The organism is Bradyrhizobium sp. B039 (genome assembly GCF_038965675.1).
Lineage (GTDB): Bacteria > Pseudomonadota > Alphaproteobacteria > Rhizobiales > Xanthobacteraceae > Bradyrhizobium > Bradyrhizobium diazoefficiens.
The window spans coordinates 1,253,734-1,366,076 of sequence record NZ_CP152416.1 but is presented as its reverse complement, the minus strand read 5'-3'; the positions used below and the strand labels follow the sequence as shown (position 1 = coordinate 1,366,076).

The 112,343-nt window shown below is 64.7% G+C and carries 109 protein-coding genes and 1 pseudogene (2 of these 110 only partly in view); 54 read left to right on the top strand and 56 right to left on the bottom strand.

Going from position 1 to position 112,343, the window contains the following annotated elements; all coding sequences use genetic code 11:
* Nucleotides 1–24: the 5' end (the start) of a hypothetical protein gene (locus AAFG50_RS06340; RefSeq protein WP_028174628.1), read on the bottom strand. The gene continues 282 nt to the left of window position 1, outside the view; 24 of the gene's 306 nt are visible here — the first part of the coding sequence; the start codon lies at nt 22–24; its stop codon lies off the left edge, out of view.
* A 333-nt stretch (nt 25–357) separates the two neighbouring features.
* Between AAFG50_RS06340 and AAFG50_RS06335 the strand changes: the two genes are divergently transcribed.
* Both AAFG50_RS06335 and AAFG50_RS06330 read left to right on the top strand, forming a co-directional pair.
* Nucleotides 358–489: a hypothetical protein gene (locus AAFG50_RS06335; RefSeq protein WP_257787566.1), complete on the top strand. Its 132-nt coding sequence runs from the start codon at nt 358–360 to the stop codon at nt 487–489.
* 405 nt (nt 490–894) lie between these two features.
* On the top strand, nt 895–1,080 hold the full coding sequence (locus tag AAFG50_RS06330; RefSeq protein WP_028174626.1) for a hypothetical protein: 186 nt from the start codon (nt 895–897) through the stop codon (nt 1,078–1,080).
* 386 nt (nt 1,081–1,466) lie between these two features.
* On the opposite strand, the gene AAFG50_RS06325 is transcribed toward AAFG50_RS06330, so the two are convergent.
* The 7 genes from AAFG50_RS06325 to AAFG50_RS06295 all read right to left on the bottom strand — a co-directional run bounded on the left by AAFG50_RS06325 (nt 1,467) and on the right by AAFG50_RS06295 (nt 7,569).
* On the bottom strand, nt 1,467–1,802 hold the full coding sequence (locus AAFG50_RS06325) for a GYD domain-containing protein (protein WP_011090245.1): 336 nt from the start codon (nt 1,800–1,802) through the stop codon (nt 1,467–1,469).
* A gap of 236 nt (nt 1,803–2,038) precedes the next feature.
* On the bottom strand, nt 2,039–3,055 hold the full coding sequence (lpxK, locus tag AAFG50_RS06320) for a tetraacyldisaccharide 4'-kinase (protein WP_028174625.1): 1,017 nt from the start codon (nt 3,053–3,055) through the stop codon (nt 2,039–2,041).
* Complete coding sequence (locus AAFG50_RS06315; RefSeq protein ID WP_074077523.1) at nt 3,048–4,394, bottom strand: 3-deoxy-D-manno-octulosonic acid transferase; 1,347 nt, start codon at nt 4,392–4,394, stop codon at nt 3,048–3,050. Before AAFG50_RS06315 ends, lpxK begins: the two co-directional genes overlap by 8 nt.
* The gene (locus tag AAFG50_RS06310) at nt 4,357–5,070 is read right to left on the bottom strand and encodes a lysophospholipid acyltransferase family protein (protein ID WP_028174623.1); all 714 of its coding nucleotides are present in this window, start codon (nt 5,068–5,070) and stop codon (nt 4,357–4,359) included. The genes AAFG50_RS06315 and AAFG50_RS06310 overlap by 38 nt, the downstream gene beginning before the upstream one ends.
* A complete protein-coding gene (locus tag AAFG50_RS06305; protein ID WP_011090249.1) occupies nt 5,067–5,312 on the bottom strand; it encodes a DUF4170 domain-containing protein in 246 nt (81 codons plus the stop codon). Before AAFG50_RS06305 ends, AAFG50_RS06310 begins: the two co-directional genes overlap by 4 nt.
* Nucleotides 5,313–5,372: 60 nt before the next feature.
* Nucleotides 5,373–6,191 carry a 3'(2'),5'-bisphosphate nucleotidase CysQ gene (locus AAFG50_RS06300; protein ID WP_028174622.1) on the bottom strand — a complete coding sequence of 273 codons (819 nt, stop codon included), beginning with the start codon at nt 6,189–6,191 and terminating at the stop codon, nt 5,373–5,375.
* Nucleotides 6,178–7,569: a TldD/PmbA family protein gene (locus tag AAFG50_RS06295; protein WP_028174621.1), complete on the bottom strand. Its 1,392-nt coding sequence runs from the start codon at nt 7,567–7,569 to the stop codon at nt 6,178–6,180. Before AAFG50_RS06295 ends, AAFG50_RS06300 begins: the two co-directional genes overlap by 14 nt.
* Before the next feature lie 264 nt (nt 7,570–7,833).
* On the opposite strand from AAFG50_RS06295, the gene AAFG50_RS06290 reads away from it, so the two are divergent.
* Nucleotides 7,834–8,352: a DUF6101 family protein gene (locus AAFG50_RS06290; RefSeq protein WP_011090252.1), complete on the top strand. Its 519-nt coding sequence runs from the start codon at nt 7,834–7,836 to the stop codon at nt 8,350–8,352.
* 110 nt (nt 8,353–8,462) lie between these two features.
* Here the strand turns inward: AAFG50_RS06290 and ubiA are convergent, their stop codons facing one another.
* Entirely contained in the window at nt 8,463–9,395 is a 933-nt protein-coding gene (gene ubiA, locus AAFG50_RS06285) for a 4-hydroxybenzoate octaprenyltransferase (protein ID WP_028174620.1), read from the bottom strand.
* Nucleotides 9,392–10,051 carry a hypothetical protein gene (locus AAFG50_RS06280; RefSeq protein ID WP_028174619.1) on the bottom strand — a complete coding sequence of 220 codons (660 nt, stop codon included), beginning with the start codon at nt 10,049–10,051 and terminating at the stop codon, nt 9,392–9,394. The genes ubiA and AAFG50_RS06280 overlap by 4 nt, the downstream gene beginning before the upstream one ends.
* A gap of 209 nt (nt 10,052–10,260) precedes the next feature.
* Here AAFG50_RS06280 and AAFG50_RS06275 point away from each other — a divergent pair, with 209 nt between their 5' ends.
* The 6 genes from AAFG50_RS06275 (at nt 10,261) to AAFG50_RS06250 (ending at nt 16,232) form a co-directional block, all read left to right on the top strand.
* A complete protein-coding gene (locus AAFG50_RS06275) occupies nt 10,261–11,016 on the top strand; it encodes a 16S rRNA (uracil(1498)-N(3))-methyltransferase (RefSeq protein ID WP_028174618.1) in 756 nt (251 codons plus the stop codon).
* Between the two features lie 145 nt (nt 11,017–11,161).
* A complete protein-coding gene (locus AAFG50_RS06270) occupies nt 11,162–12,313 on the top strand; it encodes an ATP phosphoribosyltransferase regulatory subunit (RefSeq protein ID WP_028174617.1) in 1,152 nt (383 codons plus the stop codon).
* 3 nt (nt 12,314–12,316) lie between these two features.
* The gene (hisG, locus tag AAFG50_RS06265; RefSeq protein WP_011090257.1) at nt 12,317–13,294 is read left to right on the top strand and encodes an ATP phosphoribosyltransferase; all 978 of its coding nucleotides are present in this window, start codon (nt 12,317–12,319) and stop codon (nt 13,292–13,294) included.
* 87 nt (nt 13,295–13,381) lie between these two features.
* On the top strand, nt 13,382–14,428 hold the full coding sequence (locus AAFG50_RS06260) for a glycosyltransferase family 2 protein (protein WP_011090258.1): 1,047 nt from the start codon (nt 13,382–13,384) through the stop codon (nt 14,426–14,428).
* Nucleotides 14,425–15,270: a ChbG/HpnK family deacetylase gene (locus AAFG50_RS06255; protein WP_028174616.1), complete on the top strand. Its 846-nt coding sequence runs from the start codon at nt 14,425–14,427 to the stop codon at nt 15,268–15,270. The genes AAFG50_RS06260 and AAFG50_RS06255 overlap by 4 nt, the downstream gene beginning before the upstream one ends.
* Before the next feature lie 125 nt (nt 15,271–15,395).
* Nucleotides 15,396–16,232 carry a DUF2076 domain-containing protein gene (locus AAFG50_RS06250; RefSeq protein WP_028174615.1) on the top strand — a complete coding sequence of 279 codons (837 nt, stop codon included), beginning with the start codon at nt 15,396–15,398 and terminating at the stop codon, nt 16,230–16,232.
* 70 nt (nt 16,233–16,302) lie between these two features.
* Here AAFG50_RS06250 and AAFG50_RS06245 read toward each other — a convergent pair whose 3' ends face one another.
* On the bottom strand, nt 16,303–17,112 hold the full coding sequence (locus tag AAFG50_RS06245) for a L,D-transpeptidase (RefSeq protein WP_028174614.1): 810 nt from the start codon (nt 17,110–17,112) through the stop codon (nt 16,303–16,305).
* Between the two features lie 314 nt (nt 17,113–17,426).
* Between AAFG50_RS06245 and AAFG50_RS06240 the strand changes: the two genes are divergently transcribed.
* On the top strand, nt 17,427–18,209 hold the full coding sequence (locus AAFG50_RS06240; RefSeq protein WP_028174613.1) for a protein phosphatase CheZ: 783 nt from the start codon (nt 17,427–17,429) through the stop codon (nt 18,207–18,209).
* A gap of 189 nt (nt 18,210–18,398) precedes the next feature.
* Here AAFG50_RS06240 and AAFG50_RS06235 read toward each other — a convergent pair whose 3' ends face one another.
* Nucleotides 18,399–18,920 carry a hypothetical protein gene (locus tag AAFG50_RS06235; RefSeq protein ID WP_028174612.1) on the bottom strand — a complete coding sequence of 174 codons (522 nt, stop codon included), beginning with the start codon at nt 18,918–18,920 and terminating at the stop codon, nt 18,399–18,401.
* A gap of 312 nt (nt 18,921–19,232) precedes the next feature.
* On the opposite strand from AAFG50_RS06235, the gene AAFG50_RS06230 reads away from it, so the two are divergent.
* The 3 genes from AAFG50_RS06230 (at nt 19,233) to AAFG50_RS06220 (ending at nt 22,771) form a co-directional block, all read left to right on the top strand.
* Nucleotides 19,233–19,529 (top strand): co-chaperone GroES, encoded by a 297-nt coding sequence (locus AAFG50_RS06230; protein WP_011090264.1) that lies wholly within the window; start codon nt 19,233–19,235, stop codon nt 19,527–19,529.
* A gap of 165 nt (nt 19,530–19,694) precedes the next feature.
* Nucleotides 19,695–21,326, top strand: coding sequence for a chaperonin GroEL (groL, locus tag AAFG50_RS06225; RefSeq protein ID WP_011090265.1), 1,632 nt, complete (start codon nt 19,695–19,697; stop codon nt 21,324–21,326).
* Between the two features lie 233 nt (nt 21,327–21,559).
* Nucleotides 21,560–22,771 (top strand): hypothetical protein, encoded by a 1,212-nt coding sequence (locus AAFG50_RS06220; protein WP_028174611.1) that lies wholly within the window; start codon nt 21,560–21,562, stop codon nt 22,769–22,771.
* A gap of 67 nt (nt 22,772–22,838) precedes the next feature.
* On the opposite strand, the gene AAFG50_RS06215 is transcribed toward AAFG50_RS06220, so the two are convergent.
* Together AAFG50_RS06215 and AAFG50_RS06210 are read right to left on the bottom strand one after the other, a co-directional pair.
* Nucleotides 22,839–23,237 carry an META domain-containing protein gene (locus AAFG50_RS06215; protein WP_028174610.1) on the bottom strand — a complete coding sequence of 133 codons (399 nt, stop codon included), beginning with the start codon at nt 23,235–23,237 and terminating at the stop codon, nt 22,839–22,841.
* 132 nt (nt 23,238–23,369) lie between these two features.
* Nucleotides 23,370–25,034, bottom strand: coding sequence for an L-lactate permease (locus tag AAFG50_RS06210; RefSeq protein WP_011090268.1), 1,665 nt, complete (start codon nt 25,032–25,034; stop codon nt 23,370–23,372).
* A 314-nt stretch (nt 25,035–25,348) separates the two neighbouring features.
* On the opposite strand from AAFG50_RS06210, the gene AAFG50_RS06205 reads away from it, so the two are divergent.
* Nucleotides 25,349–27,112, top strand: a complete 1,764-nt coding sequence (locus AAFG50_RS06205) for an ABC transporter ATP-binding protein/permease (protein ID WP_028174609.1) — start codon at nt 25,349–25,351, stop codon at nt 27,110–27,112.
* Nucleotides 27,113–27,404: 292 nt separating this feature from the next.
* Here the strand turns inward: AAFG50_RS06205 and AAFG50_RS06200 are convergent, their stop codons facing one another.
* From AAFG50_RS06200 to AAFG50_RS06185, 4 genes are all read right to left on the bottom strand, one after another.
* The gene (locus tag AAFG50_RS06200) at nt 27,405–28,412 is read right to left on the bottom strand and encodes a TorF family putative porin (protein ID WP_342714153.1); all 1,008 of its coding nucleotides are present in this window, start codon (nt 28,410–28,412) and stop codon (nt 27,405–27,407) included.
* A gap of 438 nt (nt 28,413–28,850) precedes the next feature.
* Nucleotides 28,851–29,213 (bottom strand): hypothetical protein, encoded by a 363-nt coding sequence (locus AAFG50_RS06195; RefSeq protein WP_049832533.1) that lies wholly within the window; start codon nt 29,211–29,213, stop codon nt 28,851–28,853.
* Nucleotides 29,214–29,283: 70 nt separating this feature from the next.
* Nucleotides 29,284–30,606 carry a glycolate oxidase subunit GlcF gene (glcF, locus tag AAFG50_RS06190; RefSeq protein ID WP_028174607.1) on the bottom strand — a complete coding sequence of 441 codons (1,323 nt, stop codon included), beginning with the start codon at nt 30,604–30,606 and terminating at the stop codon, nt 29,284–29,286.
* On the bottom strand, nt 30,603–31,841 hold the full coding sequence (locus AAFG50_RS06185; protein ID WP_028174606.1) for an FAD-binding protein: 1,239 nt from the start codon (nt 31,839–31,841) through the stop codon (nt 30,603–30,605). Before AAFG50_RS06185 ends, glcF begins: the two co-directional genes overlap by 4 nt.
* A gap of 252 nt (nt 31,842–32,093) precedes the next feature.
* Here AAFG50_RS06185 and AAFG50_RS06180 point away from each other — a divergent pair, with 252 nt between their 5' ends.
* Complete coding sequence (locus AAFG50_RS06180) at nt 32,094–32,579, top strand: antibiotic biosynthesis monooxygenase family protein (RefSeq protein ID WP_074077533.1); 486 nt, start codon at nt 32,094–32,096, stop codon at nt 32,577–32,579.
* 54 nt (nt 32,580–32,633) lie between these two features.
* Here AAFG50_RS06180 and AAFG50_RS06175 read toward each other — a convergent pair whose 3' ends face one another.
* Entirely contained in the window at nt 32,634–34,127 is a 1,494-nt protein-coding gene (locus AAFG50_RS06175) for an FAD-linked oxidase C-terminal domain-containing protein (protein WP_028174604.1), read from the bottom strand.
* Between the two features lie 229 nt (nt 34,128–34,356).
* On the opposite strand from AAFG50_RS06175, the gene cycA reads away from it, so the two are divergent.
* Nucleotides 34,357–34,767 carry a cytochrome c-550 CycA gene (gene cycA / locus AAFG50_RS06170; RefSeq protein ID WP_011090276.1) on the top strand — a complete coding sequence of 137 codons (411 nt, stop codon included), beginning with the start codon at nt 34,357–34,359 and terminating at the stop codon, nt 34,765–34,767.
* A 118-nt stretch (nt 34,768–34,885) separates the two neighbouring features.
* Here the strand turns inward: cycA and AAFG50_RS06165 are convergent, their stop codons facing one another.
* Nucleotides 34,886–35,842, bottom strand: a complete 957-nt coding sequence (locus AAFG50_RS06165; protein ID WP_028174603.1) for an alpha/beta hydrolase — start codon at nt 35,840–35,842, stop codon at nt 34,886–34,888.
* Between the two features lie 327 nt (nt 35,843–36,169).
* On the opposite strand from AAFG50_RS06165, the gene AAFG50_RS06160 reads away from it, so the two are divergent.
* A complete protein-coding gene (locus AAFG50_RS06160; RefSeq protein WP_028174602.1) occupies nt 36,170–36,352 on the top strand; it encodes a hypothetical protein in 183 nt (60 codons plus the stop codon).
* 14 nt (nt 36,353–36,366) lie between these two features.
* Here AAFG50_RS06160 and AAFG50_RS06155 read toward each other — a convergent pair whose 3' ends face one another.
* From AAFG50_RS06155 to ykgO, 3 genes are all read right to left on the bottom strand, one after another.
* Nucleotides 36,367–36,627 carry a hypothetical protein gene (locus AAFG50_RS06155; RefSeq protein ID WP_028174601.1) on the bottom strand — a complete coding sequence of 87 codons (261 nt, stop codon included), beginning with the start codon at nt 36,625–36,627 and terminating at the stop codon, nt 36,367–36,369.
* Nucleotides 36,628–36,788: 161 nt separating this feature from the next.
* Entirely contained in the window at nt 36,789–37,430 is a 642-nt protein-coding gene (locus tag AAFG50_RS06150) for a tetratricopeptide repeat protein (protein WP_028174600.1), read from the bottom strand.
* 120 nt (nt 37,431–37,550) lie between these two features.
* Complete coding sequence (ykgO, locus tag AAFG50_RS06145) at nt 37,551–37,676, bottom strand: type B 50S ribosomal protein L36 (protein ID WP_006611362.1); 126 nt, start codon at nt 37,674–37,676, stop codon at nt 37,551–37,553.
* A 339-nt stretch (nt 37,677–38,015) separates the two neighbouring features.
* On the opposite strand from ykgO, the gene AAFG50_RS06140 reads away from it, so the two are divergent.
* On the top strand, nt 38,016–38,900 hold the full coding sequence (locus tag AAFG50_RS06140; protein ID WP_011090280.1) for a 4-hydroxyphenyl-beta-ketoacyl-CoA hydrolase: 885 nt from the start codon (nt 38,016–38,018) through the stop codon (nt 38,898–38,900).
* A gap of 101 nt (nt 38,901–39,001) precedes the next feature.
* Here AAFG50_RS06140 and AAFG50_RS06135 read toward each other — a convergent pair whose 3' ends face one another.
* Entirely contained in the window at nt 39,002–39,748 is a 747-nt protein-coding gene (locus tag AAFG50_RS06135; protein ID WP_311996655.1) for a hypothetical protein, read from the bottom strand.
* A gap of 453 nt (nt 39,749–40,201) precedes the next feature.
* Between AAFG50_RS06135 and AAFG50_RS06130 the strand changes: the two genes are divergently transcribed.
* Entirely contained in the window at nt 40,202–40,795 is a 594-nt protein-coding gene (locus AAFG50_RS06130; protein ID WP_028174598.1) for a hypothetical protein, read from the top strand.
* 354 nt (nt 40,796–41,149) lie between these two features.
* Here AAFG50_RS06130 and AAFG50_RS06125 read toward each other — a convergent pair whose 3' ends face one another.
* Nucleotides 41,150–41,593 carry a cytochrome c gene (locus tag AAFG50_RS06125; protein WP_011090283.1) on the bottom strand — a complete coding sequence of 148 codons (444 nt, stop codon included), beginning with the start codon at nt 41,591–41,593 and terminating at the stop codon, nt 41,150–41,152.
* 480 nt (nt 41,594–42,073) lie between these two features.
* Here AAFG50_RS06125 and AAFG50_RS06120 point away from each other — a divergent pair, with 480 nt between their 5' ends.
* Entirely contained in the window at nt 42,074–42,547 is a 474-nt protein-coding gene (locus AAFG50_RS06120; protein ID WP_131727850.1) for a hypothetical protein, read from the top strand.
* 265 nt (nt 42,548–42,812) lie between these two features.
* Nucleotides 42,813–43,232, top strand: coding sequence for an NUDIX domain-containing protein (locus AAFG50_RS06115; protein WP_198046589.1), 420 nt, complete (start codon nt 42,813–42,815; stop codon nt 43,230–43,232).
* A 136-nt stretch (nt 43,233–43,368) separates the two neighbouring features.
* Here AAFG50_RS06115 and AAFG50_RS06110 read toward each other — a convergent pair whose 3' ends face one another.
* Together AAFG50_RS06110 and AAFG50_RS06105 are read right to left on the bottom strand one after the other, a co-directional pair.
* A complete protein-coding gene (locus AAFG50_RS06110) occupies nt 43,369–43,962 on the bottom strand; it encodes a hypothetical protein (RefSeq protein WP_231166625.1) in 594 nt (197 codons plus the stop codon).
* Between the two features lie 71 nt (nt 43,963–44,033).
* Nucleotides 44,034–44,630, bottom strand: a complete 597-nt coding sequence (locus AAFG50_RS06105; RefSeq protein WP_028173935.1) for a Fe-Mn family superoxide dismutase — start codon at nt 44,628–44,630, stop codon at nt 44,034–44,036.
* 535 nt (nt 44,631–45,165) lie between these two features.
* On the opposite strand from AAFG50_RS06105, the gene AAFG50_RS06100 reads away from it, so the two are divergent.
* Together AAFG50_RS06100 and AAFG50_RS06095 are read left to right on the top strand one after the other, a co-directional pair.
* Complete coding sequence (locus AAFG50_RS06100) at nt 45,166–45,897, top strand: haloacid dehalogenase type II (protein ID WP_028173934.1); 732 nt, start codon at nt 45,166–45,168, stop codon at nt 45,895–45,897.
* Between the two features lie 35 nt (nt 45,898–45,932).
* Nucleotides 45,933–46,400 carry a YbaK/EbsC family protein gene (locus AAFG50_RS06095; protein ID WP_011090290.1) on the top strand — a complete coding sequence of 156 codons (468 nt, stop codon included), beginning with the start codon at nt 45,933–45,935 and terminating at the stop codon, nt 46,398–46,400.
* 6 nt (nt 46,401–46,406) lie between these two features.
* Here AAFG50_RS06095 and AAFG50_RS06090 read toward each other — a convergent pair whose 3' ends face one another.
* The gene (locus AAFG50_RS06090) at nt 46,407–46,751 is read right to left on the bottom strand and encodes a hypothetical protein (RefSeq protein ID WP_011090291.1); all 345 of its coding nucleotides are present in this window, start codon (nt 46,749–46,751) and stop codon (nt 46,407–46,409) included.
* Between the two features lie 96 nt (nt 46,752–46,847).
* A complete protein-coding gene (locus tag AAFG50_RS06085) occupies nt 46,848–47,834 on the bottom strand; it encodes a tripartite tricarboxylate transporter substrate binding protein (RefSeq protein WP_028173933.1) in 987 nt (328 codons plus the stop codon).
* Between the two features lie 147 nt (nt 47,835–47,981).
* Here AAFG50_RS06085 and AAFG50_RS06080 point away from each other — a divergent pair, with 147 nt between their 5' ends.
* Nucleotides 47,982–48,239, top strand: a complete 258-nt coding sequence (locus tag AAFG50_RS06080) for a hypothetical protein (protein ID WP_028173932.1) — start codon at nt 47,982–47,984, stop codon at nt 48,237–48,239.
* Here AAFG50_RS06080 and AAFG50_RS06075 read toward each other — a convergent pair whose 3' ends face one another.
* Nucleotides 48,240–49,175 (bottom strand): LysR family transcriptional regulator, encoded by a 936-nt coding sequence (locus tag AAFG50_RS06075; RefSeq protein WP_028173931.1) that lies wholly within the window; start codon nt 49,173–49,175, stop codon nt 48,240–48,242.
* Nucleotides 49,176–49,291: 116 nt separating this feature from the next.
* Here AAFG50_RS06075 and AAFG50_RS06070 point away from each other — a divergent pair, with 116 nt between their 5' ends.
* From AAFG50_RS06070 to AAFG50_RS06055, 4 genes are all read left to right on the top strand, one after another.
* Nucleotides 49,292–50,044: an SDR family oxidoreductase gene (locus tag AAFG50_RS06070; RefSeq protein ID WP_011090295.1), complete on the top strand. Its 753-nt coding sequence runs from the start codon at nt 49,292–49,294 to the stop codon at nt 50,042–50,044.
* A gap of 37 nt (nt 50,045–50,081) precedes the next feature.
* Nucleotides 50,082–50,780: a pirin family protein gene (locus tag AAFG50_RS06065; protein ID WP_028173930.1), complete on the top strand. Its 699-nt coding sequence runs from the start codon at nt 50,082–50,084 to the stop codon at nt 50,778–50,780.
* 147 nt (nt 50,781–50,927) lie between these two features.
* A complete protein-coding gene (gene wrbA / locus AAFG50_RS06060; RefSeq protein WP_028173929.1) occupies nt 50,928–51,527 on the top strand; it encodes an NAD(P)H:quinone oxidoreductase in 600 nt (199 codons plus the stop codon).
* Nucleotides 51,528–51,669: 142 nt separating this feature from the next.
* Nucleotides 51,670–51,804: a hypothetical protein gene (locus tag AAFG50_RS06055; RefSeq protein ID WP_257784484.1), complete on the top strand. Its 135-nt coding sequence runs from the start codon at nt 51,670–51,672 to the stop codon at nt 51,802–51,804.
* Nucleotides 51,805–51,817: 13 nt separating this feature from the next.
* Here the strand turns inward: AAFG50_RS06055 and AAFG50_RS06050 are convergent, their stop codons facing one another.
* The 4 genes from AAFG50_RS06050 to AAFG50_RS06035 form a co-directional block, all read right to left on the bottom strand.
* A complete protein-coding gene (locus AAFG50_RS06050) occupies nt 51,818–52,702 on the bottom strand; it encodes a methyltransferase (protein WP_028173928.1) in 885 nt (294 codons plus the stop codon).
* Between the two features lie 80 nt (nt 52,703–52,782).
* The gene (locus AAFG50_RS06045) at nt 52,783–53,928 is read right to left on the bottom strand and encodes a GNAT family N-acetyltransferase (protein WP_028173927.1); all 1,146 of its coding nucleotides are present in this window, start codon (nt 53,926–53,928) and stop codon (nt 52,783–52,785) included.
* Between the two features lie 93 nt (nt 53,929–54,021).
* Entirely contained in the window at nt 54,022–55,401 is a 1,380-nt protein-coding gene (locus AAFG50_RS06040; RefSeq protein WP_039187127.1) for an O-antigen ligase, read from the bottom strand.
* A gap of 45 nt (nt 55,402–55,446) precedes the next feature.
* Nucleotides 55,447–56,514, bottom strand: a complete 1,068-nt coding sequence (locus AAFG50_RS06035) for a glycosyltransferase (RefSeq protein ID WP_039187130.1) — start codon at nt 56,512–56,514, stop codon at nt 55,447–55,449.
* A 239-nt stretch (nt 56,515–56,753) separates the two neighbouring features.
* Here AAFG50_RS06035 and AAFG50_RS06030 point away from each other — a divergent pair, with 239 nt between their 5' ends.
* On the top strand, nt 56,754–57,740 hold the full coding sequence (locus AAFG50_RS06030; protein ID WP_028173925.1) for a glycosyltransferase: 987 nt from the start codon (nt 56,754–56,756) through the stop codon (nt 57,738–57,740).
* A gap of 15 nt (nt 57,741–57,755) precedes the next feature.
* Here the strand turns inward: AAFG50_RS06030 and AAFG50_RS06025 are convergent, their stop codons facing one another.
* On the bottom strand, nt 57,756–58,784 hold the full coding sequence (locus AAFG50_RS06025) for a glycosyltransferase (RefSeq protein ID WP_028173924.1): 1,029 nt from the start codon (nt 58,782–58,784) through the stop codon (nt 57,756–57,758).
* 406 nt (nt 58,785–59,190) lie between these two features.
* Here AAFG50_RS06025 and AAFG50_RS06020 point away from each other — a divergent pair, with 406 nt between their 5' ends.
* The 5 genes from AAFG50_RS06020 (at nt 59,191) to AAFG50_RS06000 (ending at nt 65,026) form a co-directional block, all read left to right on the top strand.
* On the top strand, nt 59,191–59,991 hold the full coding sequence (locus tag AAFG50_RS06020) for a methyltransferase (protein ID WP_028173923.1): 801 nt from the start codon (nt 59,191–59,193) through the stop codon (nt 59,989–59,991).
* Nucleotides 59,992–60,282: 291 nt separating this feature from the next.
* On the top strand, nt 60,283–62,643 hold the full coding sequence (locus AAFG50_RS06015; RefSeq protein WP_028173922.1) for an exopolysaccharide transport family protein: 2,361 nt from the start codon (nt 60,283–60,285) through the stop codon (nt 62,641–62,643).
* Complete coding sequence (locus tag AAFG50_RS06010) at nt 62,636–63,442, top strand: WecB/TagA/CpsF family glycosyltransferase (RefSeq protein WP_028173921.1); 807 nt, start codon at nt 62,636–62,638, stop codon at nt 63,440–63,442. The genes AAFG50_RS06015 and AAFG50_RS06010 overlap by 8 nt, the downstream gene beginning before the upstream one ends.
* 19 nt (nt 63,443–63,461) lie before the next feature.
* Nucleotides 63,462–64,454: a UDP-glucose 4-epimerase GalE gene (gene galE / locus AAFG50_RS06005; RefSeq protein WP_028173920.1), complete on the top strand. Its 993-nt coding sequence runs from the start codon at nt 63,462–63,464 to the stop codon at nt 64,452–64,454.
* Nucleotides 64,455–64,684: 230 nt separating this feature from the next.
* On the top strand, nt 64,685–65,026 hold the full coding sequence (locus tag AAFG50_RS06000) for a hypothetical protein (protein WP_011090308.1): 342 nt from the start codon (nt 64,685–64,687) through the stop codon (nt 65,024–65,026).
* Here the strand turns inward: AAFG50_RS06000 and AAFG50_RS05995 are convergent.
* Complete coding sequence (locus AAFG50_RS05995; RefSeq protein ID WP_028173919.1) at nt 65,000–69,115, bottom strand: GAF domain-containing protein; 4,116 nt, start codon at nt 69,113–69,115, stop codon at nt 65,000–65,002. The genes AAFG50_RS06000 and AAFG50_RS05995 overlap by 27 nt on opposite strands.
* 305 nt (nt 69,116–69,420) lie before the next feature.
* On the opposite strand from AAFG50_RS05995, the gene AAFG50_RS05990 reads away from it, so the two are divergent.
* The 3 genes from AAFG50_RS05990 to AAFG50_RS05980 are packed head-to-tail and all read left to right on the top strand — an operon-like array spanning nt 69,421 to nt 72,662.
* Complete coding sequence (locus AAFG50_RS05990; protein ID WP_028173918.1) at nt 69,421–70,473, top strand: Ldh family oxidoreductase; 1,053 nt, start codon at nt 69,421–69,423, stop codon at nt 70,471–70,473.
* A 21-nt stretch (nt 70,474–70,494) separates the two neighbouring features.
* On the top strand, nt 70,495–71,862 hold the full coding sequence (locus AAFG50_RS05985; RefSeq protein ID WP_028173917.1) for an LLM class flavin-dependent oxidoreductase: 1,368 nt from the start codon (nt 70,495–70,497) through the stop codon (nt 71,860–71,862).
* 14 nt (nt 71,863–71,876) lie between these two features.
* Complete coding sequence (locus AAFG50_RS05980) at nt 71,877–72,662, top strand: fumarylacetoacetate hydrolase family protein (protein WP_028173916.1); 786 nt, start codon at nt 71,877–71,879, stop codon at nt 72,660–72,662.
* 1 nt (nt 72,663) lies between these two features.
* On the opposite strand, the gene AAFG50_RS05975 is transcribed toward AAFG50_RS05980, so the two are convergent.
* Nucleotides 72,664–73,584 carry a LysR family transcriptional regulator gene (locus tag AAFG50_RS05975; protein WP_028173915.1) on the bottom strand — a complete coding sequence of 307 codons (921 nt, stop codon included), beginning with the start codon at nt 73,582–73,584 and terminating at the stop codon, nt 72,664–72,666.
* A 61-nt stretch (nt 73,585–73,645) separates the two neighbouring features.
* Between AAFG50_RS05975 and AAFG50_RS05970 the strand changes: the two genes are divergently transcribed.
* From AAFG50_RS05970 to AAFG50_RS05960, 3 genes are all read left to right on the top strand, one after another.
* Entirely contained in the window at nt 73,646–74,104 is a 459-nt protein-coding gene (locus AAFG50_RS05970; protein WP_074077547.1) for a hypothetical protein, read from the top strand.
* Nucleotides 74,105–74,175: 71 nt separating this feature from the next.
* Nucleotides 74,176–74,679, top strand: coding sequence for a hypothetical protein (locus AAFG50_RS05965; protein ID WP_028173912.1), 504 nt, complete (start codon nt 74,176–74,178; stop codon nt 74,677–74,679).
* 61 nt (nt 74,680–74,740) lie between these two features.
* Nucleotides 74,741–75,580, top strand: a complete 840-nt coding sequence (locus AAFG50_RS05960) for a hypothetical protein (protein WP_028173911.1) — start codon at nt 74,741–74,743, stop codon at nt 75,578–75,580.
* Between the two features lie 14 nt (nt 75,581–75,594).
* On the opposite strand, the gene AAFG50_RS05955 is transcribed toward AAFG50_RS05960, so the two are convergent.
* Nucleotides 75,595–76,050 carry an Lrp/AsnC family transcriptional regulator gene (locus AAFG50_RS05955; protein WP_028173910.1) on the bottom strand — a complete coding sequence of 152 codons (456 nt, stop codon included), beginning with the start codon at nt 76,048–76,050 and terminating at the stop codon, nt 75,595–75,597.
* Between the two features lie 154 nt (nt 76,051–76,204).
* Here AAFG50_RS05955 and AAFG50_RS05950 point away from each other — a divergent pair, with 154 nt between their 5' ends.
* Entirely contained in the window at nt 76,205–79,654 is a 3,450-nt protein-coding gene (locus AAFG50_RS05950; protein WP_028173909.1) for an indolepyruvate ferredoxin oxidoreductase family protein, read from the top strand.
* Between the two features lie 5 nt (nt 79,655–79,659).
* Nucleotides 79,660–79,845, top strand: a pseudogene (locus AAFG50_RS05945) (amidase); the annotation flags it as partial.
* Here AAFG50_RS05945 and AAFG50_RS05940 read toward each other — a convergent pair.
* Nucleotides 79,840–80,751 carry a LysR family transcriptional regulator gene (locus AAFG50_RS05940; RefSeq protein ID WP_028173908.1) on the bottom strand — a complete coding sequence of 304 codons (912 nt, stop codon included), beginning with the start codon at nt 80,749–80,751 and terminating at the stop codon, nt 79,840–79,842. The pseudogene AAFG50_RS05945 and the gene AAFG50_RS05940 overlap by 6 nt on opposite strands.
* Before the next feature lie 275 nt (nt 80,752–81,026).
* On the opposite strand from AAFG50_RS05940, the gene AAFG50_RS05935 reads away from it, so the two are divergent.
* The 3 genes from AAFG50_RS05935 (at nt 81,027) to AAFG50_RS05925 (ending at nt 84,432) form a co-directional block, all read left to right on the top strand.
* Nucleotides 81,027–82,208 carry an HlyD family secretion protein gene (locus AAFG50_RS05935; protein ID WP_028173907.1) on the top strand — a complete coding sequence of 394 codons (1,182 nt, stop codon included), beginning with the start codon at nt 81,027–81,029 and terminating at the stop codon, nt 82,206–82,208.
* A gap of 115 nt (nt 82,209–82,323) precedes the next feature.
* A complete protein-coding gene (locus tag AAFG50_RS05930) occupies nt 82,324–83,943 on the top strand; it encodes an MDR family MFS transporter (RefSeq protein ID WP_028173906.1) in 1,620 nt (539 codons plus the stop codon).
* A gap of 27 nt (nt 83,944–83,970) precedes the next feature.
* On the top strand, nt 83,971–84,432 hold the full coding sequence (locus AAFG50_RS05925) for a carboxymuconolactone decarboxylase family protein (protein WP_028173905.1): 462 nt from the start codon (nt 83,971–83,973) through the stop codon (nt 84,430–84,432).
* Nucleotides 84,433–84,601: 169 nt separating this feature from the next.
* Here AAFG50_RS05925 and AAFG50_RS05920 read toward each other — a convergent pair whose 3' ends face one another.
* The 6 genes from AAFG50_RS05920 to AAFG50_RS05895 form a co-directional block, all read right to left on the bottom strand.
* A complete protein-coding gene (locus tag AAFG50_RS05920) occupies nt 84,602–85,462 on the bottom strand; it encodes a D-amino-acid transaminase (protein ID WP_028173904.1) in 861 nt (286 codons plus the stop codon).
* A 166-nt stretch (nt 85,463–85,628) separates the two neighbouring features.
* Nucleotides 85,629–86,360, bottom strand: a complete 732-nt coding sequence (locus AAFG50_RS05915; RefSeq protein ID WP_011090324.1) for an amino acid ABC transporter ATP-binding protein — start codon at nt 86,358–86,360, stop codon at nt 85,629–85,631.
* A gap of 12 nt (nt 86,361–86,372) precedes the next feature.
* Nucleotides 86,373–87,065, bottom strand: coding sequence for an ABC transporter permease subunit (locus AAFG50_RS05910; protein WP_011090325.1), 693 nt, complete (start codon nt 87,063–87,065; stop codon nt 86,373–86,375).
* Nucleotides 87,066–87,069: 4 nt separating this feature from the next.
* On the bottom strand, nt 87,070–87,801 hold the full coding sequence (locus AAFG50_RS05905; protein WP_011090326.1) for an amino acid ABC transporter permease: 732 nt from the start codon (nt 87,799–87,801) through the stop codon (nt 87,070–87,072).
* Nucleotides 87,802–87,928: 127 nt separating this feature from the next.
* Complete coding sequence (locus AAFG50_RS05900) at nt 87,929–88,840, bottom strand: transporter substrate-binding domain-containing protein (protein WP_011090327.1); 912 nt, start codon at nt 88,838–88,840, stop codon at nt 87,929–87,931.
* 99 nt (nt 88,841–88,939) lie between these two features.
* Nucleotides 88,940–90,325, bottom strand: a complete 1,386-nt coding sequence (locus AAFG50_RS05895) for a M20 family metallopeptidase (RefSeq protein WP_028173903.1) — start codon at nt 90,323–90,325, stop codon at nt 88,940–88,942.
* A gap of 269 nt (nt 90,326–90,594) precedes the next feature.
* Here AAFG50_RS05895 and AAFG50_RS05890 point away from each other — a divergent pair, with 269 nt between their 5' ends.
* On the top strand, nt 90,595–91,974 hold the full coding sequence (locus tag AAFG50_RS05890) for an LLM class flavin-dependent oxidoreductase (RefSeq protein WP_028173902.1): 1,380 nt from the start codon (nt 90,595–90,597) through the stop codon (nt 91,972–91,974).
* Between the two features lie 163 nt (nt 91,975–92,137).
* Here the strand turns inward: AAFG50_RS05890 and AAFG50_RS05885 are convergent, their stop codons facing one another.
* Nucleotides 92,138–93,799 carry a thiamine pyrophosphate-binding protein gene (locus AAFG50_RS05885; RefSeq protein ID WP_028173901.1) on the bottom strand — a complete coding sequence of 554 codons (1,662 nt, stop codon included), beginning with the start codon at nt 93,797–93,799 and terminating at the stop codon, nt 92,138–92,140.
* 150 nt (nt 93,800–93,949) lie between these two features.
* Here AAFG50_RS05885 and AAFG50_RS05880 point away from each other — a divergent pair, with 150 nt between their 5' ends.
* Complete coding sequence (locus tag AAFG50_RS05880; protein ID WP_039187137.1) at nt 93,950–94,381, top strand: TfoX/Sxy family protein; 432 nt, start codon at nt 93,950–93,952, stop codon at nt 94,379–94,381.
* Here AAFG50_RS05880 and AAFG50_RS05875 read toward each other — a convergent pair.
* From AAFG50_RS05875 to AAFG50_RS05865, 3 genes are all read right to left on the bottom strand, one after another.
* Nucleotides 94,335–94,841, bottom strand: coding sequence for a GFA family protein (locus tag AAFG50_RS05875; protein WP_028173900.1), 507 nt, complete (start codon nt 94,839–94,841; stop codon nt 94,335–94,337). The two genes, AAFG50_RS05880 and AAFG50_RS05875, sit on opposite strands and share 47 nt — an antisense overlap.
* Before the next feature lie 181 nt (nt 94,842–95,022).
* Nucleotides 95,023–96,150 (bottom strand): alkene reductase, encoded by a 1,128-nt coding sequence (locus tag AAFG50_RS05870; protein ID WP_028173899.1) that lies wholly within the window; start codon nt 96,148–96,150, stop codon nt 95,023–95,025.
* Nucleotides 96,151–96,401: 251 nt separating this feature from the next.
* Nucleotides 96,402–97,898, bottom strand: a complete 1,497-nt coding sequence (locus AAFG50_RS05865; RefSeq protein WP_028173898.1) for an aldehyde dehydrogenase family protein — start codon at nt 97,896–97,898, stop codon at nt 96,402–96,404.
* Between the two features lie 192 nt (nt 97,899–98,090).
* Here AAFG50_RS05865 and AAFG50_RS05860 point away from each other — a divergent pair, with 192 nt between their 5' ends.
* Nucleotides 98,091–98,936 (top strand): SDR family NAD(P)-dependent oxidoreductase, encoded by an 846-nt coding sequence (locus AAFG50_RS05860; protein ID WP_028173897.1) that lies wholly within the window; start codon nt 98,091–98,093, stop codon nt 98,934–98,936.
* Nucleotides 98,937–99,177: 241 nt separating this feature from the next.
* Here AAFG50_RS05860 and AAFG50_RS05855 read toward each other — a convergent pair whose 3' ends face one another.
* The 6 genes from AAFG50_RS05855 to AAFG50_RS05830 all read right to left on the bottom strand — a co-directional run bounded on the left by AAFG50_RS05855 (nt 99,178) and on the right by AAFG50_RS05830 (nt 103,430).
* On the bottom strand, nt 99,178–99,384 hold the full coding sequence (locus AAFG50_RS05855) for a hypothetical protein (protein WP_027547442.1): 207 nt from the start codon (nt 99,382–99,384) through the stop codon (nt 99,178–99,180).
* A gap of 203 nt (nt 99,385–99,587) precedes the next feature.
* A complete protein-coding gene (locus tag AAFG50_RS05850) occupies nt 99,588–100,001 on the bottom strand; it encodes a Rieske (2Fe-2S) protein (RefSeq protein WP_028173896.1) in 414 nt (137 codons plus the stop codon).
* A gap of 7 nt (nt 100,002–100,008) precedes the next feature.
* A complete protein-coding gene (locus AAFG50_RS05845; protein ID WP_028173895.1) occupies nt 100,009–101,121 on the bottom strand; it encodes an amidohydrolase family protein in 1,113 nt (370 codons plus the stop codon).
* A gap of 14 nt (nt 101,122–101,135) precedes the next feature.
* Nucleotides 101,136–102,200 carry an amidohydrolase family protein gene (locus AAFG50_RS05840; RefSeq protein ID WP_028173894.1) on the bottom strand — a complete coding sequence of 355 codons (1,065 nt, stop codon included), beginning with the start codon at nt 102,198–102,200 and terminating at the stop codon, nt 101,136–101,138.
* Between the two features lie 218 nt (nt 102,201–102,418).
* Nucleotides 102,419–102,694, bottom strand: coding sequence for a YiaA/YiaB family inner membrane protein (locus tag AAFG50_RS05835; RefSeq protein WP_011090339.1), 276 nt, complete (start codon nt 102,692–102,694; stop codon nt 102,419–102,421).
* A gap of 40 nt (nt 102,695–102,734) precedes the next feature.
* A complete protein-coding gene (locus AAFG50_RS05830; RefSeq protein ID WP_028173893.1) occupies nt 102,735–103,430 on the bottom strand; it encodes a PspA/IM30 family protein in 696 nt (231 codons plus the stop codon).
* 103 nt (nt 103,431–103,533) lie between these two features.
* Between AAFG50_RS05830 and AAFG50_RS05825 the strand changes: the two genes are divergently transcribed.
* The 3 genes from AAFG50_RS05825 (at nt 103,534) to AAFG50_RS05815 (ending at nt 107,410) form a co-directional block, all read left to right on the top strand.
* The gene (locus AAFG50_RS05825; RefSeq protein ID WP_028173892.1) at nt 103,534–104,142 is read left to right on the top strand and encodes a TetR/AcrR family transcriptional regulator; all 609 of its coding nucleotides are present in this window, start codon (nt 103,534–103,536) and stop codon (nt 104,140–104,142) included.
* A 96-nt stretch (nt 104,143–104,238) separates the two neighbouring features.
* On the top strand, nt 104,239–105,693 hold the full coding sequence (hydA, locus tag AAFG50_RS05820) for a dihydropyrimidinase (protein ID WP_028173891.1): 1,455 nt from the start codon (nt 104,239–104,241) through the stop codon (nt 105,691–105,693).
* Nucleotides 105,694–105,787: 94 nt separating this feature from the next.
* Nucleotides 105,788–107,410: an ABC transporter substrate-binding protein gene (locus tag AAFG50_RS05815; protein WP_028173890.1), complete on the top strand. Its 1,623-nt coding sequence runs from the start codon at nt 105,788–105,790 to the stop codon at nt 107,408–107,410.
* On the opposite strand, the gene AAFG50_RS05810 is transcribed toward AAFG50_RS05815, so the two are convergent.
* Entirely contained in the window at nt 107,407–108,750 is a 1,344-nt protein-coding gene (locus AAFG50_RS05810) for a glycoside hydrolase family 3 N-terminal domain-containing protein (protein WP_028173889.1), read from the bottom strand. The genes AAFG50_RS05815 and AAFG50_RS05810 overlap by 4 nt on opposite strands.
* Before the next feature lie 189 nt (nt 108,751–108,939).
* On the opposite strand from AAFG50_RS05810, the gene AAFG50_RS05805 reads away from it, so the two are divergent.
* The 3 genes in view from AAFG50_RS05805 to AAFG50_RS05795 are tightly spaced (at most 13 nt apart) and all read left to right on the top strand, a layout consistent with a single transcriptional unit that may run on beyond the window.
* Entirely contained in the window at nt 108,940–110,430 is a 1,491-nt protein-coding gene (locus AAFG50_RS05805; RefSeq protein WP_028173888.1) for a DUF4173 domain-containing protein, read from the top strand.
* Between the two features lie 13 nt (nt 110,431–110,443).
* Complete coding sequence (locus AAFG50_RS05800) at nt 110,444–111,148, top strand: response regulator transcription factor (protein WP_028173887.1); 705 nt, start codon at nt 110,444–110,446, stop codon at nt 111,146–111,148.
* Nucleotides 111,145–112,343 carry the 5' portion of an ATP-binding protein gene (locus AAFG50_RS05795; RefSeq protein ID WP_028173886.1) on the top strand. The gene runs 388 nt beyond the window's last position, so the window shows 1,199 of its 1,587 coding nt (coding positions 1–1,199); its start codon is at nt 111,145–111,147; the stop codon falls past the right edge of the window. Before AAFG50_RS05800 ends, AAFG50_RS05795 begins: the two co-directional genes overlap by 4 nt.

Here is a 112,343-nt window from a genome sequence, read left to right as displayed (position 1 = left end):
GACAGTCGCGGACGGCAATTTCATCGAATTCTCCCGATCGGTCCCGGACCGATAGGCGTTTTGCGATGAATGTCGCGTGAATGGCGAACTGCCGCAGGGTGCGGCAGAGCACAAGCGCGCCCACCATCACTTCGTCGCGGGCGTGTGCTCAGGCTTGGTGAGATTGTGTTACGTTGGAGGCAGGACAGTTTGGGAGCTCGAATGGGACGCCCGAATGCATTCGACGGGATGATGCACGAATTCTGTGCGAACCTAGGTTGATGTGGCGGCGTCGAGGATCGCGCGCCGCTGCACGTTTCCGACTTTATTCCAGACACAGGGCCGGTTTCTGCGGATCAATTTGCAGGCTGGCTCATCATGGCCGAAGGTCTCGATCCCGACCGGTTCAGTGCTTCCGAGCGCAGCCAACTGAAGACTGTCTTCGTAAAACACATGGGAACGGACGTCGTCGATGCGAGCAAGCTTCGCTCCGGACATCACGGCGTGTAAATTGCGCCGCGCTATTCCAGCCACCGCGGCAGGGGCAGTGCACCTGAACTGCGGGTCTCACAGCCAAAATGATCTCCGTCGTGCCGATCTGCGTTGCATCGAACAGCGCTTGCACTCCTTGGTGAGTCATTTCGCGCTGTGGTTGGATTCTTTGGTGCGACTTGGCGCCCTTAAGTTGTTTGACGAAGTTTTTGTGAAACAGAGGGCTGCTATAGTGCGTGTTAGGTAACTGACCCTGCTCTTTTTATCGCGCAGACAATCAAGTCAACCAAACGGCCATCGAGCTTTGGAATTGGCGCAGTCTGTGAACGGGCTCATATCGAAGAGCCATCTGGCGGGTTACGATCACCTCGAAAATTTGCGGTGAAATATTTGTAAATCGAAAGTCAAACGATGGGGGGGATCATGCCCACCATACTGGACCTGCTCTATCGTGAATATTGCCGCGCCCGCCTCGCTGAAATGCGGAAACAGCTGCTGATCGCAGCTGAACGCTCTGAAGCTCTCGAAGCGCATTATCATCCTGCGGACCAGGGTGACGATGAGAGGACGGACGTACAACGCAAGACCGGTCGCGGCGTGCCGACTTGAAGCGGCACCAAGACCGGCGATCTCTCCCGCGTAGCAGTGACCAAGCAATTGGCAGCAGTTTGGGAGCAAGCAATGAATACACCCGAATGCTATACTGTCATGGTGGCCTGCGCCTCGTGCCTGACCATCATCGGAATGATTGCCGTTGGAGCCTGGTGAGGGGGCCTGACCGCTGAGCCGGGATTGCACGCCGTTAGCGGGCCCGCTGGCAAGCACATTCAGTCGGACCTAGGGCGCCGGACGCAGCACCCGCCGTCCCGCATCGTCCGTCAATGAGACGCCGCAAGGCCTTCGCCGCGCCTCAGCGTGCAGACCTGCTTCTTGCTGTGAGGAAAGCGTTGCCGCCGCTTGATGCGATTGCGGCGGCATCGCTCGAGATCCGGATATCAGCCTCCGGGCGGAGTATACGAAGAACGCAGCTTCGCCGCGTTCTGGCGGACCTGCTTGATCTCGTCCTGCGTGAACAGCCGGGTCAGTTTCACGTTCTGCAGGGTGCCCGCCGTGACGGTCAGGCCGGAAATCGCCGGAGCCGCACTCGGATCAGGCACATCGAAAATCACCAGAACGCCTGGACCGTCGGCCGCAACGCTGTACATCGAAATCAGCTTGCCGCCGGCCGCTTCGATAAGTTTCCTCGCCGCCTCCTGGCGATTGGTCGTGGGGTTTTCCAAAATGGCGTTGAGAGCGCGTGGTGTGTATTGTCCAGTGAGGCAAAAATGCATGGCATGTTCTCCTCTGAGCTTTTGGCAATGACTCTCCCAGCCGTTCCGAACTTATCGGTACGGTCTCGCATCTGAAATGATGAAGGTACGTTGCCCGCCGTGGGCATAAACGCCGCCGATAATTGCCGGGAGTTCGGCACGTCCCGGTGACGGCTCTCATCGAAGGCTACATCAACTCCCGAACCTGCGGAAGAGAATTCATCCGCCGCGACATGTCGCCCCGGTGTCGCACGCGATCAACGCCTGCCGAACCGCCGCTCGCGCGCCTTGTAGAGATGATCGCTGATCAATTGCCGCAACTTTGCCGGGTCATCGAATTCGAGCTGCACCGCGAACGGCACGATGCCGTTGGGCACGCCCTCGCTGCCGCGCAGGCGCGCGAGATCCTTTTCCGTAGTCACAAGCGTCAGCTGCTCGCGCTGTGCTTCCGCCGCGAGCGCGGCGATCTCCTCGGGCGAGAACATGTGGTGATCGTCGAAGCGACGCGTGCGCGCGACATCGATGCCGCTGGCGCGCAGGGTGCGGAAGAAGCGTTCGGGATCGCCAATGCCGGCGAACGCGAAAACCCGTTTGCCGAACAGCTGCGCGACCGAGGCTGCATCCGGCTTCAGGCGCGCGCGCAGCTCCGGCTTGTTGCGCTTGGCAAGCTCGGCGGCGACGTCGTTGGCGGCGCGGCCGTCGCCGATCAGCACCAGCGCGTCGGTACGCGCGAGCTGGGCCTTCAGCGGCGCGCGCAGGGGACCGGCCGGAAACACCTTGCCGTTGCCGATGCCGCGCTCGCTGTCGATCACGATCAGCGAGGCATCCTTGAGCAGACGCGGGTTCTGGAAGCCGTCGTCCATCAGGATCACGGTCGCGCCTTGTGATTTGGCGAGCGCGACGCCGTCGAGGCGGTCACGCGCGACGACGACAGGGACGTCGCGCGCCATCATCAGCGGCTCGTCGCCGACATCGGCTGCGATGTGACGCGCGCCGTCGACCATCACCGGGCCCTGCAGGCGCCCGCCATAGCCGCGGCTGAGCACGACAGGCGTCTCGCCGAGCTCGCGCAGGAGCTTCGTCAGCGCCAGCACGGTCGGCGTCTTGCCGGCGCCGCCGACATGGTAGTTGCCGACGCAGATCACGGGGATGCCGGCGTCGAATCCCTGGAGCGCCATGCGACGCGCCGTGATCGCGCCGTAGAGCGCGCCCAGGGGACGGAGGATTTGGGACACTGGGGAACGCGGCCGGTACCAGAAGGCCGGCTCACGCATTGGCGGCTCCCATCTCGATCCGCAATTGCAGCAGATACGGCTCGAGCGCGGTCATGGTGCGCTCCAGCGCGCCGCCGAGCTGCTCGACCACGCTGCTGCCTGCGTGCTGTATCTTGTCGCGCACGGCGGGATCGGCCAGGAGCTGGCCGAGCTGCTTGACCAGGATCTCCTGCGTGTCGGCCTGGCGCGCGCCGCCGCTCGCATCGAGCGCTTCGTAGACGTCGGCGAAATTGAAGACGTGCGGACCATGGACGATCGCCGCACCGAGCTTGATCGCTTCGATCGGATTCTGGCCGCCATGGCGGATCAGCGACCCGCCCATGAACACGATCGGCGAGAGCCGGTAGAACAGGCCGAGCTCGCCCATGGTGTCGGCGACATAGACATCGGTCGCGGCCGTCGGCAGCTCCTCGCGCGAGCGCAGCGCCGGCTTCAGGCCCGACGCGGTGATCAGGCCCGAAATCGAGGAGCCGCGATCCGGATGGCGCGGCACGATCACGGTCAGAAGCTGCGGGAAGAAACCGACGAGGCTGCGATGCGCCGCCACCAGCATCTCGTCCTCGCCCGGATGGGTCGAGGCCGCGACGATGATCGGACGCCCGCGCGTCATCGCCATCAGCCGTTCGAGCTTGGCGGGATCGGCCGGCGGCGCCGGCACGTCGAGCTTGAGATTGCCGGTGGTGAGGACGTCGCGGCCGCCGAGCGCGGAGAAGCGTTCGGCATCCGTCTTCGACTGCGCCAGGCAGATGTCGAACCGCGACAGCAGCGCCGAGATGGTGCCGTACATGCGCTGCCAGCGCGGAAAGGAGCGCGGCGACATCCGACCGTTGATCAGCACCATCGGCACCCGCCGCGTTGCGCCCGCCAGGATCAGGTTCGGCCACAGATCGGATTCGATGAACAGCGCCAGCGACGGCTTCCAGTGGTCGAGGAAGCGCGCGACATAGCGCGGGGAATCATACGGCACGTATTGATGGATGACGTCGGGTGGAAAGCGTTTTGCGACGACGGCGGCCGAGGTGACGGTGCCTGATGTAAGCAGGATGCGCAAATTGAGATCGCGTAGCCGCCCGATCAGCGCCGCCGCGGCCAGAACCTCGCCGACGCTGGCGCCGTGGATCCAGACCAGCGGACCATGCGGCCGCACGTCCCGGGACAGGCCGCGCCGCTCGCCGACACGCGCGGGGTCTTCCTTGCCCTGCTTCAGCCGCCGCTTGATCAGCGCAGGCGCGAGCGGCACCAGGCCGGAAGCCAGGCGCTGGTACATCCGCAGCGTCATCGGCAGCGCTCTGGGCAGCGAATTAGGCATCTTGCGGCCCCGGGCGGCCGAGCTGCGCATAGGCGCGCCGGGTCGCTTCGTTCAACGTCTCCTCCAGCTCCAGCCGCAACGCTTCCATCATGGCGGCGTCGGCGTCCGGCGGAACGTGGATTTCCTTGATGCCGACCAATGCGCCCCGCCCGAACGGCAGGTTGATGGTGGTGCGGTCCCAGTTCTTGAGCCGGATGAAACGGCTGGTCGCCATCGCGAAAGGCATGATCGGCCGCCCCGATTCCCGTGCCAGCATGATGATGCCGAGCCCGGCCACGCGCGCGCGCTTGGGGACATCGGCGGTCAGCGCGACATTACAACCGTCCTGCAGCGTCCGCACCATCTCCTTGAAGGCGCCGACGCCACCTTTACGGTGGAAGGCACTGCCATGATCCCCGGAACCGCGGATGAGGCCGATGCCGAGCCGCTCCACCGCGATGGCGTTGAACTCGCCGTCGCGGTGCCGGGAGATCAGGACCTTGGCCCGGTAGGAGTCCTTGTTCTTGATGAACGGGGTGAGGAAATGCTGGCCGTGCCAGAAGGCGAAGATCGCCGGGATCTGCGGCTCGACGATGTCATAGACGTCGGGCGGATCGAACGTGAATTTGTTGGTCCGCCAGACCAGACGCAGATATTCGGCCGCCAGGACCCCGACGGCACGCTGAAACCAGCTGCTTCGCAGCGTATTGCGAAGCAGCTTTTTCAACGCGCCTTCGTTTCTTGATTCGGGTCGAGCAGCCGGTGGAGATGGACGATGAAGTAGCGCATCTGCGCATTGTCGACCGTGCTCTGCGCCTTGGCGCGCCAGGCGACGTGGGCGGACGCATAGTTCGGGTAGAGGCCGACGATCTCGACGTCGTCGAGGTTCTTGAAGGTGTTGTGCTCGAGATCGAGCAGTTCGCCTCCGATGACGAGATGAAGCAGTTGTTGCGGGGCACTATCTGGCATGGGTTCTCTTCCTAACGGGCTGCCCGGCAAAGCAGTGTTCGACAAGCACAGCGAAAGCGCTCAGGGCAAGGGACGATTTCGAAAATGCGCGACAATGCTCGCATGACGATCGCGACCCGCTGCCACCAGCACCCCGTGCGCCACTTCCCGGCGGTTATAGAGGATGGGATCTCCGGAGAGGTCGCTCATCCTACCATCCGCTTCCTGCACGATCAAATCGGCCGCCGCAAGATCCCAATCATGGCTGTTGCCGCCCGCAAAAGCCGCATCCAGCGCGCCATGGGCGACCCGGCAGAGCCGGAGCGCGAGCGAGCCGATTCGCGGGTGCAGCTTGATGTCGCCGCCGGCGGTATTGAGACGCTCGACCATCGGCTTGGGGCCGGCCATGCGGGAGAAATCGAGCGTGGACCCGGGCGTCGCCCGCACCGGCTTGTCGTTGAGCAGCGTACCCTGGCCGCGGGCCGCGAAGAAGAACTCGCCGCTGGCCGGCGCGAACACCGCGGCCAGCAGCGGCGCGGCGTCCTCGACCAGCGCCACGCTGACGCACCATTCGTCGTGGCCGCCCAGATAATTGCGCGTGCCGTCGATCGGATCGACCACCCAGACCAGCCGCCGCGACAGCCGCGTGGAATCGTCGGCGCTCTCCTCCGACAGCCAGCCATAGTCGGGCGTGGCACTGCGCAGGCGCGCTTCGAGCAGGTCGTTGACGGCGATGTCGGCTTCCGACACCGGCGAGGACGCGCCCTTGGTCCATGTCTTCAGCTCGGTGCGGAACATCGACTGCGCGAGCGCGCCCGCTTCCCGTACCGTGTCTTTCAGCAGCGCCGCGTCGCGCGTCAGGATCGTCGCGTCGAGCGAGTTCGCGTCAGCGTCCGCCAAGCGTCAAACCCTCGATACGCACCGTCGGCGCATTGATGCCGTAGCGGAATTCGAGATTGTTGGCGGGCTGCATCGACTTGAAGATCTCGAACAGGTGGCCTGCGATCGTCACCTCGCTGACGGGATAGGTGATCTCGCCGTTCTCGATCCAGAAGCCGGAGGCGCCGCGGCTGTAATCGCCGGTGACGCCGTTGACGCCGGAGCCGATTAGGTCGGTGACGTAGAAGCCCTGCTTGATGTCGGCGATCAGCTCGGCCGGCGTCGGTGTGCCGGCTTCGAGATGCAGATTGTACGGCCCGGGCGAGGGCGAGGACGAGACGCCGCGATGGGCGTGGCCGGTGGTGGCAAGGCCGAGCTCCCGCGCGGTGGCGCAGTCGAGCAGCCAGGTCGTCAACACGCCCTCGTCGATCAGCGCGATCTTCTTCACCGCGACGCCCTCGGCATCGAAGGTCTGCGAGCGCAGGCCGCGCTTGCGCAGGGGATCGTCGATGATGCGGATGTTCTTGGCGAACAGCTGCTGGCCGAGCTTGTCCTTCAGGAAGCTGGTCTTGCGCGCGATCGAGGCGCCGTTGATGGCGCCGACGACATGGCCGACCAGCGAGCCCGCAACGCGCGGATCGAACACGACCGGCACCTTGCAGGTCTCGACCTTGCGCGGATTGTAGCGCGCCACGGTGCGCTCGCCGGCGGAGCGGCCGACGATCTCCGGCGACAGCAGGTCGGCGCCATGCGGCGCCGAGGTGAAGTCGTAGTCGCGCTCCATGCCGGTGCCTTCGCCGGCGATTGCGGTGGCCGAGATGCCCTGGCTCGAGCGCAGGTAAGAACCGTGGAAGCCGGTCGAGGTGACGAGCACCATGCCGCCCATGCCGGCGGAGGCCGAGGCGCCGCCGGACTTGGTCACGCCCTTCACCGCGAGCGCAGCAGCCTCGGCTTCGAGCGCGCGGCGCTCGAGCTCCGAGGTCGCCGGAATATTCGGATCGAGCAGATCGAGATCGGGGAAATCGCGCGCGAGCAGCGCGGGATCGGCGAGGCCGACATATTTGTCGTCGGGTGCGACCTTCGCCATTGCGACAGCGCGTTCGGCGAGCTTGGTCACGGCATCGCCGCTGACGTCGTTGGTCGAGACCACCGCCTGGCGCTGGCCGACCAGCACGCGCAGGCCGACATCGTCGCCCTCGGACCGCTCGGATTCCTCGACACGGCCGTCGCGCACCTCGACGCCTTGCGAGACGCCGCGCACTGCGACCGCATCGGCCGCATCCGCGCCGGCGCGCCTGGCCGCCTCGACCAGCCGCTGTGCGAGATCGGACAGCGCGGACTGATCGAACAGGTCGCGATTGGCTTTGGGCGAAAGCGTCGAGCTTGGTGAAGGGTTCACAAACGAAATCCTGTTGGGGCGGGGTTCGGGACCGGAACCCACAGATGTGCCCTGATAGCGCGGACTTCAAGCATTTTCAGCCCGCTAAAAGCTCAGATTCGCGACTTCGGCGCAACGTCTCGTCAATCATGCGCGCCAAGGTCTTGTCAATCATGAGCCGCGGTGACGCTGGGTTAACCAGCCTTTTTAAGCGGTTTCGGAAGCCGCCGCGCTAAGGTCCTCGCATCGACCGGGAACATAATCCTGGCGGGGAGAACTAAAGCCGTGAGGCGTCAAACAGCAACAAGCGGGATCGCTCCCGCCGGGTCGAGCCGCTCTCTGCGGCTCGACCCTCTTTCCCTTCCGGTCCGCTTCGATGCGCATGATCCGCGCGCCGACGGATACACAAGGCAGATCGAGCTTCATCGCGAACGTGTCGTGCTGCGCCGTGCCGTCCGCGGCATGCGGATGGCGATCAACGTGCGCGTCAGCGACTTCTCCGGCGTCGCGCTGCGCGGCAACGACGCGGCGCAGGCCCTCGTCCTCGTCCATCGCGATCCCTCGCTCTCCGTTCCGCTGCTGGTCGGCGCCGACGGCGACGAGCTCACCGAGGCCTGGGCGGTCTGGAGCGAGATCTTCGCGCTTCCGCAGCTCGACGAAGGCGCGCGCAAGCCCGCACCGCGCCGCCGCCGCGCCAACGCGATCCGCGCCCGCCGTCCGAAATTCTTGATGCGCCGGCGCACCGCCATGGCGCGCGAGCTGTCGGTTCATCACGGCGAGCGCGAGATCATCGCGAGGAACTAAAGGTGCCGTAGGGTGGGCAAAGCGAAAGCGTGCCCACCTATTTCCATCTCAATCTCGGCAAGATGGCGGGCACGGCGCAACAGCGCCTTTGCCCACCCTACGCATTTGCGTCACGCCGCGCGCATCACCGCGTCCGCGAGCAATCCCGCAAACAACAGCAGGCCCGCATCCCGGTTCGACTTGAACAGGCGCAGGCAAAGCGCGGGATCGTCGATCCTCAAGCGCACGATCTGCGAGGCCAGATGCGCGGCGAAAGCGGCAAGCCCGAGCCAGGCGGGCCAGCGCACATCGCCTGACGCCAGCGCGACGCCGATCAGCACCACCGCGAGCCCATAGAACAGGATCAGCGCCTGGTGCGTGTGCGCGCCGAACAGGCGCGCGGTGGACTTGATGCCGATCAGCGCGTCGTCCTCGGCATCCTGATGCGCATAGATCGTGTCATAGCCGATCACCCAGGCGATCGATCCGCCATACAGCACGAGCGCGGTGACGTCGATGCGGCCGAAGGTGACGGCAAAGCCCATCAAGGCGCCCCAGGAGAAGGCGAGGCCGAGCACGATCTGCGGCCACCAGGTGATGCGCTTCATGAAGGGGTAGATCGCGACGATCAGAAGCGAGGCGATGCCGGTCAGGACCGCGAAGCGATTGAATTGCAGGAGCACCACGAGACCGATCAGGGCCTGCGCGACCATGAAGGCCAGCGCCTGCTTCGTGGTCACCTGCCCCGACGGCAGCGGCCGCGAGCGGGTGCGCTCGACCTTGTCGTCGAGATCGCGGTCGGTGATGTCGTTCCAGGTGCAGCCTGCCCCGCGCATGACGAAGGCGCCGATGAAGAACAGGACGATGGTGAGCGGCAGGCGGCCGGAATCGTGCGCGATGCCGGCGGCGAGCGCCGCCGACCACCAGCATGGCATCAGGAGAAGCCAGGAGCCGATCGGACGATCGAAGCGGGACAATCGCAAATAGGGCCGCGCCCATGGCGGCGCGAGCGTATCGACCCAGTTGCCGGTGGAGTCGGCAACGCGGGCGGATGTGTCGCTCATCGCGTGAGGACGTTGCCGTTGAGCGTGTCGAAGGTGCTGCCGCCCTTCTTGCCGGCATTGGCTTCAGGTGCCGAGCCCGAACCCAGCACCTCGCTCAGCGACGGGCCGGCCGGACCGCGCGGCTGGTTCTGCATCTGCTGCGCGACGTTGCAGACCTTCGTGGTCATGGCCTCGGTGTTCTTGTGGCCGTCCTTCATCTGCGCGCCGACCTGCGGCGGGATTCCGCATTTTGCAGCGTTGGTCTCGACGTACTTGATCATCTTCATTTCAGCCTGGCCGAAATTGCGGATCAGCTTGCAGGCCTCGTCCGGCGGCGCGTGGCGGTCGCTCGCGGCCTTAATCGCCTTGCCGCGCTTCTCGGCCTCCTCGCGCAGGGGAATGAAGGCCTTCATGCAGTCCTCACCCGGGGCTTGCGTCGGCGGGGCCGCGCTGAAAGCGCCGGCGCCGCCGACCGGCGCGGCGCCGTTCACCGGAAACGAGGATTGCGGCGCCGTGCCGACGGAGGCTGTCGGCGCCGAGCCGTTCACGGGCGGAAACGCCGAGCTGCTCGCGGCCTGGTTTGGCAGCGGCGCGGGGAAGGCGCTTTGCGCATAGGCGCCCACGGCCCCCATGCTGATCATGGCGGCGGTGATCGGAACCATCAAATGACGGATCATCAAGGCAGTCTCTCCGGCAGGAGCTTACGGGGTTCGGCGTCTTCCCAATTGAAGCGCAACCAGCGTGTTCGCGTTTTTACGATTCCCGCCGGCCCTTAACAACCCGTCGAATAGGGCAAGAGCGCGGCGCGCCGACGCACCGGTTCGGCAATATTTACCCCCGAAATGGCGGCTTTCGGTTAATAACGGCGGCAAATCGGACCTGAATGATGCCTTCCCATGATTTCCGCGCCCCCCGCCTGTTCGTCGATGCCCCCCTGGCCCAGGATGCCAGGGTCCCGCTCGACCGCGACCAGAGCAATTATCTCGGCAATGTGCTGCGGCTTGCCGCGGGGGCCGAGGTTCTGGCCTTCAACGGCCGCGACGGCGAATGGCAGGCCGCCATCGAAGGCCGCAAACGGCCCGATGGCCTCGTCATCCTCCAGCAGACCCGGCCGCAGGACCGGCTGGCCGACCTCACTTACGTCTTCGCCCCGCTCAAGCACGCCCGGCTCGATTACATGGTCCAGAAGGCCATCGAGATGGGCGCCGCCGGCCTGCAACCGGTCCTGACCCGGTTCACCCAGGCCTCCCGGGTCAACACCGAGCGGATGCGTGCCAACGTGGTCGAGGCCGCCGAGCAATGCGGCATCCTGAGCATCGCGACCGTGGCCGAGCCGGTGCCGCTGGAGCGCTTCCTCAGCCAGCGCGCCACCGGTCGCCTGCTCATCTTCTGCGACGAGGCCGCGGAGGTCGAAAACCCCGTTCAGAGCCTGCAAGCCGCGCGCGAGGCGGGACAAGGTATCGACGTGCTGATCGGCCCCGAAGGCGGCTTTGCCGAGGAAGAGCGGGCGCTGCTGCTGCGACAGCCGAAGATCCTGCGGCTCGCCCTGGGTCCCCGGATCATGCGGGCCGACACCGCCGCGGTGGCTGCGCTGGCGCTGGTGCAGACGGTGCTGGGCGATTGGGGCGGCAAGACTCCCTGATGCTGCGCATTGGCCGGCCGTTAAGCGATTGATCCTTTGGAGGTCGAAACCGCTTTCCGGCCATGCTAAGGGCTGCGCCAACTGGTTTGCCTCCACTTGCCTCCCCTTGCCCTGCCCGGTTCCACCGGGACGATGGACCCCTGAGATGACCGCGACTGCCACCTCAAATGCTGCCGGCTCCGCCGCCTGGGCGGATACGCTGCTCTTGTCGTTCGCGCAGGCCGGCTATGCCAGGGCCGAGCCGGCGATCCTGCAACCGGCCGAGCCGTTCCTGGACCTTTCCGGCGAGGACATCCGCAAAAGTCTGTATCTGACCACGGACCTCACCGGCGAGGAGCTCTGCCTGCGCCCGGACCTGACCATACCGGTGGCGCGCGATTACCTCGCCTCCAGCCGCGCCGGCCAGCCGGCCGGGTTCAGCTATCTCGGTCCGGTGTTCCGCTACCGCAGCGGCCAGGCCAGCGAGTTTCTTCAGGCCGGCATCGAATCGTTCGGCCGCCAGGACCGCGCCGCGGCCGATGCCGAGATGCTGGCGCTGGCGCTGGAGGCGACGGGCGCCTTCGGCGTCCGCGACGTCGAGATCCGCACCGGCGACGTGGCGCTGTTCAACGCGCTGCTCGACGCGCTCAACCTCTATCCGGTCTGGCGGCGCCGCCTGGTCAAGGACTTCAACCGCAAGATCAGCCTGGAGCAGGATCTGGAACGGCTGGCGGCCGCGACGACCGCCACCCGCAGCGAATATGAGGGCGTGCTGGCGGCGCTGGCCGGCTCCGACCGCAAGGCGGCGCTCGCCTTCGTCACCGATTTGATGTCGATCGCCGGGACCACCAATGTCGGCGGCCGCACCACCGCCGAGATCGCCGACCGCTTCCTCGAGCAATCGACGCTGAAGGGCGGCGCGCTGCCCCGCGAGGCGATCACCGTGCTCAAGCGCTTCCTGTCGATCGCAGGCAATCCCGACGACGCCGTCGCCGAGCTGCGCGCGCTCACCACCGACGCCAGGCTCGACCTCACGGCTGCGATCGATCAGTTCGAGAGCCGGGTCGGCTTCATGGCTGCGCGCGGCATCGACGTGAAGCAGACGCGCTTCTCGACCGCGTTCGGACGCGGGCTCGACTATTACACCGGCTTCGAATTCGAGCTGCATCACAGGGGCAATGGCGCCGAACCGCTGGTCGCCGGCGGACGCTATGACGGGCTGATGACCCAGCTCGGTTCAGCCGAGCCGATCGCCGCTGTCGGTTTCTCGGTCTGGGTGGACGCGCTGACCCGGATCGGCCGCAAGGTGGGAGCCTAAGTCATGAGCGCGCCATTCGTTCTGGCCGTTCCCTCCAAGGGCCGCCTCCAGGAAAACACCGAAGCCTTTTTCGCCCGCGCGGGCCTCAAGCTGTCGAAGGCCGGCGGCGCACGCGACTATCGCGGCACCATCGCGGGCCTCGACAATGTCGAGGTCGCCTATCTGTCGGCGAGCGAGATCGCCGCGCAGCTGTCGCGCGGCCTCGCCCATCTCGGCGTCACCGGCGAGGACCTGGTGCGCGAGAACATCGCGGACGCCGACAAGCGCGTGTCCCTGATCGAAGGCCTCGGCTTCGGCTATGCCGACGTCGTCGTCGCGGTGCCGCAGGCCTGGATCGACGTCCGCACCATGGCCGACCTCGACGACGTCACCACCGGCTTCCGCGAGCAGCATCACATGCGGATGCGGGTCGCGACCAAGTTCGTCAATCTCACCCGCGCGTTCTTCCAGAACCACGGCATCACCGATTACCGCATCGTCGAAAGCGCAGGCGCGACCGAAGGCGCGCCGGCAGCCGGCAGCGCCGAGCTGATCGTCGACATCACGACGACCGGCGCGACCCTCGCCGCCAACGGCTTGCGGGTGCTCGACGACGGCATGATCCTGCGCAGCCAGGCCAATCTGGTCGCCTCCAGGGATGCCGACTGGTCGCCGCAGGCGCGGGAGACCGCGCGCGTCATCCTCGACCACATCGCGGCGCGGGCGCGGGCCAACAAATACCGCGAGGTCCGGACCCGATTCCGGCAGTGCGACGCCGCCCTGCTCGGCGAGGCCCACAGCCGTTTCGGCGTCGAGGCCCCGTTCGGCGGGCCGACCTCGTCGGGCATGCTGACGCTGCACTGCCCGCCGGGGCAGCTCTATGCGCTCGCGAGCTTCCTGCGCGAGCATGGCGCCGAGACCGTCTCGGTGGTTTCGCTCGACTACGTGTTCGACCGGGAGAACCCGCTGTTCGCCAAGCTCGAGGCGTTCCTGCGGCGGTGAGCCTCAGGTCCGTTCAGCGTAGCGACAGCAAACGGCAGCTACCATATGCTGTTGAGATGACCTTGAACGCCTCTGGAACCTTGATCGATGACGCTGGGCTCTGATGTTTCCGGCCTGACGACCACCGCGGCCAACGCCGCCGCGAAGGGACTGTCGATTGTCGTCCCCGTCTACAACGAGGCGGCGGGGCTTGCCGCCCTGCACCAGCGCATCTGCGATCTCGCAAAGACCCTGCGGCAGCGCCATCGCCTCGCTTGCGAGGTGGTCTATGTCGACGACGGCAGCGCGGACGCGACGCTGTCGATCGCGCGCAGCCTGCCGGCCGACGCGATCGACGTCCAGGTGGTCTCCCTGTCGCGCAATTTCGGCAAGGAGGCGGCGCTGATGGCCGGCCTCGACCATGCCCGCCTCGGCGCCGTGATGTTCATGGACGGCGACGGCCAGCATCCGCCGGCTCTCGTCGAGCAGCTTGTGGGACACTGGATCGATGACGGCTACGACGTCGTCTATACCGCCAAGGCGCATCGCGACAACGAAACCTTCCTGCGGCGGCTCGCCGTGCATGGCTTCTACGCCCTGATCAACTGGGGCGCCCGCCAGAAGATTCCGGAAGACGCCGGCGATTTCCGCCTGCTTTCGCCGCGCGCGGTCACGGCGCTTCGGCAACTGCCGGAGCGCAACCGCTTCTTCAAGGGCCTGGCAAGCTGGATCGGCTTCCGCCAGATCCGCGTCGACTACGAGCCGTCGCCGCGCGCCCATGGCGTTACCACCTTCAACGCCGCGCGCCTGCTCGGCCTGTCGATCGAAGGCCTGACCTCGTTCTCGGTGGCACCACTGCGTTTCGCCAGCCTGCTCGGCGTCGTGCTCGCCGGCATCGCCTTCCTGTTCGGCCTCTCCATTCTCTGGGAGGTCTTCACCACCGGCAAGCAGGTCCCCGGCTATCCCTCGCTCGTGGTCGGCCTGATGACCATCGGCGGCGTGCAGCTCATCATGATCGGCATCGTCGGCGAATATATCGGCAAGATCCTCTCCGAGCTGAAGGCGCGCCCGATCTACTTCGTCGCCGAGCACAGCGAGAAGCATTTCGAGGCCGACAAGGCCGACGACGCCGCGAAGAGGACGGCGGCCGAATGAGCGCGGCGGCGGCGCCGCGGCGGATCTGGCTCTGCGCCGACGATTACGGCATCAGCCCTGGCGTCAATCGCGCCATCCGAGACCTGATCGAGCGCGGCCGCCTCAACGCCACCTCGGTGATGATGGTCGGCCCCGCGATCGCTCGCGGCGAGATCGAGGCGCTTGAGGCCGCGGCGAAGACGAGCCCGCGCTGCGCGATCGGATTGCACGTGACGCTGTCCGCGCCGTTCCGGCCGCTCACCATGCATTTCCGCCCGCTCGACGGCGACATGTTCATGCCGTTTCCGAAGCTCTTGCGCGCGGGTGTCTTGCGGCGGCTCGACCGCGAATTCTTTCGCAATGAGGTGAAGGCGCAGCTCGTGGCCTTCGCAGAGGCTTTCGGCCGCGCACCAGACTTCGTCGACGGCCATCAGCATGTGCAGCTCTATCCGCAGGTGCGCGACGGCTTTATCGACGCGGTCAGCGAAACCGCGCCAAACGCCTGGGTGCGCCAGGGCGGGCGCGACCAGCCGCTGAAGCAGCGGCTGGCGTCGCCAAAAGCCATGGTGCTCGACATCCTCAGCGCGCAATTCCGCCGCCGCGCCGGCCGCGCCGGCCTCGGTTTCAATCCCGGCTTTGCCGGCGCCTATGATTTCACGCGCGCGGCCGATTTCGGCGCGCTGATGCGGCAATTCCTGGAAGGCCTCCCCGATGGCGGCCTCGTGATGTGCCATCCCGGCTTCGTCGACGACGTCCTTGCCGCGCTTGATCCGATGACCGACGTGCGCGAACGCGAGCATGCCTATCTTGGGGGCGATGAATTCGTGCGGTTGCTGGCGCAGACCAACGCGACACTGGGGTGAATGGCGGCTAAAGCCGGCCGCGAGGCAGCTTGTCGCATACCGAAATTTAATCCAGCCGGCACTGTTGGGGCCACAATGGAACCCTACATCTCTTGCGCGCTTGGTTTGCGCGAGGGAGATTGATCATGACGCCGCAGGAACGCGAGCTCGTCGACGAGCTTTTTGACCGGCTTTCGAAACTGGAAAATGCACCGCGCGATCCCGACGCGATCGCCGCGATCTCCGACGGCCTGCGCAAGGCGCCCGGCGCCGTCTACGCGCTGGTGCAGACTACCCTGTTGCAGGACGAAGCGCTGAAGCGCGCCCATAACCGCATCCAGGAACTGGAAGCGGCGCAGGCGCCCGAGCCGGCCCAGTCCGGCGGCTTCCTGGATACCATGCGCGACACGCTGTTCGGTGGCGGCCCCTCGCGCGGCTCGGTTCCGAACGTGCCGCCGCGTGACGCACGGCCGGTGTGGAACAGCGGCCAGGCGATGCAACAGGCGCAACCGGGTTACGGCCAGCCGCCTTACGGGCAGGCTTACGGCCAAGGCCCAGGTCAAGGCCCCGGTCAGGGCTATGGCGCCCCGCCGGTCGGCGGTGGCGGCGGCTCGTTCCTCGGTACGGCCGCGGCGGCCGCGGCCGGCGTCGTCGGCGGCTCACTGCTGCTCTCCAGCATCCGCGGCATGATGGGCGGATCGCACCAGCAGGCCTTCGGCGACACCAACGCCCTGGGCGACCGCAGCGCTGGCGGAAGTCCCTGGGGCGGCAGCGACCAGTCCGGCGGCTCGCTCGCGCGCGATGCCGGCCTCGACGACATCGGATCGAACCGCGACCGTGGCGGCGATTCCCGCCAAGGCTTTGTCGACCAGGCTTCGAACGACGACCAGAATCACAACGATCAGAACGACAATGACGACAACGTAGACCTGGCCGACGACAGCGATTTCGGCGGCGACGATGGCGGCAGCGATTATGCGTAAGGCCGCTCGATAGCGCGCAAACAAAAACGGCCGCCGATGGGGCGGCCGTTTTCATTTCGGGGCTCGGACCTCACATCACCACGACCCTGGTGCCGACATTGACGCGGCCGTAGAGGTCGATGACGTCCTCGTTGCGCATGCGGATGCAGCCGGAGGAGACGTTGGTGCCGATGGTCCAGGGCTCGTTGGAGCCGTGGATGCGGTAGAGCGTGGAGCCGAGATACATCGCGCGCGCGCCGAGCGGGTTTTCCGGACCGCCTTCCATGTGCCTGGGCAGGTCGGGGCGGCGCGCGATCATTTCCGCCGGCGGGGTCCAGTCCGGCCATTCGCGCTTGGCCGTGATCGACTTGACGCCGGACCAGGTGAAGCCGGGACGGCCGACACCGATGCCGTAGCGCATCGCCCGGCCGTTGCCCTCGACGAGATAGAGGAACTTGTTCGGCGTATCGACCACGATCGTGCCGGCACTTTCCTTGCCGCTATAGTCAACGAGTTGTTTCTCGAACTTCGGATCGAATTGACGCTGGCGCGGATCGACAGCCTCCTGCTGGAGACCTGCGCCTTGCTGATATCCGCCCTGCATCTGCGGCTCGCCTATCGGCGGCAGGCGGCGCGGATCGTTGTAGCCCGGCTGCTGCTGATACACCGGCGGCGCGTAGGCCGGACCGCGGCCGGGCCCATCGCCGAACAGGAACTCGATGAAGCCGCCGCCCATGTTCGCGTTGGAGGCGACGCGCACCGGCGCCGGCGGCACTTGCGGCTGATAAAGCACCGCGGGCGGATCGTTCGGAACGGTATTGTCGAAGGCGCTGGCGCTGGTTGCGCCGGCAACGAGGGTGCAAGCGCTGCCGAGCAGCGCGACAGACATTTTCTTGAACATCGACGTACTCTGTACTGTTTCGTCTAGATCACATGCGTCGTGCAGAGCTGATGGCTGATCGGCGTCCGCGACGTGGTCAATAAAGAGCAAAAGGCGTTTCGTTTGGTAAACGGAAACGCCGTTTTGATTCACCACGTCGCGAGCGAGAGCCCAATTTGGCGATCAGCGTTTATTTTCGATGAAAGCCTCATGCTCATGGTTAATCGCTTCTTCTCGCGTCGTCGCGCGCGGCCGCGCAACAGTTCCGGTCGTGAACCTCGTGTTAAATTGCTTCTGCCTACAAAGACGCGTGAGTGAGGTGGGGGGAGTTTCTGATGGCTATTCACCGCAAACGTTTTCGTGTCGAAGAGGCTATTGTCGGCGAGATGCCCAGCCCCGAAATGATTGAGGAGGCTGCGCCGATGCATAGCGAGATCATGGCGGAGCTGCGCGCGATCCGCGCACAGATGGCGAAGGGCACCGCTGCCCCGCTGTCCGCCAGCGCGGCGATGGCGGCGATCGACGCTTCCACGGCCCATGAGCTTGCCGAGACGCGCACCATGCTCGACACCTACCGGGCGCAGATCGAGCAGTGCGAGAAGCTGAAGGTCGAGCTCGACCTCATCCACGACGCCATCGACCGCACCAAGCGCGAAATTGCGACGCTGCACGGCAAGAGCTTCGACGGCGGCGAGATGGCCAAGGTCAATGGCGAACTCGGCGCGGTCGTCGGCGGCACCGAGCAGGCGACCCAGCAGATCCTGGAAGCCGCCGAGTCGATCGACCAGGCGGCCAGCGCGATGTCCAAGGTGCAATCGGCCGACCAGCAGAAGCGGCTCGCCGACGACATCCAGGAACGCGTCATCTCGATCTTCGAGGCCTGCAACTTCCAGGACCTGACCGGCCAGCGCATCAGCAAGGTCATGACCACGATGAAGTTCATCGAGCAGCACATCAACGCGATGATGGAGATCTGGGGCGGCGTCGACGCGATCAAGGCCCATGTGCCGGCGCCGGCCGACACCCGCAGCGAGGACGAAAAACTCCTCAACGGTCCGAAGCTCGCCGGCGACGTCGGCCATGCCTCGCAGGACGACATCGACGCGCTGTTCGACTGAACGGACGCGAGATTACGGAAAAGCAAAACGCCGGCGCGAGCCGGCGTTTTTTGTTTTTTGGGGATTTATCTCACGCTGTCATTCCGGGGCGGTCCGCAGGACCGAACCCGGAATCTCGAGATTCTCAGGTGCGCAATTGCGCACCATAGTTCGATGCTTTCGCATCGCCCCGGAATGACGGGAAGAACATCACGCCCTCGGGGCGCAGCGGACGTAGACCATGTTGCCGTAGCGGGTGGCGGCGTCCTTGTCGATGAAGCGGGTAATCAGGACGCGGCCGTCGAAGGACACGATCTCGCGGTCCTGCTCGCCGGGGGTCGGACCGGCCGGCCCGATATAGTTCTTGCCGCTGGGCGAGCCCTTCAGCCGCAATTCCTGCGGTGTCGCCTGGTCGGCCAGATGCATGACCACGCCGCCGGAGGTGCCGGCGCCGATCACGTAAGGATTCTTGCACTGGGACCGCGCGGCGGCCTCGGTGCGGGCGCGGTCGGCCGGGTTCTGGAACGAGGCGAGACCCCAGCGGCCGACGATCTCGTCGGCGCGGATGCTCGCCGGCATTTCCGGGCCGGTACCGGGCTCTGCCTCGGGCGGCGGCGAAGACGACGAGAAGGACGGCAGGCTCATGCCGCCGCCGCAGGCGCCAAGCAGCAACGCCAGGCCAGATGCGGCCGCCAGATTGGCAACCCTGCGCGCGTGAGCTGAAGTGATCATGGCATTCCCCCGAACAAGACCATGGCCGCACCCCTCCTGCAGCCAAGCGCAAAACCGCCACCGGAGCAATGACGTTTGATACGCCGGCGCCCCGAACACGTTTCCAATGCCACCATCCTATATCCGCCTCACCAATCGCTTAACCACCTTTGCTTGACAGGATCGCGGCCAAGCCATATTTCCGGGCGCACTATTAGCACTCGGAAAGCCCGATTGCTAAGCGCGCCGTTCGATCCTCGGGACGAGGGTGGACGGAAGCGCCGCCCCACCCACTTCCACTACTTCCGAAGCGAGCCTCCAAAGGGAAACGTCATGGCTAAATCCAAATTTCGTCCGCTGCATGACCGTGTCGTGGTCAAACGTATCGACGCCGAGGAAAAGACCAAGGGCGGCATCATCATTCCGGACACCGCCAAGGAAAAGCCCTCCCAGGGCGAGGTCGTCGCCGTCGGCCCCGGCGGCCGTGACGAGACCGGCAAGCTGATCCCGATCGACCTCAAGGTCGGCGACCGCGTGCTGTTCGGCAAGTGGTCGGGCACCGAGGTCAAGATCGACAACGAAGAGCTCCTGATCATGAAGGAGTCGGACATCATGGGCGTGATGGCCTAAGGCCGTCAGCCTGAACGGCCGCTGAATGTCATGCCCGGATCGCGTGATCCGGGCATCCATACTTCCGCCGGGTTCGACCTGCGGATCCCGGAATCGATGCGGCCGGCAAAGCGGCAAGACGCAGCACGAAACAAGACACAGCACGAAACACGAGGGATTGCAGAAATGGCTGCCAAAGACGTCAAGTTTTCCGGAGACGCGCGCGAACGCATGCTGCGCGGCGTCGACATTCTCGCCAACGCCGTCAAGGTGACGCTCGGCCCGAAGGGCCGCAACGTCGTCATCGAGAAGAGCTTCGGCGCGCCTCGCATCACCAAGGACGGCGTCACCGTCGCCAAGGAGATCGAGCTCGAGGACAAGTTCGAGAACATGGGCGCCCAGATGGTGCGTGAGGTCGCTTCCAAGACCAACGACCTCGCCGGCGACGGCACCACCACCGCGACCGTGCTGGCCCAGGCCATCGTGCGCGAAGGCGCCAAGGCGGTTGCCGCCGGCATGAACCCGATGGACCTCAAGCGCGGCATCGACATCGCAGTTGCGGCCGTCATCAAGGACATCGAGAAGCGCGCCAAGCCGGTCGCTTCCTCCTCCGAGGTCGCCCAGGTCGGCACCATCTCGGCCAACGGCGATGCCGCCATCGGCAAGATGATCGCGCAGGCGATGCAGAAGGTCGGTAACGAGGGCGTCATTACCGTCGAGGAGAACAAGTCGCTCGACACCGAGGTCGACATCGTCGAGGGCATGAAGTTCGACCGCGGCTATCTCAGCCCCTACTTCGTCACCAACGCCGAGAAGATGACCGCCGAGCTCGAGGACGCCTACATCCTCCTGCACGAGAAGAAGCTCTCGGGCCTCCAGGCCATGCTGCCGGTGCTCGAAGCCGTGGTGCAGTCGGGCAAGCCGCTCGTGATCATCGCCGAGGACGTCGAGGGCGAGGCGCTGGCCACCCTGGTCGTCAACCGCCTGCGCGGCGGCCTCAAGGTCGCCGCCGTCAAGGCGCCGGGCTTCGGTGACCGCCGCAAGGCCATGCTCGAGGATCTCGCGATCCTCACCGGCGGCCAGCTCATCTCCGAAGAGCTCGGCATCAAGCTCGAGAACGTCACGGTGAAGATGCTCGGCCGCGCCAAGAAGGTGGTGATCGACAAGGAGAACACCACGATCGTCAACGGTGCCGGCAAGAAGCCCGACATCGAGGCCCGCGTCGGCCAGATCAAGGCGCAGATCGAGGAGACCACCTCGGACTACGACCGCGAGAAGCTCCAGGAGCGCCTCGCCAAGCTCGCCGGCGGCGTCGCGGTGATCCGCGTCGGCGGCGCGACCGAGATCGAGGTCAAGGAGAAGAAGGACCGCGTCGAGGACGCCCTCAACGCCACCCGTGCCGCGGTGCAGGAAGGCATCGTCCCCGGCGGCGGCGTCGCGCTGCTCCGCGCCAAGAAGGCGGTGGGCCGTCTCACCAACGCCAATGACGACGTCCAGGCCGGCATCAACATCGTGCTGAAGGCGCTGGAAGCCCCGATCCGCCAGATCTCCGAGAACGCGGGCGTGGAAGGCTCGATCGTCGTCGGCAAGATCCTGGAGAACAAGTCCGAGACCTTCGGCTTCGACGCCCAGAACGAGGACTATGTCGACATGGTCGAGAAGGGCATCATCGACCCCGCCAAGGTGGTGCGCACCGCGCTCCAGGACGCCTCCTCCGTGGCCGGCCTGCTGGTGACCACCGAAGCCATGGTCGCCGAGGCGCCGAAGAAGGACGCTCCGCCCGCGATGCCAGCCGGCGGCGGCATGGGCGGCTTCTGAGCCCACCGTTCCCTGACAATGTTGCGAAGGCCGCCTCCGGGCGGCCTTCTTTTTTGCCGACCATGGCTCACGCTTTCCGATTCAACCGACGGCCAAAACCCATTACGGTGGCGCCGATTCTAGAGCGCGATGCGATCGGAACGAGTCGTCATCACGCTTTAGGTTGTTGTTTGAGCATGATCTTTTCGGTCACACTCTTCCGGATCATGCTCCCTTGCTCGAGGATTTTATCGATGCGCGCGCTTCTGGTTTGCTCCACGGCCCTTGTGGCGGCTCTGCTTGCTGTTTCGCCGGAGGTCGCATCCGCCCAGATGAAGCTGTCGCCAAAGGCGACGGTGCCGGGCGGCCCCGAGACGCGCTATTTCACCTCGATCGACGGGCTGATGGACGGCAATGCCGACGTGATCCTGAAGGAGACGCGCCAGGGCAAGACGGTCACGGCGGCCGTGCTCGACGTCTGTTATCCGGTCGCGAAAAATTCCGACCGCAAGGATCGCTTCGTCGTCAATCTCCAGGTCGCCGGCCAGACGCTGACCGGCACGACGCAGAGCCTCGGCGCGAAGGCGCCCGTCACCGTCAAGCTGCTGCGCAAGCCGACCGGAGACACTTTCGAATTCCGCGGCCAGATTGGAATCGGCCAGGCCGTGACCGAGGTCACCTCGCCCGACAATTCCGATCTCAGCGAGAAGGAGTTTCTGGACAACCAGACCTCCGACGACGGCATCACGCCGCAGCCGAAGGACTTCACCGACGTCTCGCCGGAGGCGATCGCGGTCAAGGTCAAGCTGGATGCCGCGACCGAGTTCCTGAAGAGCCTGAAGGGCCAGGAGGTCGAGGTGACGCTGGCGAGTCTCACCGTCGGCTGCGACGCGTTGCGCGCCGGCGAGCAGACCATCAACATGTCGGTCGACCCGGAGCGCGCCGGCGCGCTGCTGGCAAAATTCAAGGCGATGCCCGGCGTCACCGCCGCGGGCTGGACCGCAGGCATGACCGAGATGGACCGCACCATCCGCTTCGCCGCGGCCGACTGGCGCGACGGCGACAAGATCAACCGCGACAAGCTCGCAGCCGCCGTGGCGGGCGTGCTGGGCCGGACGCTCGCGGCAAAGCCGGTCTCGCAAAACTTCAACCCGGCCACCGGCAAGCTCAAGCTGGTCTTCAAGCGGCCGAACCAGGATTTCCCAACGCTCGATCTGACCGACACGATCGAGGTCGCAGGGCTCATCTCGCCGGACAAGCCCGGCACGACCGACAAGCTCATGCTCTGGATCGGCAGCCCCGCCACCACGACCGCCGACGAGAGCAGCGGCGCCAAGCTCAATCTCTCGGACGAAGCTTCGGCCGACGAGGAGGGCGACCAGCCCGACGACAACGGCTCGGTCGAGGCGCTCGCTAAGGAATTGAAGGGCCAGCGCTGGGACGCCGACAAGTCGGTGTGGAAATAGACGGAGACACCACCTCAACCCCGGCGAAGCCTTTGGCGTAGCCGGGTCGCGGGGTATGACAGCGAGGCTAATTGCCGTTCGCGCGGAAGCGCAGCGGCTTGGGGCCGAGAAGCGTCAGCACGTCGCCCTGGCGCTTCCAGGTCTCGACGCTGCCGAGCGCTGCGACGAGATCGTCGTCGGCCTGGGCCTTTGCCGGCGGGCAGGACCGGTCCTGGATCTGCCCGGGGACGAAGATCACGGTGTTGCCGGCGACCGAGAACTGGCCCTTGCCGCCCTTGCACCAGAGCTCCAGCACGACCTCGCCATTGTCTCCAATCTCGATGTTCGGAATCCGCTTCGAGCCCGGCTGCGGCGACGCCTCCAGCGTCAGTTCGGTGCCGAAGGGAAAACCATCCTCCGCACGCGCGACAGTGGACATCGCAAGCACTGCAACCGTCGCACACACCATATGCCTGAGCGAAACCATGAAACCTCTCGAGCGACCTGATTTGCCGCACCTTCTATAAGACGGCGGCGCCATTGAGAAGGTTCTCTCAGCACGGACGCAAAATCCCCGCGGGGGTGAACCCCGCGGGGATTTGCGTCGAAGTGGAGCCTGTTACTTCAGCACCATCGCCGTGAACGGCCAGACATAGGCCTGCAACGTCACGAGCACGCCGACGAGGCAGGCCAGCACGATTGAGTGCCAGAACACGAAGCGCAGGATCGTGCCTTCATGGCCGTACCAGTTGGTGGCGGTGGAGGCGACGACGATCGATTGCGCGTCGATCATCTTGCCCATCACGCCGCCGGAGGAGTTCGCCGCGCCCATCAGGATCGGCGACAGGCCGAGCTGCTCGGATGTGATCTTCTGCAAGTTTCCGAACAGCACGTTGGAGGCGGTGTCCGATCCCGTCAGCGCCACGCCGAGCCAGCCGAGCAGCGTACCGAAGAAGGGATAGAGCACGCCGGTTGCGGCGAAGGCGAGACCGAGCGTCGCATCGACGCCGGACAGGCGCGTCAGCGTGCCGATCGCGAGCATCGCCGAGATCGTGATCAGCGAGATCGCGCACAGCCGGATGGTGCGGGCGTACTCGGTCACGAGCTTGCCGGGACCGACGCCCATCAGGAAGCCGGAGATGATCGCCGCGATCAGCATGCCCGTACCGGTGAAGGACAGGTAGGTGAAGCCGAACACCGCGCTCTCCTTGGTCGGCCCTGGCGCGACCGGCGGCATCTTGTTGATCATCTGGTGCAACTCGGGAACGGGATAGTTCCAGGTGAAGATCGAGTTCGCCCAGGTCTTGAAGCCACCATTGCCCCAGACCAGCATCACGATGCAGACCATGATCCATGGCAGCAGCGCGCTGAAGAGTTCGCTTTGCGTCAGCGGTGTCTTGTCCAGCGGCTTTGCGGCGGCCATGGTGGAGGCCGATTCGTCGCGGCCGCGCAGCGCCGGCGACAGCCAGAGCTGCCTGGGCTGCCACACCTTCAGGAACAGGATCAGCGCGCCCATCGAGATCAGCGAGGCGCCGATGTCGACGATCCACGGATTGATGAAGTTCGAGATCACGAATTGCGGGACCGCGAACGACACGCCGGTGACGAGGATCGCCGGCCAAACGTCCTTCATGCCCTTCCAGCCTGCGAACGCCCACACCACCCAGAACGGCACGATCAGCGAGAAGAACGGCAACTGCCGTCCGACCATCGCGCCGAGGATGTAGGGATCGAGCCCGGTGACCGAGGCAAGGCCCTGGATCGGCGTGCCCAGCGCGCCATAGGCGACCGGCGCGGTGTTGGCGATCAGCGACAGGCCGGAAGCGGCGAGCGGCGAGAAGCCGAGGCCGATCAGCACCGCGCCGGTGATCGCAACCGGCGTGCCGAAGCCGGAGGCGCCCTCGAAGAAGGCGCCGAACGAGAACGCGATCAGCAGCAATTGCAGCCGCCGGTCCTCGGTGACGCCGCCGACCGCGCGCTTGAGCAATTCGAAGCGTCCGGTGGTCACCGTCACCTGGTAGAGGAAGATGACGTTGAGAACGATCCAGCCGATCGGGAAGAAGCCGGTCACGACGCCGAGGATCGAGGCGCGGATCGACATGTTCACCGGCATGGTGAAGACGAATATCGTGATCAGGTTGGCTACGATCACGGCGATGATGGCCGCGATATGCGCCTGGACGCGGCCGCTCGCGATCAGGACCAGCAGCGTGACGACGGGTACCGCCGCGGCGATCGTCGACAGCACAGGGTTGTGCAGCGGATCATAGATTTGATTCCACATGGTCTTCCTCCCCCACGCATGTGTGCCGCAGGCGGCCCGCGTGGACAGCCGAACCTGCTTGACGCTGGAAGCGATAACCCCCGAGCTGGACGCGAATTCCTCGCGAATGCGGCGGTTCCCGTCCGCTCACAAGCTCGCGAAGTCCCGAAGGCCCCCACCCCGCGCCGTTAAACCCCATGCTAGGGTTGCAAGCGCCGACAAGCCAACGCAAATTGCAGAACTTGCGACTTTAGTCTAAGCGCGCCCATTTCGGCCGTTGCCTCAGCCATTTGGCTCCAGGCATTTGTGCACATCCCCTCAGGAGACAGAGCTCTGTGAAGAACATCAGCGCCACGCTCGCGATCGTCTGGCGAATCGCCGTCCCCTATTTCCGATCCGAGGACAAATGGGTCGGCCGCGGCCTGCTCGCCGCCGTGATCGCGATGGAGCTGGCGCTGGTCGCGATCGACGTGCTCGTGAACCAGTGGCAGAACCGGTTCTACAGCGCACTGCAGGCGAGCGACTGGGACGCGTTCGTCACGCAGATCTGGATTTTCGTCGCCCTCGCCTCGATGTTTATCGCGCTGGCGGTCTACAAGCTGTACTTGAACCAATGGCTCCAGATCCGCTGGCGGCAATGGCTGACCCGGCACTATCTGGGCGAATGGCTGCAAGGCGCCACGCATTACCGCATGCAGCTCAAGGGCGATGCGGCTGACAACCCGGACCAGCGCATCACCGAGGACGTCAAGAACTTCGTCGAGCAGACCCTGACGATCGGGCTCGGCCTGCTCTCGTCGATCGTGACGCTGTTCTCCTTCGTGATCATCCTCTGGGGTCTCTCCAACGCCGCACCGCTGCACCTGTTCGGCACCGACCTCATGATCCCGGGCTATCTTTGCTGGGGCGCGCTGGTCTACGCGATCTTCGGCACCGCGCTGACGCACTGGATCGGCGCTCCGCTGGTCAACCTCAATTTCGAGCAGCAGCGCTATGAGGCCGACTTCCGCTTCCACCTCGTCCGCGTCCGCGAGAATTCCGAGCAGATCGCGCTGCTCAAGGGTGAAGGGGCCGAACGCGGCCGGCTCCTGGGTCGCTTCGGCCTTGTGATCGGCAACTGGTACGCCATCATGAGCCGGACCAAGCGCCTCACCGCGTTCACCGCGAGCTATCAGCAGGCCGCCGTGATCTTTCCCTATGTGCTGGTGGCGCCGGCCTTCTTCGCCAAGAAGATCCAGCTCGGCGACATGATGCAGACCGCATCGGCCTTTTCCAGCGTACAAGGCGCGTTGTCGTTCTTCGTCACGGCTTACCGATCGCTCGCGGAATGGCGCTCGATCGTCGCGCGTCTCGATGGCTTCGAGATGTCGGTCGATTCAGCCGCGAACCTGCCGGCACACGAGCCGGCGATCGCCCTCGAGGCCGCCGGCGGCGACCGCAATATCGACCTCGAGCAGCTCTGCGTGAACCTGCCCAACGGCACGCCGCTGGTCGCCGCCGGCGCCTTCGCCATCCAGGTGCCGGAGCGCGTGCTGGTGACGGGGCCGTCCGGCTCCGGCAAGTCGACGCTGTTCCGGGCCATCGCCGGCATCTGGCCGTTCGGCACTGGCACCATCGTCGTCCCTGAGAGGGCGAAATTGATGATGCTGCCGCAGCGCCCCTATTTCCCCGTCGGGGTTCTGCGCGATGCCGTGGTCTATCCCGCAGCGCCTGATACATTCGACGCCGCGCGCGTCCAGGACGCGCTGATCGCGGTCGGATTGCCCGACCTCGCCGAGCGGCTCGACGAGGACGGGCACTGGAACCGGATGCTGTCGCTCGGCGAGCAGCAGCGTCTGGGTCTCGCCCGCGCGCTGCTGCATGCGCCGGACTATCTGTTCCTGGACGAGGCCACCGCCTCGCTGGACGAGCCGTCCGAGGCCCGGCTGTACCGGCTGCTGACGGAGAGGCTGCCGCAAGCCGCCATCGTCTCGATCGGCCATCGCTCGACCCTCGATGCTTTCCATACCCGCAAGGTGACGATGGTGAAGGACGGCCAGATCCACGTCCTCGGCAAGAGCGGCGAGCCGGTCCAGGCGGAATCGACCGTGGCGCGCTGAGGCGCAAGACGATCGCTATCGTAGTCGAAGGACCTCGATAAGGGCCTTTCCTTGCGGCCCATCCTCCGCGACGCCCGCCTTTGGCGGGCCGTCAGGATGAGGTCGGACTTCGCGGCAAAATCCCAGATCCTCATGGTGAGGAGCGCCGCCCTTGCGGCGCGTCTCCCGGACGATGCTTCGCATCGCCTAGAAAACCATGAAGGCCCGGCACGATCGCAGCGCTCCAGGCCGCAAAAAGCAAAAGGGCGGCAGATTGCTCTGCCGCCCTCAGCAAGTCGTTTCGGGAAGAAACTTACTTCAGGTTGGTCATCGCCGTCAGGTCGAACGACAGCTTGGCGATGCCGGCCGCGCCGCACCAGTTGGAGCCAGCGCCGCTCGGGTTGATCGGGGTGACGTTGGTGGTGCCGGTGGCATTGAAGGCGCTGGTGAAGGCGTTGCAATCACCCTTGTTCAGGTCGGTGTCGGAGTAACGCAGATCCAGCGTGAACACCTTGTAGGTGAAGCCGATGCCGACGTTCCAGGTGTTGTAGTCCTTGTAGGGAATACCGTTGGCGAAAACGGTGCCGGCGCCGGTGCCGTAGAAGGCGTCCGAGGTGCCGAACCACTGGCGGCCGAACTCACCCGACACGTACATGCCGACGCCCGAGGGACCGAAGACCGTGCTGGGCGCGGTGTACTTGGCAGTCACCGACGCGTAGTTGCCCCAGGCACCCGAGTTCAGGAAGTTCGGCGAGTAGTACTCGTTCACGCCGACGGCCCAGTTGTCGTTGATGGTGTAGTTCAGCTTGGCATAGCCTTCGAAGAAGCTGACGTTCTTCTTCATGACGTTGCCGTCGGCGAGGAAGATCGTGGTGGTGCTGACGGCGCAGACGTTGCCGCCGGGAACGCCGCCGGTGAGCACGTTGTCGGCGCAGCTTCCGCCCGGATACAGGTAGCCCCAGATACCGAAGTCGAAGGCGAAGGCGCCGAAGGTCGGGCGGATACCGCCGTAGACGTCGACTTCAGCCGCAGCGCGGTTGGCGAAGGAGATGCTCTCCGCGGACACACCGGCGTAAAGCTGGAGGTCCTTGGTGACGTTGTAGCGCGGCTCGAAATAAGCGGCGACCGACGGCTGGTGGTTCGACTGGGTCACGCCGCGAAAGATGTAATCGCTGACGAGCGCACCGCCGAAGGCGATGTCCCAGGGGTCGAAGGCAGCGACCGGCGGGGCCTTCTTGGCCTTCACCGCCATATCCGCCGCGAAAGCCGAACCCGTCGTCACAATTGCCAGCGCCGTTGCCAACAAAGCCACTTTTTTCATTTCGATCCCCATCACCAGTTCTCACCTAGTCGGTTTCCCGGAAGCCCCCCGGGGCGTACGACCCAACATCAAAAATTCATGACTGCGGCAATCTGGATCGGAGGATGTGAACCGTGAAGCAAAAAACGCGGGCATCTGCTGACTTTTTAGGCGTTCTGACGATTTCACGAAAGGTTGTCTGCCTGTGTGGCTTCTCGATCACATTATTTGCCCTCCAAAGGGCACTGGAGGACGGGGTTAGTACGGAGACCCGCAGTACCGTGCTCCGCGCGCTACGAATCGGACTGGCGCCAGGGAATGGCGGCCTCCGGCAGCCACAGCCGCGATGCAGAAAGGCCGCAGCGTCGCCGCCGCGGCCCTCCTGCTGTCGATCGTGGTCGTTGGGTTGAAGCCAGCCCTGGCCCAGCCCCTGGCCTGACCGCGGGCCTGACCTTAGGCCTAACCCTGCCCCTCGGCCGGCGTCGGTTCCGCAGAAGACGAAGGCATCGCCCAGCTTGTCTCGGCGACAGGCTCGGGAGCCGGAGCTGCCACCGGCGCTGACGGCTTCGGCGCGGGAGCTGCCTTCGCCTTCTTCGGTGCCGCTTTCTTCGCAACCTTCTTGGCGGCCTTCTTCGGTGCAGCCTTCTTTGCAGCTTTCTTGGCCGACTTCTTCGGTGCGGCCTTCTTAGCGGCCTTCTTGGCAGATTTCTTCGCTGACTTCTTGGCTGCCTTCTTCGTCGCCTTCTTCGCGGTCTTCTTCGCCGCTACAGCCTTCTTGGCCTTTTTTGCCTTCTTGCTTTTTTTCTTTTTCGCTTTCGCCATCGTGGTCCTCCTGTTGCCGCCGAACAATGGTCGATCGGACGTCTTTCCGCCGTCACCTCCGGACGAAAGCTCAGCTCGACGCGTTCAATGCCGGCCGCGACCCGCCCGTAGCCCAATCGAGAAGCTCAATCGTGTGTACGACCGGAACTGACGTGCCACTGGCAATCTGCACCATGCAGCCGATATTGCCCGCGGCAATCATGTCCGGCTTGACGCTCGCGATGTTGGCGACCTTGCGATCACGCAACCGGCCCGCAAGCTCGGGCTGGAGAATGTTGTAGGTCCCCGCCGAACCGCAACACAAATGGCTCTCGGGCACATCTTTCACCACGAATCCATTCTTGGAAAGCAATTCTTTCGGAAGGCCCGTGATTTTCTGCCCGTGCTGCAACGAACAGGCGGAGTGATAGGCGACGACGATGTTGTCGCCTATCGCAGTGGTCGCGAGATCGAGGCCGGCAACATATTCGGTGATGTCCTTGGCAAGCGCGGACACCTTCGCCGCATCGGCCGCGAACGCAGCGTCCTCGCGCAGCAGATAGCCGTAGTCCTTGATCACGGTGCCGCAGCCGGACGCCGTCACCAGGATGGCGTCGAGTCCCTCGCCGGCCGCTTCCGCCCGCCATGCCGCGATATTGGCGCGAGCCCGCGCCAGCGCATCGTGGTCGTTGCCGAGGTGATGGGTCAGCGCGCCGCAGCATTGCTCGTCCCTGACCAGGACGACCTCGATGCCGTGGCGGGTGAGAAGACTGATGGCAGCCTGGTTGATGCGCGGCGCCAGCACCTGCTGCGCGCAGCCCTGGAGCAGCGCGACCCGGCCGCGCTTCTTGCCGAGCGCCGCGAACACGCTGCCCGGGAGGGGGCCGGGCGACGGCAGCCGGTTCGGGGCCAGCGCCAGCATCGCCTTGAGGCGCTGGACCAGGCCCGGTGTCGCCGAGGGCCGCGGCGTCGGCAGGAATACGGCGAGCGGACGGGCCAGCCGCGCCAGCCACATGCTGGCGCGGAAGCGCTGCGGGTCCGGCAGGACGAAGGCCAGCACCTGGCGCAGCAGCCGCTCGGTGAGTGGCCGCTGATAGCGTTGCTCGATCCTGACCCGGGCCTGGTCGACGAGGTGCATGTAGTTCACCCCGGAGGGGCAGGTCGTCATGCAGGCCAGGCACGACAGGCAGCGGTCGACATGCTTGACCACCTCGGCCGTCGGCGTCTGGTCCTTCTCCAGCATCTCCTTGATCAGATAGATGCGGCCGCGCGGGCTATCGAGCTCGTCGCCGAGCAGCACATAGGTCGGACAGGTTGCAGTGCAGAAGCCGCAATGGACGCAGGCGCGCAGGATCTTGTCGGCCTCCGCGATATCGGGATCGGCAAGCTGCGCCAGTGAGAATTCGGTCTTCATGCCGCAGCGCCCCGCGTCAGCCGTCCCCGGTTGAGAATGGACTTCGGATCGAAACCGGCCCGCACCCGCTCGCTCAGGGCGGCGATGCCTGGCGCTTGCGGATGGAACACATCGACGTCGCGCCTGACATCCTCTGCCGCCCGGATCAGCATGGCATGCCCGCCGACCGCATTCGCACGCGCGCGCACGGCCGGTTCATGCGCGTCGCCCTTCGGCGGCAGTGCGGCCCAGATCAATCCGCCGCCCCAGTCGTAAATCACGTCGCCGCCGGTCTCGCGCGCCAGCTGGGTCCCGAGCGCCGCACCTGACGCCGGCGGACAGACGATCCGCCACACCGGCCAGGCGCCCAGCGCGCCGCCGGCCGCGAACGGCAGGACATCGCGGACGGTCGCCCACAGTGCCGCCGACGATGCGTCCTCGACCAGGGCCGCGGTTCCGAACGGCGCCAGCAATTCGCGCAGCGAACCGGCGCGGTGGGCGGCTGAAGCGGTAATGCCTTCGAGCCGCAGCACGGTCAGCGCTTCGCCCTGGCCCGCGATGTCGCCGAGCCCGTCGATCTTCGCCCGGAACGCGGATTTCGGCAGGTGGGCGGCGCCGGACACGTCGAAGGGCGAGCCGAGCGCCGCGGTCATCGCCTTGTTGGCGGCGGCATCGTCGAGCCCGCGCAGCAGCAGCGTCCGCTCGGCCTCCGGCTTCGGCATCACCTTCAGCGTGACCTCGGTCATCACCGACAGCGTGCCCCAGGAACCGGCCAGAAGCTTGCAGAGGTCGTAGCCGGTGACGTTCTTCACCACCTTGCCGCCGGTCTTGAAGCTGTCGCCGAAACCGGAGACGGCGTGCGCCCCGAGCAGGTGGTCACGCGCCCCGCCCGCCCTGATGCGCCGCGGGCCGGCGAGGCCCGCCGCGATCATGCCGCCGATGGTGCCTGATACGGGCGTGCCGAGCAGCGGCGCGGTGTTCATCGGCTCAAAGGCGAATTGCTGGTTCTTGGCATCGATCAGCGACAGCACGTCGGCCAGCGGCGCACCGGCCTCAAGCGTCACGATCAGCTCGTTGGGCTCGTAGGAGGTGACGGCATTGAGCGCGGAGACGTCGAGCACGGCGTTGGTCGCCATCGCGTGGCCAATGCTGCGCTTGCTGCCATGACCGATGATCTCGAGCGGCTGCTCGTTGGCAATCGCCGCGCGCACCACCTCTTCGACGTCTTTGGCGTCTCTGACCTTGAGCGTATCCACGGGAAAAGGCGGTAGCGAAATTCGCCGCCAAAATCAAATGCAGCGTGACGCGGCGACCACCCAGCCGTGCAATGCCAGTGCGGCGTGCGACGAAACTCCATCAGGCCGGCTCCGCGACATCCGACAACAACGGTTCGATAAAGATCGAAGCGTTCACGACATCGACACTTCGATCACCGGCGAACCAAAGCCGACAGGCCATCGCTACAAGCTTGCGCCGATCGCGATCGAGCCCAACCGACGGAGACACACATGGAGCGATCGACATATGCGCGGCCGGCGCCGCGCGTCCACGAAACATTCAGCCGCAGGTCGGTGATCACCGCCTTCGGTGCCGTCCTGGCGATCTATCTCTCGCCGTGGACGTCGTCATCTCAAGCCCAGCAGCAAGGAGGAAAGACCATGAACCACTATGCCACGCAGAAATCCCTCAGCGACGCCGTCGACGGCGGCGGCCTGCTCGTCGTCGCGCAATGGGAGGCCAAGCCCGGCGAGGCCGACAAGGTCGCCGCGATCCTCGACCGCTTCCTGCCCGAGGCGCAGCGCGAGGACGGCGTCAAGCTGTTCCTGATCTCACGCGCCAGGGAGAATCCGGCCCAGTTCCTGTTCTACGAGCTGTTCCGCGACGAGGCCGCTTTCAAGGCGCACCAGGAGAGCGGGCACTTCAAGACGTACATCGCCGGCGAAGCCCTGCCGCTACTGGCAAAGCGCGAGCGGGCGCAATACGGGCTGCTGTAAGCGTTTCGGAGGGAAGAGGTTTGCATCGCAAGCCCCTTCCCTCCGCGCGAGCGCCTAGAACCGCGGAATGTCCGGAAACGCCAGCTTGCCCGCGTGCACGTGCATGCGGCCGAGCTCGGCGCAGCGGTGCAGGGTCGGAAACACTTTTCCGGGGTTGAGCAGGCCCTGCGCGTCGAAGGCGCATTTCAGCCGCTGCTGCTGGTTGAGGTCGATCTCGCTGAACATCTCCGGCATCAGATCGCGCTTCTCGATGCCGACGCCGTGCTCGCCGGTGAGCACCCCGCCGAACTCGACACAGGCGCGCAGAATGTCAGCGCCGAAGGCCTCGGCCCGCTCGATCTCGCCGGGCTTGTTGGCATCGTAGAGGATCAGCGGGTGCAAATTGCCGTCGCCGGCGTGGAACACATTGGCGCAGCCGAGCTGGTATTTTTCCGATAGCTCGCGGATGCGCGCCAGCGCCTTCGGCAACGCACCGCGCGGGATGGTGCCGTCCATGCAGAGATAGTCGGGCGAGATGCGGCCGACGGCCGGAAACGCGGCTTTCCGGCCCGCCCAGAACAGGTTGCGCTCGGCCTCCGAGGTCGAGATCTGGCAGGTGGTCGAGCCGCAGGCATTGGCGATGGTCTCGACGCGCGTGATCAGCTCGTCGACCTCGATCTTGGGACCGTCGAGCTCGATGATGAGCAGCGCCTCGACGTCGAGCGGATAGCCGGCATGGACGAAGGCTTCCGCGGCGTGGATCGCGGGCTTGTCCATCATCTCCATGCCGCCGGGAATGATGCCGGCGCCGATGATGCGTGCCACGCATTCGCCGGCCGCTTCGACCTCCGCGAAGCCGACCATCAGCGCGCGCGCCGTCTCCGGCTTTTGCAGAATGCGCACCGTGATCTCGGTGATGACGCCGAGCAGACCTTCGGAGCCGGTGATGACGCCCATCAGGTCGTAGCCGGCGTTCTCGCACCCCTTGCCGCCGATCCGCAGGATCTCGCCGCTCATCAGCACGATCTCGCAACCCAGCACGTTGTTGGTGGTCATGCCGTATTTGAGGCAGTGCACGCCGCCGGAATTCTCCGCGACATTGCCGCCGATCGAGCAGGCGATCTGCGAGGACGGATCGGGCGCGTAATAGAAGCCGGCATGCGCGACCGCCTGGCTGATCGCCAGATTGGTGACACCGGGCTCGGTGACGACGACGCGGTTGTCGAAATCGATCTCGCGGATGCGCTTGAACTTGCCGAGCCCGAGCAGCACGCCGTCTTCGAGCGGCAGCGCGCCGCCGGACAGCGAGGTGCCGGAGCCGCGCGGCACCACCTTGATGCCCTGCCTGGCACAATATTTCAGGACGAGCGAGACCTGCTCGGTCGTATCGGGCAGCACCACGACCATCGGCGGCTGGCGATAGGCGGTCAGCCCGTCGGATTCATAGGCCCGCATCTCGGCGGCGCTGTCGATCACGCCTTCGCCTGATACGATTGCGCGCAAGGCGGCGACGATCTCGCTGCGACGCGCCAGCACTGCCTGGTCGCTTGCGGGCATCATGATGGCCATATTACGAAGCCTTCGTCCGACGGAGGGAATTGTCCCGGCAAATCAATCATGTCTTGCCGTCTTTGGGTAGGTCCTCCGAAGGTCGCATTGCATTGTTGCAGCGCAAGTTCTCTCTGGGGCAAGTCTGCTATCAGGAAACCTGTCAAGGATTCGCGGCTTGTCCACTTGCCCTGGACCTGCCAAAACCACGACCCTCCATCTGACCCGGGAAGAGACGAAGAGCACCCTTATGACAAAACTGACTTTCGGCGCGCTAGTTGCCCTCGCCATGACTGCCGCAGCGTCCACCGCCATGTCTTCCAAAGCGATGGCGCAGGACGCCGCCGCGGGCAAGACGTCGTTCAACAAGTGCCTGGCCTGCCACGCAATCGGCGAAGGCGCCAAGAACAAGGTCGGCCCCGAGCTCAACGGCCTCAACGGCCGCAAGTCGGGAACTGCGCCGGACTACAGCTATTCGGATGCGAACAAGAATTCCGGCATCACCTGGGACGAAGCCACGTTCAAGGAGTACATCAAGGACCCCAAGGCCAAGATCCCCGGCACCAAGATGGCGTTCGCCGGCATCAAGAACGAGACCGAGATCAACAATCTCTGGACCTTTGTCTCGCAGTTCGACAAGGACGGGAAGATCAAGCAGTAAGCGCGCGAGAGGCGGCCGCCAGAGCTTCGGTTCTGATTGAAGCAGAGCCGAAGCTCCGGCTTCTTGTTTGGACGCGTTTTCTTCACGCGAACCGGTATCCGCTTCGCTCGAAAACGCTTCAGTCGGCGGCCGCCTGCGCGGGCACGATTTTCCCGATCATCGTCTCGATCTCCGTCTTCACCAGATCCGGCACGGCGTTCTGCACCATGTGGCCGAGATCGGGCAGCACGATCAGCTTTGCATTCGGCACCTGAGCTGCGAACGGGCGCGCGTGGATATTGGTCTTCACCGTCTTGTCGGGCTCGCCGGCGATGATCGTGACCGGGGCCGATATTTCGCCATAGCGCGCGGCTTGCCCAGCCACCGACGCCTTCAACGTCACCAGATCATAGGCATTGGCGATGAACTCGCGCGGCCGCAGCAGCAGCGGCGTCGCGGAGTGCTGCACGAAACCATCGGGCATGGTCTGCGGCAGGAACACGTTGCGCGCGCCGGACTCGGCGACGAAATACCCGAGCGGCAGCGTGATGGTGTAGGCGAGCAACGGGCCGATCACGGGCATCGCGATGAGCTCGTTGTAGCGGCCGACGCCGCCGCGCCAGGGATGCGTGACGGGCGCCAGCATCACGAGGCCGGCGACGCGGCCCCGATGATCGAGCGCGAGGCGCGCGCCGAGCGCCCCGCTCCAGGAATGCACGACGAACACCGCACGATCGATTCCGAGCTTACGAAGCGCCTCGTCGATCATCCGCGCCTGGATCTGCGGCGTCGAATCCTGCCGCCGCGCGCGCGTGCTCCAGCCATGGCCGGGACGGTCGATCAGGATGACGCGATGGTCTTTTGCCAGGAGATCGCCGAGCGGGCGTCGCATCGCTTCGAGATTGGAGCTCGCGCCGTGCAACATCACGACCGGCAGGCCTGAATCGCGCGGGCCGATGTCGACGACGTGAAGCGTCGCGCCATCGACCTCGATCATCCGGCCCTGTGGCGGAAAGGCGCGTTGCACGGCGACGATTCCGGCCTGCGTGACCAGCGCCAGCAGAACCAGCGCCGTCACGACTGTCATCACGATCATGGAGAGAATCCGGACGTAATAGGGCACCTGGCAATTACGGGCGTGGCACGCGGCAGTTTCGCCCCAGGCGCTTCAGCACTTCCACCGGAAATGAGGGGCTGTGGATATGTGCATAATCGAGAGCCAGAAAAACTCAATAGAATCAATCTAATTCCTGATTGCGCGCAAGCTTCGGACCAGCTTCATGCGGTCGTCATAGCGGTTTCCATATAATCGCCATGGTCGGTTCCGCCATTTAGGCGCGGGTGGGCGCCGATCCTCCTCGCGACCTCAGGGGATGCGGGACAGGCCGGCAGGATTTGTCCTGATTTGAACCGGAGAATTTCGATGAGCTTCAGATCGAACGACACTGCAATCGACGAGATTGTCGCAAGCTGCAACGGTGACCTGCGCGGCGCCGTGCGGGCGCTGCTCCTGATCAACGAGCATCTCGAGGCGGAGCTCGCCAGGGCTTACGCCGCAGCGGCCGATCGCGGCCTCGCCGAGCGCGGCGGCGCCGCCCTGCATTAGGTTGCGGGCCGGACCTAGTCCGTCTTGTCCGCGTCCTTTTCGTCGTCGGGACTGACCGCGGGACAGGCGCGGATGGTCGAGCGGGCGAGCTTGGCGTCGGCCCTGGACTTGTAGGGACCATCGCCGAACCAGATGTCGCCGATGATGACCGGATTGCTGGTCACGATGTTGCATTTGCCGGTGGCGCGGTTGCCGACCACCCAGAACAGTCCGTCGGCGAGACTCACCGTTCCCGACGCGAGCAACAAGCTACCCGCAAGAATCAAACGCTTCATGGCTTTGCTCCTGCCATGCAGGTAGGCCTGCGGCCGCATTGACGATACCCCAGCTCATGCGACGCGTGTGATCGTGGTTAATCCGCGTGCGCCGCAATCGCTCGGGAAATGATCAAACTATCCCTTTGCGCTGGCGCGGCCCTTCGGGTCCGGATCGTGCTCTAGATGTCGCGGCCTTCGACCTTTTCGGTCAGCGCCTTGACCTGATCGGGGATCTTCTCGAGGTGCGGATTGACGGCGAGCGCCTTGCGGTAGGCCTCGAGCGCGCGCTTCTCGTCGCCGACCTCCTGCATGATCATGCCGAGCCCCGCGAGCGCGCCGAAATGGCGGGGTTCGCGGATCAGCACTTGCTGGATGTCGGCGAGCGAGCGGCCGTAGTCGTTCTGCATGTAGTAGAGCGTGGCGCGCCGGTTCCAGGCCTCGATGTAGTCGGGTCTGAGCTTGATGACCGAATCCAGCAGCTTGATCGCGACGTCGATCTTCTGCGCGTCGACCGCGGTCTTGGCCCGCGCCATCAGCAGCGAGGCGGTATCGCTCGGGGTCTGGAGCCAGATCGCCCAGATCCGCGCCTCGACATGCTTGGCGCTGACATCGTCGGGCGCCGCCTTCAGCGCGCCGAACAGGAAATCGAGATTTTTGGTGCGATCGACCTTGGGCAGCTTGGCCGGCGCTTCGGGAAGCTTCTTCTGCTTGCCGGGCGGGGACGGCGGCTCAACCTGCTGCGCCGCGGCCGGAGCGAGGCCGGCGGTTCCCAGGGCAAGGGCCAGACACAGGGTGCGCGCGAAAACGAATCTCACTGCCAGGACTCTCACTGCCATGACCGAAGTCTAGACGCGTAAAGCCGCCCTTGCAAAGCAAAGGCGGCGTCAAACTCGTGTGAGACCGTGGTCTTGCGGGGCGCGCGGGGCGTCCGGCAGGGCTAATCAGCCCTGGCGAGCCTTGAAGCGGCGCTGCACCTTGTTGATCACATAGACCCGGCCCTTGCGGCGGACCAGGCGGTTGGCGCGATGGCGACCGCGCAGCGATTTCAGCGAGTTACGGACCTTCATGGCGGAATCCTGAACGTTCGAAAGGCCGTGTTCGGCACTACCGTTTCGGCACGCGCGAATGTGGCAAAATGAGATTTTTCCCGCTGGCGGACGACCGCCCGGGACGGGGCGGTTCTTAAGGCATGGCGGGAGGTCATGTCAATGTTAACTGCCCGGTCCGAACCGGCAAATTCGCGAAAACAACCCCATGCGCAGTAGAAGCGGCCGGATCGGCCCGATCTGCCGCATCAGAGGCCAGGCACGGCAAAGACTTTTGCGGGCTGCGGTTTTGCTTCCAGCGAGCCTTGCCAAATTCGTTATATCATATAATCAATTTGGCAACCCGTCGGGAGGAAACCAATGCCGAAGCTGAAGCTGCCCAACATCGACGATGTCGTCGCCATCGACATCCACACCCACGCCGAAGAGCCCTGCGGCTGCCACGCCGACGACGGCTATGACGACTTCCAGGCGCAGATGGCGGAGTACTTCAAGTCGCCGAACAAGCATCCGCCGACCGTGCCGGAGACCGCGGCCTACTATCGCTCCAAGAACATCGCCGCCGTGATCTTCCCGGTCGACGCCGAGCGCGAGACCGGTTTCCGCCGCTACAACAATTACGAGATGCTGGAGGTCGCCTCCGATCATCTCGACGTCCTCATCCCGTTCGTCTCGATCGACCCGCACAAGGGCAAGCTCGGCGCGCGCGAGGCGCGCAAGCTGATCGAGGAATACGGCGTGCGCGGCTTCAAATTCCATCCGACCATGCAGGGCTTCTACGCCAACGACCGCATGGCCTATCCGCTCTACGAAGAGATCAACAATGGCGGCGCCATCGCGCTGTTCCACACCGGCCAGACCGGCGTCGGCTCCGGCATGCCCGGCGGCATGGGGATGCGGCTGAAATATTCCAACCCGATGTACATGGACGACGTCGCGGCGGATTTTCCCGACCTCAAGATCATCCTCGCCCACCCCTCCTTCCCCTGGCAGGAAGAAGCGCTGTCGGTCGCGACCCACAAGCCGAACGTCTACATCGACCTGTCGGGCTGGTCGCCAAAGTACTTCCCGCCGATCCTGGTGCGCTACATCAACTCGATTCTCCAGGACAAGATGCTGTTCGGCTCGGACTGGCCGGTGATCACGCCGGACCGCTGGCTGTCGGACTTCGCCAAGATCGACATCCGCGACGAGATCCGGCCGAAGGTGCTGAAGGCCAACGCGCGCAAGCTTTTGGGCATCTAGCGCGGACGCTGAGAAGGCCGCTGGCGTGTCAGGGCAACGCTCGAGCTGCCGACGGCAAGGAGACCGCCTGACGACGGTCTCCGGAAGTTCACCGCGTCTGATCAGGCAGCTCGCTTGAAAGCCTCCCGCGCCGCCTCGTTGGCACGATCAAAGGCAAGGCGGGTCTCCGCCAGGGCCGCCATGAGTGCGGACCATGAGTGGGTCCCCGCCTCTCTGAGCTTCTCCAGTTTTTTCTCCGCCTCGATTGCATCGGCATTCATGCGCTTCAGGGCTGCGTCGATGTCGCCGCGGCGCTCGGACGCAAAGTTCTTGGCATCGCTGCCGAGCTTGTCGGCGGCTTCGCGCCACGCCTTGAGCTGCGCTTCGGCCTGAAGCTTGAACGTCGCCTGCTGCTGCTCGATCTGCTTGCCGAAGCTTTCGACGTATTTTCCGGCCTCGGTCTCGAACACGCGCCAATCGGCTTCCATCCTTGATTTTGCCTGGGTCCAGGCGGCCTCGCCGACCTCCGACTGCTTCTTCACGGTGTCGCGGAATTCGTCGCGCTGCTTGCAGAGATCCGCCAGAACCTTCGTGGCCTTCTCACGCGCATCCGACTGCACCTCGGAAGCCCGGGCTTCGAGCGAGGTCACCGTTGCTTCCATTTCGTCAAGACGCTCCTTGGCCCAGTTGGTGAAGAAATTGATGTTGTTTTGCGTGACCATTGCTTCGTGTCCATGGTTCGAATGGTACCGCCCCAGTTTCCCGACTAACACGCTGCGCCACGCGCGTTCTTGACGTGAGTCAAGCAACGTCGCCGAGCTGATGAGGGCTTCGATGCCGAGGACAGAAACCCTCACTTGCCAGATCAAGCGCCAGCCCGGGACTCAAGGATTTGTAGGTCGCGAGCGGCGCCTGCGCCATTGCCGGGTGCGCGAGCATCAACAGGACGGTGGCCGCAAGCAGGGTGCGAGCGAGCATGGTTTCTCCGACGTGAGCTGGTCGACGTCGACTTTAATCTAGGGCGTGTACTCTTAACGCGCAGAAGTCCGGTCTTGAAGGCTTAGCGGAAATGTTCCGCTCGGTCAGCGCATTGCCGCTGATGACCCGATTGAGACATCCTCTTGACAGTCGGGCGATGAAGAACGCGGTCTGTCGGCTGAGCCATCAAAGGCCCATGTACGCCCAAGAGGGAGTACCACCATTTTTCTATCGCGATTGGCGGCCATGGGGTTGTTATCGTCTTGTCGGAAATGGCAAAAACCCTCACCCTTGGTTCGGCCAGTTCATTCCGACATTGCTTTGATGAAAAGCTAGGAGGGAACATGCGCAAATATGTCCGTGGTACCTTCGTCGCCGCGCTAGGTCTTGCTTTTATCGGTGCGGCCCTCAGACCAATTGCAGCAGAAGAGCCTTACAAGGCTCAGCTCGACGCGTTGCGCAAATCGCTGGAGAAATATCAGGACTACAAGGTAGCCGTGCGCGACCTCTACCTGTCGACGGTGGGCTGCGTGCACTATTCTGGCGAGAAAGTTCCGCACCACATGGAGTATGCCAAAGGCGCTATGGGAGTGCACTTTGCCAATGTCACAGTGCAGGGCGCTCCCGATCCGATGAAGCCCAACGTATTGATCTACGAACCTGTGGGCAAGGAATTGAAGCTCGTGGCTGTTGAGTGGTTGGTGCCTCTAACGGCAGATACCAAGCAGCGCCCCTCTCTCTTCGACCAACCCTTCATGGGCCCGATGGAAGGACACTGGCCGCTCATTCCAAAGGAGTTTGTGCATTATGATCTGCATGCCTGGTTGTTCAAGGACAACCCGCTCGGCATGTTTGCGCCCACCAACCCGAATGTTAGCTGCGAGGGCTACGACTTTTCCCTGCTGGAAGAGCCGACCATGATGGTGCCGGGCCCATAAGCCAATCGCGAGGTCGGCTTCTGGCCCATCAGCGAAGTGGTAGCACGCCTCATTGAGGTCCGTTCAATGGGGCATAGCGGACTGAGCTTGCTCACGTTGAGTTTTTCGCGTTTTGACCCCACAGAAGGCACGGCATCGGGCCGGGCAGATGTCGGCCTCGACCCGCTTCGGACATCGCGGTTTGGCAAACAGGGCAGTAAGACTCCCGGGCGCATCACGAGGCAATATGAGGCGGCGGGAGTTCATCGGGCTGGTTGGTGGTGCAGCTGCTTCGTCGGTTGTGGCGCAAGCAAACTTTTTCCGCTTTAGCGGGCGCTAAGCGGGATGGGCAAGTAATCTTATGCTCGTCGGTTGCTACTTTTGCTGAACGCGGCTGAGATAATCGACAACAGCGAGGATGCGTTTTCGCACGACGACTTCGGGGCTTTGCTCCGGCCCGGCCATCTTCCAATAAGACGGATCAACATAGTGAGGCAAGTTGACAATGGGGTTGAATCGTTCCCCCCAAATTGGCATCTCACGAGTGCCGTGAGCAGGAATTGTTTTCGATCCATCTATGGTTTCATAGACAGCGTTCGTGGGAAAGACCCCGTTGTTGTTCTTGGCCAACACCGTCAAATCGGGAGGCGGGATCTTGAGCTGGTCGCTGACCGGTCCTTTGCCCTTTGCATCCGCGCCATGACAACTCGCGCACGAAGACTGAAATTCTGACTTGCCGATGTCGAGGTCTTCAGCCTGAGCCGCGGCAGCGAAAGCAGCGGTAAGGCCGGCAATTATCAACCAACCACACTTTACCATGTCGCGCTCCGACGCTGGCTAGAAAGGCTTTACTACTAGCCGCTTTGCGCTCCGACAGATTGACGCATATCAAGACTGGCTTCCGGCTTAGGCTTGTGAAGGCTCTGGGAGTGGCATGCTTTCGCCGGCTGATCGGACTTAAGAGCCCGCGCCCTAGAGTGATGCCGTGCTCGCCGATCTCGCGCTGCTCTGCTACCACCCGCATGGTCTGGGCGCGTCCGCCGTTCGGTCGCTATCGGGGATAGATCGGACATGGAGCGGATAACCCATGTCGGTCGCAAATGACCCATTGCAGAAGTGAGGTGGTTATTGGGGTGATCTCCGGCCGATACTATAGGCCGTCGTTCTCCAACGCCTTTAAGCGATTGCGGCAACCTCAGCTTAACCAAGGACATGAGCGGTAAATTCACCAGCGCGCTCTACCCAAAGTGGGCTTTGGTTGAACGCCTCAAGAAGCGTTGAGCAGAGGTGAAGGTGCGCATGGAACTACAAGCGGCAAGGCCTCTCTTCAAGACGATCGGCTTCGTATTCGGGTTGTTCTGTCTTCTTATGGCCTATGCTTCGAGCGTTCGTCTTTACGAACACGTGCTGGGGGCCCTCTCCATGCCACAGCACGGGATAAGCGTTGTGCTCGACATCGGCGGGAATGTCCTCCTTTTAGCCATGAGTTGCTTCGGGGTGATTGCGGTATTGCTCATCGGCCGAAGGAGGTTGGACGGAGTTATCGGAAACTGGCCCTATGTCCTTCCTGCCGTCTTGGTCGCTGTATTTTGCGCGACGATGGCCGCTACGTTGGGCGCCGGACGAATGACCTGGGTTCTTCCTGCGGCCAGTCTTTTCGGCCTCGTCGGGCTATGGGCCGGATGGAGTGTTCTCAGACAGCATGGATTGCCGATCACTGCCCGCGTCTCGGACGTGTCCCTGATCCGAAGACAGAACGAGACCAGTCAATGACGGGGCATCCCGAACGTACGTCCGGTTGTGGCCCTTCGCGTCAGTTAGCGCAGTGGCACAATATGTCTGAAGTTGGGGGTAGATCAGAGGTAGCTTGACCGACCGCTAAACGACACGAATGACCCGTTGCGGACCTCGGACACCCGGATTAAAAATTGGACATTGAGGCCAAGCCGTCGGCCTCAAGTGGACGCCGCAAAGGCTAACCTATACCGCACCCGACACCGACGAAATGCCATCAAGAAGACAGCTTATTGCGGACGCGATGGTCGTTGATGGTCGAGGGCGCGTCTTTGTGCAAAGGCGCTCATCGACGCGTCGCTTGTTTCCCGGGTGTTGGGACTTAATCGGCGGGCACGTCGAAGACGACGAGGACGTTCTTTCTGCTCTGCGCCGCGAAATACATGAGGAGACAGGCTGGCACCTCAAAAACATCGTTCTTGAGCTAACACCTAAGTATTGGAGCTATGGGCCGACACCCTACGAAGAACGACAGTTCATCGTGACCGTCGACGGGGACCTCACAAATCCAGCTCTGGAAACCGACAAAGTGTCAGAAACTCTCTGGGTTGATCGCGCGAACGTGGAGAAGCTCAAAGAGAACCGTAAGCCGGAAGACCAATTGATCTACAATTCGGTGGTGGAGGCTCTGAAAGCTCTGGAGACAGTGCGGCCTCGGATATGAGATTGTCGTTGCGACTTGCTCCGCAACTGCGACGTCCGTTGTTGGCCCAACGCGGAAGTCATGCGACGTCCGCTTTCGCGCCGCTATCGGGGGCATAGCGGACGTCTAACGGCGTCCCGATTAATGAGTACACGCGCTAGTTCAGCGCACCGTATGTCAGGTCGTCGAATACGGTGACACTGTCGGCCTTGGTCCACAAGCCGATCATGCCGGCGTCCCTGATCGATTCGTCCTCGACCTCGAACATCGGCTTGCCGTCATACGTCACCTTGAATAGCTTTCCCGCGAATTCGCAGCGTAGGGAATGCCATTGACCTGATGGCACCGATACCTTGACGCCATAGCCGCCTTTCCGGCCGACGATATCGAGCGCGCTGCGAACACCCTTGATCGTCTTGTAGAGCACGACATTGTCTTCAAGCGCGTTGGCCCGCACGACATAGTAATTGTCGGCATCCCTTGCGCGCCAGACAAGACCGGCCGCACGATCCTCGGAGCCTGCGATCGCCTTGAACTTGACCTCGACGAACCCGTTCAGGATGCTGGTGCCGTTCCTGAGCGCCACTGGAAACGTCGCCTGACCGGATTGTTTCAGGACGTTCGGCTTGCTTGGCGCCGTCGACTCCGCCTCGACCGTCCATTTGGGCTGGCCACGACCCGTCTTCGTCAGAGTCCAGCCTTCGGGCGCTGCGCCGGTTGCTGCGTTGTCAAAATTTACAGTGTCTGCCATCGCGTTTCCTTCCACCGACAATAGGAACAACGCCGCCCCCAAGAGCGCTACGCTCATTCTTCGCACGACGTCTAAGCTTCCCGCCTGTATTGATCGTACAGGGTTGCAGCGTTGTCCCATTTGATCGCTTCCATGTAGATGTCGACATACTTCGCGGCCGCGGCGCCATAATCCATGTGATAGGCGTGCTCATACATGTCGAGCACCAGCACGGGGCGTCCGCCGGCCAGCGTCGTCGTGTGGTCGGCGGCCCACTGATTGACCAGCCGCTTGTCGCGCGGTGAGTAGGAAAGAATCACCCAGCCGGAGCCGCCGCCTTCGGCCTTGCCCATGGCGGAGAACTCCGCGCGCCACCGCTCCATGCTGCCGAAATCGCGCGCGATCGCCTCGGCAAGTGCTGTGCTCGGCTTGCCGGCACCGCCGAGCCCGTCGAAATAGATTTCATGGAGGATCATCGAGTTTGACGCGACGAGCTCCTCGCGCTTCAGGCCGTTGATGACGAAGTTCGGAGCTTTCGCGAAGTCGAGCTCGGCGAGTTGCGTTCCGATCGCGTTCAGTCGCTTTACGGCGCCGACATAGTTATTCTCGTAGTGACTGACGAGCACCTTCTCCGAGATGCCGGCAATGGATTTCGGATCGAACGGCATCGGCTTGGGCTGGTATGTCATTGGCTTGGCTCCTGTTGGCTGATTGGCTTGCGCAAGGGCTTGCGTCCCCGCGAGTAGTGCGGTCGACGCCGCGGCGGCCCCCACGCCCCTGATGAAGTCTCGGCGGTCGGTATTCGTGGTCATGAAGTCCTCCACTTGATCGTCGTCCCCAGCGTCCCCCGCGTACTCGCTAGCTCTTGGTGCTCGCCGTCTTGTCGCGTGCGCAAATAGACCGCGCGGTCCTCGTCGATACGGACATCGACGAGGACGGCGCGCTGGCGGCACCAATTGACGGGACAATTTCTGTGATGAGATCGAGATGAAAGCAGACATGCAGCGTCCTTGGTGACCAGGACGCGATACTTGGGCATGTCGCCTCGCGGGGAGATCGCAGATCCCCGTGCCTCGAATTAAGCGCCTGCCGGCGGCAGTGTCAATCTGCTGCGCGAGGCCGCCGGGGTGACGATTTCTTGAAGAAGGTTCCGATCTTGTCGCGCACCGGGCCGTTTCGGTATTGTCCGTGCGCCTCCCGCAAAGATCCCAAAGGAGCGAGCCAATGAGCCTCAAAGCCGTCGTCTTCGACGCCTACGGAACGCTCTACGACATCCAGTCGGTCGCTGACATCACCGAGGATGCGTTTCCGGGCTACGGCGAGATCATCACGCAGGTCTGGCGCATCAAGCAGCTCGAATACACGTGGTTGCGCTCTCTGATGCAGCGCTACCAGGACTTTGACGCGGTCACGCGCGACTCACTCGCCTATACGCTGCGCATCCTTGGGCTCGCTTATGAGCGCGAGGAATTCGAGCGCGTGATCGAAAAGTATCTGCATCTCGATCTCTATCCGGATGCAACAAGCGCGCTTGCGGCCTTGAAGCCCCGACAACTCGCCATCCTCTCCAACGGCAGTCCGGACATGCTGAACGGGCTCGTGCGCAACACCAAGCTTGACCGCCTGCTCGATGCCACCATCAGTGTCGATGCCAAGAAGGTCTTCAAGCCGAGCCCGGCGGCCTATGAGCTGATCGGCGAGGTGCTCGCTACCAGGCCTGACGAGGTTCTGTTCGTCTCCTCCAATCCCTGGGACGTCGCGGGCGCGAAGTCGTATGGCTTGAACGTCGCATGGATCGAGCGGGTGACGCCCGAGGCGATGGCGCTGGCTTGCGTCGAGAACGAACTCGTGGCACCGCTGACGATGTTCAAGGCGATCCGCACCCAGATGGACGAGCTTGGCTTTGCGCCGGACCACCGCATCCGCGCACTCTCCGAGCTGCCAAGTATCATCTGAGGTAGGTACGCCGCCCGCCCGCCCGTGAGACTGGAATGAGCCTGGAATCCGTTCGCGCCTTCTTCGCCGAGAAAGCCCCCGACATCTCCGTCATCGAATCCCCGATCAGCTCCGCGACCGTGGCGCTGGCGGCCGAGGCCTATGGTGTCGAGCCGGGGCGAATCGCCAAGACGCTGTCGTTGCGGATCGGCGAGCGCGTCATCCTGATCGTCGCCGCCGGCACCTCGCGCATGGACAACAAGAAGGTGAAGACGCAGTTCGGCGGCAAGCCGAAGATGCTGGGGCTGGAAGAGGTCGCCGAGATCACCGGCCACGAGGTCGGCGGCGTCTGTCCGTTCGGACTGAAGGCGCCGCTGCCGGTCTATTGCGACGTATCGCTGAAGGCGTTCGACGTGGTGGTGCCGGCCGCAGGCTCGACTCACAGCGCGGTGCGCATCACGCCCGAGCGGATGGCCGAGCTGACCGCGGCCGAATGGATCGATGTCTGCGAAATCAGGCCTTAAGAGACGTTAATCGTCCTCATCGTAAGGCCGCGGCTGCGGGGGCGGCGGCGCAGCATTGTAGCGCGGGGGCGGCACCGCCCGCCCTCGCGGGACCGGCTGCTGCGGCTGCATCTGGTTGTTGGATTGGAACACCGCACGGCAGGCGCTGGAGAGCTGGGGCGTGTTCTGCTGCAAGCAAGCCGTGATGCGGCTCACGTCCGGAATCTGGTCGCTGCACAGGCGCCACACATCCGGTGTGCAGGCCATCTGCTGTTCCATGGTTCCGCGATATTCTTCGGCGAATGCTGCGCCTTGCGCGACGATGCCGCCAATCGCGAGCGCCACACCCAGCGCAATCCGCTCTGTTCGCATGTCTCGATTCCTTCCAGAGTTTCTCGAATTCTCATCAATCAATGAGACGCGGGCAGGTTCTGGACGAACAAAAAAATGTGAAGGTCGGGCCGGAACCTACTCCACCCGGCCGATCTTCTTCACGGCCGTGATCAGCCGCGCACTGTCGTCGGCGACGAAACGCGAGAACTCCGGCGCGTCCTGATAGGCGACGAGACTGCCGGAGGCCTCGAAGGACTTGAGGACCTCCGGACTCGCCATCACCTGCGCCATGGCCTCGCGCAGCCGGGTCGCGATCGGCGCGGGAAGAGAGCTCTGTGCAAAGAGCCCGGCCCATATGTACATCTCGACATCCTTGTAGCCGAGCTCCTGGAAGGTCGGCACGTCGGGGAAGCTCGCGATGCGTCGCGCACCGCAATTGCCGAGCACGCGCAGCTTGCCGTCGTCGACCTGCGGCTTCAGCGTGCCGGGCGCGGCCGCGATTGCCTGCACGGTGCCGCTGAGCAACGCGGTGAGCGCGGGACCGGCGCCGCGGAACGGCACGTGCAGCAGCTTGATGCCGGCGCTGTTCGCAAACATCTCCATCGCCACATGTAGCGTGCCGTACGGCCCGGACGAGCCATAAGTGATCTGGCCCGGCCGCTTCTTCGCGTCCTCGATGAAATCCTGCGCGGTCTTCCATGGCGCCGAGACCGGCACCGCGAGCAGCGTGGGATCGGCGAGCACGCGCGCGATCGGCATGAACTGCGAGACTTCGTAGGCGACGGGACGGTCGAACAGCCGGTCGGCCTCCGGCAGCACCGCGAGCGACGAAAGGGTCATCAGCAGCGTGTAACCATCCGACTCGGCGCGCGCCGCCGCGGCATTGCCGACCGATCCGCCGCCGCCGCCGGCGCGGTTGTCGACGATCACGGGCTTGCCGAGGATCCGCTCCAGCGCCATGGCCACGGGGCGCGCGGCGAGATCGGCCTGGCCGCCGGCCGGAAACGGCACGATCATGGTGATGTTGCGGGCCGGATAGCCCTGCGCGAGCGCCTGGTCCGGTAACGCAGCCCGCAACAACGGCAATGCCGCAACCGCGCGCAAGAGATCGCGTCGATCCATGGTGGTCCCTCCCCCTGATTTTCTTTGTTTCGCGGCCAGCCTAGCGCGGCGATCGGCAAGAACAAGACGTTTACGAAGTGCTAACCATGTTCGGTCCGGCCCGGAACGCATCCCCGGACCGGCTGTTGCCCTTCCAGGGAGTGAGTGATGCGCAATCTTCAAACCATTGACGTCGCGTTGGACGAGATGCTGGTCAATCTCGCGGCGATCGTGCTGCGGCTGTCAAAGCCCGAGGTGACGCGAACCCCGGAAGCGCGGCGCGCATTGGCGCAATCGGTCCACCAATACGCGGTCTGCGCGGCACGCTCGACGGACCCGCGCGTCCACGAATTGAAATCCGAACTGGAGGGGACGCTGAAGCCGAGCCTGCGCATCGTCGCGATCAACGGCGTGAAGGTGTCGTAGTCAGACCGTCTTCGCCTTCGCGCGCGTCCGCCGCTTGCACGTGCCCGGCAGCTTTGCCGCGAGAAAATCGGCGAGCGCTTCGACGCGCGCGGGGCGCGGGCCGCCGGGCGGCGTCACCAGGTGCACGGCGCCTTCGGCCTGCTTCCAGTCCTTCAGGATCACCTCGACCTCGCCGGAGGAGATGGCTTCGCCGACGATGAATTCGGGAAGCTCGGCGATGCCGAGGCCGGCGATCAGCGCCGGCATCACCGCTTCACCGTTGTTGACGCGGAGTTGACCGCCCGGACGCACGCTTGCCTGCTCGCCGGCGGAATTGGTGTAGTGCCAGACATTGGGCGTGGAGAGATAGGCGTAGCTGAAGCATTTGTGCTCGGCCAGATGCATCGGATGCGTCGGGCGGCCGTGACGCTTGAGGTAGGACGGCGCCGCCACCGTGAAGCGCGGCATGGTGAACAGCCGCCGCGCGATCAGCGAGGAATCCGGCAGCCGCGCGATCCGCACCGCCATGTCAAAACCCTCGCCGATCAGGTCGATGGTCGCATCGCTCAGATGCAGATCGACCGAGACTTCCGGATAGGTCTCGAAGAACTCCGGCAGCAGCGGCGCCACCGCCTTGATCCCGAACGTCATGGGCACGGCGAGCCGCACGAGGCCGCGCGGCGCCACCGATTGCGCCAGCGCCTCGTTCTCCGCCGCCTCGCCATCGACGAGCAGGCGCGTCGCCCGTTCGGCGAGCTTGTGCCCGGCATCGGTCAGCGCGAGGCGGCGCGAGGTGCGGTTGAACAAGCGGGCACCGAGCCGCTCCTCCAGCCGGGTGACGGCCTTCGACACCGTCGCCTTGGACATCGCGAGCTCGCTCGCGGCCCCCGCAAACGACCGTAATTCCACGACTTTTGCGAAAATCGCGAGCGCCTCGAAATCGGGGAGTTTTGCCATGGGAGCGGGTCCATAGGAGTAATTCAGGAAACAATGCGTTTCAACAGTTTCTATTTCTATACCATAGGCGGAGGCTTATCCAAGCGTCATCAGAAATTCAGGAATGGATAAATCCAATGACCAAGAAGCTCTCAGGCAAGGTTGCCCTCGTCACCGGCGGTTCGCGCGGCATCGGCGCAGCCTCAGCCCGCGCGCTCGCCGACGAAGGCGCGGATGTCGCCATCAGCTACGTCGCCTCGCCCGACAAGGCCGAAGCGGTCGTCACGGAGTTGAAGGCCAGGGGCGTCAAGGCTCGCGCTTTCAAAGCCGACCAGGCCTCGGCCAAGGACGTCACCAAGCTCGTCAACGACGTCGCCAAGGAATTCGGCCATCTCGATATCCTCGTCAACAATGCCGGCGTCGCCGCGGGCGGCGCGACCGACGATGCCAAGGCCGACACCGACGCGCTGGAACGCCAGGACCAGGTCAACGTGCATGGCGTGATCGCGGCGATCCGCGCCGCCTCGCAGCTGATGGGCGAAGGCGGCCGCATCGTCACGGTCGGCTCGATGCTGGCCGACCGCGCCTCGTTCCCCGGCCTTGCCGACTACGTCGCCACCAAGGCGGCCGTGGTCGGGTACACCAAGGGCGCGGCGCGCGACCTCGGCCCGCGCGGCATCACCGTCAACGTCGTGCAGCCCGGCTCGATCAACACCGACATGAACCCGGACGACGACCGCGACTTCGCGGAAGCCCAGCGCAAGCAGCACGCGCTCCAACGCTTCGGCCGCCCCGAGGAAGTCGCCGCCGGCGTTGTCTTCCTCGCAAGCCCGGAGGCCTCCTTCGTCACCGGCACCGTGCTCAATGTCGACGGCGGGTTTGGCGCGTAACGCCAAACCCCTCCCCTCCAGTCAGGAACCCACATCCATGATCGAACTCAGACCTTTCGCAAAGCTCGGCGGCGCCGACCACGGCTGGCTCAAGGCCAAGCATCACTTCTCCTTCGCCAGCCACTACGACCCGAACAACATGGGTCACGGCTCCTTAAGGGTGTGGAACGACGACGAGATCGCGCCGAACACGGGCTTTCCCGCCCATCCCCATGCCAACATGGAAATCATCACCTATGTGCGCGAGGGCGCGATCACCCACCAGGACAACCTCGGCAACGAGGGACGCACCGAGGCGGGCGACGTGCAGGTGATGAGTGCCGGCAGCGGCATCCGTCACTCCGAGTACAATCTCGAGCCGAGCAAGACCCGGATCTTCCAGATCTGGATCGAGCCTGTGGCGCGCGGCGGCCAGCCGACCTGGGGCTCGAAGCCGTTCCCGAAAGGGGACCGCTCCGGCAAGCTCGTCACCATCGCGAGCGGCTTCAAGGACGACACGGACGCACTGCCGATCCGCGCCGATGCGCGGGTGCTCGCCACCACGTTGAAGGCCGGCGAAAGCGCGGAGTACGAGCCGCAGAAGTCGCGGCATCTCTACCTCGTGCCCGCGGCAGGCTCGGTCGAGATCAACGGCGTGCGCGTCAACGCCCGCGACGGCGCCGCGATCCGCGACGAGAGCAGGTTGAAGATCACGGCGCTCGAAGATTCCGAGCTCGTGCTCGTCGACGCGGCCTAGCGGCGGCGAGCTGCATCATCTTCCGTCATTCCGGGATGGCGCGAAGCGCCAGACCCGGAATCTCGAGGTTCCGGGTTCGATGCTTTGCATCGCCCCGGAACGACGGAGCAATCACGAACACTCACTGATCACCCAACGGAGACCACCATGACCAAAGTTCTCGTCCTCTATTATTCCGCCTATGGCCACATCGAAGCGATGGCCAACGCCGTTGCCGAAGGCGCGCGCGAGGCCGGCGTCACCGTCGACATCAAGCGCGTGCCCGAGCTGGTTCCGGCCGAGGTCGCCAAGGCCTCGTACTACAAGGTCGACCAGGCCGCTCCGATCGCCAAGATCGAGGACCTCACCAATTACGACGCGATCATCGTCGGTACCGGCACGCGCTTCGGCCGGATGGCCTCGCAGATGGCGAACTTCCTCGACCAGGCCGGCGGGCTCTGGGCCAAGGGCGCGCTGCACGGCAAGGTCGGCGGCGCCTTCACGTCCAGCGCGACCCAGCATGGCGGCCAGGAGACGACCCTGTTCTCAATCATCACCAATCTCCTGCATTTCGGCATGGTCGTGGTCGGCATGAACTACGGCTTCGCCGGCCAGATGAAGCTCGACGAGGTCACCGGCGGCGCACCCTACGGCGCCACCACGATCACCGGCGGTGACGGCAGCCGCCAGCCCAGCGCCAACGAGCTCGCCGGCGCGCGCTATCAGGGCCGCCAGATCGCGGAGACCGCCAGGAAACTCCATGGCTGAGCGGCACGGCTGAGCTCCACGGTTAAGCTGCGCGGTCAAGCTTGACGATCGACCGCATGGCTGATGCGACGCGGGCGGCATTCTCTTTCGGGAATGCCGCCCCATCTAGGTGTTCAGGGATATTGGACCAGAAGCGATACGAATGGCTTTCGAACTGTTGTTGATTGCGCAGATGATCCGCAGGCCCGCCCAGGCGCTTGCGCGGCGCTGGTATTGCCGCAGCCTGTTCCGCGCCTCACGCGGCCGGCTTCACTGCGCCGGGTGCACGGGATCGTGAGACGGCAATCCCCCTAGGCCCGCGTGATGTCGGCGTGAGGCTGAACTGACGCCGTCGGCGTGGGCGCCGGCGCCGTCGACAGCCACCAACCCTCACCGGCGAACCAGCACGTCTCGTCGGGAGCGCCTTTCCTCCGCAACGACTGCACGCTCTCCCATCCTCTCGCGAACGCCTCAGCCAATCGCCGACCGGCCTCCGCATCCTGCAATCCTGCGCAGCCGATGAACTGGGCCCGGCTGAGAAATTTCGCCGGCCAGATCGCGTCGTCGTCAGGACGCGTGATCATCAACATACCGCCGTGCATGCCTTCCGGCGCCAACGGAAACACCAGCCGCCCGCCGGGCCGTAGCGCCTCGAGCCACTCCGTGGCCGGCTGCGCCGCGCCGGCGCAGACATAGATCACATCCGCAGCCGGCAGATCGGACGCGATGCCCGAACGGTCGTGCACATCCGCATGGGCGATATCCCTGAGATTTTCGCGCGCCAGTCCTGCCAGACGCTGGTCGATCTCGTAGGCATGGACGCGGCCGCCGGGTCCGACGAGATGCGCGAGGATCGCGGTGTAGTAGCCGCTACCCGCACCGATCTGGATCACAGTCTCGCCTTCCTTCACGGCGCAGCCGCTGAGCCAATGGGCGTGCGCACCAGGCATCCCGATATTGAGGCCACGCGCGCTGTCGAGCGCCAGCAGCGTGTTCTGATAGATGAACGCGGGATCATCATCGGGCGTCACGACATAGGGATGACCGCCGAGACAGATCGACCACGGCCCGGGCCCGACGAAAGGCTCGCGCCTGACGGTCCGAAAGGCCTCCTCGATACGGGGATCCGCGGCTCTCGCCGCGGCGCAGATCAACTGCGCATAGAATGCGCGATATTTTGCCGAACGATCTTCCATGTCGCCTCCGTGAAACGGAGACGACGATAACACAACGATTGCGATATTCGAGCGACATCTGCAATCGGGGGGCGCGTGCTCTAGCGCGTTCCCTTGCCCATCGCCCGCGCCGCGACAGCGGCCAGCCTGGGATGGCGGCGCAGGCCCTGCGCGGCATGGTCGCGCCATGCGTAAGGAGCGCCGCGCCAGGACAGCGCGACGCTGGCGTCGGTCAGCGCGACCTTCTCGGCGCCGAAGCGGCGCTTGTAGTCCTGGTTGCCGATGCTGAGATCGAAACGGCGCACGCCCTCCGCATGCAGTGCCGCCATGGTGCGCTCGGTGACGAGCAGCCCCGGCGAGCAGCTCGACCACGAATCGCCGGCGTGGCTGATCCGCAGCAGGAAATAGGTCGCGCCATGCCTGACGCCGAACGTGGTGGCAACGACGCCCTCGTCGCACATCAGCGCCGAGATGACGACATAACCATCCGCGACACCCTGGCGAGCGACGTCGCGATAGAATCGGGCATGCATGTCGTCGTTGAGGACGAACCGCGAGCCGAGCTTGCGCATGCGCGCCTGCTGCTGCGCGTCCATCACGTCCAGCAGCTCAAGCGCGCGCGCGACATCCGTGGCGATCTCGAACCGCGCGCCGGCATGGCGGCTGAACACGCGCCAGCAGCGCGGCATCTGCATGCGCTTGATCGAGGCCTGATAGCCGTCATAGTCGTCGCCCGTCAGCACGAGATTGCCGTTCAGCGAGCTGGATCCGATACGGCCGAGCGACACCAGCGGGTTCGGCTTGCCGCCGACATGCGCCGGCATCTTCCTCAGGCGCAGCAGGTCGAAGCGGTCGGGCAAGGCGCAGAGCGCGTCGACCAGCGCCTTGCCGATCGCATCCATCGCCGCCGCATCCAACGCGGCATCGAGCGCCAGGATCGGCGCGTTGTTGTCGGAGACGCCGAGGTCGGCGAACTCGACGACGCGGATGCCGCGCCTGATATGGCTGATCATCGGCACCGCCGCGATGTCCTTGCCGGTCATGGCATCGGAGATCACGGCGATCAGCGGCGCGAGATCGTGAAACGCCTCGTACCAAGCGCCGAGCCAGTAGCCATGCTGGAACGCGGTGCGATGCCCGCCATTCAGGCGCAATGCGGCCTGCCGCCAGTCACGCACGAAATCGACCGCGATTCCCGACGTGCTGGACACCCGATCATCTGGTTGCTCGACGCTGAGAAACGCCATCCGCGGGTCATACAGTGACTGAATGTTTCCAGATAGATTATGTTTTGCCGCAGTCCACAAGTGACGTCGCCGCATATCGTTAAGCGGATGCCATTACGGCCGTCCCGGCTGCGACAAGCTGTCAGCGCGCGGCTCCGTTTGTTCGACGCACTGGAACCTGGCCAGGAAATGCAGACCGGCCGCGGCAAGCGCGAACATGAACCAGATCGGATTCTGCCGTTCGAGCAGGAAGGTCTCGGTGGTCCCGTAGTACAGGCCGAACAGCCACACGGTCAGGAACAGTTTGACCAGCGCGGCGCTGCGGTTGTGGGCCTGGGCCGACTGGAAATTACGGAGCGGTGCGAGCACGAAGACGAGGACGACGAGCAGCAAGCCCGGCAGGCCGATGGTGACCGCGAGGTCGAGATAGCTGTTGTGGCTGTGCGCGGCGGACGTCGCCCATTCGGCGCCCTGGGCGGTCTGCCGCGCCGTCACGTCGTCCCAGAAGGCCGCATAGCCGTGGCCGATGATCGGCTTTTCGGCGACGGCAGCGAGCGCGAACTCCCAGATGTCGGAACGGCCGGTGAAGGTGGGATCGAGGGGAAGCAGCCGCGTCATGGCGCCGAGCGACGGGCTCACGACGCTGCCGACCGTCAGCAGGTTCATCACGATCAGCGGGACGAAACACATGAGCCGCTTCAGCCACGGGCTTGGCGTGGCACAGACCAGCGACGCGAGGGCGTAGATCGCAAGGCACAGCACCGACGACGTCTTGCCGCCGGTGAAGATCAGGAAGATGCCCGCCAGCGCGGCGATCGCCGGTCCCATCACGAGCGACCCGACGCCGCAGAGGTAGATGCCGACATAGACCAGGATGGTCATCACGGGAGATGCGACGTTCTTGTGGCCGAAACTGCCGCGCCAATCGCCGGCGAGCTGCGGCTCGGTGACGTCGAGCGCGGTGTGCATGGAATATTGCGGCGCGAGGAAGACGCCGAGATAGCACAGCACCAGCAGCACGAGCGCGGCAGCGCCGAGGCACAGGTTGAAGCTGCGCTGCGTCGGCGGCAGCAATGGCAACAGAACGGCGAGCGACGTCACGCTGGCCGCGAGCACGAAGCGCTGCATCGAGACGCCGCGGCTCTCTGAGAAGACGATGTTGATCAGCAGCCAGCCGACGAGGCAGAGATGCAGCGGGGTCACCAGGCTCTTCAGCGCGGGCGCATCCGTGGCGGCGACGAGCAACACGGCGATTGCAGCCAGGAGGCCGAAGGAGATGTAGGTGAGCGCCATTCGTCCGCCGACGACGGTGGTGACGTCGGGATTGCGCAAATCGGGAAACGGATCGAGCGTCACCAGCACGAGGAGCAGGGCCGCAACCGCGACGAGGCAGCGCGCCGCCAGCACGGCATTCAGACCGGCAAGCCCATCGCGCAGGACGTGGCCGAACGATCGGGCCTCGACGTCGGTCATGTCAGCGGCACTGCGATCCATGGCTCAAGGCCGGCCTGGTGAACCCGGGGAAGCAAGCGACAAGTCTTAGCTCGTCCTCGTTAACCATCCGTCAACCAGCAGGCCGGACGCGTCGGACGCCTTCTGCCGCCGCGCCACGCTGCGCGCGATCTCGTAATATTGCAGCGCTCGCTGTTCCAGCGTGAGATTGTCGAGCACGAAGCCGCGCGGATCGAACGCGTCAGCGGCGCAGCCGGTCCAGAAATCGTCCCAGCCCGCCTCGAACCCGGCGGCGTCGACGAACCTCGTGCCGCAACGGTGATCCCAGTACGGCACCGACGACACCGGTTCGAACTTCACGCGATGCGGATAATAGTCGGGGTCCCGCCACGGGCCGCCAGGGTCCCAGGCGAACACCGGCACGCCGCAGGCCAGCGCCTGCTGATAGGCGATGCCCTGGCTTTCGTTCTGGCACAGGAAGATCATCGCGCGCGAGCGCGCCAGCGCGGCCTGATAGTCCTCTTCCTTGTAGCTGCCATAGCGCAGCTCGGTGAACGAGCGCCCCTCCTTGAGCAGCCGGGCGCGGACAGGCTCGATCAACTCCGGCGCATAGCGCTCGCGGTCCCAGTGGACCTTGTCGTAGATCAGCACGTCGACGGTCTTCTGCGAGGCGCGCGACGGCGCCCAGAGATCCGTGTCGATGCCGACGGGCCAGGCCTCCGTGTCGGGCCAGTACGGCCGGTACATGTCGGCGTACCACTGGCCGGGCACCACGACCTTCTTCACCGGCAGGCGCTTGAACAGGTCGGGATCGTCGAGCGGATGATTGTGGGCGGCGACGCCGAGCAGGATCGGATTCTTCCACGCGAACTTGTCGAGCAGGAAGGTGCGACCGATGATGCAGGCGACTTCCTCGGGATGCTGCGCGACGTAGCCGTAGTCGTTGACGCGGTAGCGGATGCCGAGCCGATCGAGCCCCGCGCAGAGATTGAGGAACACGCGAAGCTGCCCGCTCATGCGCGGCTCGCCGAGCAGCATGCGGCGCGCCATGCGCCGCAGATGCCGGTCGCCGGGAAACCAGCGGTCGTCCTTGTCCTCGTAGAAAAGGTTGAGGACCATGTCGTCGGGATCGTAGTCGAATGTCTTTGCGGGCACTGGAATCCATCCGCGGCAGCCGGGTGCGCATTCTCGCATGGGACCGGCTGTCGCACTCTTCCAAGTTTGCGACAGGCTTAATGCCAACGGCTTAACGTTATTCTGCGAATCCGGCGTCGCGCAGGCCTTCCGAGAAACGATTTGGCCGTAATGCGGGTATCATCCGCAGCGGCCAAGGTTGCCATCGATCGCATCTGCAGATGCGCCCTGGTTAACGAATCCTTAAAGCGAGCCGCAGCTTGATCACCGCCGAAGACGTTCTCGATTTACCGGTCAGCGCACGCGTGACGACGCAAGCGCGCCTCCCGCTGCCGGTGGGCTCGACCACATCGGTGTCCGTCGTCATTCCCGCCAAGAACGTTGCGGCCTATGTCGGCGAAACCCTCGCCAGCGCGCTGGCGCAAGGCGAGGTGACCGAGGTGATCGTCGTGGACGACGGTTCGACCGACAACACCATCGCGATCGTCCGCGCCATTCGCGACCCGCGGCTGCGCCTGATGACCAACGATTCCGCCGGCGTATCGGCCGCGCGCAATCTCGGCGCGCGACATGCCAGCGGCGAGTGGCTCCTCTTCCTCGATGCCGACGACCGCCTGCGCCCCGGCGCGGTCGCGGCACTGCTGGCCGCAGCGCGCGGAGCTCCGCGCGCCGTCCTCGTCTACGGCGACTACAACACGATCGACAGCGAGGGACGGCAGGTCGGCCGGCGCGACCTCTTGAAAGGACGCCGCAAGCCCTCCGGCGACGTGCTGACGCGGCTCGCGGCCGGCAATTTCATCGTCAATGGCGGCATCGCGCTCGCGCGTGCGGAGGCCTTCCGCGCCATAGGCGGCTTCGACACCTCCCTCAGATATTGCGAGGATTGGCACTGCTGGTGCCGCCTTGCTGCGATCGGCGAGTTCGAGTTCGCACCAAAGCTTCTGCTCGACTATCGCCTGCACACGGCCAACACCATGAACGCGGCTGTGCGGACACCGCAGGATTTCTTCCCGGCGATCGCGCGGGTCTTCGACGACGGACTGATCCTGGCGAGATTGCCCGAGGGCACAGCAGCCCGGCTGCGGCAGGCGGCCGAGATTCATCTCGTCACCTATTCGGCGATGCAGGCGGTCCGCTTCGGCAGATATCGCCAGGCCTTCATCTATCTCGGGATGATCGGCCGCCGCTCGCTCAACTCGCTGCCGCGCTCCGCGCTCAGGGTTGCCCTCGCCTGCTTTGGCATTTAGTCCGCCGCCATGGCGTCAGGACACGATCTTCGAGGCCTCATAGGGCTTCGGCTCGATGCCGAGCGCCGCCAGCAGGGAGCCGAGCGCGACCATCACGGGATGCATCGCGACGACGGCTTTCGACGTCGCCAGCAGGCGGGCCGCGCGTAGTAAAGACAGCGGCAGCCGGCCGAGCATCTGCGCAAACACCCGCACCCGCGCCGCCACGCCCTGCGCGGCCTTGTACTGCACACGGTAGTTGATCGCGCCGATACGCAGACCGCGCTTTGCGATCCAGCCGAGGCTCGTGCGGCTTTGTGGCACGGTCTCGGTGATGACCGCCTCTGTCGTCCAGTGGAACGTCATGCCGGCATCGCGGCAACGCACGAAGAAGTCGCAGTCGCCGCCGCCGAGGAAGTTGAAGCGCAGATCGAAAGCCGGACTGCCGAGCCGATCGAACGCCGCACGCGTGATCAGGCAATTGCCGCAGCCATAGATCAGCGGCACCGCGCCGCTGTAGTCATAGGCAGGGCGGAAGGCGGGATGACGCGAAAGCCAGGGCTGGCTGTCGTCGTCGAAGTCAGGCAGCACCGGCCCGCCGACCACATCGGCGCCGGTCGCCTCCGCGGTGCGAACCATCAGTTCGAGCCAGTCGGGCGAGGCGATCTCGTCGTCGTCGATCATCAGGAAGCGGGTCGCAGCGGGAAACAGCGCCTGCGCCGTCTCGAACGCAGCGTTGATCGCCTGACAGTTACCCTGCCGCTGCTCGACAAGGCAGATGCCCTGGAGCCGGCCGTCGGCGAGATACTCCGCGGCGACCGGCGCGCTCTCGCGCCGCGCGGCATCATTCTCCACCATGACGACGGCGAAGGAACGCGGGGTTCGCTGGCTCGCGAGCGATTCCAGTGTCAGCCGCAGATGCTGCGGGCGGCGGAAGCAGGGAATGCAGACGACAATGCCGACCGACAGGTCGATGACGCGAGAGCTCGCCGCGATCTCCCGGTTGGGATCGCGCACGGCATCCGAGAGCCGGCTGGCGGACAGGTCTGTCGGGATCAGCGTCATGGCGTTCTAGATGCCCGAGATATGTTGAAAAACCCCTGCGTCAATCGCATCAGCCGGTGACGTCCCGTGAGGACACAGTGCCACGGGACAGATGCGTGCCAAAGTGAACGGCCGGACCGAGGCGCGAAACGGCACCATTCCGCGGATCTCTCGACAATGCAGATCTGCCGCCATGCGCTTAACCGCTTTCGCGTGTTTTCCCTGCCAATCCATGCGCACGTGGTACTGCAAGTCGCAGTCCATCCGCTGCGGACGGCGCGACAGGGACAATGCTGTAGTTAACGGCCATGCGCATTAACCCGACCGTAAGCACCACGACCGGTGAAGCGTCGCGGCACCAGATTTGCTCTTCGGGCATGCGAGACTTTTCCTGTAAATTTGAGTCGAACAAGCGCGGTCAGAAAATATGAACAAGCCAGCCACGATCGATTTCGCGACAGCTACGGCGATCCAGATCCCCGCGGCCACCGCGCAAGCCCAGGCGCTGCACGATCTGGTCCCCGGCGAAGCCCGCGACAGCCTGCTCGCCGTCCACGACGTACTGCGCCGCGAACTGCCGCAGGGCCGGCTCGCCATCTATGAAGCCGGCGGCGGCTCGTGCAGCGTTCTGCCGCCGGAATTGCTGAGCCGCAGCCAGGTCACCGTCGTCGACATCGACGAGGACCAGGTCCGCAACAACACCTACGCGGACGAAGCCATCCTCGGCGACGTGCAGACCTACCGCTTCGGCCGCGAGACCTTCGATCTCGTGATCTGCTACAACGTGATCGAGCATCTGCCCAACGTCGACGCTGCGCTCCTCAATTTTCGCGACGCGCTCAAGCGCGGCGGGATGATCCTGATCGGCGCGCCCAATCCGCGCTCGCTGTCCGGCGTCGTCACCAAGTACTCGCCGCACTGGTTCCACGTCTGGTTCTACCGGCACATCCGCGGCATCAGGGATGCCGGCCTGCCCGGCGAACCACCGTTCCCGACCTTCTTTCATCCGCTGGTGACGTTGCCTCGGCTCGAAGCGTTTGCGGCCGCCAATGGCCTCGAGATGACCTATCGCCGTGAGGTCGAGAGTCCGCGCTATCCCGAGATGCGCCGGCGCAAGCCGCTGTTCGCAGCTCTGGTCGATGCCGGCGCCGCAATGCTGAACGCCGTGCTCCCGCGCGGCACCGACGTTCGCCGCGGCGATTATCACGTCATCCTGCGGAAGAGCTGACAATCATGGCGCGCGCGCGGTCCATCGCAGGACGAGCGAAGCCTGGCGGCCTTGCTGCGCGCGGTAACGAACCGTTAATCCCTTGGGGACCCCGGCATCGCGAGTGTCACAGTGACGCGCCGAGGCGCGGCGTGCGCTTAAACGCTTTGTTTGCCATTTCGGTGAATAGTCCCTCAATGAGTATGGTTAATTTTCCCTGTTGCGTTGATTGGGCACCTATATCCCGGGTGCGTGGCGTAAAGCGAAGAGTAACCCCTCAGCCCGCGGTCGTTGGAATGAAAGCTGGGGACTATGCTTGACTACAACCAGCCGATAGATCGGGCCGGACCGGAGGCCCCGCGACAACGGCCTCAAACCGGCTTCAACGTGCTGGAGCTCGTCAATCTGCTCTGGCGGCGGAAGATCGCGATTGCCGCTGCCGCACTCCTCGGTGCGACGCTTGCCGTCACCGTGGGCAAGAGCGTGACGCCCCGCTACACCGCCACCGCCCAGCTCTATGTCGACCCGCGCGAGCTTCAGCTGGTCGATCGCGAGCTCACGCCGCGTGCCCAGGACGTCTCCGGCATGGCCATGGTGGTGGAGAGCCAGGCCCGCCTGATCACCTCGAACAGCGTGCTGCTCCAGGTGATCCAGCAGGCCGGCCTCGACAAGGACCCCGAATTCGGCGACGGTGATGCCAGGAGCCTGATGTCGTCGCTGCTCGGCCTGATCGGCCTTCAGCCCCGTGCGCCGTCCGCTGCGGAAACGAAGGAAGTGCAGCTCGCGGCGCTCGACGCGCTGAACCGGCACATCACGGTCCGCAAGACCGAGAAGAGCTTCATCGTCGACATCGAGGTCTGGTCGACCGATCCGGCGAAAGCGGCGATGCTCGCCAACACGCTGACCAGCGCCTACCTCGCCGAATCCCGCAACTCGCAGGCTTCGGCCGCGCGACGCGCCACCAACGATCTCTCCGGCCGCCTCAAGGAGCTTCGCGAGCGGTTGCGCAGTGCCGAGACCGCGCTCGCCACCTACAAGGCCCAGAACAATTTCGTCGGCACCCAGGACGCGCTGATCAGCGACCAGCAGCTCTCCGCCAGCAATCAGCGGCTTTCCGCGGCCCGCGCGGCGACAATGGACGCACAGGCACGGCTCGACCAGATCGAGGCGAGCCGGCGCACCGCTGCAGATGCCGGCGCGAATTCGGAGGCGCTGCAATCGCCAACCATCGCGAACCTGCGCGCGCAATATGCCGACGCCCGCAAGAAGTACGCGGAGCAGGCCGGCGAGCTCGGCCCGCGCCATCCGGCGTTGCGCCAGACCGAGAAACAGGTCGAGGATCTCAAGCGCACCATCAACGAGGAGATCGATCGCTTCGCGCAGTCCGCCAAGAACGATCTGACGCGCGCCCGCGACTACGAGGCCTCTCTGAACCGGGCGCTGGAGGCGCAGAAGCGGCAGAGCGTGCAGCTCAGCCAGGCCGCCGTGCGCCTGCGCGAACTCGAGCGCGAGGCCGATGCCAGCCGCGACGTCTATCAGTCCTTCCTCAAGCGCTCGCGCGAGACCGAGGAGCAGGAGACCCTGAACACCTCGGCGGCCCGCGTCATCGGCGAAGCCACCGTGCCGCAGCGGCGCTCGTTCCCGCCGGCGATGAGCCTGTTCGCCATGATCGGCTTCATCTTCGGCGCGCTCGCGGCTTCGAGCTGGTTCGTCGCGGCCGAGCTCCTGTTCGCCGGCGCCCCCACGCCGGCCCGCCGTGAACGCACACCGGCGCCGCAAGGTCCCCGAGCACCAGAGACGACGCGGACTTCGGAGATTGCCCGGCCTCAGCAGGCATCGCGCACTCCGGAAGTCGCGCAGGCTCTGCCGGAAGTTGCCGCGCCATCGCTGCAGCCCTCGATGGTCGAAAGGCCCCTGATCGAAAAGCCGCTGATCGCGCGCCTGCAGGAGGCCGATGTCATCCACACGCTGGGTGCCATTCTCGCCACCGGCGGCGGCGTCGACCTGACACGGCTGGGCTGGCCGACGCTGCGCCCCGGCTTTCCCCTCACGACGCTACTCAATGCCTGGCGCGACATGCGCGCCGCGGTGGCCCGGCGCGCCGGCGGCAAGGCGATGCCGGTGATCGCGCTCATTGGTGCGAGCGAGACCACCGGGCGCAGCGTGACCGCGCTGAATTTCGCGCTCGCGGCCGCGCGTGACGGTGCCCGCGTCCTGATGATCGATGCCGACCATCAGGCACGCTCGCTCTCGAACAAGGTCACCCGTCCCGGCAAGAGCGAGCCGAGCGCGCTCGGCTGGCTCTCGATCGGCAGCAAGACCGCGCGCGAGATCAAGACGGTGAACGGCATTTCGGTGCTGCCGGCCGCCGAAGGCGACGCGGGCAAAGCGGCCGAGGCCATCCGCAAGGCGATTTCGCAGGCGCGCGCCGCCGGCGGCTATGACCTCGTGGTCCTCGACGGCCCCGCGATGCCGCTCCCGGCCGGCGGCCGCAAGCTGCTCGACGATGCCGACGCACTGGTTGCGGTACTGCCGACCAGCCTCGACATCAACGACAGCCTGGAAGAGATCCTGAGCACGCTCGGCCGCGCCGAGCGCAAGCTCGTCGGCGTCGTGCTCGACGAACTCGCGCCCGCAACCCAGGCGCGCCAGCGAGGCAGACAATATGCTTGAGCGCCGCGTCAATCTGGACGGCCGGGCCGCAACCGCCGACGTGCCGCGGATCACCGTCGGCGGCCTTCGCATGGCCGCGCTCGACCTGGAAGCGACCGCCGACTTCATGATCGAGGCGACCGATCCGCGTCATCGCATCGGCCGTCCGTTGCACCTGACCTCGGCCAATGGCGAGGTGCTTGCGCGCTGCTCGACCGAGCCGGAGACCGAACGCCTGTTCCGCGGCGCCGACCTGATCAACGCCGACGGCCAGCCGCTGGTGGCGGCCTCGAAGCTGCAATCCTGGTTCCCGCTGCCCGAGCGCGTCGCGACCACGGACCTGTTCCACGTCGTCGCGCGCAAGGCCGAAGCGGTCGGCCGCACCTTCTACATGTTCGGCGCCAGCGAGGCCGAGAACGCCGCGGCGGTCGAGAACGTCCGGAAGATGTATCCGAACCTCAAGATCGTCGGGCACAGCCACGGCTATCTGCGCGGCGAGGCCCTGCGCGCGAAGGTCGAGGAGATCAACGCGCTCGCGCCGGACTATCTCTGGGTCGCGCTCGGCGTGCCCAACGAGCAGGCATTCGTGGAGCAATACACGCCGTTGCTGACCAATGTTGGCGTTATCAAGACATCGGGCGGCCTTTTCAACTTTTTGTCGGGCAGCCGGTCCCGCGCGCCGCAATGGATGCAGAAATTCGGACTCGAATGGGCCTGGCGCACTTGGCTCGAGCCACGCCGCCTGTTCTGGCGCTATTTGACCACCAACCCCCGCGCACTCTATCTTCTCTTCAGCCGCAAACGGCCTTCCAATCGCTGAGAGAAGAGTAGAAGACGATATGACCGACCGACCGACCGTCCTCGTCACAGGGGGCGCGGGCTATATTGGCTCGCATGCCTGCCGCGCACTGTCTGCCGCCGGCTATCAGCCCGTCGTTTATGACAATCTCTCGACAGGTCATCGCAGCTTCGTCGCCGGCCCCCTGGTGATCGGCGACCTGCTCGACGGTGCAGCATTGGCGCGCGCCTTCGCCGACCACAAGGTCACGGCGGTGATGCATTTCGCGGCGGCGAGCCTCGTCGGCGAATCCATGACCGATCCGCAGAAGTACTACATCAACAATGTGCAGGGCACGCTGTCGCTGCTCCAGGCGATGCGCAACGCCGGCTGCCATCGCATCGTGTTCTCCTCGACCGGCGCCGTCTACGGCAACGCCGATTCCAAGGAGCTGCCGGAAGACTTTCCCTGCGCGCCGATCAATCCCTATGGCGCCTCGAAATGGATGATCGAGCGCATGCTCGCCGACTATCGCGCGGCCTATGGCTTCGGCGCGTTCTGCCTGCGCTATTTCAACGCCAGCGGCGCCGATCCGGCCGGCGGCATCGGCGAACTGCGCGACAACGAGACCCATCTCATTCCGCGGGCCATGATGGCCCTGCAGGGCCATGTCGACTTCGCTGTGTTCGGCGACGACTACGACACGCCCGACGGCACCGCGATCCGCGACTACATCCATGTCACCGACCTCGCCGCCGCGCATGTCGCGGCGCTGAAGCTGCTGGAACAGGGACATGCCGGCGGCAGCTTCAATCTCGGCACCGGCTCCGGCTTTTCGGTGCGCGAGATCCTCAACGCCATCAGGCAGGAGACCGGGCGCGAGGTGCCGCACACCGTCAAGCCGCGCCGCGCCGGCGATCCCACCTATCTGGTCGCCGACCCGTCCGCCGCGCGAAAAGTTCTGAACTTCGTGCCGCGTCACTCTGACCTGCCTACGGTCATCCGCACCGCCTGGGCCTGGCACCAGAAGGCACATCCGTTCAGGTCGCGTTAGGTAATCGTAACACCCGCACCTTGCCTGCCGTCCCTCCAAACGGCTAGAATGGACGTTCGCTGCCCCCGTCGGCGCATCGCTGACGGCCGCATTTCAGGCATTGCCGACGATGATGTCGGCATGCATGGCTCGGCCAATTTGCGCGAGCCAGCTTTTTCCGAGCGTCAAGGCCACGATCAAATCCGCGCGTCGGCCTGTCATCGGGCGCGGATTCCGGGAGTATCGACCGCATGCATCAGGCTGCACGCCTGGAGTTCGAGCGCGTGATGGATGAGTTCGTTCGCTGGCATGTCGTGCCCGGGGACGAGCGCTCGCCTGCGCCTGCCTGGTGGTGGGGGCCTGCCATGGCGGTGGTCGACGACCACGAGCCGATGAGCGGCGCATGGTGCTCCGAGCTCGGCTTGAACGAAGGCGCGAGCTTCGCCGACGGTGCGCGCACGATACTCGCGCTGTTCGTCGAGCAGACCTCGCTGACGGGGCCGCAGGATTTTCCGCGCAAGGCCGAGGCCACGGATCACGAGGTCCGCGAATTGCACCCGCAACCGTCAGACGACAGCGCGTTTCAGCCGTAACGCGGCGGCTTCGCGGGCGACGGGATCCGGCTCCGGCTGGAGCGGCGGCGCGATCGGCAGAACCATCGGCCGCAGCAGTTCGGCCATCTGCCGGGCCGGCAGCGGCTTCGAGATCAGGAAGCCCTGCATCTCGTCGCAGCCATGGGTGCGCAGGAACGCTTCCTGCTCGGCGTTCTCGACGCCTTCGGCGACGACGGTCATGCCGAGCGCCTTGCCCATGCTGATGATCGCCTGCGCGATCGCCTGGTCCTCTGAATCCTGCGGCAGGTCACGCACGAAGGAGCGGTCGATCTTGATGGTGTCGATCGGGAAGTGCTTCATCAGCGACATCGACGAATAGCCGGTGCCGAAATCGTCGATCGCGAGGCGGATGCCGCGGCTCTGGATGGCGTCGAGCACCTTGAGCGCGCGCCCGACATTGCGCATCATCATGCTCTCGGTGACCTCCAGCTGGAGCAGCACCGGCGACATGCCGGAGGCCGCCAGCGCCTCGTCGACATCCTGCAACAGATGTTCGTCGACGAACTGCCGCGGCGACAGGTTCACCGCCATCGACAGCGGCAACAGGCCGCGGCGCTGCCACGCCATCGCCTGCGCGCAGGCCTCGTTCAGTACCCAGCGGCCGATCGGCACGATCAGCCCGGTTTCTTCCGCAAGCGGAATGAACTGTGCCGGCGAGACGTTGCCGAGATCGGGATGTGCCCAGCGCAGCAGCGCTTCCACGCCGGTGATCTGGCCGGTCTCCATGTCGACCTTGGGCTGGTAGTTCAGCGAAAACTGCTCGCGCTCCAGCGCCCGGCGCAGCGCGCTCTCGAGCGACAGCCGCTCGATCGACTGCGTCTTCACTTCCTTTGAGAAGAAGCGGTAGCCGTTCTTGCCGTCCTCCTTGGCGAGATACATCGCCATGTCAGCGTTCTTGGTCAGCGTCTGCGCGTCGGAGCCGTTGGCCGGATACATCGCGATGCCGATCGAGGCCGTGGTGTGACACTCGTGGCCGGCCAGTTCCATGGGCTCGGCGAGCGCCGCGAGCAACCCGGTCGCAATCCGCTGCACGTCGTCGATCTCGCCGCACTGGTCGAGGATCACCACGAACTCGTCGCCGCCGAGGCGCGCCACCACGTCGCTTGTCCGCAGCGCACCGCGCAGCCGGTTCGCCACTTCGAGCAGGAGCAGATCGCCGGCCTCGTGGCCCAGCGAATCGTTGATGACCTTGAAGCGGTCGAGATCGATGAACAGAACCGCAAAACGGTGATCGTGGCGCTGCGCGGCGTCGATCGCCTCGCGCAGCAGCCCGTTGAAGGTCTCGCGGTTCGGCAGGTCGGTCAGGCTGTCATGCGAGGCGAGGTATTCGATCCGCTCGTCCGCCTGGTTCTTCTCGTCGGTGCGATCGAAATTCTCCATCGCAAAGGAGACGTTGTCGGCGAGACGCTGCAACAGCTCGACGAACTCGGACGTGAAGGTGCCCGGTTCGGTCGACATGTAGATCATGACGCCGACGGCCTGGTCGTGCGCGATGAGCGGAAACGCCGCGCCCGACCGTGCGCCGTCGCCGCGGACGACGGCATGGAAGACACGGACGCGATCGTCGTTGAGATAGTCGTTGCTGATGCAGGGCTGGCGCGTGCGGAATGCCGTGCCGCTCATTCCGCGCCCCTCGGGACGCTCGGGGTCGACGGAGAGGCGGATATTGCGCGTGGTGTCGGCGGACGGCCCGGCCGCGGCCACGATCTCGAGCTGGTCGCTGTCGGCCCTGGCCAGCGCGATCGTCGTCGAGGTGAACTTGGCGCCGTTCGATGCCGCGAGGCAGACGAGGTCGAACAGCTCGGCGCGCGACTTCGCCCGCATGATCGCCTCGTTGGTGGCGCTCAGCGCCGCGAACATGCGCGTCAGGCGCTCCTTCTGCGCCTCGGTGCGGGCCTTTTCCTCGGCCCGATCGAAATTGTCGAGCGCGAACGAGACGTTCTCGGCAAGCCGCCCCAAGAGCTGGATCAGGTCCGGCGTGAACGCGCCTTCGTCGACTGAAAGGAACAGCAGCACGCCGACCGCCTTGCTGCCGTTGCTGAGCAGCGGGAAGCAGGCCCCCGATCTCGTGCCCTGGATGCGCGCGATCTGGTGCCAATGCGCCGTGCGGATGTCGGTGAGAAGCTCGTTGGCGACGCAAGGGATGCGCGTGCGGAAGGCGGTGCCGGTCAACCCCCGGCCTTCCGGATCTTCCGCCGACGTCGAGAACCGCCACGACTTGACCTGGTAGCAGCTCTCACCCTTGGTCATGGCGATGTCGAGGTAATGTCCGGTTTCGTCCACCAGCGCGATGGTCGCGGAGGAGAAGGTGCCGCCGAGCACCGCGGCTTCGCAGACCACCTCGAACAATTCGGCGCGGGTCTTCACCCGCATGATGGCTTCGTTGGTCGCGCTCAGCGCCTCGAGCATGCCCCGCAGACGATTGCGCTGGATTTCGGCCTTGGCCTTTTCATCGGCGCGATCGAAATTCTCCAGCGCGAAGGCGACGTTGGCCTGAAGCTTGCGCAACAGCTCGACGAACTCGGGCGTGAAGGTACCGCGCTCCGGAGAATTGAACAGGAACACGCCCTCGACCCGGTCGCCATTCAGGAGCGGCAGCGCCGCGGACGACGCGATCCCGGTGCGGCGGGCGCTGGCCTGCCACGGCGCAATGCGGTCGTCGGCGAACACGTCGTTGCTGACCGAGGGCTGGCGCGTGCGGAACGCAGTGCCGGTCAGCCCGCGTCCCTCCGGCACCTGGTCGGAGGTGGAGAACTTGAAAGTGCGGACCTGATCGGCGTTCGGCCCATAGCTGGCGACCACGCGCAGCAGCTCGGCACGATGGTCGGCGAGCGCAATGGTGACCGAGGTAAACTTGGCGCCCTTCGCCGTCGCCTCGCAGACGAGGTCGAACAGCTCGGCCCGCGTCCGCGCGCGCAGGATCGCCTCGTTGGTGGCGCTCAGCGCCGCATACATGCGGGCGAGACGCTCTTCTTCCGCGGCGATACTGGCCTTCTCGGACTCACGGTCAAAATTCTCGATCGCGAACGAGACGTTCTCCGCCATGCGCAGGAGCAGCGCGACGACTTCCTCGTCCTTGGCCCATGACCTGCTGACGAAGGACAACAGCACGCCGACGCTTTCGCCGTGCTTGATCAGCGGCGCGACCACGCAGGCGGCGACACCGGTGTTGACGTTGGCCTGCTCCCACGGGGTTCCCCGGGTGCGGCTGGCGAGATCTTCCTCGATGACGGCCTTCTGCGTCCGGAACACCTCGCCGGAGATGCCCTTGCCATAGGGATTCTCCGGATCGATCGAATAGCGCGCCTGGGTGACCAGCTCCAGATTCTGTCCCGTAGATGCGACCGGCTTCATCCAGTGCGAACCCGGTTCGCGGAGCAGGACGATGGTCGCAAGCGACTTGCCGCCATGCACGGAGGCGTCGCACACGAGCTGGTAGAGCTCCTGCTCGGTCTTGGCGCGGAGAATGGCCTCGTTGGTGGCGCTGATGGCGCCGAACATGCGGTTGAGCCGCCGCGTCGCCCGCTCGCTGGTCTGCCGCGCCGTCTCACGCGCGAAATTGTCGAGGGCATAGGAGATGTTGGCCGACATGCGCTCGAACAGCGACACCATCTGCTCGTTCAGCGAGCCAGCTTCGCTGCGGGTCACGTACAGCACGCCGACGCTCTTGCCGTTGCAGAGCAGCGGCAACGCCGCCGCAGCGCCAATGTGGGCCCTGGCGGCGCCCTCGCGCCACGCCAGCGAGCGCGGGTCGTTCAGATAATCGTTGCTGACGCACAGCCTCTGATCGCGAAACGCCTCGCCGCCGACGCCCAATCCTTCCGGCGTGCCGGCATCCGTGGTGATCTCGATCGAGCGCAGCCGCTGGATATCGTCGCCGCAGCCGGCCGCAAAGCAAAGCCGCCGGCCGTCCGGTCCCACCAGGAACACGGCCACGGCCAAAAAGTCCCCGCTCGAAAACCCGGCGTCGCAGACCTTCTGGTACAGCTCGTCCGGCGATTTCGCGTAGAGGATCGCTTCGTTTATGGCGCTCAACGCCGCAAAGGTGCGCGCGAGTGTCGTCGGCACGATCTCAGCTCCCGGGCATTTCTGCCTAATTTTCCCGGGTACTTTATGAACGGCCATCGCCTAAGTGGTCGTTATTGCGTGTCGCAAACCGTCGATCAGAGTGAACGAGCTGCGAACGACCCCCGCCAAACTGTCGAGAATACCGCCGGCCGGAACGAATCTTCGACCAAAGGCGCGCTCTCTTTACGAATTTGCAGCCCTGTATTGGTTTACGGGAGATTGATATCGGTCCTGCGCTTTGAGACGATGGTCCCCAACAAGCGCCCGCCAGCTATCATGATAAGGGCGATGACCGGGGAAACGCCATGCCGATCGTCAAGGCCGACCGCCTCACGCGCATCAGCGCCGCCCTGCTCCAGGCGGCGGGAGCTTCCCAGGAAGAGGCCGATGCGGTCGCGACCGGCTGCGTCAACGCCAATCTCGCCGGCCACGACTCCCACGGTGTGATCGCGGTTCCCACCTATATCGACCGCATCAAGGCCGGGCACATCGTTCCCGGCGCGACATGGACCATCATCCAGGAATCGCCGACCACGACCGTAATCGACGGCCATTGGGGATTTGGTTTCCACGTCAACGCCAAGGCAATGGCGCTGACGATCGAGAAGGCGAAGACGGCGAACGTCGCCGCCTGCACCGTGTTCCGGCAGAGCCATGTCGGCCGCCTCGCCGCTTATCCGCTGATGGCGATGCGCGAAGGCATGATCGGGATTGCAACCGCGGACTCCGGCCGCTCGCCGAAGCACGTGGCGCCGTTCGGCGGCAAGGAGGCGCGGCTCGGCACCAACCCGATCTCGATCGCGGTGCCGTCCGATCTCGATGCGCCGTTCTACCTGGACATGGCGACCTCGGCGGTCGCCGCCGGCAAGATCCAGCTCGCTGTGGCCCGCGGCGATAAGATCCCGACGGGATGGATCATCGATGCCGAGGGACGGCACACCAACGACCCGACCCAGTATCGCAAGGGCGGCGCGCTGCTGCCGCTCGGCGGCACCGAGGGCTACAAGGGCAGCGGGCTTGCCGCCATGGTCGAGGTGCTGTGCGGCCTGCTCACCGGTCTCGGCTTCGGCGTCGAGCCGACGGGGCGGCACAATGACGGCTGCTTCATGGCGGTGTTCAACGTCGCCGCGTTCCGCCCGCTGAAGGAGTTCAAGCGCGAGGTCGCCGAATTCGCGCGCTATCTGAAATCGACCCCGCCCTCCGAGGGCAGCACGGGCGTCTACTATCCCGGCGAGATCGAGGGCGTGCGCGAGCAACAGCGGCTGCGTGACGGCATCGAGGTCGAGGATGCCACCTGGGACAAGCTGCGCGCGCTGGCGCGGGAATACCGGCTCGACACGGTGCTCGATCTGGCCTGACGCAATTCGGAGAACAGCAGCATGACGCGGCAGATGGTACTGGTCGGCTTCCTCCAGGCGCAAAACTGCACCAATTTGCCGAGCTCCTGGCGGCATCCGGACTCGCGCGACGATTCGATGTCGGCGGATTACTATCAGGAGATCGCCAGGATCCTCGAAGCCGGCAAGTTTCACATGGCCTTCTTCGACGATCGCCTGGCGATGCCGGACCGCTACGGCAACGACCACGCCCATACCGTCGAATACGGCATCCGCTGCGTGAAGATGGACCCGCTGATCGTGCTGACCACGATGGGCATGGTCACCGACAAGCTCGGCCTTGGCGCGACCTGCTCGACCACCTATTACGAGCCGTTCGACGTCGCGCGCCGCTTCGCGACGCTCGATTTGATGTCCGGCGGGCGCGCGGGCTGGAACGTCGTCACCTCGCTCAATGACGGCGAGGCGCTCAACATGGGCCGGGACTCCCATCCCGAACACGATTCCCGCTACGACCGCGCCGACGAGTTCATGGAGGTCGTCCTCGGCCACTGGGACACGTGGGAGGACGGCGCGCTCATCATGGACAAGACAAGCGGCCGCTTTGCCGATCCGGCCAAGGTGAAGCGGCTCGATCACAAGGGAGCGGCCTTCAAGTCGCGTGGCCCCTTCACCGTGCCGCGTTCGCAGCAGGGCCATCCCGTCATCATCCAGGCCGGCGCATCCGGCCGCGGCCAGCGCTTTGCCGGCCGCTGGGGCGAGGTGATCTTCACCGCCGCGCGCAACCTCGCCGCGGCCAAGGAGGGTTATGCGGCCGTGCGCAACGAGGCGGCCAAAGCCGGCCGCGATCCCGAGCAGATGTTCCTCTGCAACCTGACGACGCCGGTCTGCGGCGCGACCAAGGCCGAAGCCGAAGACAAGATGGCGCTGATCAACAAGCTGCCGCTGCAGATCGACGCGCTGTCGCTGCTCGCCGAAGCGCTCAATTACGATTTCGCCTCCAAGGACCTCGACGCGCCGCTGACCACGGAAGAGCTGAAGAGCATGCAGGGCATTTTGGGCATCCGCGACGGCGTGCTGAAGAATTCAGGCAAGAGCAATCCGAGCGCGCGCGATTTCGTCACCTTCTCCGGCCGCGGCCAGGTGCAGGACGCGATGGTCGGCGGCCCCAAGGAGATCGCGGACAAGCTCGAAGAGATGTTCGTCGAGCGCGGCTGCGACGGCTTCGTCATCGCGGCCACCTACGTGCCCGGCTCCTACGCCGATTTCGTTCGCCATATCGTGCCGGAGTTGCAGCGGCGCGGCTTGTTCCAGAAGGACTATCGCGGCAAGACGCTGCGGGAAAATCTCGGCTTGAGGCGGCCGGCCGCCGGCGCCTGGAAGGTGCAGCCGCGCGATGCTGCGGAATAACTGGAGGATCCGACATGCGCTGGCTGAAATTCACCGCCTCGGACAAGACCTCCTGGGGGATCGTTGAAGGCGACCGGGTCATCGCAATCGACGGCGATCCGTTCGGCGGATGGCAGCGCACCGCGCGCACGCTTCCGCTTGGCGAGGTGAAGATCGAGCTGCCGCTGATCCCGCGCACCTTCTATTGCGTCGGCCTGAACTATTTGAAGCACCTGAAGGAGGCCGCCGACAAGCGCGGCGAGGTGCCGGCCGTGCCTGACAGGCCCGAGATCGGCTATCGCGCGCAGAACGCGCTGATCGCACACGACGAGGAGGTCGTGATCCCCTCTTTCGCGACGGACAAGATCCACTACGAGGGCGAGCTCGTCGTCGTCATCGGCAAGAAGGTCAAACACCTCACCAAGCAGAACGCGATGGATTGCGTATTCGGCTACACCATCGGCAACGACGTCAGCGAGCGCAGCTGGCAGAAGGCGGATCGCAGCCTGTGGCGCTCGAAGAACGCCGACACGTTCAAGCCGATGGGCCCGTGGATCGAGACCGAGGCGAATCTCGCCAGGATGGAGACCGTCGTCCGCGTCAACGGCAAGGAGACCAACCGCTTCTACACCAACGACATGATCTTCGGCGTGGTGCCGTTCCTGGTCGAGCTGACCAAGTACTTTACGCTATGGCCGGGCGATGTGATCTGGATGGGCACCGACGGCGCCTCGCCGGACATTAAGCATGGCGATGTCGTGGAGATCGATATCACCGGCATCGGCACGCTGCGCAATCGGTTCGTGCGGGAGCAACGGTAGATCAGCTCGTGCCGCCTGAGCGGCCCTTCACATGATCGATAAAGGCCCGCAACTTCGGCATGATTTGTCGGTGACCGGGATAGTACAGGAACACGCCCGGCGTCATCGGCGCGAATTGCTCCAGGACGGGAACGAGCTTTCCCGCCGCCATGGCACCGGTGGCCAGCGGTGCGGGCACTTGCGCAAGACCCACACCTTCGACGGCGGCTCCGAGCATCGTTGGAAAGTCGTTGGCGATGAAAGGTCCCGCAACCACAATCTCGATCGAACGACCGTTGTCGTCGAGCGACCATGACGCAAGCGCACCGTTCGATCGTCGCAATCTCAAGCACGCGTGCTCGCGCAGATCGTCTGGCCGCTCGGGCCGACCGCGGCGGGCAAGGTAAGCCGGGCTGCCGAGGATAATGAGCGGTAGCGGATTCGTCAGGCGCACCGCGACCATGTCGGGGGCGATGAACTGGCCCAACCTGATGCCGGCGTCAAAACCTTCGGCTGCGAGGTCGACCAGTTCTTCGCTTGCGGCAAGCTCCACCTCGATCTCGGGAAATGCCCGACAGAACGACGCGATCAGCGGCTCCAGCAGGATCGGCACGACGGAGCGCGGTACGGTGAGACGCAGGAGCCCGGCCGGTCGCTGTCCGAGCTCGCGCGCCGCACCGCTGGCGGCGACGAGCTCCTCGAAGGCAGGCCTGGCGCGCGCAAGGAATCTTTCGCCGGCTTCGGTCAAACCGACACTGCGGGTCGTGCGGATGAAGAGCGCGGCGCCGACGCGCGCCTCGAGCGCGCGTATCGCCTGACTGATGGCCGAGGGCGTGACCCCGAGTTCAGCGGCCGCTCGGCGGAAACTGCGATGTTGGGCGACACTCAGGAACGCCTCCACGCCGTCCAGTGCACCGTGCCTGACTGTGAAGTTCTGCTTCATAGCCCGTCAACATTATCGCGAATAGTAACTCGCGGAAAGCAGCTTTACATCCGAATTGCAAATGAGCCGTGCCGCCGCAGCAACCGCCGCGATCGGAGAAACGATATCGATGAAGACAGTCCGCAACGTCGTCTTGAACGTCGTCTTGGCAGTCACCCTCATACTCACAGGCGCAACCTCCATGGCCGATCCTTCACTTGCCCAATCACAGACCGCGTCGCCGACAACGGGGGTCATGGTCATCCTGACCGTCAAGGCGGGCGTCACCCGAGATCAGATCATGGCCGTCATGCCCGATGAAATCAGGCAGACCGTGCAGCTCTATCTCAACGGAACGGTTCGCGAATGGTATTCGCGATCCGACGGGCGCGGCGCCGTATTCCTGTTGAATGTCAGGGATGTCGCCGAGGGACACGCGATCATGGAGGGCCTGCCGCTCGCGCGGCGGGAACTCATGGACCACGACTACATCGCAGTCGGTCCGCTGATGCCGCTCGGTCTGCTGATGGCCAAGCCCTGAGCGTCCGCCGACGCCGAACCCACCGGCTTCGACCACACTGGCCGGACAGGCCACCACAAGGACATCCGAACGTGCCGCAAAGCTTCAACCTTCCCTTCGTGCTCAGCGTCGCCGGCGCTTTCCTGACAAGCGCGGTGGTGGCTTCGATCTACGTCTGGCCGGCACTCCGCGTCATGCCGCGCTATGAGGCCCTGAGACTGCTCGCGGCCTTCAACGCGTTCAGGTTCTTCGGCATGAATTTCATGGTGGCGGGATTCGTATCCGCGGAGTTGAGCCCGAATTTCGCCGCCGAGGTCGGATGGGGGGACCTTATTGCCGCCACTCTCGCGCTCGCGTCAATCGCAGCACTCTCCTGGCGATGGTCGATCGCAATTCCGGTGGTCTGGGCGTTCAACGTCTGGGGCACGCTGGATCTCCTGAATGCCTACTACATGGGCGTGACGAAAATCCAGGATCCCGGCCTCTTCGGCGCCGGCATTTATATTCCAGCCCTCTACGTGCCGCTGCTGCTCGTCAGCCATGTTCTCGTCTTCATGATTCTGGTGAGGTCCGGATCGGAAGAAAAAACGGCCTGACACGGCCGCTGGCCGCGATCTCGTGCGTCCACCACAGCCGACCTCTCTTTAGGGAACGCCGATGAACAGCGATGCTGCTTCCGTTGCCGCCCCGGCCCAGCCTGCCATCCGGCTCGGCTTGATGTGGACCGTTCTATTCACGATCCTGTGGACCTGGCTGATCTACTCGCTCCCCGCACTTCCGCAGAGCGGCTTTCCGGCCCTCGGCGTTCGGCTGCTGGCCCATGGGCTCATTGCGCTCGGCCTGTGGCTCGGGCTCGAAAACACCGCGTTGACGCCAGAGCAACGCCGGGCGACCTGGCTGGTCGTCATGGTCCCCTTCACGCTTTGGGCTGCCCTCGCCTGGACGGCATCCATCAATGGTGCATTCCGCACGGGTGCCTCCTCCTTGCCGCTGCTTCCCGCGGCGATCCTGCTGCCAGTGATCGTCGGCACTCCTGTGCTGATGCTATCGAAGCGGGTCGGGCAATTGCTCGATGCAATGCCGACGACGTGGCTCATCGCCCTTCAGGTCTATCGCATCTTTGGCAGTCAGTGGCTCGCTTACTGGCTGCGCGGGGTGCTGCCGGGCGTCTGGGCATTGCCGGCAGGAGCCGGCGACGTGCTGACCGGACTGTTCGCGGTGCCGGTGGCGATCGCCTTGGCGGCCGGGACCGCCGAGGAGCGGAAAGGAGCGATCTTCTGGAATATCTTCGGCCTCGCAGACTTCGCCGTCGCGATCGCCCTGGGAATGGCGATGTCGCCTGGCCCGTTCCAGCTCATCGTTCCGGATGGCCCGAGCATGGCCATTGATACCTTTCCGAACGTGCTGACCCCGGCCTTCGTCGTGCCAAGCTCGATCCTGCTGCATGCACTGTCGCTGCGCCAACTGCGCCGTCGCAGCCGGGTGGAGACGGTATGAGTCCCCGCGTTGTCTCAGAACGGCAGCGCCACGCCGGTCTTGATCTCCTTCAGCACCACATTGCTGCGGACGTAGCGGATGCCGGGGATGCGGAACATGAACTCGTCGAGGAATCTGTTATAGGCCGCCATGTCCTGCACGACGACGCGCAAATGATAATCGGCGTCGCCCGTGGTCGCGAAACATTCCAGCACCTCGCGGCGCGTCGTGACCCTGGCCACGAATTCGTCGACGAACTTCGCATCGTGCCGCTCCAGCGAGACGTGGAGGATGGCCGACATCGTAAATCCCGCCTGCTCGCGCGCGACCAGCGCGGCATAGCCTTGGATGACGCCGCTCTCCTCCAGCGCGCGCACCCTGCGCCAGCAGGCGGAGGTGGACATGCCGACCTCGTCGGCGAGCTGCTGATTGGTGGCGCGACCATCCTTCTGAAGATGGGCGAGTATTCGCGTGTCCTGTTCTTCGATCATGGAGGCCTCCCCAGGCCGAGAACATCTACCAAATTTGATCGTCTTGTGCAAAATTCTACCGAAATTTTGATCTACGCGGGACAAATAGGTAAGACCTACCAGGCTCCCAGGCATAACCTTCCATCATCAGGCAGGATGCCGCGCGAGGTCCACCATGGACGCCATTCCGTCACTCGACGCTTACGAGCTCTCCGACCGCTACGATCGCGAGGAGGGCCGCGTCTTCCTCACGGGTACGCAAGCCATCGTCCGCATCGCGCTCGACCAGGCAAAGCGCGACCGTATCCGCGGTCTCAACACCGCCGGCTTCATCTCCGGCTATCGCGGCTCGCCGCTCGGCGGCATCGATCTCGAGCTGTGGCGCATCCAGGAGCGCCTCAAGCGGGACCGCATCGAATTCCTTCCGGCCGTGAACGAGGACCTCGCGGCAACCGCCGTGCTCGGCTCGCAACAAGTCGAGACGCAAGCGGAGCGCGAGGTCGATGGCGTGTTCGGGCTCTGGTACGGCAAGGGCCCCGGCGTCGACCGCTCCGGCGATGCGCTCAAGCACGGCAATGCCTATGGCTCCTCGCCGCATGGCGGCGTGCTGGTGGTCGCCGGCGACGACCATGGCTGCGTCTCCTCCTCGATGCCGCACCAGTCCGACGTCGCCTTCATGAGCTGGTTCATGCCGACGTTGCATCCAGCCGATGTCGGCGAATATCTGGCGTTCGGCGAATATGGCTACGCGCTGAGCCGCTTCTCCGGCATGTGGGTCGGCTTCAAGGCGATCTCGGAGATCGTGGAGTCAGGCGCATCCGTCGCGCTGCGCCCGCCGCGCGCCTTCCGCACGCCCGACTTCACGCCGCCGCCGGGCGGCCTGCACTATCGCTGGCCGGACCTGCCGGGACCGCAGATCGAGGAGCGGCTGGAGGCGAAGAAACACGCCGTCTATGCCTTCGCAAAGGCCAATCCGATCGACCGCCACATCTACGATATTCCGAACGCCACCTACGGCATCGTGACCACAGGCAAGGCGCATCTCGACCTGATGGAAGCGCTGCGGCTGATGGGCCTCGATGAGGCGGCCTGCCGCAGCATCGGCATCGACGTCTACAAGGTCGGCATGGTCTGGCCGTTGGCGCTACATGACGCGATGGACTTCGTGAAGGGCAAGCGCGAGATCCTCGTTGTCGAGGAAAAGCGCGGCATCATCGAGAGCCAGTTCAAGGAGTATTTCTACGACTATCCCGGCACCAAGCCCGAGCGCATGGTCGGCAAGCATGACGAGCGAGGGGCGCGGCTGATCTCCTGGATCGGCGAATTGTCGCCGCGTGCGCTGGCTGGCGTGCTCGCCCGCCGGCTCGATCCGATGTTTCCGGGCCTCAATCTCGCCGCACGCGCGGCCGCCTTGATGCCTGAAGCCGCCCGCACGATCAACGTCAGCGGTGCGACACGTACGCCTTATTTCTGCTCGGGCTGCCCACACAACACGTCGACAAAGGTGCCTGAGGGCTCGAAGGCGCTGGCCGGCATCGGTTGCCACTTCATGGCGAGCTGGATGGACCGCGAGACGTCGTCGCTGATCCAGATGGGCGGCGAGGGCGTGAACTGGGCAGCGTCGTCGAGATTCACCGGCAACAGGCACATCTTCCAGAATCTCGGCGAAGGCACCTACTATCACTCCGGCTCGATGGCGATCCGGCAGGCGATCGCCGCCAAGGCCAACATCACCTACAAGATCCTGTTCAACGACGCCGTCGCCATGACCGGCGGCCAGCCGGTCGACGGCCCCATCAGTGTCCATGCCATCGCGCATAGCGTCCGTGCTGAAGGTGTGGCGCGCATCGCGCTGGTGTCGGACGATCCCGCGCAGTTTTCGCCGGCGGACCTGCCTGTCGGCGTCACCATCCATCCGCGCGAGGAAATGGACCCCGTGCAGCGCGAGCTGCGCGAGGTCTCCGGCGTCTCCGTCCTGATCTACCAGCAGACTTGCGCCACCGAGAAGCGGCGCCGCCGCAAGCGCGGGCAGATGGCCGACCCCAAGCGTTTTGCCTATATCAACGACCTCGTCTGCGAGGGCTGCGGCGACTGCTCGGTCGAATCCAACTGCCTCAGCGTCGAGCCGAAGGAGACGCCGTTCGGCCGCAAGCGGCAAATCAACCTGTCGACCTGCAATAAGGATTTTTCCTGCCTCAACGGCTTCTGTCCCAGTTTCGTGACTGTCGAAGGCGCGACGCGCCGGAAGAAGAGCGCGAGCGAGATCGATGCGGTCGGCCGCGCGGCGACGCTTCCTCTGCCCGCTCCCGTCACGCTCGACCGTCCCTACGACCTGCTGGTAACAGGCGTGGGCGGCACCGGCGTGATCACCGTCGGCGCGCTGATCGGCATGGCCGCGCATCTCGAACGAAGCGGCGTCTCGGTGCTCGACTTCACCGGCTTTGCGCAGAAGTTTGGCCCGGTGCTGAGCTTTATCCGCCTCGCCGCCTCGCCCGAAGCGTTGCATCAGGTCCGCATCGACCAGGGCGCGGCCGATGCGCTGATCGGCTGCGATCTCGTCGTGAGCTCCGCGCCGAAGGCGTCCGGCACCTATCGCCGCGGTACGCGCGCCGCTGTCAACACGGCGGAGATGCCGACCGGCGACGTCGTTCGCTTCCGCGATGCCGATCTCGCCTCGCCCGCCCGCCTGCGCGCGATCCGGCAGGTCGTCGGCAACGACAATCTCGACACCATCAACGCCAACGCGCTGGCCGAACGGCTGCTGGGCGATGCCGTCTATGCCAACATCATCATGCTGGGCTTTGCCTGGCAGCGCGGACTGATCCCCGTCTCGCTGCAAGCGCTGTTGCGCGCGATCGAGCTCAACGGCATCGCGGTCGAGCGCAACAAGCAGGCCTTTGCCTGGGGCCGGATCGCCGCCGCCGATCCGGACTCTCTGCCGATGGCGGACGATACGCCCAAAACCGAGACGCTCGACCAGCTCATCGCCCGCCGCGCCGATTTCCTCACCGCCTATCAGAACGCAGCTTATGCGGCACGCTACCGGACGATCGTCGATAAGGTTCGCAACGCCGAAGCTGCGCTGAGCAGCGAGGCGATGACCGAGGCCGTCGCACGCGCGCTGTTCAAGCTGATGGCCTACAAGGACGAGTACGAGGTGGCGCGCCTGCACATGCAGACCGGCTTCCTCGACGAACTGAAGCGCGAGTTCGAGGACGGTTTTAGCGTCCAGTATCACCTTGCGCCGCCGTTCCTGCCATCCGAACGCGACGCCCGTGGCCGTCCGCGCAAGCGCGCCTTCGGCCAGTGGATCCAGACGCCACTTGCCCTGCTCGCGCGGTTGAAGGGGTTGCGCGGGACGCCGCTCGATCCGTTCGGTTACACCACCGAGCGGCGCACCGAGCGGGAGCTGATCTCCTGGTATGAGGGCGTGATCGAACGGATGCTGCACGAACTCGACGCGGCGCGCCTGCCCGATTTCATTGCGATCGCCAAGGCTCCGATGGAGATCCGTGGCTACGGCCCGGTCAAGGACATCGCGGTCGCGAAGGTGAAGCCGGAGGTCGAACGGCGTCTCGCCGATGTGATCGCCGCATCGCCGGCAGAAATGCGCGCCCACGGTTGACGTGAAACACCGATCCCGGCAGCAATGCCGGCAATCCCGGTGTCCAGATTCCAATCGCGCTCGGCGCGACGAGCAAATTGCCGATTGGCCTTGAGCTCGACGGCCCGGCAGGCAGCGATCGTCGCTTGCTCGCGATCGGCATCGCGCTTGACGGCGTGTTCGGGCGGCTGCCGCCGCCGCACCGGTCATGAATAAGGATTGATCAGCTTCTGCTGCTCGGCGCTGTGCGCCACCAGCATGTCGATGAAGGTTCTCACCTTCGCCGACAGATGATGGCGATGTGGATAGACAGCGTTCATGGACAGCTCGACCGTCCGATATTCCGGCAACAGGCGCACGAGGTGACCGGCTTCGAGGTCGTCCTGAATGAGAAACCCCGCCATCAGGCAGACGGCAGCGCCCCCCAGCGCGACCTTCCGTAGCGCTTCTCCGCTGTTGGTGACGAAGCTGCCGGATATCCGTACCGATGCCGGCGTGCCCTTGCGATCGAGGAAGCGCCATTCATCGCCAAACGGATAGTTCAGGTGACGGCCGCAATTATGCGCAGCGAGCTCGTCGAGCTTCTGCACCCGGCCGTGCTTCTCGATATATTCGTGGGAACAGCACAGCACGTGACGCCAGGTGGCGAGGCTCCGCACGATCAGGCTCGAATCCGGCGGCGGCGTCATGCGCAGGGCAACGTCGTAGCCTTCCTCGATGAGATCGACATCGGCCTCGCCCATGCGCAAATCGATCTTGAGCTCCGGATAGGCCGACAGGAGTTTCGCCACAACCGGCGCGACGAACGGGACCATGTGCGTGGCGACGTGGACGCGCAACGTGCCGCGGGGCACCGACTGCAATTCGCTCGCGATATCGTCGGCCTGTTCGATATCGGCGAGGATCTGGACGCAGCGGTCGTAATAGGCCTTGCCGATCTCGGTGAGGTTGACCCTGCGCGTGGTGCGCTGAAGCAGCCTCACGCCGAGCCGGTCTTCCAGCGCCTGGACGTGATTGCTCACCATGGTGGTCGACATGTTGAGCTTGCGGGCTGCTGCGGAGAAGCCGCCGGTCTCGACCACCCGGCTGAAGACTTCGAGGCTGGTCAATCGGTCCATGCCGCCTGATTATCCGCTCTTGATCGATAATCTCAAGGTTTTCGCCCCGATTATCTACCAGATCATCCCGCGTGTGACATGGCGCATGGGTTAGCAGCAATCGCTCGACAGGTGCGGCAATCGCTCTGGGGCAGTCGCACGTCTGGTCCGGTAGACCACACAGTAGGGCGAGCCCCCGGACTATCCACCCCTAATGGATAATCCTTCCGGCATTTCGCCGATTATCGCTCGAACTGGAAAGACCGATAGTCCCTGCCAGCCGATAGGAGACCGTCATGTCCGAGATGCCCCGCACCGAGAACTTTCAGCAAGCAACTGAAATCACTCAAGATTATTCCAAGTCGCCGCAGCTTGTGCCGATCCGTAACAAGCTCCGGCGCGCGGCCCTGATACTCGCACTCCTCGCGGGCACGACAGCGGTTGTCTATTACGGACACGACTACTGGATCAACGGCCGCTATCTCGAGACGACCGACGACGCCTATGTCAAGGCGGACTCCACGATCGTCGCGCCGAAGGTTTCCGGCTACATCGCGAAGGTCCTGGTCGGCGACAATGAAAAGGTCAAGGCCGGCCAGATACTGGCCAGGATCGACGACCGCGACTTCAGGGCGGCGCTCGATCAGGCCCGCGCCGATGTCGCCGCTGCGGAGGCTTCCGTGCGCAACCTCGATGCCCAGCTCGAACTGCAACAGCCGATCATCGAGCAGAGCACGGCCGATGTCACGGCTGCGGACGCCAATCTGAAATTCGCCCAGGAGGAGCGCGCCCGCTACGACGACCTGATGAAGTCGGGCTCCGGCACGATCCAGCGCGCACAGCAGACCGATGCCGCGCTGCGCGCCAGCAACGCGCAATTGCAGCACGCCAAATCGGGCCTTCTGGCCGCACAGCGCAAGGTCGACGTGCTCACCACCCAGCGCGCCCAGGCCACGGCCCAGCTCGAACGCGCCCGCGCGGTCGCGCAGCAGGCGGCGTTGAACCTGTCCTATACCGAGATCACCGCACCGGTAGACGGCACGGTCGGCGCCCGTAGCTTGCGCGTCGGCCAGTACGTGCAGGCCGGCACGCAGTTGATGGCGGTGGTGCCGCTCGATGCGGTCTATGTGGTCGCGAACTTCAAGGAGACGCAGCTCACCCATGTCCGCGCCGGCCAGCCGGTCGAGCTGCGCGTCGACAGCTTCCGCAGCCAGACCCTGCGCGGTCATGTCGACAGCCTGTCGCCGGCCAGCGGGCTCGAATTCGCGCTGCTGCCGCCCGATAACGCCACCGGCAATTTCACCAAGATCGTGCAGCGCGTCCCGGTGAAGATCGTGCTCGACGATCACAGCCTCACCGGCCTGCTGCGGCCCGGCATGTCGGCGGTGCCGACCGTCGACACCAAGGCCGCTGTGCTGGCTGAGCGCGAGACGGCAAAGCGCCTCGCTGACAACACGGTCCATCCGAGCGGCGGGTGAGGCTGCAAAACCGGCGGGATTATCAAGTCCCGCCGGACGATCCTTCCAGGACTTCCGCGATTATCGAAACCATCCGCCCAGCGCATCCTGTCTCCGTAACCGAGACGAGGCTTCCATGAGCACGCTCCAACCGACCGTCAACGCCGCCTCCGCCGCCAACTTCCCCGCGCCGGCCGCGGCTCCCACGATTCCGGCCGTGTCGGCCAAGACCTGGATCGCGGTGATCGGCGCGACGCTCGGCGCCTTCATGGCGGTGCTGAACATCCAGATCGTCAACGCCTCGCTCGCCGACATCCAGGGCGCGATCGGCGCCGGCATCGACGACGGCGGCTGGATCTCGACCTCCTATCTGATCGCGGAGATCGTGGTGATCCCGCTGTCGGGCTGGCTCGCCCAGGTGTTCTCGATCCGCATCTACCTCCTCACCAACGCGATCTTATTTCTGGTGTTCTCGGCGGCCTGCGCGCTGGCGCAGGACCTGCCGCAAATGATCGTCCTTCGCGCCGTGCAGGGCTTTAGCGGCGGCGTGCTGATCCCGATGGCGTTCACACTGATCATCACGCTGTTGCCGAAGGCGAAACAGCCGATCGGACTTGCGCTGTTTGCGATCTCTGCGACATTCGCACCCGCGATCGGCCCGACCATCGGCGGCTATCTCACCGAGAATTGGGGCTGGGAGTACATCTTCTACGTCAACCTGGTTCCCGGCACGCTGATGATCGCGATGCTGTGGTTCTCGCTGGAAGCGAAGCCGATGAAGCTGTCGCTGCTGCGCGAGGGCGACTGGCCGGGTATCGTCACCATGGCGATCGGCCTCTCCGCGCTGCAGACCGTGCTGGAAGAAGGCAACAAGGACGACTGGTTCGGCTCGCCCTTCATCGTCAAACTGTCCATTATCGCCGTCATTGCGTTGACCGCTTTCCTCGTGATCGAGCTGACTGCGAAGAAGCCGCTGTTGAACCTGCGTCTGCTGGTTCGCCGCAATTTCGGCTTCGGCATCCTCGCCAACTTCCTGCTCGGTATCGCGCTGTACGGTTCGGTGTTCATCATGCCGGTCTATCTGTCGCGCATCCAGGGCTACAATGCCGAACAGATCGGCATGGTTCTGGCTTGGACCGGCTTGCCGCAGCTGTTGCTGATCCCTCTGGTGCCGCGGCTGATGCAACGCTTCGACGCCCGGATCATCATCAGCGTCGGCTTTGCGCTGTTCGCGGCCTCCAATTTCATGAACATCTATATGACGAATGACTACGCCACCGATCAGCTGTTCTGGCCCAACGTCGTTCGCGCCGTCGGACAGGCGTTCGTGTTCGCGCCGCTCTCGGCCGTCGCCACGGCCGGAATCGAGCCGGAGAATGCCGGCTCCGCATCGGGCCTATTCAACATGATGCGCAACCTCGGCGGCGCCATCGGCATTGCGCTGCTCCAGACCGTGCTGACCAAGCGCGAGCAGTATCACTCCAACGTTCTGATGCAGTCGGTCTCGATGTTCGAGCAGGCCACCCGCACGCGGCTGGAACAGCTCACTCAATATTTCGTCAATCACGGCATCCTCGATCGTGCGGATGCGTCGCATCGTGCCTATGTCGCAATCGGCCATATCGTGCAGAAGCAGGCCTATATCCTGGCCTTCAGCGACACCTTCTACCTGCTCGGCATGGCGCTGATCGTGGCCCTGATCGCCGTCCTCTTCCTGAAGAAGCCCGGCCAGACCTCGGCCGGTGGAGCCCACTGACGTCACCCCAGCAAAAGGAGAACGACCATGAAGCCCCGCATGAACTACTATCAGGCCGCGCCCGACACGCTCAAAGCCCTGATCGCGGTGGACGATCAGATCAAGGCCAGCGGCCTGGAGCAATCCCTGATCGAACTGGTCAAGACACGGGCGTCGCAGATCAACGGTTGCGCCTTCTGCATCAACATGCACACCGAGGACGCCCGCAAGCGCGGCGAGACCGAACAGCGGCTCTATCTTCTCAATGCCTGGCGCGAATCTCCGCTCTACACCGATCGCGAGCGCGCTGCCTTGGCCTGGACCGAAGCGGTGACGCTGATCTCCGAGACGCACGCCCCTGACGACGTCTACGAGCAGGTCCGCGCGCAGTTCTCGGAGCAGGAGACGGTCAACCTCACCATGCTGATCGGCACCATCAACGCGTGGAACAGGATCGCGATCTCGTTCCGCGCGGTCCATCCGGTGAAGGTGAAGGCGTCGGTGGCGTGAGGGGTGGTGTCAGTGGCGGCGTGCTGGACGCAACGCCGCTACCACACGCTCAACTGTCATGCCCCGCGAAGGCGGGGCATCCAGTACGCCGCAGCCTCTCGATTCATTCACGGGCGTCACGGAGTACTGGATCGCCCGCCTTCGCGGGCGATGACACCTGAGGTGCGTCCTAAACCGCCGTCGCCTTGGCGAATTCCACGTAGATCTCGCGCAGACGTGTCGCCATCGGGCCGGGCTTGCCGTCGCCGATTGTCTTGCCATCAATCGCGACCACCGGCTGCACGAACGACGAGGCCGAGGTGATGAAAGCTTCCTTGGCAGCGAGCGCCTCGGCGACCGTGAAGGACCGCTCCTCGACGCGGAGCTGACGTTCTTCCGCGAGCGCGATCACGGCCTTGCGCGTGCAGCCCGGCAGGATCGCGTTGGAGTTCTTGCGCGTGACGATGACATCGTCCTTCGTCAGGATGAACGCCGACGACGAACCGCCCTCGGTGACGTATCCATCCTGCAGCATCCAGGCTTCGCCTGCGCCGACTTCCGCCGCGGCCTGCTTCGCCAGCACCTGCGCCAGCAGCGCCACGCTCTTGATGTCACGCCGCTCCCAGCGGATGTCGGGCACGGTGATCACGTTGATGCCGGTCTTGGCCGAGGCGGCATTGATGATGTCCTTTTCCGAGGTGAACATCACCAGGCTCGACCTGACATCAGCCTTGGGGAACGGGAAGTCGCGGCCCTTGTCGGCGCCGCGCGTAACCTGGAGATAGACGAGGCCGCTCCCGAGCTTGTTGCGCGCGATCAGCTCCTTCTGCAGCTCGGTGATGCGATCGAGCGTCTCCGGCAGCCTCAAGCTGATCTCGCCGACAGAACGCTCCAGCCGCGCCAGGTGCGAGGCGTTGTCGACCAGCTTGCCGTCCAGCACGGCCGAGACCTCGTAGATGCCGTCGGCGAACAGGAAGCCGCGGTCGAGAACCGAGATTTTGGCGTCCGAGAGCGGGACGAATGAGCCGTTGACGTAGGCGATCGAGTCCAAGGCAGGTCTCCTGGCGGGAAAAGGGGATTTGGCCACGGGTATAGGAGATTTAGCGAGCCCGATAAACCCTCGATCCGTCATTCCGGGGCATTCGCAAAGCGAATGAGCCCGGAATCTCGAGATTCCGGGTTCGATGCTTCGCATCGCCCCGGAATGACGGAGCCGGTTAATGCGACAGAATCTTCGACAGGAACTTCTGCGCGCGGTCGCTGCGCGGCTTGCCGAAGAAATCCTCCTTCGCCGCGTCCTCGACGATCTCGCCGCGATCCATGAAGATCACGCGGTTGGCGACCTTGCGGGCAAAGCCCATCTCGTGCGTGACGACCATCATGGTCATGCCTTCGCGGGCGAGATCGACCATGACGTCGAGCACCTCGCTGACCATTTCAGGATCGAGCGCCGAGGTCGGCTCGTCGAACAGCATGACGATCGGATCCATCGCGAGCGCGCGCGCGATCGCAACGCGCTGCTGCTGGCCGCCGGAGAGCTGCGCCGGGAATTTCTGCGCCTGCTCCTTCAGGCCGACGCGCTCCAGGAGCTGCATGCCTTTCGCCACCGCCTTGTCGTACGGCCGTCCCAGCACCTTCTGCTGGGCAAGGCAGAGGTTCTCGATGATCTTGAGATGCGGGAACAGCTCGAAGTGCTGGAACACCATGCCGACGCGCGAGCGAAGCTTCGGCAGGTCGGTCCTGGGATCGTTGACCTTGGTGCCGTCGACGCTGATGTCGCCCTCCTGGAACGGCTCGAGCGCGTTGACGCATTTGATCAGCGTCGACTTGCCCGAACCCGAGGGACCGCAGACCACGACGACCTCGCCCTTGGTGACGCTGGTGGTGCAGTCGGTCAGCACCTGGAAGGTCGGGGTGTACCATTTGTTGACGTGGCTGATTTCGATCATGACCGACACGCTCTATCGAATGATGGCGATGCGCGCCTGGAGGCGACGCACGCCGAAGGACGCGACACAGGAAATGGTGAAGTAGACGACGGCGGCGAACAGGTACATCTCGACCAGGCGGCCGTCGCGCTGCGCGACCTTGCTCGCCGCGCCCAGAAAGTCCGGGATCGAGAGCACGTAGACCAGCGAGGTGTCCTGGAACAGCACGATGGTCTGCGTCAGCAGCACCGGCAGCATGTTGCGGAACGCCTGCGGCAGCACGACGTAGCGCATGGTCTGGGCGTAGGTCAGGCCGAGCGCGTTGGCGGCGGCGGGCTGGCCGCGCGAGATCGACTGGATGCCGGCGCGCATGATCTCGGAGAAGTACGCCGCCTCGAACATGATGAAGGTGATGAGCGAGGAGGCGAACGCGCCGACGCTGATCGGCCGCGACGCGCCGGTCACCCACTGCCCGATATAGGGCACCAGGAAGTAGAACCAGAAGATGACCAGCACCAACGGCAGCGAGCGCATGAAGTCGACATAGACGCCGGCGATGCGGCCGAGCACCTTGAAGCCCGACAGTCGCATCAACGCGATCGCGGTGCCGAAGATCAGGCCGCCGAGGCCCGCCAGCGCCGTCAGGGTCACCGTGAACGTCATGCCCTCGTAGAACAGGTAGGGCAGCGCGCGGCGGATGACGTCGAAATCGAGATTACCGAACATTGCGCTATTTCCCCGTGATGTAGCCGGGGATCGCGACATAGCGCTCGAGGAAGCGCATCGCGGTCACGACGACGGCGTTGACGAGGAGATAAAGGATGGTCGCGGCGGTGAAGGCCTCGAACACCTGGAACGAGAATTCCTGCATCGAGCGCGCCTGTCCGGTCAGCTCGATCAGGCCAATGGTGATGGCCACCGCCGTGTTCTTGATGGTGTTGAGGAACTCGGAAGTCAGCGGCGGCAGGATGATGCGGAACGCCATCGGCAGCAGCACGTAGCGATAGCCCTGCACGGTGGTGAGCCCGAGCGCGGTCGCCGCCATCTTCTGCCCGCGCGGCAACGAACCGATGCCCGCCTGCAATTGCACCGCGACGCGCGCCGACATGAAGAAGCCGATGCCGATCGCGGCCGTCCAGAACGGCGCATTCGGCAGTTGCTTCAGCCACAGGCCGGCGGACTTCGGCAGCAGTTCCGGCAGCACGAAGAACCACAGGAAGAGCTGCACCAGCAGCGGCATGTTGCGGAAGAACTCGACCCAGCAGAAGCCGAACCGGTAGGCCGCCTTGGACGGCAGCGTGCGCATGACGCCGACGAGCGAGCCAAACACCAGCGCGATGATCCAGGCGAGCACCGCCGTCTTCAGGGTCAGCACCAGGCCCGACAACAGCATGTCGAGATAGGTGCCGGTCCCCATCGGGTTCGGCTCGAAGAAAATTCCCCAGTTCCAGTGGTAGTTCACGTGTCCCTCGCGCGAACGCGCCAATCACAGATGTCGTAAACGTCTATGCAAATGTCCGGCCACTCCCTCCAGAATGGCCGGAATTTGCTTCCTCTCCCCGCAAGCGGGGAGAGGCGAACAACTCAGCTTACTTGTAGTCGTCCGGGTTCGGCGAGTCCGTCGGCTTGGCGAACTCGTTCTTCAGCTCGGCCGAGATCGGAGTGTTGAGGTTGAGCCCCTTCGGCGGGATCTTGGCCGTGAACCACTTCTCGTAGATCTTCTGGCCTTCGCCCGAGGTGTAGAGCGCAGCGGTCGCCGCATCGACCACCTTCTTGAACGGCGCGTCGTCCTTGCGCAGCATGATGCCGTAGGGCTCGGGCTTGGAGAAGGCGTCCTTGGAGATGACGTAGTCGTCGGGCGACTTCGAGCCGGCAACGAGGCTCGCGAGCAGGATATCGTCCATCACGAAGGCGACCGCGCGATCGGTCTCGACCATCAGGAAGGATTCGGCGTGGTCCTTGGCCGGGATGATGTTGGCGCCGAGGCCTTTCGCAACATTGGCCTCGGTGAGCTGCTTGATGTTGGTGGTGCCGGCAGTCGAGACCACCGTCTTGCCCTTGAGATCATCGATCGACTTCAGGCCGCTCGACTTCTTGAACACGTAGCGGCTGGCGGTCAGGAAGTGGGTGTTGGTGAAGGCGACCTGCTTCTGGCGGTCGGCATTGTTGGTGGTCGAGCCGCATTCGAGGTCGATGGTGCCGTTGGCCATCAGCGGGATGCGGGTCGCCGAGGTCACCGGATTGAGCTTGACCTCGAGCTTGTCGAGCTTGAGTTCCTTCTTCACGGCGTCGACGATCTTGTAGCAGATGTCCATCGCGAACCCGATCGGCTTCTGGTTGTCGTCCAGATAGGAGAACGGGATGGAGGAGTCGCGGAAGCCCAGCGTGATGGCACCGGTGTCCTTGATGTTCTTCAGCGTGCCGGTCAGCTCCTGGGCCCCGGCCTGGCTGACGACGAAGGTCGCGGCCAGCGCGAGCCCGATGTGACGGAAATGCTTCACTTTTTTGGTCCCCTTTCAGGATGATGCGGCCGGATGCAAGCACAAATCAGGCCGGATTAGAATGTGACTTTCGACTGGATCGCCGCTCAGGTTAACGGCTCAGGTGAGTGGCTTGGGCAATTCGCCGAGATCCCAGAACAGGCCGGCCATCACCGTCAAGGCCTCTTCGGTCAACGGCAGCAGGATGTGCTCATTGGGCGCATGCTGGGAGCAGCCGGGATAGGAGTGCGGGACCCAGATCGTCGGCAGGCCCAGGATCTCGGAAAACACGTCGTTCGGCAGCGAGCCGCCGAAGTTCGGCAGCACCGCCGGCGCCTTGCCGGTGGTTTCCCGCACCGAATCCGCCGCCCATTTGATCCAGGGGCTGTCGAAATCGGTACGCGAGGCGGCAAAGCTCTGCGCGGCCCGCACCTCGACCATCGGGAAACCCTTTTGCACCAGATGCGCGCGGACGGCCTCGATCAGGCCGTCGACCTTGGTGCCGACGACAAAACGCAGTTGCAGCACGGCATTGGCGTGGCCGGGAATAGCGTTGGCCGGCTTCTCGATATTGCCGGACGACATCGCCAGCACTTCCAGCGTGTTCCAGGCATAGAGGCGTTCGGCCGCCGACAGGCCTTCCTCGCCCCAGTTCTCCGCCAGCGCCGGCTCGTCCGCGGTCGGCACCACCTCCACGTCCGCAAGATAGCTGCGGATCTGGTTGGTGAGCCGCGGCGGCTTCAGGGCATCGAGCTGAAGACGGCCATGGCCGTCGACCAGCGTCGAGATCGCGTTGACCAGAATGGTCGCGGGGTTGGCGAGCACGCCGCCCCAATTGCCGGAATGATGGCCGCCATCGCGCAAATTGACGTCGAGATGGATGCGGATGCCGCCACGGCAGCCGAGGAAGAGTGTCGGGCGATCTGCCGACAGCCGCGGTCCGTCGGAGGCCATGAACAGATCGGCCTTGAGCGCATCGCGATTGAGGTCGCAGACCTTGCCGAGATCGGGCGAGCCGATCTCCTCGCCCATCTCGACGATGAATTTGGCGTTGAAGCCGAGCTTGCCGCCGCGGGCCTCGCGCACCGCGCGGAGCGCCGCCATGTTGATGCTGTGCTGGCCCTTGTTGTCGGCGGTGCCGCGGCCGTAGAGGCGCGTGCCCGCAACCGTCGTGCGCCAGGGATCGCGGCCATCGCGCCATTCGCCTTCCATGCCGTCGACGACGTCGCCATGGCCGTAAATCAGCACGGTCGGGGCGGACGCGCTCTCGTGATGCTCGGCGAACAGGAACGGAGCCTTGCCGCTGGGGGATTCTACCATGCGGCTTTGAAAATCGAGCTCCGCGAACGCCGGCTGCATCTCCTGTTCCAGATAGGCGCGCAGCTCGGGGCCGCGCGACGGATTCTGGCTCTCGGTCTTGAAGGCGACGCGGCGGTCGAGTTCGGCGAGGAACGCGCCCGAATTGAAATCCTCACGGGCACGGGCGATGGCGGCGGCTCTGGTCATGATTTGCTTTTCGGACTTCGAGGAAGGACCCTACCCGAGACAGGACGGCCTTCGATAGTGGCGGGGACTTGGATTGTTCTTGTAGTTCTCTTGTAGTTCTCTTGTTCTCTTGGGATTTCGTTCTTGCTCGCTTGAGATTGGCTTGCCAAGGGCAGCAGTGCTGCTGATTTTGGCCTTGCCAAGTGCAAGTTATATGCAAGAACTTCGCCAAGTTGGGGCGCACGTCTATCATTCGAAGAGCGCTCGGTACAGAGCGCCGGGGGACCAATATGGCCAAGCAGATCAGGCTCAACGCCTTTGCGATGAATTGCGTCGCCCACCAGTCGCCGGGCCTGTGGACCCATCCGCGCGACCGCACCGCCGAATATAATCGCCTGCCTTACTGGCTCGATCTCGCCAGGACGCTGGAGCGCGGCCGTTTCGACGGATTGTTCCTGGCCGACGTGCTTGGCGTCTACGACGTCTATGGCAACAGCCCTGACGCAGCCTTGCGCAATGCAGCACAGACGCCGTCGAACGAGCCGTTGCTCCTGCTCTCGGCGATGGCGGCGGTGACGCAAAATCTCGGTTTCGGCGTCACCAGCAATTTGTCCTTCGAACCGCCCTACCCGTTCGCGCGGCGGATGTCGACACTCGACCATCTCACCGAGGGCCGGATCGGCTGGAACGTCGTCACCGGCTATCTCGACAGCGCCGCCCGCGGCGCCGGCAAGGACAAGCAGACCGGACATGACGACCGCTACGACATCGCCGACGAATATATGGAGGTCGTCTACAAGCTCTGGGAAGGAAGCTGGGAGGACGATGCCGTGCTGCGCGACCGGGCGCGCGGCATCTTCACCGATCCCGCGAAGGTTCATCGCGTCAATCACGAGGGCGCGAACTATCGCATCAACAACACCATTCACCTCAGCGAGCCGTCACCGCAGCGCACGCCCGTGCTGTACCAGGCCGGCACCTCGCCGCGCGGCCGCCAGTTCGCGGCGCGTCACGCCGAATGTGTGTTCATGTCGGGACCGTCGGCCAAGATCATCGCGCCGCGCGTCTCCGCGATCCGCCAGGAGGCTGCCGCACTCGGCCGCAATCCGGCGGAGATCCTCATGTTCAACATGATGACGATCATCCTCGGCAACACGGAGGCTGAAGCTGCGGCGAAATATGCCGACTACCGCTCGCATATCAGCCCGGAAGGCGCCCTGGCCCTGATGTCGGGATGGACCGGCATCGACTTCTCCGGCTACGAGCTCGACCAGCAGGTCCGGCACGTCCAGAACGATGCCGGCCGCAGCGCGCTCGACAACGTCACCCGCGGTGATCCCGACCGCGTCTGGACCGTGCGCGACGTCATCGAGCATGTCGGCATCGGCGGTGCCGGTCCGGTCGTGGTGGGCACGCCGGAGAGCGTCGCAGACAAGATCGAGGATTGGTTCGAGAAGACCGACGTCGACGGCCTCAACGTGGCGTTCGCGATCTCGCCCGGTGATTTCGAGGACATCGCCGACATGCTGGTACCGGAGCTGACGCGGCGCGGACGGTACAAGCCGGAGTATGCGAAAGGCACGTTGCGGGAGAAGCTGTTCGGTGCGGGGCGCGCAAGGCTCGACACGCCGCATCCGGCGGCGGGGTATCGGGTGGGGAAGACGGTGTAGGCGCCACTACATGCGCTGTCATGCCCCGGCTTGACCGGGGCATCCAGTACGCCGCGGCGTCTCGACTCCATCACCGCCGCCTCTGGAATACTGGATCACCCGCCTTCGCGGGTGATGACGACTGAGAATGTGGCGAGCACTAGCGCCTCAGGTGACATCTCCCCTACACCTTCCCGTCCACCATTACCTCGATCAGCTTCGTCCCCGGCCGGCCAAACGCCGACGACAGCGTCGCCTTCAGCTCGCTTGGGTCACTGATCTTGATCGCCTCGCACCCCAATGCCTTCGCGACCCCGGCGAAATCCACCGGCGGATCGATGAAATCCATGCCGACATAATTGTCGTCGCCATGGAAGGCGAGCAGGCGCTGCTTGATGATGCGATAGCCGCCATTGTTGGCGATGACGACGTTGAGCGGCAGCTTGTGATGTGCCGCCGTCCAGAGCGACTGGATCGAATACATCGCGCTGCCGTCGCCGGAGAAGCACACCACGGGACGATCCGGATTGGCGATGCTGACACCGACCGAGGCCGGCAGGCCCCAGCCGATGCCGCCGGATGCAAGGCCGTGATAGCCGAAGCGATCGCGGTGCGGATGCAGGTTCGTGATCTGGCGGCTGGAGGTGAGGCCTTCGTCGACGAGGATGGCGTTGCCGGGCATGGCCTCTGTCATTTGCAGCACCAGATAGTCCGGATCGATGGGGTTGCGGCCCGCACTCTTGCCGATCTGCTCCACCAGCGCGGCGCGGCGCGCGCTCCAGTTCTTCGGCGCAAGCTCGGCGAGACGCTGCCTGGCGCGTTGCGCCAGTGCCGCGCCGCCCATCTCCTTCAGCACCGGGATCAGCGCGCGCAGCGTTTCCTTGACGTCCGCCTTCAGCGCAATCTCCGCGCCAAAATTCTTGGCGATCTCCCAGTCGACGAGGCCGACCTGGAGAATTGGCAATCCATCCGGCAGCGGATCGACCTCGCTATAGACCGACATCCGCAGCGGATCGCCGCCGAGCGCGATCAGGAGGTCGTAGGGCGCGAGCGTGTCGCGCGCGACCTTCTGCACCCGCGCCAACGTGCCGACGAAGCTCGGGCTCTCCGAGAGGAAGTGCGAGCCATAGGGCGTCGAGGACTGATAGGCGGCAGCGCCGAGCAGCTCGGCGAGCTCGGCCGCCTCCTTCAGCGCGTCGCTCTTGACCACCTCGTCCATGGTGACGATGACAGGACGTTCGGCCTTGAGCAGCCGCGCGGCAAAGGCCTTCAGCGCCTCGTCCGACGGTTTGGTGCGCGTGTCGATGCGGGTGGAGCGGCCAAGATCGATGCCGGCTTCGCTGTTGAGGATGTCACCGGGCAGCGAGATGAACACCGGCCCGGTCGGCGGCGTCATCGCGACCTTGGCGGCGCGGCGCACGATGCGCGGCAGATCCTCCAGCCGCGTCACCTCGACCGCCCATTTCACCAGCGGCTCGGCCATGCGCACCAGCGGGCCGTAGAGCACCGGCTCCATCAGGCCGTGGCCCTGCTCCTGCTGGCCCGCGGTCAAAATCATCGGCGTGCCCGTGAACTGGGCGTTGTAGAGCGAGCCCATGGCGTTGCCGAGGCCGGGCGCGACATGGACGTTGCAGGCGACGAGCTTGCCGGAGGCACGGCTGTAGCCGTCGGCGATCGCCACCACCAGGCTCTCCTGCATTGCCATCACATAGGTGAGATCAGGGTGGTCCTTCAGCGCATGCATGATCGGCAGCTCGGTGGTGCCGGGGTTGCCGAACAGATGGGTGATGCCCTCGTCCTTGAGCAGCGCGAGAAAAGCGGAACGGCCGGTGATCTTGTTCTTCATGTTTCCTCCAGAAGCGGGCGTTGCCGCAAGGACGGAGGCATGATGGCCGAACTTGGCCGAGGCACGCAAGGAAGCGCCGTCATGGCAGACTTGCGTCGGCGCGCGCAAGCTGGGACCATGCTCGGGCGTAAACCTGCACGGGGAGACGCGATGGCCTATGACGAGAACACCGCGGCGCGGGTGCGCAAATTACTGGCGGGTCAGCGATACGTCGCGGAAAAGAAGATGATGGGCGGCCTCTGCTTCATGGTGAACAACACCATGTGCTGCACCGTAAGCGGGCGCGGCGGCATGCTGATCCGCGTCGGCCCGGAAGCGCATGCACGCATGCTGCAGGAGCCGCATACGAGCCCGATGGAAATGCGCGGGCGCATCATGAGCGGCTTTGTCCGCGTCGCGCCGGACGGCTATCAGGGCGATGCCGAGCTGAAAAAATGGGTCAAGCGCGGGCTCGACTTCGTGGCGGCGAATACCGCGGGACGCAAAGCGACGCCACGGAAGGCTGTTTCGGCGAAGACCGAGGTCGCCGCCAAGGCTAAAGCACCTCCTCGCGGCCGAGCTCGAAAGGGTCTTCGCCGCTAGCGCGCTTCTTCTTTTTCGAGCGCTGCCAGACCACACCGGGAAAGCCCTTCAACGGCACCAGCGGCTCGCCGGTATAGGCCCATTCCTGGAGCTCTTCGATCGCGATGTGATAGAGCGGCTGGCGGCCGGTGCGCTCCCTAAACAGCGCGCGGGGGATGTTGACCATGTGGGGCCCGCGCGGCCGCTCGTAGGCGATCGGCGTGCCGCAATGCGAGCAGAAGCTGCGCGCGGTTTTGGTGGCCTTGTCCTCGTAGCGCGTGAGCGCGGTCTTGCCGGAGGTGATGCGAAAGCGCTTCTTCCAGCTCCCGACATAGGTCGCGTAAGCCGCGCCATGGGCGCGGCGACTACTGGCGGAATGATCGTGCCAGGCCCAGCGCGCGGGAACGTCGATCTCGAAGGTGACCTTGCCGCAGAGGCATTGACCGGTGGCGGTTCCTGCGGCGGCTGCGGCTTTGGCCATCGTCTCTCTCCGTCGTCGTTGCAGAGGCGACAATACACGATCGTCATTCCGGGGCGCGACGAAGTCGCGAGCCCGGAATCCATCGGGCTGCGTACTCAGAGGCGGGATGGATTCCGGGCTCGACGCTCCCGGGCCGCGCTTCGCGCGGTCCCGAGCGTTGCCCCGGAATGACTGAGGGAGACTACGCCGGTGTCAGCTCGTCATACGCCGGATAATCCGTATACCCCTTCTCCTCGCCGCCGTAGAACGTGGCCCGATTGTAAGGCGTGATCGGATAATCGTGCCGAAGGCGCCGCGGCAAATCGGGGTTGGAGATGAAGATACGGCCGAAGGCGATGATGTCGGCATGGCCGTCGGCGATCGCCGCATTCGCGGTCTCGCCGGTAAACCCGCCGGCCGTCATCAGCACGCCGCTGTAGAGCGGACGGAACAGCACCATCGCCGACGGTACATTCTCCCAGTGGACGTCGGCGCGCCCGGCGCCGCTGGAGCGCGGCTCGATGAAGTGAAGATAGGCAAGACCGAGCTTGTCGAGCGCCTTCACGACATGGGTGTAGAGCGGCATCGGATCGGGCTCGCCGGAATCGTTGGCGATACCGTGCGGCGACAGCCGCACGGCGACGCGGTTTGCACCCCAGACGTCGATCGCGGCCTGCGTGACATCGAGCAGAAGCCGCGCGCGATTCTCGATTCCGCCGCCATATTGATCGGTGCGCTGGTTGCTGCGCGATTGCAGGAACTGCTCGAGCAGATAGCCGTTGGCGCCGTGGATCTCGACGCCGTCAAAGCCGGCGGCGAGCGCGTTCTTCGCGCCCTGCCGGAACGCCTCGACGATGCCCTTGACCTCGTCCGTCTCCAGCGCGCGCGGCGTCTCGTAATCGGCGATCTTGCCTTCGGCCGTCATCGCCTTCATGCCTTCGGCCTTGATCGCAATCGCCGAGGCCGAGACCGGCAGCTCACCGCCATGGAAGGAGGAATGCGAGACGCGGCCGACATGCCAGAGCTGGAGGAAGATGATGCCGCCCTTGGCATGCACGGCATCCGTCACCTTGCGCCAGCCGGCGATCTGCGCCTCCGAATAGATGCCGGGCGTCGCCGGATTGCCGCGGCCGTGCGAGAGCACCGGCGAGGCTTCGGCGATGAGCAAGCCGCCCGGCGTCGCGCGCTGGCCGTAATATTCGGCATTGAGCGGCCGCGGCGAAAAGCTGTCGCGCTCGGCGCGCATGCGCGTCAGCGGCGCCATCGCGACGCGATGCGCCAGCTTGTACGGACCGACCTGCAACGGATTGAACAACGCCGGAAATTTCATGCTGGCCCCAAAGTGGCTATGGAAGGATGCGGATCATATAAGAGGAAGAGACGGCCTGAAAAGATGCTGCCCGGTCTCCCTCTCCCCGTTCTTACGGGGAGAGGGTTGGGGTGAGGGGCCGCCTCCACGAAAATGGTGAGAGCTGGACTCGCGGAAACTGCCCCTCACCCGGAATCCGCGCTACGCGCGCATTCCGGCCTCTCCCCGCAAGCGGGGAGAGGCAAAGTGGCGCCGCGAACGCGGGAACCACGCTACGCCGTCTTGATCCAGACGGCCTTCACGTTGAGATACTCCTCGACGTGCTGCTTGCCGGACTCGCGGCCGTAACCGCTCATCTTGTAGCCGCCGAAGGGCACAGCCGGATCCATCGCCTGGTAGCAGTTCACCCACACCGAGCCGGCACGCAGGCTCTTCGCAACCGCGTGTGCCTTGCTGACGTCGCGCGTCCACAGGCCCGAGCCGAGGCCGAACGTGGTGTTGTTGGCGCGCTTGACCAGTTCGTCCATGTCCTTGAACGCGATGGCGGAGATGACGGGGCCAAAAATCTCCTCCTGCGCGATGCGCATATTGTCCTGGACGCCCGCGAACACGGTCGGCGAGACGAAGAAACCCTTCGACAGCGCGCCTTCGGTGACGCGGCCGCCGCCGGCGAGCGCGCGCGCGCCTTCCTTCTGGCCGATGTCGAGATAGCCGGTGACGCGCTCGAGCTGCTGCTCGGAGACCAGCGGGCCGATCTGCACGTTGGGATCGAGACCATTGCCGACTTGCAGCTTCTTGCCGAACTCGGCGACGCGGCCGACGAACTCCTCGTAGATCGACTGCTCGACGAACAGGCGCGTGCCGGCACTACAGATCTGGCCGGAGTTGGCAAACACCGCCATCGCGGCGCCGGGCACGGCGGCATCGAGATCGGCGTCCGCGAACACGATGTCCGGCGACTTGCCGCCAAGCTCGAGCGAGACGCGCTTGAGGTTGCCGGCCGAGGCGCGGATGATCGACTGTCCCGTGACGTGCGAGCCGGTGAAGGCGACCTTGTCGACGTCATGATGCGAGGCAAGCGCAGCGCCCGCGGTCTCGCCATAGCCGGGGACGACGTTGACGACGCCGGGCGGAATGCCTGCCTCCATCGCCAACTCGGCGATGCGCAACGAGGTCAGCGGCGCCTCTTCGGCGGGCTTGAGCACCACGGTGCAGCCGGTGGCGATCGCGGGGCCGATCTTCCAGATCGTCGCGGTGAGCGGGCCGTTCCAGGGGATGATGGCGCCGACGACGCCGATCGGCTCCTTCAGCGTGTAGGAGAAGATTTCGCCCGGCAGCGAGTTCTCGATGGTCTCGCCATGGATCGCGGTGGTCTGACCGGCGTAATAGCGCAGCATGCCGACGGCGCGGAGGCGATAGGCACGGGTGCGGCTGAGCGGCGCGCCCATATCGAGCGTGTCGAGCTGCGACAATTCGTCGAAATTCTTCTCGACGAGATCGGCAAGCTTCAGCAGCAGGTTCTGCCGCTCGAACGGCTTGACCTTGCTCCAGGGTCCTTCGAAGGCGCGGCGGGCGGCGGCAACGGCGCGGTCGATGTCTTCCTTGTCGCCCTCGGCGACGGTTGCGAGCAGTTCGCCGGTCGCGGGATTGTGGGTCTCGAAGCGCTTGCCGGAGGCGGCATCGACCCATTTCCCGTCGATCAGCATCTGCTTGTAGGACCCATTGGCGAACGGGTGGCGCGTGATCGGAATAGCCTGCGACACAGCCATGGCTGCACTCCCTGTCAGGTGATTGATTGGGTTCGATCTCGGCGGGATCGTTGGGCGAGAAAGGATACAGCGGTGCCGGAAAGGCGTAAAGGCGGCGAGGAACGAAGACCTCCCATGCCGACTTGTGCAGGGTCGCGTGAACGCCATGTTATAGCTCGACCGAACTTGACGCCGCTCCCCGGAGAATGAGCCATGTCGCATCCTGTCATCGCCAAGGGCAATGTCGCCGTGATCACCGGGGGCGCATCCGGCATCGGCCTCGCCGCCGCCATCGCCTTCGCACGCGCGGGAATGAAGGTGTGCATCGCCGACGTCGACCAGGCGCGACTGCAGGAGGCCGCAACAAGACTGTCATCCGTCACCGCCGCCACACATGTGATGACATTCGTCGTCGATGTCAGCCGCGCCGAGAGCGTGAAGGAACTGGAACACGCCGTCGGCGCGCATTTCGGCGGTACCGATATCCTCATGAACAATGCGGGCATCCAGCCCGGCAGCACGCTGTTCGGCGAGCCCGATAACTGGCAGCGCATCATCGCCGTCAACATGTGGGGCATCATCAACGGCTCGCGCATCTTCGCGCCCAACATGATCGCGCGCGGCAAGGCCGGCCTGATCATCAACACCGGCTCGAAGCAGGGCATCACCACGCCGCCCGGCGATCCCGCCTACAATGTCTCGAAGGCCGGCGTGAAGGCTTTTACGGAAGCGCTCCAGCATGAGCTGCGCAACACGGAAGGCTGCCACATCACGGCGCATCTGCTCGTTCCCGGCTTCGTCTTCACGGGGCTGACCGCGAAGGGCCGCACCGAGAAGCCGGCGGGAGCCTGGACGCCCGAGCAGACCGTCGACTTCATGATCGCGCGGCTCGAGGCCGGCGATTTCTACATCCTGTGCCCGGACAACGACGTGCCCCGCGCCCTCGACGAAAAGCGCATGCTCTGGGCCGCCGGCGATATCGTCGAGAACCGGCCCCCGCTGTCGCGCTGGCACCCGGACTATGCGGACGCGTTCGCGAAGTTCGTGAAGGGGGGCTAGGCGCGCTCTCTCACTCCCTCTCCCCGTTCTTACGGGGAGAGGGTGGGGCGAGGGGCTGCTTACGCAAACTGCGGTCTGAGCTATTGAAGGGATTTCGCAAGGGGTGGCCGTGGAGTCGGAGAGACTTTTGTCGCTGCGACTCAGTGCCATGCCCCTCACCCGGATCGCGTCGGACGATGCTTCGCATCGCCGAGGGCGATCCGACCTCTCCCCGCGGAAGGGCGGGGAGAGGTTAAGAAGCCTACAGCGTCTCTTGCTGATGCCCGCAATTCTTGCAGGCGAACTTGACGCGGCTCTGGCCCTTTGGCGCCTGCACCCGGTTCGGGGCGCCGCACTTGCCGCAGACCGCCTCGATCCGGGTATCGCCCTGCTTGACGACGATGGTCTTCTTTTCCATCGATTCGCGGATCAGGCGCTCGGCCTCCTCTCGCAGGGATTGTTTGGACAAAGCTCATCTCCGCCATGAATGCGGGCGAGGCTTATCGCACCTGCGTCGGAATCACAATCCGTGATGGTGATCGCGGCGTTATCAACATGTCATTCCGGGTTGGTCCGCAGGACCAGACCTCAGGTGCGCACTTGCGCACCGGGGAATCTCGAGATTCCGGGTTCATTCGCTGTGCAAATGCCCCGGAATGACGGTGTATGACTTCAGACCTCGACAATCACATAGCTGTCCTCGACATGCACCGGAAACGTTTCGGCAACATACGGGCCCTTCTGCAATTCGTCGCCCCGCTCCACCGCGACCGGATATGACCTGATCCTGACGCGTTTCGGATCGAACCAGGACTGGCCGTTGCGCATGTCGAACTCCCAGCCGTGCCAGGGACAGCGCAGCATCTCGCCGACGCGAGAGCGCTGATAGATGCCCGGCTCGGGCGAGGTCAGCCGCGCCACGCAGGCCGCCTTGTCCAGCGGGGCACCTTCGTGCGGGCAGCGGTTCAGAAGCGCAAAGAACTCGCCGTTGACGTGGAACACAACGATGTCGCGGCCCGCGACGTCGACGACCTTGTTGCCGCCGGGCGGGATCTCGGAAGTGCGGGCGACGATGTGGCGGGCCATGCTGGTTTCAGAACTTGTAGACCGCGCGGGCATTGGTGCTGAAGATCTTCTTCCGCTCAGCCTCGGTCAGCGGCGTCTTGAAGGCGAAGCGCGGATCGTCGAAGTCCCAATGCGGATAGTCCGACGAGAACAGCAGACGGTCGATGCCGACCCATTCGATCAGCGCGCGCAGGTGCCGGGCCTCGTCCGGCTCGTCGATCGGCTGGGTCGTGAACCAGAAGTGCTCGCGGACGTATTCCGAGGGCCTGCGCTTGAGGTGTGGCACCTCGCTGCGGAACCGCTCGAAATGCTGGTCCATGCGCCACACCGCTGACGGGATCCAGCCAAAGCCGCCCTCGATGAAGACGATCTTCAGCTTTGGAAAGCGCTCCGGCACGCCCTCGATGACGAGGCTCGCAAGCTGCGCAGCAATGGTGTGTGCGTTCGACTGGTGCTCCTCGACATAATAAGACGGCCAGCCGCCGCCGGTCGGCGCGTGGCCGCCATAGCCGCCGACATGGACGCCGAGCGGCAAGTCCAGTGCCTGCGCGCGCTCGTAGATCGGCCAGTAGCGGCGGCGGCCGAGCGGCTCGTTGGCCCGCGGCGAGACGTTGATCTGGATGTATTCACCGATCTTGGCGCAGCGCTCGATCTCGGCAATGGCTAGCTCGTTGCCGTCCTGCCCGACCAGGATCGAGGCCTTCAGGCGCGGATCGCGGTGCGACCAGAACGCCAGCTGCCAGTCATTGATGGCGCGCTGGATCGCGGCGCCGAACTCCAGGTTCTGCTGCGAGAAGATGAAGAGATCGAGCACCTGGAGAATGCCGAACTCGACGTCGAGCGGATCGAGATGCTGCTTGCGCATGAAATCAAGATCGGAACCGGGCGGCCCCCCGGTCGGCGGCCAGGCATCGCGCCGCGCGATCAGCGGCGAGGACCGCGGATAGGGCGTGGTGAACAGATAGGGCGTGCGCAGATGGCTGCCGTATTCCTTCAGGTGCTGCTGCCAGCGCTTCGGCAGGAATTCGTTCAGATCGTCGGTCGAGCGAAGACTCGGATGGACGTCGCAATCGACGATGCGCAGCCGCGACGCGGCGGGCTTCTCGTCGTCGCGCAGCGGACGGTCGATGACTTCGCTCATGCTGTCCTCCAAAATCAGTTGGCGAGCGACAACCGCGGAAACGTCTCCAGCGGGTTGTCGACGCACATCTTCGCGATGATGCCCTTCGGTAGATTCGGCGGGATTGGATCGTCGCCGTCGAACTGCCAATGCGGGTAGTCGGACGCGAACAGGAACATTTTTTCGGAACCGATCTGGTCGATGATCTCCTCGACGCTTTTCGCGTCGCTAGGTGCATCGAACGGCTGCATGGTGACGCGAAAATTGTCGCGGATGATCGATGCCGGCTCGCGCTCGACCCAGGGAACCTCGACGCGCACGCCGCGCCAGGTCTTGTTGGCCCGCCACATGAAGGCCGGCAGCCAGCTTACGCCCGACTCCATCAGCACGACCTTCAAGTTTGGGTATTTGCCGAACACCCCCTCATAGATCAGGCTGAGGATCTGCGCCTGAAACGCCTGGGCCTCGACGAAGTAATATTCATAACGATGCGACGGCCAGCCGGCCGAGCTCGGCGCCTGGCGATATTGCGTGCCAGCGTGGATCGCGAGCGGCAGTTTGTACTTTTCTGCGAGCTGATAGACGGGCCAGAAATGTCGCCGTCCCAGTAGCGTCTCGCCCTGCGCTAGCGCCAGGATGGAGACGAAGCGATTGTCGCCGGCGCGGCGCTCGATCTCCTCGATCGCGAGATCCGGCGCCTGCATCGGCACCACGATGGAGGCGCGCAGGCGGGAATCGCGCGCAAGCCATTCGGCGGCGATCCAGTCGTTGATGGCCTTGCAGAAGTCGGCCGCCATGTAGGCGTCGAAGACGGCCTGCGCGCCGTAGAGCACGTTGAGGATGGCGTGGCTCGCACCCAATTGGTCGAACGCGCCCTTCTGCACCATGGCGAGATCGGAGCCGGGCTTGGCGCCGTTGGCCGGCCGCCAGTCGGCGCGGCCCGAAAGGGGCATGCTCGGTGGATAGGAGGTGAGATCGAGCCCATCGATGGCGCGGCTCACCACCTGCTCTTTCCAGTGATCGCTGAGATAGGGAAGCAGCGTCGTGCGCGTGCCACCAACGGCCGGGTGGATGTCGCAGTCGATCCGCGTCGCCGCCATTGGGGGTTCCTCGGAGTTTCCTCGCGCAGTCTTTATTAGCGGCGTTCTTCGCGCCGCCCGGGCAGAGTGCGCCGGCCGGCGCCGCCACGCAAGGGCGCGCGCCCGCGCGATCCGTCATGGCTCGGTTGCATTTCGCGGGCGCGATATGTGGATCAGCCGCGCGGTGGATGCTCTGGCACCCACCGCGTCGGATTGCAAACCTTTGCGCACTTCTCTCCTCAAGCGGCCTTGGAAACCTCCATCAAGAGGCGCTCGGCCTTGGCATCCTCGATGCGGTTCATCAGCCGGCTGCTCTCGTGATTGTCGCGCACGGTCTTGGTCAGCGTGACGCAGGTCTGGAGCAGCATCGCGACGCCCATGGTGAGATAGCCCTTCATCCAGAGGTCGATCGGCAGGAAGAAGATGCCGATTGCGACGAGGAAGGCGGAAGCCGCGAAGGACACGTAAGTGAAGGTCACCCAGGCGCTGCTGTGGGGCTGGCCGTTCTGGTTCATGGTCGTCTCCTGTTGGTTCGAATGATGATGGGATCTGAGTTCAGGCAGTCGGCTGGTGCTTGGACTTCAACCGCGCCAGCACGTCGTCCGCGGTCGTCTTCAGCCGGGGGCCGAAGCCCTGCTCGGCGAGTCGTTCGGCGGTCGTTAGCGGACCGGTGGCCGCATCGAGCTCAAACAGCGCGTCATCGGCGGCCTGGGCTTCCATCTGGCGCTCGCGCAGGCGCCTCAAGGTGCTCTCCGCTTCCGGCAGCGTGGATTCGTAAGGACGTGCGGCCTCGATGCCGCTGCGGCGAAGCGAGCGCACCGCTTCCGAGGCACGGGCGAGGCGACGGCCGCGATCGAGCTCGGTGATGCGGGCCTGCGCAGTCGCGACGTGGCGCTTCAGCCGCGCGATCTCGGTTGCGAACAGCGCGCGTGCCGTCATCGCCGCATCGCGGTCGGCTTCGAGACCCGCGATGGCTTCGGCGGCCTCCTTGGCGAGATCCTCGCGGCCGCCATCGAGCGCCGCCACCGCGCGGGTCTCGAGATCGGCGATGCGGGCGAGGGTCGCCTCGAGCTTGCGGCCTTCCTGCTGGTCCTGCGCGATCGCCAGCGCCAGCGTCCGCTTGCTGCGCTCCACCGCGGCAGCGGCATCGCGCATCTGCTGATCGAGGATCAGCAGGGCTGTACGGTCCTCCAGCTCCTCGCCTGCGGCGGCCACGCTGCCGCGGAAAAGTGTCACGACGGTCTTGAACATCTGCAGCTCCCTGTTTATGAGCGTTGCTCACAAATGCTTTGTAGCAGGAATATTGAACATCGTTCAATAAATATTTGAGCGACGCTCAAGAATTTGACTCCAGATGACTAAGGCCTTGGAACGTCGAGCGAAACTTCGGACCGACCTGATCCAGGCGGCCGAGCGGATGATCGCTGAGCGGGGGTTGGCAGGTCTGAAAACCCGCGATTTGGCCCGCGAGATCGGCTGCGCCAATGGCGCGGTCTACAATCTCGTCGCCGACGTGGACGAGCTCGTCCTGCGGGTCGGCTCGCGCACGCTGCATCGCCTCGATGAGGCGCTCAGCGCGGCGGAACGCGCCGGGGAGCCCTCGCCGCAGGAAACGCTGGTCCGCATCGCCATTGCCTATTGCGACTTCGCCGCCGAAAACCTCGAACTCTGGCGCGCGCTGTTCGAGCACCGCATGGCCGCCGACAAGATCCTCCCCGACTGGTCCGTCGACGATCAGCTGCAGCTGTTCCGCCACATCTACCACCCGCTGGCGCTGCTGCTTCCCAAGCGCAATCAGGAAGAGCTCGGCATCACCGCGCGCAGCCTGTTCTCGGCCGTGCATGGCATGGTGGCGCTGGGACTGGAGCAGAAACTGGTCGCCGTTCCCCTGCCGGCGCTGCGCAAGGAGATCGCAAACCTCGTGCGCGCGATGATCGACGGGCTGATCGCGCGGGCGGAGTAAAAAGATCGGCGGCGGCTGACTAAAATTTCGCCTGTCGCATCGCGAGTGGTGCGCTTAGCCTTCGGGCCGTCCCCTCACCTCTATCCGGAGTCTCTCATGCCCCTCCTCATCCGCGGCGGCACCGTCGTCAATCACGATCATTCGCGTCGTGCGGACGTGCTGATCGACGGCGAGACCATCGTGGCGGTGGGCCCGTCGCTCGAGGCGCCCACAGGCACCAAGGTCATCGATGCCGGCGGCGCCTACGTCATTCCGGGCGGGATCGATCCGCATACCCATCTCGAAATGCCGTTCATGGGCACCGTCACCGCCGACGATTTCGAATCGGGAACCAAGGCGGCACTGAGCGGCGGCACCACCATGGTGGTGGATTTCTGCCTGCCCGATCCCGGCCAGTCGATGCTCGCGGCCTATCAGGAGTGGCGGCACAAATCCGAGAAGGCCGCCAGCGACTACGGCTTCCACATGGCGGTGACGTCGTGGTCGAAGCAGATTTTTGACGAGATGGAGACCGTGGTCAAAACCTACGGCATCAACACCTTCAAGCATTTCATGGCCTACAAGGGCGCGCTGATGGTGAATGATGACGAGCTCTACAACTCGTTCGCGCGCTGCGCCCATCTCGGCGCGATGCCTGTTGTCCATGCGGAGAACGGCGACGTCGTCGCCTTGATGCAGGAGGCGCTGATCGCGCGCGGCGTCACCGGCCCCGAGGGCCACGCTTATTCGCGGCCGCCTGAGGTCGAGGGCGAAGCCACCAACCGCGCCATCATGATCGCGGACATGACCGGCACGCCGGTCTATATCGTGCACACCAGCTGCCGCGAGGCGCATGAGGCGATCGCGCGGGCGCGCGCGGCGGGAAAGCGCGTCTATGGCGAGCCGCTGATCCAGCATCTGCTGCTCGATGCCGGCGAGTACCTGAACAAGGACTGGGATCATTCCGCGCAGCGCGTGATGTCGCCGCCGTTCCGCGACAAGTCACACCAGGATAGTCTTTGGGCCGGCCTGCAAGCCGGCTCGCTCCAGGTGGTCGCGACCGACCATTGCGCCTTCACCACGGAGCAGAAGCGGTTCGGGCTCGGCGATTTCAGGAAGATCCCGAACGGCACCGGCGGCCTCGAAGACCGCCTCGCGTTGTTGTGGACCGCGGGCGTCGCCACGGGGCGGCTGACAAAGGAGGAGTTCGTCGCGGTGACCTCGGCAAACATCGCCCGCATCCTCAACATCTATCCGCGCAAGGGCGCGGTCGCGGTCGGCTCGGATGCCGATGTCGTGGTGTGGGATCCCAAGGCGACAAAGAGCATCAGCGCGAAGCGGCAGATGAGCCGGATCGATTACAATGTGTTCGAAGGCTTTGCCTGCACCGGCGGACCGGCGGCGACGCTCTCGCGCGGCCGCGTCGTCTGGACGGATGGCGATCTGCGCGCCGAGGCAGGCGATGGCCGCTACATCGAACGCCCCGCCTTCTCGCCCGTGCATGTGGCGAATTCGACCTGGAAAGAGCTGACCGCCCCGCGCGCAGTCGCACGCGGAGCGGTGACGCCTTGAGAACGCGATCCACGCGGGATGCGACGCCATGAAGCGCGGTTGATGGCACGCGCTTTGCCTCTTTATGTCGCAACTTTCTCTCAAGGAGGCCGCGATGAGCGCATCATCTTCCGACATGAACCGTCGCAGCGTCGTGCTCGGTGGCCTCGGTATCGCCGGAATGACGGCCGTCGCGCCTCCCTTCGCCCGGGCGCAGGGACGCAGCGAGACGCTGCTGGTGGTGCAGGAGCTGGGGCCGAACTCGCTGGACATGCAGGGCGTCGGCTCCAACCAGACCGTGAACGGCCTGTCCTGGAATTGCTACGATCGCCTGCTGACCTACGCCTCCAAGACGCTGCCCGATGGGACCGTGTCCTATGATCGCGAGAAGCTCGCGCCTGAACTCGCCGAGAGCTGGGAGGTCGCGGCCGACGGCATGGCCTGCACCTTTCGCTTGCGAAAGGATGCGAAATTCCACGACGGCGCGCCGGTCACGGCCACGGACGTCAAATGGTCGTTCGACCGCGCCGTGAAGGTCGGCGGCTTTCCGACCTTCCAGATGTCGGCGGGATCGCTGGAAAAGCCCGAGCAGTTCGTCGTGGTCGACGACCACACCTTCCGCATCGATTATGTCCGCAAGGACAAGATGCTGCTGTTCAATGTCGCGGTGGTCGTGCCCTTCATCATCAATTCCGAACTCGCCAAGAAGAACGCAGCGCCCGAGGATCCGTGGGCGCTGGCCTGGCTGAAGACCAACGAGGCCGGCGGCGGCGCCTACAGGATCGAGAGCTGGAAGCCCGGCAGCGAGACCGTGCTGGCGCGCTTTGACGACTGGAAGAGCGGACCGCTGCCGAAGGTGAAGCGCGTGATCGCGCGCGACGTCCCTTCCGCAGGCACCCGGCGCGCCATGCTGGAGCGGGGCGATGCGGATATCTCCAGCGGCTTTGCGCCGCGCGATTTCGAACAGATCATCAGGGAGGGCAAGGTCAAGGTCTCGGGCGTGCCGATCCCGAACGCGCTCTGGTACGTCGCGCTGAACACGGCAAAGCCGCCGTTCGACAATGCCAGGCTGCGCCAGGCCATCGCCTGGGCGATGCCTTACGAGCAGATCCAGAGCAGCGCCTTCTTCGGACGCGCCGTTCCGATGTATGGCGGCGCGGCCGATGTCTCAAAGCCGGTCTGGCCGCAGCCGTTTCCCTATGTCACCGATCTCGACAAGGCCAAGGCCCTGATGAAAGAGGCAGGCTTCGAGTCCGGACTGGAAACGACGCTGTCGCTCGACACCGGTACGGCGACCGTCGGCGAGCCGACCGCGATCCTGATCCAGGAGAGCCTCGCCAAGATCGGCATCAAGGCAGGAATCGAGAAAATCCCCGGCGCGAACTGGCGCACGACGCTGAACAAGAAGGAGCTGCCGATTGCCCTCAACCGCTTCAGCGGCTGGCTGGACTATCCCGAATATTACTTCTACTGGAATTTTCACGGCAACAATTCGATCTTCAACATCTCCTCCTACCAGAACAAGGAGATGGACGCGCTGATCGACAAGGCACGCTTCACCACGGATGCGGCGGAATACGACAGGTGCGTGAAGGATTTCATCGCGCTCTGCATGCGCGACGTTCCCGTCATCCCGCTCAACCAGCCGATCCACGACGTCGCCATGCAGAAGGCCGTCACCGGCTACGAGTTCTGGTTTCACCGCGAGCCGGACTACCGCCAGTTCGCGAAGGGCTAGTGCCGATCGACGACGCGGACGCGGCCTGAGGCGGCTCGCGCCTGCCCGGTCGGAAAGCTCCGCACCAGTCGCGTTTCGCTCGCGTGAAGCATCGCCGCGTCGAGCCTGCCCTGCCGCGATCCGTCCAGCGCGCAGGCAAAGATCCGATAGAACTGCGCGCTGTCATAGGCGACCAGCAGCATATCGACGCCGGCATTGATCGCCTCGACCACAGCCTTGCAGACGTCGTTCTGGTAGATCGCGCCCATCACGAGGTCGTCGGTCATCACCATGCCCTGGTAATTCCATTTGTCGCGGATGATGCCCTGGACCACCCGCTTCGAGTGCGACGCGGCGCGATCGGGATCGACCGCGGTCAGCGTGACATGGCCGACCATGAGCGCGCTATGCGAATGCGAAAGCACCTCGCGGAACGGCAGCCAGTCGGTTGCCTCCAGCTCCCTCACCGGCGTGTTGAGACTGGCACTGAAATGATGAGTGTCGGTGCGCACGCGCCCGATGCCGGGAAAATGCTTGAGCGTGGCGCCGACGCCTGAGTCTTCCAGCCCGCGGACATAGGCGTTTGCGATCGTGCTGACCACGACGGGATCGGTCGCAATCGCGCGCTGGCCGATCAGCGTATGGAAATCGAGGCGGTTGCGCCTCTGCGGCGGCTTGAGGTCGAGCACCGGCGCCAGATTGAGATTGACGCCGAGGCCGGCGAGCTCGCGGCCGTGGATGCGGCCGAACTCCTCAGCCTTGGTCTGCTGCTCGTCGGGGGCAAGCGAGGAGAGGGTCGCGAGCGCCGGCACCTTTGTCAACGGCGGCGCGAGATGCCCGACGATCCCGCCTTCCTGGTCCGCGGCGACGACCAGCGGCGGCAGCCCCACAGCGCGCCGCTTGTCCTGGAGCGCCGCGATCTCGGCGCGCAGCGCCTCGATGGTCCGGCCCCGGATGTTGTGCCGGGTGACGTAGACGCCGCCGATCAAGCCTTGCTCGGCAAGGCGCGCGACCTCGGGAAAGGAGGAATAGCCGACCATGAAGTGAGGCCCGAGCTGACGCACCTCATTGGCGCTGGCGGCAAGAACATCATGCTTGCGCAACTCGAACTTCAGATGCGCTGCCGACATCAGCAGCGGCGGCAGGCACCAGAGCATGACGAGAAGCTTGCCGGCCATGGTGCGCCACCGCCCTCTGCGAAGCAGAAGCATGACGATCGCGATGCTTGCAACGACAAGCACGATGTTTCCGGCGCCGCGCAGCGGGACCAGATAGGGATCGTTCTTGTTCGCGGCCGCGAACGCGACGACAGGCGCGGCCAGCCAGAGCAGGATGAGACCGATACGGCGGAGGAATTGCATGATGCGTCACACGCTAGAAGTGGCGAATGCTTCGCACCTAACAAAGCGATTTGCGCTGCGCGAGAGGCAAAAGCGCACCTGCACGAAAGCTGCAAAAGACTCCTGAAACCGTGCAGACGATGATCCCGCCTTCTGCACAGACGCCGTTCAGACTTCGTGACGTTACCCATCACGAGAGGTCTTTTGGACATGACGAGCCTGGCTTCGACGATCGCAGCGGACATCCAACCGATCAGGCATTCCTCGATTCCAGCCAAGCTTGGCTGCGCGCTGGCGCTGGCTGCGCTCGCCGACTGGCTGTTCTATGGCGAGCGCATCGGACTGTCGCTCACGCTGTTTGCGACCGCGATGGCTTGCGTGTCGGCGCTGTCCAATCATGCGGCCCTGGATCTGCGGCGCGCCATGATCGCTGCGGCCATTCTCGTCGCCGGCCTCGTGCCGGCCGTCGAGGAGCTCAACACGCTGTCCTTCCTGATCCTCATCACGGCGCTGGCCATTGCGCTCCTGGTCGCGACCAATCCGGAAACGACCGAGTTCACCGAGCGTGCCCGTGCGCTACGCAATTTCTTCCTGCTCGGTCCCTTCAGGTTCTTCCTCGACGCGCTCCAGGTGTTCAACATGTCGGCGTTCACCCGCGGCATCGCGCTCTGGCTGCTGCCGGTGGCGCTCGGCACCGTCTTCGTCGCGCTGTTCGCGGCGGCCAATCCGGTGATCGAGCGGTGGGTGTCTCTGCTCAATCCAAAAATCCTCCTCGAATATGTCAGCGTCCCGCGTGTGTTGTTCTGGACGACGATGCTGGCGCTGGTCTGGCCGTTCATCCATGTGCGCTGGCGGCGGAGGACGGTTGTTACCACGACGGATGCCGATGGCCCGGTGCCGCCGCCGCCCATGGTCTCAGCGGAGTTTCTCGGCCCCTCGACGATCCTGCGCTCGCTGATCCTGTTCAACCTGCTGTTCGCGGCACAGTCCATTCTCGACGGCATCTATCTCTGGGGTCACGGCGCGCTGCCCGCAAACATGACTTATGCGGCCTACGCCCATCGCGGCGCCTACCCGCTGATCGCGACCGCCCTGCTCGCTGCTGCCTTCGTACTGGTGGCGATGCGCCCGGGTGAACCGGCTGAGAAATCAAAGGTGATCCGGCCGCTGGTCTATCTCTGGGTCGGGCAGAACGTCCTTTTGGTCGCCTCCTCCATCCTCCGCCTCGACCTCTACGTGGGCATCTACATGCTGACCTATTGGCGCATCGCGGCCTTCATCTGGATGGGTCTGGTGGCACTCGGGCTGATCCTGATCGTGGCCCGCATCGCGCTCGACCAATCCAACCGGTGGCTTGTCGGCGCCAATCTGATCGCGTTAACGATCGTGCTCTATACTGCCTCGCTGGTGAACTTCGATGCGTTCATTGCCGACTATAATGTTGCCCACAGTCGGGAAGCATCGGGCAACGGCGTGCAGATCGACATCAACTATCTCCTGACGCTTGGGCCACAGGCGCTGCCCGCCATAGACAAGGCGATCTTGCTGCGGCCCGGCAGCCCCGAGAGCTGCCTTGTGTCGCGCCGCGACCGCCTTGTAGAACAGCAACGTCAGGATCTGGCCTGGCGGAGCTGGGGCTTTCGAAACTGGCGGCTCCAGCGCAGGCTGGAGGCGCAGGTGAAGAACCAGCCGGCAGGGTGAGCGGAGAGTTTCCTTGGCGCATCGCATTCTCATCGTCGACGACGAGGGCCACATCCGCGAGGTCATCCGGGTCGCCCTGAAGAAGGCCGGCATGGACGTGATCGAGGCCCGCGACGGCAAGGAGGCACTCGCCCGCTTTGCCGCCGACAGGCCGGATTTGATCGTGCTCGACGTCGGCATGCCCGAGTTCGACGGCCTCGACGTCTGCCGCGAGATACGCAAAGGCTCCGACGTTCCGATCCTGTTCCTGTCGGCGCGCGACGAGGAGATCGACCGCGTGCTCGGCCTCGAGATCGGCGGCGACGACTACGTGACAAAGCCGTTCAGCCCGCGCGAGCTGGTGGCGCGGGTCAACGTCATCCTGCGCCGGCTCAGCCCGCGCAATGGCGAGGTCAAGGCCGGGCCGAGCGCGCTGGCGCAAGGTGGCCTGCTGATCGATCCGGAGCAGCATGTGGCGTCGTTCGCCGGCACGCCGCTGAAGCTGACCGCGATCGAGTTCGGCATCCTGCGCGCGTTCCTGACCCGGCCGACCTCGGTGTTCAACCGCGAGCAGCTGATGCGGGCGGCCTACCAGCTCAACATCCAGGTCTCCGACCGCACCATCGACAGCCACATCCGCAACATCCGCGCCAAGCTCGCGGCGCTTTCCTGCGACAACGTCATCGAGACCATCCACGGCGTCGGCTTCAAGCTCGGCCGCTGCGAGAAAGAGGCATGAGCGCGGCCCCCGACAAATGGCGGCCGTCGCTGGGGCTCGTGATCTTCGCGGTGCTGACGACGGTCGCGGTGCTGCCGCTGGTCGGCCTGTTCTTCTTCCGCCTCTACGACAACCAGCTGATCCGCCAGACCCAGGCCGAGCTGATCGCGCAGAGCCGCGTGCTCGCGACGATCTATGCGCAGGAGGTCGCGGCAAGGCTCGACAGTGGCCTGACGCTCGGCGCCGAGGTGCCGCCGGGCGTGCTGCCCGACCCCGGCGACCAGGTCACGCCGATCCGTCCCGCGCTTGACCTCACCGCCAACGATCTGCTCCGGCGGCGGCCCGACGCGCAACCCGCGCCCAAGCCGGCACAGCCGGCCTATGTCGAGATCGGCGCAAAACTGACGCCGATCATCCGCGAGACCCAGAAGGTGACGCTGGCGGGTTTCAGGATCCTCGATCCGCAGGGCGTGGTGATCGCCGGGCGCCAGGAGGTCGGGCAGTCGCTCGCCCATATCGAGGAGGTCGCGGACGCGCTGCACGGGCAGTATCGCGCCACCTTGCGCAACCGCGTGCCGGACAAGCCGCCGCCGCCGATCTATTCCTTCAGCCGCGGCCTCGGCGTTCACGTGTTCTCGGCGATGCCCGTCATCGTCAACAACCGCGTCGCGGGCGTGATCTACACCACGCGGACGCCGAGCAACATCTTCGATCACCTCTACCAGGAGCGGGCTAAGTTCGTGCTGGCCGGGCTCGCCGTGATCCTCGGCACGATCGCGATCGGCCTCGTGTTCTCCCGCACCATCACGCTGCCGATGCGCGAGCTGATCGACCGCGCCGCCAGAATTGGCCGCGGCGACCGCGAGGCATTCAGGCCGCTCAGGCATTACGGCACGCGCGAGTTCGCCCAGCTCTCGCACAGCTTCCTCGGCATGGCCGAGCAACTGGCGCGGCGCTCCGACTACATCGCGACCTTCTCGGCGCACCTCACCCACGAGCTGAAATCGCCGCTGACCTCGATCAAGGGCGCGGCCGAGCTGTTGCAGGATTCGGTTCAAGGCAAATCCGAGGGCCTGACGCCGGCCGAGCAGAAAACGTTCATCGCCAACATCCTGTCCGACACCCAGCGGCTGGAGGCGATGGCGCAGCGGCTGCGCGAGCTCGCCCGCGCCGAGAGCCTGCCGCAGAACGAGCGCACCGAGCTTGCGCCCGTCAT

Coding starts and splice junctions, on each gene's coding strand:
- AAFG50_RS06050 (WP_028173928.1), bottom strand. CDS start 52,702: ATGGAAGATCGTTCGGCAAAATATCGCGCATTCTATGCGCAGTTGATC.
- AAFG50_RS06015 (WP_028173922.1), top strand. CDS start 60,283: ATGCTTGACTACAACCAGCCGATAGATCGGGCCGGACCGGAGGCCCCG.
- AAFG50_RS06235 (WP_028174612.1), bottom strand. CDS start 18,920: ATGATCACTTCAGCTCACGCGCGCAGGGTTGCCAATCTGGCGGCCGCA.
- AAFG50_RS06270 (WP_028174617.1), top strand. CDS start 11,162: ATGACCGCGACTGCCACCTCAAATGCTGCCGGCTCCGCCGCCTGGGCG.
- AAFG50_RS06165 (WP_028174603.1), bottom strand. CDS start 35,842: ATGATCGTGATGACAGTCGTGACGGCGCTGGTTCTGCTGGCGCTGGTC.
- hisG (WP_011090257.1), top strand. CDS start 12,317: ATGAGCGCGCCATTCGTTCTGGCCGTTCCCTCCAAGGGCCGCCTCCAG.
- AAFG50_RS05985 (WP_028173917.1), top strand. CDS start 70,495: ATGACGCGGCAGATGGTACTGGTCGGCTTCCTCCAGGCGCAAAACTGC.
- AAFG50_RS06250 (WP_028174615.1), top strand. CDS start 15,396: ATGACGCCGCAGGAACGCGAGCTCGTCGACGAGCTTTTTGACCGGCTT.
- AAFG50_RS05865 (WP_028173898.1), bottom strand. CDS start 97,898: ATGGCTGTGTCGCAGGCTATTCCGATCACGCGCCACCCGTTCGCCAAT.
- AAFG50_RS06230 (WP_011090264.1), top strand. CDS start 19,233: ATGGCTAAATCCAAATTTCGTCCGCTGCATGACCGTGTCGTGGTCAAA.
- AAFG50_RS05830 (WP_028173893.1), bottom strand. CDS start 103,430: ATGTTCAAGACCGTCGTGACACTTTTCCGCGGCAGCGTGGCCGCCGCA.
- AAFG50_RS06100 (WP_028173934.1), top strand. CDS start 45,166: ATGAGCCTCAAAGCCGTCGTCTTCGACGCCTACGGAACGCTCTACGAC.
- AAFG50_RS05980 (WP_028173916.1), top strand. CDS start 71,877: ATGCGCTGGCTGAAATTCACCGCCTCGGACAAGACCTCCTGGGGGATC.
- AAFG50_RS06220 (WP_028174611.1), top strand. CDS start 21,560: ATGCGCGCGCTTCTGGTTTGCTCCACGGCCCTTGTGGCGGCTCTGCTT.
- AAFG50_RS05970 (WP_074077547.1), top strand. CDS start 73,646: ATGAGCCGTGCCGCCGCAGCAACCGCCGCGATCGGAGAAACGATATCG.
- AAFG50_RS05860 (WP_028173897.1), top strand. CDS start 98,091: ATGTCGCATCCTGTCATCGCCAAGGGCAATGTCGCCGTGATCACCGGG.
- AAFG50_RS06140 (WP_011090280.1), top strand. CDS start 38,016: ATGCCGAAGCTGAAGCTGCCCAACATCGACGATGTCGTCGCCATCGAC.
- AAFG50_RS05990 (WP_028173918.1), top strand. CDS start 69,421: ATGCCGATCGTCAAGGCCGACCGCCTCACGCGCATCAGCGCCGCCCTG.
- AAFG50_RS06275 (WP_028174618.1), top strand. CDS start 10,261: ATGCCTTCCCATGATTTCCGCGCCCCCCGCCTGTTCGTCGATGCCCCC.
- AAFG50_RS05960 (WP_028173911.1), top strand. CDS start 74,741: ATGAACAGCGATGCTGCTTCCGTTGCCGCCCCGGCCCAGCCTGCCATC.
- AAFG50_RS06070 (WP_011090295.1), top strand. CDS start 49,292: ATGACCAAGAAGCTCTCAGGCAAGGTTGCCCTCGTCACCGGCGGTTCG.
- AAFG50_RS05925 (WP_028173905.1), top strand. CDS start 83,971: ATGAAGCCCCGCATGAACTACTATCAGGCCGCGCCCGACACGCTCAAA.
- AAFG50_RS05930 (WP_028173906.1), top strand. CDS start 82,324: ATGAGCACGCTCCAACCGACCGTCAACGCCGCCTCCGCCGCCAACTTC.
- wrbA (WP_028173929.1), top strand. CDS start 50,928: ATGACCAAAGTTCTCGTCCTCTATTATTCCGCCTATGGCCACATCGAA.
- AAFG50_RS06200 (WP_342714153.1), bottom strand. CDS start 28,412: ATGAAAAAAGTGGCTTTGTTGGCAACGGCGCTGGCAATTGTGACGACG.
- AAFG50_RS06325 (WP_011090245.1), bottom strand. CDS start 1,802: ATGCATTTTTGCCTCACTGGACAATACACACCACGCGCTCTCAACGCC.
- AAFG50_RS06065 (WP_028173930.1), top strand. CDS start 50,082: ATGATCGAACTCAGACCTTTCGCAAAGCTCGGCGGCGCCGACCACGGC.
- AAFG50_RS05890 (WP_028173902.1), top strand. CDS start 90,595: ATGGCCAAGCAGATCAGGCTCAACGCCTTTGCGATGAATTGCGTCGCC.
- AAFG50_RS05955 (WP_028173910.1), bottom strand. CDS start 76,050: ATGATCGAAGAACAGGACACGCGAATACTCGCCCATCTTCAGAAGGAT.
- AAFG50_RS06075 (WP_028173931.1), bottom strand. CDS start 49,175: ATGGCAAAACTCCCCGATTTCGAGGCGCTCGCGATTTTCGCAAAAGTC.
- AAFG50_RS05895 (WP_028173903.1), bottom strand. CDS start 90,325: ATGACCAGAGCCGCCGCCATCGCCCGTGCCCGTGAGGATTTCAATTCG.
- AAFG50_RS06115 (WP_198046589.1), top strand. CDS start 42,813: ATGGTCGTTGATGGTCGAGGGCGCGTCTTTGTGCAAAGGCGCTCATCG.
- galE (WP_028173920.1), top strand. CDS start 63,462: ATGACCGACCGACCGACCGTCCTCGTCACAGGGGGCGCGGGCTATATT.
- AAFG50_RS05825 (WP_028173892.1), top strand. CDS start 103,534: ATGACTAAGGCCTTGGAACGTCGAGCGAAACTTCGGACCGACCTGATC.
- lpxK (WP_028174625.1), bottom strand. CDS start 3,055: ATGCGTGAGCCGGCCTTCTGGTACCGGCCGCGTTCCCCAGTGTCCCAA.
- glcF (WP_028174607.1), bottom strand. CDS start 30,606: ATGAAGACCGAATTCTCACTGGCGCAGCTTGCCGATCCCGATATCGCG.
- ubiA (WP_028174620.1), bottom strand. CDS start 9,395: ATGAGCGACACATCCGCCCGCGTTGCCGACTCCACCGGCAACTGGGTC.
- AAFG50_RS06155 (WP_028174601.1), bottom strand. CDS start 36,627: ATGAAGCGTTTGATTCTTGCGGGTAGCTTGTTGCTCGCGTCGGGAACG.
- AAFG50_RS06045 (WP_028173927.1), bottom strand. CDS start 53,928: ATGGCGTTTCTCAGCGTCGAGCAACCAGATGATCGGGTGTCCAGCACG.
- AAFG50_RS06120 (WP_131727850.1), top strand. CDS start 42,074: ATGGAACTACAAGCGGCAAGGCCTCTCTTCAAGACGATCGGCTTCGTA.
- AAFG50_RS06020 (WP_028173923.1), top strand. CDS start 59,191: ATGAACAAGCCAGCCACGATCGATTTCGCGACAGCTACGGCGATCCAG.
- AAFG50_RS06130 (WP_028174598.1), top strand. CDS start 40,202: ATGCGCAAATATGTCCGTGGTACCTTCGTCGCCGCGCTAGGTCTTGCT.
- AAFG50_RS06330 (WP_028174626.1), top strand. CDS start 895: ATGCCCACCATACTGGACCTGCTCTATCGTGAATATTGCCGCGCCCGC.
- cycA (WP_011090276.1), top strand. CDS start 34,357: ATGACAAAACTGACTTTCGGCGCGCTAGTTGCCCTCGCCATGACTGCC.
- AAFG50_RS05840 (WP_028173894.1), bottom strand. CDS start 102,200: ATGGCGGCGACGCGGATCGACTGCGACATCCACCCGGCCGTTGGTGGC.
- AAFG50_RS06210 (WP_011090268.1), bottom strand. CDS start 25,034: ATGTGGAATCAAATCTATGATCCGCTGCACAACCCTGTGCTGTCGACG.
- AAFG50_RS05810 (WP_028173889.1), bottom strand. CDS start 108,750: ATGCAATTCCTCCGCCGTATCGGTCTCATCCTGCTCTGGCTGGCCGCG.
- AAFG50_RS06010 (WP_028173921.1), top strand. CDS start 62,636: ATGCTTGAGCGCCGCGTCAATCTGGACGGCCGGGCCGCAACCGCCGAC.
- ykgO (WP_006611362.1), bottom strand. CDS start 37,676: ATGAAGGTCCGTAACTCGCTGAAATCGCTGCGCGGTCGCCATCGCGCC.
- AAFG50_RS06245 (WP_028174614.1), bottom strand. CDS start 17,112: ATGTTCAAGAAAATGTCTGTCGCGCTGCTCGGCAGCGCTTGCACCCTC.
- AAFG50_RS06025 (WP_028173924.1), bottom strand. CDS start 58,784: ATGACGCTGATCCCGACAGACCTGTCCGCCAGCCGGCTCTCGGATGCC.
- AAFG50_RS06260 (WP_011090258.1), top strand. CDS start 13,382: ATGACGCTGGGCTCTGATGTTTCCGGCCTGACGACCACCGCGGCCAAC.
- AAFG50_RS06315 (WP_074077523.1), bottom strand. CDS start 4,394: ATGCGCAGCTCGGCCGCCCGGGGCCGCAAGATGCCTAATTCGCTGCCC.
- AAFG50_RS05885 (WP_028173901.1), bottom strand. CDS start 93,799: ATGAAGAACAAGATCACCGGCCGTTCCGCTTTTCTCGCGCTGCTCAAG.
- hydA (WP_028173891.1), top strand. CDS start 104,239: ATGCCCCTCCTCATCCGCGGCGGCACCGTCGTCAATCACGATCATTCG.
- AAFG50_RS05910 (WP_011090325.1), bottom strand. CDS start 87,065: ATGTTCGGTAATCTCGATTTCGACGTCATCCGCCGCGCGCTGCCCTAC.
- AAFG50_RS06110 (WP_231166625.1), bottom strand. CDS start 43,962: ATGGCAGACACTGTAAATTTTGACAACGCAGCAACCGGCGCAGCGCCC.
- AAFG50_RS05850 (WP_028173896.1), bottom strand. CDS start 100,001: ATGGCCCGCCACATCGTCGCCCGCACTTCCGAGATCCCGCCCGGCGGC.
- AAFG50_RS05835 (WP_011090339.1), bottom strand. CDS start 102,694: ATGAACCAGAACGGCCAGCCCCACAGCAGCGCCTGGGTGACCTTCACT.
- AAFG50_RS06175 (WP_028174604.1), bottom strand. CDS start 34,127: ATGGCCATCATGATGCCCGCAAGCGACCAGGCAGTGCTGGCGCGTCGC.
- AAFG50_RS06095 (WP_011090290.1), top strand. CDS start 45,933: ATGAGCCTGGAATCCGTTCGCGCCTTCTTCGCCGAGAAAGCCCCCGAC.
- AAFG50_RS06215 (WP_028174610.1), bottom strand. CDS start 23,237: ATGGTTTCGCTCAGGCATATGGTGTGTGCGACGGTTGCAGTGCTTGCG.
- AAFG50_RS05915 (WP_011090324.1), bottom strand. CDS start 86,360: ATGATCGAAATCAGCCACGTCAACAAATGGTACACCCCGACCTTCCAG.
- AAFG50_RS05950 (WP_028173909.1), top strand. CDS start 76,205: ATGGACGCCATTCCGTCACTCGACGCTTACGAGCTCTCCGACCGCTAC.
- AAFG50_RS06000 (WP_011090308.1), top strand. CDS start 64,685: ATGCATCAGGCTGCACGCCTGGAGTTCGAGCGCGTGATGGATGAGTTC.
- AAFG50_RS06180 (WP_074077533.1), top strand. CDS start 32,094: ATGGAGCGATCGACATATGCGCGGCCGGCGCCGCGCGTCCACGAAACA.
- AAFG50_RS06255 (WP_028174616.1), top strand. CDS start 14,425: ATGAGCGCGGCGGCGGCGCCGCGGCGGATCTGGCTCTGCGCCGACGAT.
- AAFG50_RS06335 (WP_257787566.1), top strand. CDS start 358: ATGGCCGAAGGTCTCGATCCCGACCGGTTCAGTGCTTCCGAGCGCAGC.
- AAFG50_RS06040 (WP_039187127.1), bottom strand. CDS start 55,401: ATGGATCGCAGTGCCGCTGACATGACCGACGTCGAGGCCCGATCGTTC.
- AAFG50_RS05845 (WP_028173895.1), bottom strand. CDS start 101,121: ATGAGCGAAGTCATCGACCGTCCGCTGCGCGACGACGAGAAGCCCGCC.
- AAFG50_RS06085 (WP_028173933.1), bottom strand. CDS start 47,834: ATGGATCGACGCGATCTCTTGCGCGCGGTTGCGGCATTGCCGTTGTTG.
- AAFG50_RS05935 (WP_028173907.1), top strand. CDS start 81,027: ATGTCCGAGATGCCCCGCACCGAGAACTTTCAGCAAGCAACTGAAATC.
- AAFG50_RS06305 (WP_011090249.1), bottom strand. CDS start 5,312: ATGCCAGATAGTGCCCCGCAACAACTGCTTCATCTCGTCATCGGAGGC.
- AAFG50_RS05975 (WP_028173915.1), bottom strand. CDS start 73,584: ATGAAGCAGAACTTCACAGTCAGGCACGGTGCACTGGACGGCGTGGAG.
- AAFG50_RS05870 (WP_028173899.1), bottom strand. CDS start 96,150: ATGAAATTTCCGGCGTTGTTCAATCCGTTGCAGGTCGGTCCGTACAAG.
- AAFG50_RS06280 (WP_028174619.1), bottom strand. CDS start 10,051: ATGATCCGTCATTTGATGGTTCCGATCACCGCCGCCATGATCAGCATG.
- AAFG50_RS06240 (WP_028174613.1), top strand. CDS start 17,427: ATGGCTATTCACCGCAAACGTTTTCGTGTCGAAGAGGCTATTGTCGGC.
- groL (WP_011090265.1), top strand. CDS start 19,695: ATGGCTGCCAAAGACGTCAAGTTTTCCGGAGACGCGCGCGAACGCATG.
- AAFG50_RS05940 (WP_028173908.1), bottom strand. CDS start 80,751: ATGGACCGATTGACCAGCCTCGAAGTCTTCAGCCGGGTGGTCGAGACC.
- AAFG50_RS06125 (WP_011090283.1), bottom strand. CDS start 41,593: ATGGTAAAGTGTGGTTGGTTGATAATTGCCGGCCTTACCGCTGCTTTC.
- AAFG50_RS06160 (WP_028174602.1), top strand. CDS start 36,170: ATGAGCTTCAGATCGAACGACACTGCAATCGACGAGATTGTCGCAAGC.
- AAFG50_RS06080 (WP_028173932.1), top strand. CDS start 47,982: ATGCGCAATCTTCAAACCATTGACGTCGCGTTGGACGAGATGCTGGTC.
- AAFG50_RS06195 (WP_049832533.1), bottom strand. CDS start 29,213: ATGGCGAAAGCGAAAAAGAAAAAAAGCAAGAAGGCAAAAAAGGCCAAG.
- AAFG50_RS05815 (WP_028173890.1), top strand. CDS start 105,788: ATGAGCGCATCATCTTCCGACATGAACCGTCGCAGCGTCGTGCTCGGT.
- AAFG50_RS06055 (WP_257784484.1), top strand. CDS start 51,670: ATGGCTTTCGAACTGTTGTTGATTGCGCAGATGATCCGCAGGCCCGCC.
- AAFG50_RS05880 (WP_039187137.1), top strand. CDS start 93,950: ATGGCCTATGACGAGAACACCGCGGCGCGGGTGCGCAAATTACTGGCG.
- AAFG50_RS06105 (WP_028173935.1), bottom strand. CDS start 44,630: ATGACATACCAGCCCAAGCCGATGCCGTTCGATCCGAAATCCATTGCC.
- AAFG50_RS05805 (WP_028173888.1), top strand. CDS start 108,940: ATGACGAGCCTGGCTTCGACGATCGCAGCGGACATCCAACCGATCAGG.
- AAFG50_RS06090 (WP_011090291.1), bottom strand. CDS start 46,751: ATGCGAACAGAGCGGATTGCGCTGGGTGTGGCGCTCGCGATTGGCGGC.
- AAFG50_RS05875 (WP_028173900.1), bottom strand. CDS start 94,841: ATGGCCAAAGCCGCAGCCGCCGCAGGAACCGCCACCGGTCAATGCCTC.